Here is a 113949-nt window from a genome sequence, read left to right as displayed (position 1 = left end):
TCGACACCGCGCCGTTCAAGGCGGCGCTGGAGAAGAAGAAGGCCTCCGGCAAGGCGGTGAAGGCCGCGATGACTTTCCCGGGCGGCACGCATGATCTGTGGATCCGCTACTGGCTCGCCGCCGGCGGCATCGATCCCGACAAGGACATCGAGACCATCGTGGTGCCGCCGCCGCAGATGGTGGCCAACATGAAGGTCGGCACGATGGACTGCTTCTGCGTCTGCGAGCCGTGGAATCTGCAACTGATACATCAGGAGATCGGCTATACCGCGATCACGACCGGCGAGCTCTGGGACAAGCATCCGGAGAAATCGTTCGGCCTGCGCGCCGCCTGGGTCGACAAGAATCCGAAGGCCGCGAAGGCGCTGTTGATGGCTGTCATGGAAGCCCAGCAGTGGTGCGAGAAGGCGGAGAACCGCGCGGAGACCGCGGCGATCTGCGCCAAGCGGCAGTGGATCAACTGCCCGGTCGAGGACATCACCGACCGCATGAAGGGCAAGTTCGACTACGGCACCGGCCGCGTGGTCGAGAATTCGCCGCAGCAGATGCGGTTCTGGAGCGACAACGCCTCCTATCCCTATCAGAGCCACGACCTCTGGTTCCTCACGGAAGACATCCGTTGGGGCAAGTACGAGGCAGGCTTCGACACCAAGGCGCTGATCGCCAAGGTGAACCGCGAGGATCTCTGGAAAGAGGCCGCCAAGGAGCTTGGCGTGTCCGACATTCCGGCCTCGACCTCGCGCGGCAAGGAGACCTTCTTCGACGGCAAGGTGTTCGATCCCGCCGATCCCGCGGCCTATCTGAAGTCGTTGTCCATCAAGCGTGTTGACGTCTGATTTGAGCGAGCCGCGCGAGCAGTGCGGCTCTCCTTTTTTTGACCATGGAGATTTTCGTTCAATGTCGATGCCTGCCATGAAGACCGAAGTGTCGGCGGTCGCGATCCCGCCGGCCGCTGCCGCGGCGCCGGTCGTGACCATGACGCCGAAGCGCGCGCCGCGCGCCGAGACCTACGCCAGGATGGCGAAGGAGACCGCGGCGCGCGTGGTGCCGCCGCTGATCGTGGTCGCGCTGCTGCTGGTGGTGTGGGAGCTGATCTGCCGGCGCGCCGGCTCCAGCCTGCCGCCGCCGTCGAAAGTGTTCAAAGATACCAAGGAGCTGATCCTCGATCCGTTCTTCGACAATGGCGGCATCGACAAGGGCCTGTTCTGGCATCTCTCCGCCAGCCTGCAGCGCGTCGCCTACGGCTATTCGCTGGCGGCGATTGCGGGCATCGCGCTCGGCACGCTGGTCGGACAGTCGGTCTGGGCGATGCGCGGGCTCGATCCGCTGTTCCAGGTGCTGCGTACCATCCCGCCGCTCGCCTGGCTGCCGCTGTCGCTGGCCGCATTCCGCGATGGCCAGCCCTCGGCGATCTTCGTGATCTTCATCACCTCGGTGTGGCCGATCATCATCAACACCGCGGTCGGCATCCGCAACATCCCGCAGGACTACCGCAACGTCGCGGCGGTCGTGCAGCTCAATCCGCTGGAGTTCTTCACCAAGATCATGATCCCGGCGGCCGCGCCCTACATGTTCACCGGCCTGCGCATCGGCATCGGCCTGTCCTGGCTCGCGATCGTCGCCGCGGAAATGCTGATCGGCGGCGTCGGCATCGGCTTCTTCATCTGGGATGCGTGGAATTCCTCGCATATCAGCGAAATTATCCTGGCGCTGTTCTATGTCGGCATCATCGGCTTCGTGCTCGACCGGCTCATTGCGGGCCTCGGCAAAGTGGTGACCCGCGGCACGGCGGCGAACTGAGGAGGACGTCATGCAGGCCTATCTGAAGCTCGATCACATCGACAAGACCTTCACCCGCGGCAACGCCACCACGGAGGTGCTGAAGGACATCAACCTGACGATCGAGAAGGGCAAATACGTCTCGATCATCGGTCACTCCGGTTGCGGCAAGTCGACACTGCTCAACATCGTCGCCGGCCTCACCGGCGCCACCAATGGCGGCGTGCTGCTGGAGAACCGCGAGGTCAATTCGCCGGGACCGGATCGGGCCGTGGTGTTCCAGAACCACAGCCTGCTGCCGTGGCTCACCGTCTACGAGAACGTCAAGCTCGGCGTCGACAAGGTGTTTGCAAGGACCAAGAGCAAGGCCGAGCGCGACGCCTGGGTGATGCACAATCTCAGCCTCGTGCAGATGGCGCATGCCAAGGACAAGCGGCCGAGCGAGATCTCGGGCGGCATGAAGCAGCGCGTCGGCATCGCGCGTGCGCTCGCGATGGAGCCAAAGGTGCTGCTGCTGGACGAACCGTTCGGCGCGCTTGACGCGCTGACCCGGGCGCACCTGCAGGATTCGGTGATGGCGTTGCACCAGAAGCTCGGCAACACCATCCTGATGATCACCCACGACGTCGACGAGGCGGTGCTGCTGTCGGACCGCATCGTGATGATGACCAACGGTCCGAGCGCGCGGATCGGCGAGGTGCTCGAGGTGCCGTTGGCGCGGCCGCGCAAGCGGCTCGAGCTCGCGACCAACCAGGGCTACCTGAAGTGCCGGCAGCGCGTGCTCGAATTCCTCTATGAGCGCCACAGCTTCGTCGAGGCGGCGTGATGATCACGTCGACGGCAAGCGTTTCCGCTTTGAACCGAAGCGCCGGCTTCGGTTACCAATGCTCGCGTTTTGAAAAATCGTTGCAGAACTCATTTCATGACCGAGGAGAATTGAGATGAATCCGGCTCAAATCAAGCTGGTTCAGGACAGCTTTGGCAAGGTCGCGCCGATCTCGGAGCAGGCCGCGGTCATTTTCTACGACCGCTTGTTCGAAGTCGCGCCCGCCGTGAAGGCGATGTTTCCGGTCGACATGAAGGAGCAGCGCAAGAAATTGATGACGACGCTTGCCGTCGTCGTGAATGGGCTGAGCAATCTCGACATGATCCTGCCGGCCGCGAGTGCGCTGGCCAAGCGGCATGTCAGCTACGGCGCCAAGCCCGAGCATTATCCGGTGGTCGGCGGCGCGTTGTTGTGGACGCTGGAGAAGGGGCTCGGCGAAGCCTGGACGCCTGACGTCGCCGCCGCATGGACCGCGGCCTACGGCACGCTGTCCGGCTACATGATCTCGGAAGCCTATGGCGCGGCGCAGCCGGCCGAATAGGAAAACGTCGTAAGCACAGGACGGCTGTCCAACCGTCATTGCGAGGAACGAAGTGACGAAGCAATCCATCTTGCCACGCATGGAGGTATGGATTGCTTCGCTTCGCTCGCAATGACGTGGTGGGCTTTGGGGTATTCGACGGCGCCAGCAATCTTCTCTATGGTTCGCCCCGTTCCGCCAACGGGTGAACCAACAATGATGTTCCTGGAAACGCCGCCGAAACTGATCGCGACTGAAATCTTCTCCGCCGTGCCGGCGGAATTCCGCCGCAGGGTGGCGAGCGAATGGGCCGACGCCAACCGCCCGGGCGCGGTGACCGACTGCTTCATCGAGGGACCGTCGTTCGATGCCGACGGCAATCTCTACATCGTCGACATTCCGTTCGGCCGCATCTTCAGGATCGCGCCGGACAAGTCATGGTCGCAGGTTGCCGAGTATGACGGCTGGCCGAACGGGCTGAAGATCGATGCGATGGGCCGCATCCTGATCGCCGATTATCGGCACGGGTTGATGGAGCTCGACGCCAGGTCCGGCGAGGTCACGCCGCTGCTGCGCTCGCGCAATTCGGAATCGTTCCGCGGCTGCAACGACCTGCACATCGCATCGAACGGCGACATCTATTTCACCGATCAGGGCCAGACCGGGCTGCACGATCCGACCGGCCGCGTCTATCGGCTGCGGGTGAACGGAGCGCTCGACTGTCTGATCGACACCGGCATCAGCCCGAACGGCTTGGTGCTCGATCCGCACGAGGCGGTGCTGTTCGTCGCCATGACGCGCGACAATGCGGTCTGGCGCGCGCCGTTCATGAAGGACGGCAGCGTCTCCAAGGTCGGCCGCTTCTGCTCGCTGTTCGGCCCGAGCGGACCCGACGGCATGACGATGGACGCCGCCGGTCGGCTGTTCGTCGCGCACGCCTCGCTCGGCCATGTCTTCGTGTTTGCGCCGAACGGCGAGTGTATCGCGCGGATCAAGTCCTGCGCCGGGCCGAGCTGCACCAATGTCGCCATCGGCGGCGCCGACCGCGACCGCCTCTACATCACGGAATCGGTGACTGGCTCGGTGCTGGTCGCCGACATAAGCGGGCTCGGCTAGATATTTCCCTGTCCATCTATCCTCGTCATCGCACCTGTACGCGTCTCGAAGGATCGACGATTTTCGAGGCGAGCCCAAGATGCCGGCTCGGGAACTGGCCTCGTGACGCGCGGTTGGCCGCCGCCGGGCGTGGCTGATCAGCGGTCGGAATGCAGCTTCTCGAGAAACTCCTTCACCCCGCTGACGGCGCCGGTGTTGGAGGCGACATAACCGGGAAGGGCGCCTACCGCCTTGTGGAACTCGCTGCTCTTCATGATGTCGAGCACGCGCTGCATCGGCTCGGTCTCGAGGAAGGCGCGCTTGCACACGAAGAAATAATCTTCCGTGAGCAAGCGGATGAAATCGAGCCCGAACTGCCGCGCCGCGGCCTCGACGCCAAAACTCGCATCCGCCATGCCGCTCGCGACATAGGCGGCGACCGCCGCATGGGTGAATTCCATATGCTGGGCGCCGTTGATCCGCCCTTCCGGGATCTTATGCAGCCTCAGCAATTGATCGAATAGCAGCCGCGTGCCGGAATCGTGGTCGCGGTTGACGAAACGGGCCTTGCGCTCGACGAGGTCCTTCAGCGTCGTGATCTTCAGCGGGTTGCCGCGCTTGACCATCAGGCCCATCTCGCGGGTCACGAAATTGATGACGCGGTCCTCGCGCGGATCGAGCCATTCGCGGCAGGCCTTGATGCCCTGCGCCCGCAATTCGCCGCGCGGCAGGTGCACGCCGGAGAGATCGCAGGCGCCCTGCGCCAGCGAGACCAGCGAGTTCTGGTTGCTGACATAGCGCAGATCGACGCCGACGCCGCCCGCGCGGTCAAGGAATTCGCGCAGCTTGGATACCGCAAAGCCGTGGCTGGCATGGACCCGGATCACCGACGGTCGCTGCTCGAGAAATGGCTTGATCTCGGTGACCAGTTCCTGCGCGAGGTTCTCGAGCTGCAGCCCGAGCCGCGCCTGCATGCGCTCGCCGGCCCACACCAGCTTCTCGCCGAATGGCGTCAGCTTCGAGCCCTTGCCGCGGTGGGTTTCAACCAGCGGCACGCCGAAGAACTCGGTCCATTGCTCGATCAGGTTCCAGACATGGCGATAGGACAGCTGCGCATCGCTGGCGGCGCTGGTGATCTTTCCGGTCTTCCGGATCTCGTTGAGGATGCCGAGCATCACGACCGCGGTCTGCGGGCTGTCCTCTTTCCGAAAGCGCCAGACGGTCTCGATCTCGATCTGCAGCATCGTGGTCACCATTTATGAAGTTTACTTCATATCTTGGCATGCCAATAGGCACAAGATATCATATTTACTGCTGATCAGAGCCTCCTAGGTTGAGTGACAACACCAGGAGGAAATATGATGTCCGTTGCATATGACTATGAGCGTGACGCCCGCCGCGCCCCGACCATCAGGGACGAACTGCTGCTGATCGATGGCGCCCGCGTCCGTTCGTTGTCCGGAAATACCTTCAAGTCGCTCAATCCCGCCACCGAGCAGGTGATCGCTACGATTGCCGAAGGCAATGAGGCCGATGTCGACCGTGCCGTGGCGGCTGCCCGCCGCGCCTTCGAGGGGCAGTGGCGCACCATGCGCGCGGCCGAACGTGGCCACATCCTGCTCCGATGGGCTGAGCTGCTGAAGCAGCATGCCGACGAGATTGTCGCGCTCGAAAGCCTCGATGCCGGCAAGCCGATTGCGGGTGTGCTGCGCCAGGATTTTCCCGCCGCCATCGACACGCTGACCTATTACGCCGGCTGGGCCGACAAGATCAGCGGCGATGTGGTCTCGGCGCGCGACGACGCGCTGACCTATACGGTGCGCGAGCCGGTCGGCGTGGTCGCCGCGATCGTGCCGTGGAATTTCCCGCTGATGATCGGCATGTGGAAGCTCGCGCCGGCTCTCGCCTGCGGCTGCACGGTGGTGATGAAGCCGGCCGAGCTGACCTCGTTGTCGGCGCTGCGCATCGGCGAGCTCGCGCTCGAGGCCGGTTTGCCGAAGGGTGTGCTGAACATTGTGACCGGGCCCGGCCGCGTCGTGGGCGACGCGCTGGTCAATCATCCCGATGTCGACAAGGTGACGTTCACCGGCTCGCCCGGCGTCGGCCGCGGCATCATGAAGGGCGCCGCCGGCAACTTCAAACGGGTCTCGCTCGAGCTCGGCGGCAAGTCCGCCAATGTGATCTTCGACGATGCCAATCTCGAAGCCGCTGCCAAGGCCGCGGCTGCCGGCATCTTCTTCAACGCCGGGCAGGTCTGCTCGGCCGGCTCGCGCGTGCTGGTGCAGGAGAACGCCTATGACGAGGTGGTCGAGCGTCTGGTCGCCCGCGCCGAGGCGTTGCGGATCGGCGATCCCGCCGATCGCGCCACCGCGCTCGGGCCCGTCATCTCCGAGAAGCAGATGCGCTCGATCCGCGATTATGTCGAGATCGGCAAGCATGAGGGCGCGGTACTGGCCACCGGCGGTGCGCGGGTCGGTGACCGGGGCTATTTCATCAGCCCCGCGGTGTTCGCCAATGTCGCGCACGAGATGCGCATCTCGCAGGAGGAGATCTTTGGCCCCGTCGTCAGCGTGATCAAGTTCAAGGACGAGGCCGATGCGCTGCGCATCGCCAACGGCACCGCCTACAGCCTCGCTGCCGGCGTCTGGAGCGCGGATATGGGCCGCGTGCAGCGCTTCGCCAAAAAGGCCCGCGCCGGCACGGTGTGGATCAACACCTATGGCTACACCGATGTGCGGTTGCCGTGGGGCGGCGAGCGCGATTCCGGCCTCGGCCGCGAGCACGGCACCGCCGCGCTTGACAATTTTACCGAGCCGAAGGCGGTGTGGATGAACCTCAACGTTTGATGCGCGTCGAGCGACGCGAGAGCGCGCGTCACAATACAGCTGTCGTCCCGGCGAAGGCCGGGACCCATAACCACGAATATCTGTTGTTGCACAACGGGTGGAATGACGAGTCCCGCCGACAACGACTGCTGCGGAGTATGGGTCCCGGCCTTCGCCGGGACGACGATGTGGAGACATCGCCCGGATGACGATGTGGAGACATGGTCGTCGGTATGCTTTATCGTCCTGCGCGGAGCCACAAGGGAACTACGCAGAACGAGGCGATCGTGCAGACAAAAAAATTCGGCAGAAACGGCCCGCAGGTCTCGGTGATCGGGCAGGGCACCTGGTATCTCGATCGCGGTGATCGCAAGGCGGCCGTCGCTGCGCTGAAGCGCGGTATCGATGCCGGCATGACGCATATCGACACCGCCGAGATGTATGGCGACGCCGAGCTCGTGATCGCGGATGCGATGTCCGGCCGGCGCGACGAGCTGTTCCTGGTCTCGAAGGTCTTGCCGAGCAACGCCTCGCGGCGCGGCACCATCACCGCCTGCGAGCGCTCGCTGAAGCGGCTGAAGACCGATCGCCTCGATTGCTATCTGCTGCACTGGCGCGGAACCACTCCGCTTGCCGAGACGGTCGCGGCGTTCGACGAATTGATCGCCGCGGGCAAGATCCGGTCCTGGGGCGTCAGCAATTTCGACACCGAGGATCTCGACGAACTGCTCGATGTCGCGGGTGAAGGCAAGATCGCGTGCAACCAGGTGCTCTACCATCTGCAGGAGCGCGCCATCGAGCACGCCGTGATTCCCTGGTGCGAGCAGCACGGCGTCGCCGTCGTCGCCTACTCGCCGTTCGGTCACAATGATTTTCCCTCGCCGTCGAGCAGGGCCGGCATGGTGCTGCAATCGATTGCGCAGGCGCACAAGGCAACGCCGCGCCAGGTGGCGCTGAGCTTCCTCACGCGACTGCCGTCGGTGCTCGCGATTCCGAAGGCGTCGAACGCGGAACACGCGGCGGAGAATGCGGTGGCGGGAACTCTGAAGCTCAGCGGCGACGAACTCGCCGCGCTCGATGCCGCGTTCCCGCGCGGGCCGAAGCCGCGCTCGCTGCCGATGCTCTGAACTGGAAAGTTTCGTGGCTTGGCCCCGCAATTCGCGGGATTCACGCTGTTCCGCTCCACACAGTTCTTAACAAACTGTTGCAGTTGCGGCGGCACACGGCCTGCGGCGGGCGGTCGCGCGCGCTGGTGCATATCGGAGTCCCGTTTTCGGGCATTGTTCTCGCGGCGGAATTGGCGTTTTGTAAGAGGAGCAGATTCCCCTTATTTTGCTTCGAGATTGCCGTGACACCGCCCCCCGCCGCCGTGGCCGCAAGGCTGGACAGCGTTCCCCTTTCATTGCCCGCAAAGACCGCGCCCGCTGCGACAAGCAAGGCGCCCGCCCGCACCGACCGGCCGTTCAAGGGCATCGCGCTGATCCTGCTGTCGACCGTGTTCCTGGGCACCTCCGACGTCACGGCAAAATATCTCTCCTCCACGCTGCCCTCGATCGAGATCGCCTGGATCCGCTTCCTGGTGTTTGCGATGATCATGACGCCGGCGATGCTGCCAGGCTCGCCGCTGTTCGCGCTGCGCAGCAGCCGTCCCGGCCTGCACGTCCTGCGCGGCGCCGCGCTGCTCGGCTCCTCGCTGATCTTCATCACGGGGCTCGGCTTCCTGCCGATCGCCGAAGCCTCCGCCACCAGCTTCGTCTCGCCGCTGTTCGTCACCGCGCTGTCGATCGCTTTCCTCGGTGAGAGGGTCGGCATGCGACGCTGGATCGCGACCGCGGTCGGCCTCGCCGGCGTGTTCATCATCCTACGGCCGGGCACCAGTGCCTTCCATCCCGCCGCGATCTTTCCGATCGTCTCGGCGCTGGCGTGGGCGGCCACGTTGATCCTGACGCGCATGATGAGCGGCAGCGAGCGCCCGATCACCGTGATGACCTATTCGTCGATCGTCGGCGTCGCCATCGTCAGCGCGCTGGTGCCGTTCGTCTGGGTCACGCCGAGCTGGCACGACATCATGTTCGGCATCCTGATCGGCGTTGCGTCCACCGTCGGACAGTGGATCGTGGTGCTGGCGTTCCGCTATGGCGATGCCTCGGTGCTCGCGCCGTTCTCCTACACGCAGCTGCTGTGGGTCAGCATCCTCGGCTTCATGATCTTCGGCGAAGTGCCCGACCGTTGGACCATTCTCGGCGCCGGCTTCATCGTCGCCTCAGGCCTCTACACCGCGCATCGCGAGCGCGTCCGACGGTCGCAGCTGCTGACCGTGGCCAGCGAGCCGTCGCCGAACGCCTGAGCGTCCGGACGAAATCGTGCGTCGGTTGCGAAGCCGGCTTCAACTAGCGTTGCGCGGGTACAACAGTCGGGCCGAAATCTTTGATCTCGGATCGCTGAATCACCGGATTTCGGAAACGATCGGCAACCTCACACTTCGCCGCGTGCTAACCCTAGCCCCAAGAGCGCCGCAGAGCGTTTGGGGGGCGGGTACGTGCATTTTGGTTCGTTCTTTTTCCTGTCAGGCGGTCGGTCGTCTCGCGCTGCGATGGCCTTGGCACTCTGCGCCCTGACCAGCGCAATCGCGTTGCCGACCGGCTCGGCACAAGCGCAAAGCTACACCTGGGGCGGCACGGGCAGCTCGACGAGCACCGATGTCTACGAACTCCCGACCAACTGGTCGACCACGTCGGCCGGCGCGCCGCCGATCCTCCCGAACCAGTCAGCCATTTTCGATTCATCGGGATCGGCGACGGTCACCATCGGGCCCGGCTTGATGCTGCCGGGGTCCTGGAGCTTCACCGCCAATTCGCAATCCTACACGATCAATGGCAACCCGGTTGGCTTCAGCCTGTCCGGGCCGACCGGCGGCCTGATCAACCACGCCAACAACGGCCAGATCATCACGATCAACGCCAACCTCACCGACGGCATTGGCGGTCCGGCGATGGTGCAGCAGCTCGGCAACAGCACGCTGGTGCTCGCGGGCACCAATGCCTATTCCGGCGGCACGCTGATCTCCGCCGGAACCGTGCAGGTGACGAATGCGGATTCGGTCGGCACCGGCACCATCACGCTCAATGGCGGCACGTTCCAGATGCAGTCGCCGACGGTCTCGAGCGTCGCCTTCGCCAACAACATCGCGGTCAATGCGGCCGGCGGCACGGTCGATGCGAACGGCGCCCAGGTCAATCTCCAGGGCGTGATCGCCGACGGCGTCGGCGCCGGGGTTCTGCGCCTGATCGACTCGTCCGCGTCCGGATTCTCCAATGTGCAGCTCTCCGGCGCCAACACCTATTCCGGCGGCACGCTGGTGGTCGATACGACCGTTGTCGTCAGCAACAACAGTTCTGTCGGGTCAGGCACCGTCACGCTCGACAATGCCTCGTTTCAGGCCGACGGCCTCAGCAACCTGACCTTCGCCAACAACTTCAAGATCAATACGTCGGCCATCGGCAGCGCGATCGATGCCAATGGCGTCACGCTCACGATCGCCGGCAACATCGCCGACGGCAACGGCCCCGGCAAGCTGACCGTGCTGGATAATTCAGGCGGCCTCGGCCGCGTGGTGCTGCTCGGCACCAACACCTACACCGGCGGCACCACGATCTGCGATTGCGCGACATTGCAACTCGGCGACGCCAGCCACACCGCTTCGATCGTCGGCGAGGTCGCCGTCGACGGCAAGTTCGACATCGTGAATGCCAACACCGCGGGCATCACCAAGATCGTCAACGACGGCTTCAACGGGATCGCCACCACGACGTTCTACAATTCCGCCACGGCGTCGACGGCGACGATCGTCAACCAGAATTTCGGCATCACGGAGTTTCGCGACAGCAGCACCGCTGGCAATGCCACCGTGAGCAACACCAATGGTGCGCTCACAGTGTTCCGCGACACCAGTTCTGCCGGCAACGCCAGGTTCACCAACACCAACGGCGGCACTGTGGTGTTCGGCGACGCGTTTGGTCCTCCCGGCGGCTCCGACACCAGCACGGCCGCCAAGGCCGTGATCGACAACTCCAACGGCGGCGCCGCGGTGTTTCTGGGCCACACCAATGCAGGGCAGGCCACCATCACCAACGGCACCAATGGCGGCTCGACGCAGTTTTTCGAGTCCTCATCTGCGGCTTCGGCAACCATCGTTACGCTCGCGGGCGGTCAGGTCGCCTTTTTCCAGAACAGCACGGCGGCGAACGCCAGTTTCGACAACAGCGGCGTGCTCTATTTCGGATCTGTCGGTATCAACCCGGTGGAGGCGCCGACCGCGGCCAACGCGACGATCGTCAATCGGGCAGGCGGCGTTCTCCAGTTCGATGCCTATGCCACCGCGGGCAATGCGATTATCGACAACCAGGCCGGCAGCCAACACATCTTCACGGCGTTCGCTACCGCGGGCGACGCCACCATTACCACTGAAGCCGGCAGTACCATTAAGTTCTTCAACAACGCGACCGGCGGCAACGCACAGTTCATCACCAACGGCACCGGACTGGTCGATTTCTCGCTCAGCACGGGGCTGAACGGCGACGGACGCATCACCGCGGGTTCGATCGCAGGCTCCGGCTTCTATTATATCGGCTCAGGCAACACCCTCGCCGTTGGCAGCAATAATCTCTCGACGACGCTCAGCGGCGTGCTTGCCGACTTCGATCCGTTGAACCCATTCCATATCTGTGGCTGTTTCGGCGGCGGTCGCACCGGTCCGGCGAATTTTGAAAAGACCGGCAGCGGCACGCTGACCCTGTCGGGCACCAATACCTACACCGGCACCACCGTCGTCAATGGCGGCATTCTGCAGGTCGACGGCTCGATCGCCTCGTCGAGCCTCACCACGGTGAATGCCGGCGGCGCGCTCTCCGGCATCGGCACCGTCGGCAACACGACGATTGCAAGCGGCGGCATCCTGATGCCCGGCAACGCGACACCAGGCACATCCCTGAACGTGGCGGGCAACCTCGCCTTCCAGTCGGGGGCACTGTACCTCGTCGGGCTCAATTCGACGGCGTCCACCTTGGCCAAGGTGAGCGGCAGTGCGACGCTGGCCGGATCGGTCGGCGTCAGCGTCGCCGCCGGCAGTACGATTGCCAAGCAATACACCATCCTGTCGGCGGCCGGCGGCCGCAACGGCACGTTCGCCGGTATCGATTCAACCGGGCTGCCGTCGAACCTCGTCGCGACGCTCGGCTATGACGCGAGCAACACCTATCTGAACTTCACGCTCGATTACGGCGCGAAGTCGAAGCTGAACGTCAATCAGCAGAACGTCGCCGCCACACTGCAGAACTTCTTCAACGCCAATGGCGGTATCAACGCGGTGTTCGCCGGGCTGTCGCCGGCCGGCTTGACGCAGGCCTCGGGCGAGGGCGCGACCGGTTCGCAGCAGGCGACGTTCAACGCGATGGGCCTGTTCCTCGGTCTGCTGACCGATCCGTTCGTCGCCGGGCGCGATGGTGGGTTTGGCGGCGGCGCGGGGGCGACGCCGTTCGCCGAGAAGAGCATGCCGCTCGCCTATGCGGCGCGCCAGAGCGAGCCGCGCGATGCGCTGGCCGCGATCTACACCAAGGCGCCGCCGCGGCTGGTCGATTTCGAGCAGCGCTGGAGCGTATGGGCGGCGGGCTATGGCGGCTCGCAGACCACCAGCGGCAATGCGGTGCTGGGCTCGAACAACACCAGCAGCAGCCTCTATGGCACCGCGGTTGGCGCCGACTACCGCTTCTCGCCGAACACCATTGCCGGCTTTGCGCTCGCCGGCGGCGCCACCAGCTTCAGCGTCAACGGTCTCGGCTGGGGTCGCTCCGATCTGTTCCAGGCCGGCGCATTCGTTCGCCACAGCGTCGGCGCCGCGTACTTAAGCGCGGCGCTCGCCTATGGCTGGCAGGATGTCACCACCGATCGCATCGTCACCGCGGCCGGCGCCGATCACCTGCGCGCCAACTTCAATGCCAATGCCTGGTCTGGCCGGCTCGAGGGCGGCTATCGCACTGCCACGCCGTGGATCGGGCTGACGCCTTACGCCGCGGCGCAGTTCACGAGCTTCGAGCTGCCGGCCTATGCGGAAAGCGTGGCCTCCGGCGGCGGCGCCTTCGCGCTGAATTATGCAGCGAAGAGCGTCACCGACGTCAGGAGCGAGCTCGGCCTGCGCGCCGACAAGTCGTTCGCGGTTGACGGCGGCATCTTCACGCTGCGCGGCCGCGTTGCCTGGGCGCATGACTTCAATCCGGACCGCGCCGTTGGTGCGGTGTTCCAGACGCTGCCCGGCGCGGCCTTCGTGGTCAACGGCGCGGCGCAGGCCAGCGACTCGGCGCTGACCACGGCCTCCGCCGAGCTGAAGTGGCGCAACGGTTGGTCGGCTGCCGCGACTTTCGAAGGCGAATTCTCCAACGTGACACAGTCTTACGCCGGCAAGGGCGTTATGCGCTATACGTGGTGACCCTCCGTGCTATAGCCTCCTGCGGCGAAAGCCTGTCCCGGACGTGATCCGCGACAGCATTTCGCGGGACGAAATACGCATCAAAATGAGTGGGACAAAACCCACGCGGGAGGGAATATGCGCGCAGCGATCTTCAGGAACGGCGAGATTGTCGTCGACCGGGTGCCCGAGCCGAAGCCCGGCGCCGGCCAGGTGCTGGTCAAATCGCTCGCCTGCGGCATCTGCGGTTCCGATCTGCACGCACGCAAGCATGCCCACCGCATGGTGGAGCTGAGCAAGTTCCTGCCCGGCCGCACGCCGATGGATCTGTCGCGCGACGTCGTGTTCGGCCATGAGTTCTGCTGCGAGGTCCTCGACTACGGCCCGAACACGACGCGCAAGCTGAAGCCTGGGACGAAAGTGTGCTCGCTGCCGGCGCTGCTGACGCCGGAGGGCCCGAAGGGCATCGGCTATTCCAACGATTATCTCGGCGGCTATGCCGAGCAGATGCTGCTCAGCGAGCCGCTGCTGCTCGAAGTGCCGAACGGGCTTGCGGCCGAGCACGCCGCGCTCACCGAGCCGCTTGCGGTCGGCGTGCATGCGGTGGCGATGGCCAACATCCAGGGCGGCGAGGTGCCGCTGGTGATCGGCTGCGGACCGGTCGGGCTGGCGGTGATTGCGGCGCTGAAGATCAGGGGGCTTGGACCGATCGTTGCTGCCGATTATTCGCCGGCGCGGCGCCTGCTCGCCGAGAAGATGGGCGCCGATGTGGTGGTCGATCCCGCCAAGACGCAGCCCTATGCGAGCTGGGCCGAGCACGCCCAGATGACCGACGCGGAGAAGGCGGCGCGGCCGCCGATGCAGGCGCTGCTGCCGCCGCTGAAGCCCGCGCTGATTTTCGAATGCGTCGGCGTGCCCGGCGTGCTGCAGCAGGTGTTCGAGGGCGCCCCGCGCAGCGCCCGTGTCGTCGTGGTCGGCGTCTGCATGGAGACCGACAAGTCCGAGCCGATGCTCGGCATCATCAAGGAGCTCAACGTCCAATATGTGCTCGGCTACACGCCCGAGGAATTCGCCTATTCGCTGCGCCTGATCGCGGAAGGCCAGGTCGATGCCGCATCGCTGGTCACCGGCCGCGTCGGCATCGATGGCGTCGCGCAGGCGTTTGCCGATCTCGCCAATCCCGAGGCGCACACCAAGATCCTGGTCGAGCCGTGGCGCTGATCTGGCGTTGAACGCGGCGCTAAACTGACGGCGAGGGGCGCGGTTTGCATTTCGTGACGCCGAACCTATAGTTCGCTGTCTCGTATCGCACTGACAGCACGCACCTCATGCGAATTTCGATCATCACCGGAGGCGGCTCCGGCATCGGCGCCGCAGTCGCGCGCCGGCTCGCTGGCCCCGCTCAATCCCTGATGCTGCACGGACAGGGCACCACCGCCGTCGGCCTCGCGCGGCTGAATTCGGTTGCGGAGGAATGCCGCGGCAAGGGCGCAAGGGTCGAGGTCAGCACCGGCGATCTCGCCAAGGCCGGCGCCGGCACCGCGCTGGTCGCGGCAACGCGGGCCGCGTTCGGGCCGATCGACAGCATCGTGCACGCCGCGGGCTTTGCCGACCGGCGCGAGTTCGCCGGCCTGCCGCGCGAGGCGCTGGAGCGCGCCTTCGCGGTGATGGCGGCGGCCTTCCATGAAATCGCGGCGGCGGCGCTGTCCGACCTCACGCGCAGCGCGCAAGGCCGCGTCGTCGCGGTGTCGAGCTTCGGGCCGCATCGCTTTGTGCCCGGCGCCACCTATCCGGCATCGGCCGCCGCGAAGGCCGCGCTCGAGGTGCTGGTGAAGTCGCTCGCGATCGAGCTCGCCGCGTCAGGCGCCACCGCCAACGCCGTGATGCCGGGCTACACCCGCAAGGATCCCGGCCTGTTCGGCGCGCTTGATACCGCGACCTGGGAGAGCGTCGCAAAAGCCAATCCGATGCAGCGGCTGGCCGAGGCCGACGAGGTCGCGGCCGTCGTCGCCTTCCTGCTGTCGCCGGAAGCAAGCCACGTCACCGGCGCGACGCTGCCGGTCGATGGCGGCCTGACCTTGATGTGACGCCATGAGCGAGGGCGAACCAACAGAGCAGGTCGATGTTGCGGTGCTCGGTGCCGGCATGGTCGGCGTCTCGGCGGGCCTCGCCGCGCAACAGCGCGGGCTCTCCGTCGTCGTCATCGATCGCCGCGAGCCCGGCAGCGAAACCTCCTACGGCAATGCCGGCATCATCTCCTCGGGCTCGATCCTGCCGCTCAATACGCCGTCGCTGCTGAAGAACCTGCCGAAATATCTGACCAACGCGCATCCGGCGTTGCGCTGGAACATTGCGTGGGCGCTCGCCAATGCCGGCTGGGTGATGCGCTTCCTCGCGGCGGCAACGCCGTCGCAGACCAAACCGCGCGCCGCCGCGCTGCACGGCCTGATCGGGACCTCGCTGAAGCTGCATCGCGACTGGATCGTGCTGGCCGGCGCCAGCCATCGCATCCGCGAGACCGGCTGGCTCAAGGCCTGGCGCAGCGACGGGCTCGCCGCCGCCCAGGCCGAGCAGGCAGCGCTCGCCGAGTTCGGCATCCGGAGCGAGGTGCTTGATCGGCAGGCGATCTCCGCGCTCGAGCCCAACATCATTCCTGCCTATAGCGTCGGCCTGCTGCATACGCAGACGGCATCGGTCGATTCACCCGGCGCAGTGGTCAAGGCCTACGCGCAGATGTTCGCCGCTGGCGGGGGCACGATCAGGCAATCCGGAATCCGGCGGATCGAGCCGCACGGCGACGGCTGGCGCGTGCAGCTCGCCGACGGCGAGATCGCCGCGCGCCATGTCGTGGTCGCGCTCGGGCCGTGGTCGGCCGAGCTGCTGCAGCCGCTCGGCTATCGCGTGCCGCTGGCGTTCGAGCGCGGCTATCATCAGCATTTCGTGCCGAACCCGGCACGCAAATTGCTGCGGCCGATCCATGATGCGGAGGGCGGCTTTCTGATGACGTCGATGGAGCAGGGCGTTCGCGTCACCAGCGGCGTCGAGCTCACCACGCGCGACGCGCCGTCGAATTTTTCGCAGCTCGAGGCGGTGGTGCCGATGGCGCGCAGCGTAGTCGAATTTGGCGATGCGGTCGGCGAGCGCTGGCGCGGCGCGCGGCCGACGCTGCCCGACAGCCTGCCGATGATCGGCGAGGCGCCGCGACATCGCGGGCTCTGGCTCGCCTTCGGCAACCAGCATATCGGCTTCACCACCGGCCCCGGAACGGGCGCCGCAATTGCGGCGATGATCGCGGGCGATGCGCCGCCGTTCGAGGTCAAGGCATTTTCGCCCGCCCGGTATATCGCGTGACTCGCGCGAGGCCGCCTGCAATGTTTGGCGATCAAGCGCGCGGCAACCGAGGGGCAGGATGAACTACGTCTGGGATTTCGGCATCCTTGCCAAATACAGCCATCTGTTCTGGCTCGGGCTCGGCTGGACCATCGCCTACACCATCGGCACCATCATCCTCGGGACCCTGATCGGCTTGATCGTCGGCATGCTGCGGCTGCGGCGCATTCCCGTGATCGACTGGCTCCTGATCGCCTATATCGAATTGTTCCGCTGCACGCCGCTGCTGGTGCAGATCATCTGGTTCTACTACGCGTTTCCGGTCGTGATCGGCGTCAACATCCCGGCGCATGTCGCCGCCGTCAGCGTGCTCTCGCTCTATGGCGGCGCGTTCTATGCCGAGATCGTGCGCGGCTCGATCGAGAGCGTGCCGGTCGGGCAGTGGGACGCGGCGAAGGCGCTCGGCTTCCGCGGCTGGCGCCTGATGCGGCTCGTGATCCTGCCGCAGGCGCTGAAGCCGATGATGGCGCCCTATGTCAACCAGTCGGTCACGCAGCTCAAGAACACCTCGCTGGTCTCGATCATCGCGGTACCCGATCTCGTCTACAACGCGACCTTGATCAACGCCGACACCTACCGGCCGCTCGAGGTCTACACCATCGTGGCGCTGATCTATTTCGCGATCCTGTTCCCGTCGACGCTGGTGGCCAGGCGGCTGGAGCGCGGGCTGACCTACGACAAGGTGTGAGTTGCTTGACCTCTCCCGCTTGCGGGGGAGGTCGGATCGCATCGTTAGATGCGATCCGGGTGGGGGCTCTCTCCATACATAGGGTGTCGCTTGTGGCGACACCCCCACCCCGGCCCTCCCCCGCAAGCGGGCGAGGGAGATCACTGCCGTCTCGGCAATCGCCTCAAATACTCAACTCCACCGGCACATCCTCGGGCTTGACGCCGGCGAGGCCGAGGCCCTTCACGAACCATTCGCGCATCTGGCCGATGCCGCGGTTGTAGTCGATCCACACCGAAAGGAAATCGCGCCAGCGCTTGTCGGCTTCGCGCCGTACCGCCGTGCCGCTCGCGATCGTCACCGACGGCGAGGCCAGGATCTTGTAGGTGCCGAGGTTCGGGTTCTTGGCGATCGCGGTCAGCCCGAGCACCAGCGCGTTGACCACGCAGTCGACGCGGCCCGACGACATTTCCAGCATCACCTCATCGCGCGACTTCAGCGACTTGATGGTGGCGTTCGGCGCGAAGCGGCGCGCCACCGCCTCGTTGGCCGAGCCGACGTCGACTGCGATCTTGACCTCGGGCTTGTTGATGTCGGCCCAGGTCTTGGCTTCCAGCCCCTTCTTCAGCATCGCGCCGAACGGATGCGGGAACACCAGATTGGTGAAATCGACCACCAGCGCGCGCTGCGGCGTCGGGTTGAGCGCGAAGCCGAGATCGATCTTGTTGGCCTGCAGATCAAGGATTGAATTGCCGTAGGTAGATTCGACGTATTCCAGCTTGACGTCGAGCAGTTTGGCCAGATCGTTGGCCATCTCGATCGAGAAGCCGGACCAGGTGCCCGAGGCGAGGTCCTTGTTGAAATAGGGCAGCTCGCCCGGCAGCACCGCGATCCGCAGCACCTTGTTGGCCCGGATGCGATCCAGCGTGTTGTCGGCTGGCGTCTGCGCCGAGGCCGGCGTTGCCATCGCGGCCGCGAGCGCCGCGCCGCTGCCGATCCCGAGCGCATAGCGCAGCGCGTCACGGCGATCTTCGGAGATTTTGATGTCGTCGGATTGAGTCAAGCGGGCCTCCCTGCACCAGATCGGGGGAAGCCTAGCGTCGGTATCCGGTGCCAGCAAGTGCGCGCGTCTGCACTGCGCGCGTCTGCACCATTGGTAGGCAAGGCGAGGGCGCGGTCGCCTACGTGCCGGACTTCACCTCTCCCGCTTGTGGGGGAGGTCGAATAAGCCGCGAACCGCGCCCTTAGGGGTTAGCAACGATAGGTCATGTTCGCCCCTGTGACCGAAGAAAAGAAAACGGCGGGGAAGCTCAGTTCGGCTACCCAATCGAGCACTTGGTTGTCTGTCTGGGTTTCTGGACTTGAAAGGTGTGGAAATTGAAAAAGCACCGTCCCGTGAATGTCCAAAAGAACGAGACGATCGATAACCCAAACATCACCGTCGTCGGTCGAGAAAAATTTTGCCAGCAATTCTGCTGTTCCGTCAGAACGAAGCCTGAGAGTGGGGCCGTTGTTCAGGGTGCCGTTCAAGAAGCCGGACAGCTTGCAATCGCCGTAACGGATAGGCGCGCTCCAACTGAGGTCAAGGGTTTGGATGGCATGTGTCGCAACACCCTTATAGCTTTCTGGCTGGTCGGTCGCCGAGCTTTTGCTTTCAAGATGTTCTTTCAACATAGCGTACGCCTCCTTCTGGCCCGCGAATTGCGAGCAACCTCTGGTTTAGAGGGAGGGCGCAAAAGGACCAGTGAGCTGCCTCACAATCTCCAATCGCGATTTAGTGATCCTCCCCCGTAAGCGTAGGGCAATCGCATATGGCGGTTTGAGGCGATCGGAGTTCCCACAAACTCGTCATGACCGGGCTTGTCCCGAGCATCCACGTCTTCGTTTCCACGCGAAGAAAAGACGTGGATGGCCGGGACAAGCCCGGCCATGACGGCGCGGAAGAATCGGTTCATTCCATATGCGATTGCCCTGCCCGTAAGGGGGGAGGACAGAGCGTGCTCGTGCCCAGAATCAATATCGTCCGGGCACGTACATCTCCTGCGGGATCGGGCCGCGGTGATAGTCCGGGTTGCGCACCCGCGGCGGCAGCACCACCGGCTGGTGGGTGACCGCCTGATAGGGGATCTGGCTCAATAGATGCGAGATGCAGTTGAGCCGTGCGCGCTTCTTGTCGACGGCATCGACGATCCACCACGGCGAGTCCTGCAGGTGCGTGCGTTCAAGCATCGTTTCCTTCGCCTTGGTGTAGAGCTCCCAGCGGGTCCGCGCCTCGACGTCCATCGGGCTCAGCTTCCACTGCTTCAGCGGATCCTGGATCCGCATCGAGAAGCGGAACGCCTGTTCCTCGTCGGTGATCGAGAACCAGTATTTCAGGAGGACGGTGCCGGAGCGGATCAGCATGCGCTCGAATTCCGGCACCGAGTTGAAGAATTCCTCATACTGCTCGTCGCTGCAGAACCCCATCACCTTCTCGACGCCGGCGCGGTTGTACCAGCTGCGGTCGAACAGCACGATCTCGCCGCCGGCCGGCAGATGCGAGACATAGCGCTGGAAGTACCATTGCGTGCGCTCGCGCTCGTTGGGCGCCGGCAGCGCCGCGATCCGGCAGACCCGCGGATTGAGCCGCTGGGTGATGCGCTTGATCACGCCGCCCTTGCCGGCGGAATCGCGGCCCTCGAACAGCACGACGACCTTTTTCTTCTCGTGCTGCACCCAGTCCTGCAGCTTGACCAGCTCGCCCTGCAGCCGCAGCAATTCGCGGAAATAGAACTTGCGGTCGATCGACGGCCTGCCGGCGGCGCCGTCATGGTCGAGCTCGTCGAGCCTCATGTCGTCGAGCTCGAGCTCGAGTTCCTCGTCGAGGCTGTCGGCCATCTCCTGATGGATGCGGGCGCGCAAGGCTTCGTCCCGCAAGGCTTCATCCCGGGAGGCTTCGTCGGTGAGGGCGGAGGTCGTCATGAAGGTCCGTCTTTCAGTGTGTTAGATGGATCGGACGGCAGCATTGACGGGCGATGTTACCCCTCTATGACAATGCCGTGACCGCTGTTTCACGCCGCCGGGCGGACTGTGCTAACAAGCCGACAAAACCAAAAAGGGAGATGTGCCGATGATTTCACTCACGCCAAAAGACGTCCTGCCGGAGGACGGCACCGCCGGCACGCTGGTCGGGCGGGTCTGGCTGCCGCAGGCCGGCGGGCCGGCCGTCGTCGCGGTGCGGGCGGACGGTGTGTTCGACGTCACGGCGCGGTTCCCGACGGTGAGCGCGCTTTGCGAGGAAAGCGATCCCGCGGCTGCGCTGCGCGCCACGCGCGGCGAGCGGATCGACGATTTCGAGGCGATCCTCGCCAACACCCCGCCCGACGGCCGCGACAAGACCAGGCCGCATCTGCTGGCGCCGGTCGATCTCCAGGTGCTGAAGGCCGCCGGCGTCACCTTCGCGATCTCGATGCTGGAGCGCGTGATCGAGGAGCGGGCGCGCGGCAATCCGTCCTCGGCGGACGCGATCCGCAAGGAAGTGGTGCGCCTGGTCGGCGACGATCTCTCCAAGCTGAAGCCCGGCTCCGAGCAGGCGATGAAACTGAAGCAGGTGCTGATCGATCAGAATGCCTGGAGCCAGTATCTCGAGGTCGGCATCGGTCCCGACGCCGAAGTGTTCACCAAGGCGCCGACGCTGTCCTCGGTCGGATCAGGCATGGATGCCGGGCTGCATCCGAAGTCGACCTGGAATAATCCGGAGCCGGAGGTCGTGCTTGTTGTCTCCGCCGCCGGCAAGATCGTCGGCGCCGCGCTGGGCAACGACGTCAATCTGCGCGACTTCGAGGGGCGCTCGGCGCTCTTGCTGTCGAAGGCCAAGGACAACAACGCGTCCTGCGCGATCGGCCCGCTGTTCCGGCTGTTCGACCAGACCTTCTCGCTCGACGATGTCAGGAAGATGGATGTCGGCCTGACCGTGACTGGCGCAGACGGCTTCGTGCTCGAGGGCCATTCCTCGATCAGCAAGATCAGCCGCGACCCGACCGATCTGGTCGCCCAGACCATCGGCCCCGTGCATCAATATCCTGATGGATTTGCGCTGTTCCTCGGCACGATGTTCGCGCCGGTCAAGGATCGCGATGCCAAGGGCGAGGGCTTTACCCACAAGCGCGACGACATCGTGACCATCGCCGCACCACAGCTCGGCAAGCTGGTCAACCGGATGCGCAATAGCGACGAATGCGAGCCCTGGACCTTCGGCGTCGGTGCGCTGATGACGAACCTCGCACAGCGCAAGGTGCTGTGAGGATCAGGACGGGACGGCGAGTCCACTACCTCGGCCGTTTCGTCGGCCATGTGTGGCCTGTCGCGTGGCGGCAGGTCGGCGCTGCGCCCGCAATCCGGTGACGTTCAGCCGCCTCTTGCAGCGCGTTGAACGACGATGATGGTGACTGTGCCAAAGCGGCGGCGTTGCCGAACATGTTCAGAAACCTGCGCGGCAGATCGACCGTGTGGCGCAACTTGCGCGCGCTAAAACACGCGGAATTTGCCGCTTTTTCCTAGCTTTATGTGAACCAGTTCATCCTCGTTCGCGCCGGTCCGCTCCAGCATATTGGCTCGACGCGAACAGAAGGAGTCGCGGACATGAGCGAGCAGCCATCAAACGGAATGCCCGATTGGCTCACCACCGATATGCTGGTCATTGCCGTCTCACTGGCCATCATCGTGATTGGGATATGGATCGCGCCGTAGCCTGGTCGTCGCGGCGAGGAGCCGGCCAGAGCGCCAGCGCCAATCACTGAGTTGCCCGACGGCGCAAGCCTCCTTTGCAAAACGGAACGAGACGCAAAGCTCGGACGATTCACACACTCAGTGCCGTCCCTGCGAAAGCAGGGAACCCATAACCCCAAATGCAAATTGTTAAGCGATGCTGCAACGACGAGTCCCTCTCACAACAACTGCTGCGGCGTATGGGTCCCGGCCTTCGCCGGGACGACACTGTGGGGTTGGCGCCATTCGAGTGACCAACCAACGTCCTCACACCGGCAACGCCGTCGAATACTTCACCTGGCTCAGCGCAAAGCTCGACTCGATGGAGGCGATGCCGTCGAGCCGGGTCAGCTTGTTCTTCAGGAATGCCTCATAGGAGGAGAGGTCGGCGGCGACGACGCGCAGCAGATAGTCGCGGTTGCCGGTCATCAGATAGCATTCGAGCACCTCGTCCCATTTCGAGATCGCGCGCGCGAAGCGGTTGAGGTCTTCCTCCTTCTGGCGCGCCAGCTTGATCGAGATGAAGACGGAGACGTGCAGCCCGATCGACTTCTGGTCGACGGTTGCGATGTAGCGAGAGATCACGCCGCGCTCCTCGAGCAGCTTGACCCGGCGGTGGCAAGGCGACACCGACAGCCCGACCTTGTCGGCGAGTTCCTGCATGGTCATGCGGCTGTCGGTCTGGAGCAGACTCAGGATCTTGCGGTCGATGGCATCGAGGGCAGGCATTGGGATGAACTCGTCAATTGAAGTTGGATCGTGGGAATTTATCCCAATTTTTCCTGTGCTGTCGCGTGGAATTGAGATTTTCGCCGCCGCCTGCGGCAGTAACATTCCGGCATATCGCCCGGAGCATTGCCATGGGAATCGCGCCCGAACGCCTCGACATGCTGTCCGCCCTGGCCCGCAAGGTGCTGTGGCTGTCCTCGTGGACCATCCATCACGCCAATCACGTGCGGCCCTCTACCGACGGGTTGAAGGTCGGCGGCCACCAGGCCTCGTCGGCCTCGCTCGCCAACATCATGTCGGCGCTTTATTTCTCGGTGTTGCGTCCGCAGGACCGCGTCGCGGTGAAGCCGCATGCGAGCCCGGTGTTCCACGCCATCCAGTATCTGTTCGGCCACCAGACCCGCGACAAGCTGGAGAATTTTCGCGGCTACAAGGGCGCGCAGTCCTACCCCTCGCGCACCAAGGACAGCGACGACGTCGACTTCTCGACCGGCTCGGTCGGCCTCGGCGTCGCGCAGACGCTGTTCGCCTCGCTGGTGCAGGATTACGTCAAGGCGCACGGCTGGCTGCAGGACCGGCCTGAGGGCCGCATGATCGCGCTGGTCGGCGACGCCGAGATGGACGAGGGCAACATCTTCGAGGCGTTGCTCGAGGGCTGGAAGCACGGCCTGCGCAACACCTGGTGGGTGGTCGACTACAACAGGCAGTCGCTCGACGCCGTGGTGCGCGAGGGGCTGTGGGCCAAGTTCGAGACCATGTTCCGCAACTTCGGCTGGGACGTGGTGATCGTGAAGTACGGCAAGCTGATGCTCGAGGCGTTCGCCGAGCCCGGCGGCGAGGCGCTGCGGCGCTGGATCGACAACTGCCCGAACCAGATGTACGCCGCGCTCTGCTTTCAGGGCGGCGCCGCGTTCCGCAAGCATCTGCGCGACGACATTGGCGACCAGGGTGAGGTGTCGGCGCTGATCGAGCGCCGCAGCGATGACGAGTTGCTGGCGCTGATGTCGAACCTCGGCGGCCACGATATGGCGAGCATGATCGAGGCCTTCGAGGCGATCGACCATGATCGGCCGGTCTGCTTCATCGCCTATACCATCAAGGGTGTCGGCCTGCCGATGCAGGGCCACAAGGACAACCACGCCGGCCTGATGACGGTCGCCCAGATGGAGAAGTGGCGCGCCGCGCAGAATATCCGCCCCGGCCACGAGTGGGACAAGTTCGAGGGCCTTTCGCAGGAGCCTGCGAAGCTCGAGGCCTTCCTGGCCGAGGCGCCGTTCAACCGCGAGGGGCGCCGCCGCCTGTCGGCGCCAGAAATCGACGTGCCGGAACGGCTGGCCTTCAAGGCCTCGGCGCAGATGTCGACGCAACAGGGTTTTGGTCTCGTGCTGCACGAACTGGCGCGCGGCGATAGCGAACTCGCCTCGCGCATCGTCACCGCATCGCCCGATGTCACCGTGTCGACCAATCTCGGCGCCTGGGTCAACCGCCGCGGCCTGTTCGCGAAGGCGGAGAACCACGACTTGTTCCGGCAGGAGAAGATCCCGTCCGCCTACACCTGGGAATATTCGCCGAAGGGACAGCACCTCGAGCTCGGCATCGCCGAGATGAATCTGTTCATCATGCTGTCGGCGCTCGGCCTGTCGCACCAGATCAACGGCGCGCGGCTGTTGCCGGTCGGCACGCTGTACGATCCCTTCATCGAACGCGGCCTCGATGCGCTGAACTATGCCTGCTACCAGGATGCCCGCTTCATGGTGGCGGCGACGCCGTCGGGCATCTCGCTGGCGCCGGAAGGCGGCGCGCATCAGTCGATCAAGACGCCCTTGATCGGGATCGGGCAGGACGGGCTCGCCTCGTTCGATCCGGCCTTCGTCGATGAACTTGCCGTGATCATGGGCTGGGGCTTTGGCCACATGCAGCGCGAGGGTGCCGAGGGTGGTTCGGTTTACTTGCGACTCTCGACCCGTACGCTGGAGCAGCCGCAACGGATCATGACCCCGGACCTGCAGCGCGACATCACCGACGGCGCCTATTGGATGCGCAAGCCGGGCCCGAACTGCGACATCGTCATTGCGTATACCGGCACCGTCGCGCCGGAGGCGATCGAGGCGGTCGGCCTGATCGGCGAGAGCCACCGCGACGTCGGTCTGCTGGCGGTCACCTCCGCCGACCGGCTCTATGCGGGTTGGTCCGCCGCGCGGAATTTGCGCCGCGACCGCCGCGGCGCGCAGCATTTGAGTCATATCGAGCGCATGCTGGCGCCGCTCGGCCGCGACTGCGGCATTGTGACCGTGATCGACGGCCATCCGGCAACGCTCGGCTGGCTCGGCAGCGTGCGCGGCCACCGTGTCGAGGCGCTCGGTGTCGAGCATTTCGGCCAGACCGGCACGATCGGCGACCTCTACCGCCACTACGGCATCGACGCCAACGCCATCATCGACGCGGCGGAAAGCGTCTCGGTCGGCGCCCCGGTGCGGCATCGCAAGATGGCGGTGTAGCATCACCGGAAGGGGAGTGCGAAGGAGCCTTGCCACACGTGCGGCTCGGCCCTTATATCTCGCGGACGCGCACGAGCCGCGTCCCGCATATGGCGGGTTCAATTCGCCGGGCTTTCGTGCAAGGATGCCTGCCGAACGCTTTCGTTCCCCATTCCATACGCCCCGTACAAGAGGTTTCCGATGGTCAATCGCATGCAATTCTACATCGACGGCGCCTGGGTCGATCCCGTCGTCAAAGGCAAGTCCACCCCGGTCGTCAATCCGGCAACCGAAGAAGCGATGTATGAGATTGCGCTCGGCTCCAAGGCCGATGTCGACAAGGCAGTCGCCGCCGCCAAGCGCGCCTTCGAGACCTTTTCCCGGACCAGCCGCGAGGAGCGCGTCGCGCTGCTCACCAAGATCGTCGAGGTCTACAAGGGCCGCATGAAGGAGATCGGCGCGGCCGTCTCCGACGAAATGGGCGCGCCGTTGCCGATGGCCGAGAAGCTGCAGGCCGGCGCCGGCCTTGGCCACCTCATGAACACCCTCGAAGTGCTGAAGAAGTACGAGTTCGAGGAGACCATGGGCACCGCCGTGATCGTGCGCGAGCCGGTCGGCGTCGTCGGCATGATCACCCCCTGGAACTGGCCGCTGAACCAGATCGCCTGCAAGGTCGCGCCCGCGCTCGCCGCCGGTTGCACCATGATCCTGAAGCCGTCGGAGTTCACCCCGACCTCGGCGCTGATCTTCGCGGAAATCCTCCATGAAGCCGGCGTGCCGAAGGGCGTGTTCAACCTGCTCAACGGCCTCGGCCCGGAGGTAGGTGCGGCGATGAGCGAGCACCCGGACATCGACATGATCTCGTTCACCGGTTCGACCCGCGCCGGCGTCGACGTCGCCAAGCGTGCGGCCCCGACCGTGAAGCGCGTCAGCCAGGAGCTCGGCGGCAAGTCGCCGAACGTGATCCTCGACGGTGCCGACCTGACCAAGGCGGTGACCGGCGGCGTGATGCACATGTTCAACAACTCGGGCCAGTCCTGCAACGCGCCGTCGCGCATGATCGTGCCGCTCTCCAAGATGAAGGAAGTGGCCGCCATCGCGAAGGGCGTCGCCGACAAGACCAAGGCCGGCGATCCGCGTGCCGACGGCACCACGATCGGTCCGGTGGTCAACCGCGGCCAGTGGGACAAGATCCAGGCGCTGATCCAGAAGGGCATCGACGAGGGCGCAACGCTCGTCGCCGGCGGCCCGGGCCTGCCCGAGGGCGTCAACAAGGGCTTCTATGTCCGTCCGACCATCTTCGCCGACGTCACCAACGACATGACGATCGCCCGCGAAGAGATCTTCGGACCGGTGCTGACCATCCTCGGCGCCAAGGACGAAGCCGACGCGGTGAAGATCGCCAACGACACGCCGTATGGTCTCGCCGGTTACGTCTCCGCCGACACCGTGGAAACCGCGCGCCGCGTCGGCCGCCAGATCCGCGCCGGCAACGTCAACCTGCAGGGCGTGCCGAACGAGCGCACCGCACCGTTCGGTGGCTACAAGCAGTCCGGCAACGGCCGCGAGTGGGGCCGCTACGGTCTGGAAGAATATCTCGAGGCCAAGGCGGTCGCCGGCTACAACGCCGCGTAAGCCGAGCCACGAGAGACAACATTCTGGCGCCGGGGCAGGCAACTGCTCCGGCGTCAGCCATTTTGGGGGCGCAATGTCTTGCAGAGTGCGAATCTTGCGAAGATGAAGGTTGCAGTCTCGCCGTCACTGCGAGCGAAGCGAAGCAATTCATCTCTCCTCACGGGCGGACAGATGGATTGCTTCGTCGCTTCGCTCCTCGCAATGACGGCCGGGCTAGCCGCCGAGCGCGCCTTGGGTGTTGACGTAGAGCGCATAGATCGACTGGCTCGCCGCCATGAACAGGCGGTTGCGCTTGACGCCGCCGAAGCAGAGGTTGGCGCACCGCTCCGGCAGCGCGATGCGGCCGATCATGACGCCGTCGGGCGCGAACACGACGACGCCGTCGAGTTCGGGATCACCCATGCCCCAGCCGCACCACAGATTGCCGTCGATGTCGCAGCGCATGCCGTCGGGCGTGCCCGGGCCGGCGTCGATGAAGACGCGCTTGTTGGAGATCGTCTTGCCGTCGGCTGCGACGTCATAGGCGAGGATCTTGCGGTTCGGCTCGCCGCGGGATTCCACGACGTAGAGGATCTTCTCGTCCGGCGAGAAGCACAGCCCGTTCGGTCCCAGCACGCCCTCGGCGACGATGGTGGACTCGCGGGTTGCGGGATCGAGCCGGTAGACGTTGGGCTCGATCTCGGGATCGGCCTTGTAGCCTTCGTAGTTGCCGAGCAGGCCGAAGATCGGATCGGTGAACCAGATCGAGCCGTCGGATTTCACCACGACGTCGTTTGGCGAGTTCAGCCGCTTGCCGCCGAAGGAATCGATCAGCATCGTAATCGATCCATCATATTCGGTGCGCACCACGCGGCGGCCGCCATGCTCGCAGGTGATCAGCCGGCCCTGGCGATCGCGGGTGTTGCCGTTGGCGAAGTTCGACGGCTTGCGGAAGATGCTGACCGCGCCGGTCTCTTCCTCCCATTTGAGGATGCGCTGGTTCGGGATGTCGCTGCACAACAGATAGCGGCCGTCGCCGAACCACACCGGACCCTCGGCCCAGCGTAGGCCGGTGGCGATGCGTTCGACGGCGGAGAGTTTCAGCCAGTATTTCTCGAAGCGCGGATCGAGCGTGCGGATCGCGGGATCGGGATAGCAGGTCGCGGGACGCCAGCCGGCGGAATGAACATCGGACATTTGCTGTTCTCGTTGTTGTGTTTCGATGGTGTTTCCTTGAGCGCCTGGTTTGCTATCATTGTCGGCCTGCGACCGCAATTCGATCGCAGCAATCAGGAAAGAAGAGGGACGGCATGCCACGCATATTGATGACCGGCGCATCGGGGGGAATCGGAACGAGCCTGCGCAAGCTGTTGCCGCCGATCTATCCGGATCTCCTGCTGAGCGATATCAAGCAGCCCTCCGATCTCGGCAGCAACGAAAAGTTCAAGGCGGCCGATCTCGCCGACCTTGCGCAGGTCGAGGCGATCTGCGAGGGCGTCGACGGCATCCTGCATTTCGGCGGCTATTCGGTCGAAGGACCCTGGGACGCGATCCTGCAGTCCAACATCATCGGCTGCTACAATCTGTTCGAGGCGGCGCGCAAAAAGGGCGTCAAGCGCGTGATCTTCGCCTCGTCCAATCACGCGGTCGGGTTCTATCCGCGTCATCACCGCATCGGCACCGACGTCACCGCGCGGCCGGATAGTCGTTATGGTGTGAGCAAGGTGTTCGGCGAAGGCGTCGGCGCGCTCTATGCCGACAAGCACGGCATCAAGGTCACGTGCCTCCGGATCGGCAATTTCGGTGAGGCGCCGCTCGACCACCGCAGGCTCTCGATCTGGCTCAAGCCGGAAGACCTCGTCCAGCTCTGCCGCATCGGGCTCGAGCATCCCGACATCCATTTCGAGGTGCTGTACGGCGCGTCCTACAATGAGCGCTCGTGGTGGGACAATCACCGCGCCTACGATCTCGGCTATCGTCCGACCGGAAGGGCTGAAGATTTCCGCGAGCACGCGATGGCCGAGCAGGCCAAGCTGCCGCCGGATCCGGTCGGCGACTATTACCAGGGCGGCGCGTTCTGCAGCATGGAGTTCGACGGCGACAAGGAGAGGGTGATCGACTGGAAGAAGTGATCAATCCTCGCATTGCGGCAGTTGCTTCACGGATTCGGTGTGCTGCTGCGCCTCCTTCGAACCTTGCCCGGATGTCTTGGGCGGGCTGCCGGGCCCGTCAAAGGTCTCGGCGAAGTGCGTGAGGGGAAAGGCGAGGCTTATGGTCTGCCCGGTGAGGTTCTTGGCTTCGACAGCGATCGTCTGCGCGTGCTTCAGCCGCTCGATCATTTCGCCGTCGGCCTCGAGCGTGCCGCCGCAGCCGAGCGTGTAGCAATGCGGCCTCGCGATCTGGATCGGCTCGTCCTGATCGATGCGGAGGCTGATCGTGCCTTCCAGCATGGTCCGCGTTCCGACATTGGCGCTCACGATCGCGCGCTTGCTGCTCTGCGGCGAGACGCTGAGTGTGCCGCCCGATGGCGAGCACCGACCGCGCGCGGCTGCGCCGACGAAGCAGCTCGCCTCTGTCAGGCACGTCTTGGTCCAGGGCTCGTAGGTGAGCTGCGTCGCGCGCGGATCGGCCGCTTCGCCAACGCCGCCAAGCGCAAGCTGCACGGCCAGCGATCCAAGGAATATAGCCACATAGCGCATCGCGGTCTCCTTCACGAGGAGGCCGCGTATCGCGCTATTGCGGCTTTTTGTCGTTGGAGATGCGGACGAGATAATCCGCCTTGCTGTACTGCATGTGATCGACGCAAAGCTGCGCCAGCGCCCAGCTGTCGCGGCCCTTCAAGAGCTCGATCATCAATTCGTGCTGGCGGCGCGACAATGCGAGGCCCTCGCTGTCGGCGAGATTCTTGGCGCGCATCGGCAGTGTCAGGTTCATGTAGTCCTGCAATGAGCGGACGAGGTAAGGATTGCCACAGGCGGAGAACAGCGCGAGGTGGAATGCATCGTTGGTCTCGTGAATGCCGCGCATGTCCTGCGCCTCGGCCTTGATGCAGTAGTGCCGTTGCAGTTCGCTCAACTGGTCGATCAGGCTTTGCGGCGCGGGCAGGGCGATCATCAGCGCGGCCTGGCGCGTCAACATCTCGCGCACCTCATAGATCTGCCGCACTTCCTCGGCCGAATAGAACCGTACCGTAGCGCCGACATTCTTCTCGCGCAGCACGATGCCCTGGCGCTCGAGCTGGAACAGCGCCTGGCGGACGAAATGCCGGCTCGCGCCATAGCGCTGCATCAGGTTATCCTCGACCAGCCGCAAACCGGGTGCGAAGCGGCCGAAGATGATGTCCTCCTCCAGCCGGCGGATCACCTCCGCCTGTTCCTCCTCGCGCGAGGGGGCCTGGAGTTCGGGCAATGTGGGCTCGGCTGTCATGCGCTCTCGGCTTTGGATCGGTGCCTGAGGTCAGCATAGCGCCACGGTTATTGTCAATAATGGGGGCGATTTTGCCGCAGACCAGCCACAAGCCGCGACCGGATTATCTCATATTGACAATAATTCCTGCCGCTCCTTAAGTGCGGCCGAACAACCACGGGACGAGAAGAAAATGGCCGACGGACTTCGCAAGGGACTGACAAGCTATGGTGACGCCGGCTTCTCGCTGTTCCTGCGCAAGGCGTTCATCAAGGCGATGGGCTATTCTGACGATGCGCTCAATCGCCCGATCGTCGGCATCACCAACACCTACAGCGACTACAATCCCTGCCACGGCAACGTGCCTGACATCATCGAGGCCGTGAAGCGCGGCGTGATGCTGTCGGGCGCGATGCCGTTCGTGTTCCCGACCATCTCGATCGCGGAGAGCTTTGCGCACCCGACCTCGATGTATCTGCGCAACCTGATGGCGATGGATACCGAGGAAATGATCCGCGCCCAGCCGATGGATGCGGTGATCGTGATCGGCGGTTGCGACAAGACCTTGCCGGCGCAGATCATGGCTGCGATCAGCGCCGATCTGCCGACGGTGGTGATTCCGGTCGGGCCCATGGTCGTCGGCCATCACAAGGGCGAGGTGCTCGGCGCCTGCACGGACTGCCGCCGGCTGTGGGGCAAGTATCGCGCCGGCGAGATCGACGACAACGAGATCGAGGCGGTGAACGGCCGCCTCGCGCCCTCGGTCGGCACCTGCATGGTGATGGGCACTGCCTCCACCATGGCCTGCATCACCGAGGCGCTCGGCCTGTCGCTGCCGATGAGCGCGACGATCCCGGCGCCCCATGCCGAACGCTTCCGTTCCGCCGAGGCCAGCGGCCGCATCGCCGCCGAGATGGCGAAGACCAAGGGACCGAAGCCGAGCGAGATCCTGACGCCATCCTCGTTCCGCAACGCCCAGGTCGTCATGCAGGCGATCGGCGGCTCGACCAACGGGCTGATCCACCTCACGGCGATCGCCAACCGCTCGCCGCACAAGATCGACCTCGAGGCGTTCGACAAGCTCGGCCGCGAGGTCCCCGTGCTGGTCGACCTCAAGCCGTCGGGCGAACACTACATGGAGCATTTCCATCACGCCGGTGGCGTGCCGAAGCTGATGGCGCAGCTCGGCGACCTCATCGATCTCGATGCCAAGACCATCACCGGCCAGACCTTGCGCGAGGTCGTCGCCAATGCCGAGGATGTGCCGGGGCAGGATGCGATCCGCTCCAAGGCGAACCCGATCAAATCCGAAGGCGCGATGGCGATCCTGCACGGCAATCTCGCGCCGCGCGGCGCCGTGATCAAGCAGTCGGCGGCGAGCCCGAAACTATTGCAGCACACCGGCCGCGCCGTGGTGTTCGAATCGGTCGAGGACATGACGCTGCGGGTCGACGATCCCGCGCTCGATGTGACCGCCGACGACGTGCTGGTGTTGCGCAATGCCGGCCCGAAGGGCGCGCCGGGCATGCCGGAGGCGGGTTACCTGCCGATCCCGAAGAAACTCGCGCGCGCCGGCGTGAAGGACATGGTCCGCATCTCCGATGCGCGGATGAGCGGCACCGCGTTCGGCACCATCGTGCTGCACATCACGCCGGAATCCGCCGTCGGCGGTCCGCTCGGGCTGGTGCGGAACGGCGACATGATCCGGCTCGATGTCGCCAAGCGCAGCATCGATCTTTTGGTCGACGAAGCCGAATTGCAGAAGCGCCGCGACGCGCTCGCGCCGGCCGGTACGCCCGACTGGGCCAAGCGCGGCTACGCGCATCTCTTCAACGACACCATCCTGCAGGCCGACGAAGGCTGCGATTTCGACTTCATGCGCGCCAAGGGCAAGTAGCAAGTCGCCGGTGTCGTTCGGCCCGGCGGTCGAATTGTCGATAATTTCTGCGTTGCGGCACTCAATGATACCCGCAGGCGGCTCGTTTCTCCTGTTTTATTGACAATCCCGCGCGACTGGTGGGATGATCCCCTCAATCAAGAACAGGGGGAACGTTGCGATGGGCTATTCAGCCAGGATCGTCGGGATTGCCATGGCCGCGGCAGCGCTGCTGCTGTCCGCGGGCGCCGGCGCGCAGGAGGTAAAGCACTTCCGCTTCGCGCACGATCAGCAGCTCAATACCGGTTATAGCGTCGCCTACGACATGTTCTCCGCCAAGCTCAAGGAATTGAGCAAGGGGACCATGATCGTCGACCAGTATCCCGGTGCGCAGCTCGGCCAGGAGCCGCAGCTGCTGCAGCTTGTGAAATCCGGAGACATTGAATTCGCCATCATCTCGTCGGCGAACACTGCAACCATCTCGCCGCAGGCCGGTGTGATGTCGCTGCACTTCCTGTTCCGCGACGCCAACCACGTGGTCAAGGCGCTAGCCGATCAGAAGGTGGTCGATGCGATCAAGGCTATGATCGACGACACGTCGCAAGGCCTTCATGTCATCGCGACGGGCAGCCAAGGTGTGAGAAGCATCTATGCGAGGAAGGAAATCCACAACGTCAGCGACCTCAAGGGTGTAAAGATTCGCGTTCAGGCGACGGCCACGGAAGACACGATCTTCCCGGCTTACGCGGCGCAAACCGTCCATATGCCGTTCGGCAGCGTGTACACGTCATTGCAGACCGGCGTCGTCGATGCGGCGGAAAACAGCGTGAACGTTTACCTCGTCAATAAGCACTACGAAGTCGCGCCGGTGCTCTCGATGACCGAGCACGAGGCCAACAATGCGCTGCTGTTCGTCAGCGACAAGCTGTGGCAGAGCCTCTCAGCCGAGCAGAAGACCTGGGTGACGACGGCGGCCGCCGAGGTCAGCGCCAAGGAGCCGGCGAAGGCGTTCGAATTGGAGAAGAACGCGGCTGCGAAACTGAAATCGTTCGGCGTCAAGGTGGTCGAGGATGTGGACAAGAAGAGCTTTACCGCGATCGCCGATCCCTATCTCGACAAGCTCGCCAAGGACCTCGGGCCGCATGCGGAGAAGATCAAGAATTTGATCCGCGCGATCAACTAGCCCGGGTCGACGGGGAGCGCGAGCATGGCCATCGCCGACACACTGGTGCTGCAACGGCAGCGGCATCTGAAATGGCGGGCGCTCGACCGGCTCGAGCTGATCCTGATGATGCTGTGCGGCTTGCTGTGCTTCGGCTTCTCGCTCTCGGTGACCGCCGATATCGTCACCCGCACCATCGGTCATCCCTGGCTGTGGCTGCAGGAGGTGACCTCGACGCTGTTCATCTACGCGATCTTCATCGGGGCCGCGGTCGCGACACGCCGCAATGATCATCTCTATCTCACCGCGATCTCCGAAGCGATGCGTGGCAGGTCGCGGCTGTTCGTCGAGATCGTCATCCGTCTGGTGGTGCTGGGCGTCGCCTTCTGCCTGGTCTGGTACGGCTATCAAAATTACCTGCGAGGCTTCGGCAGCTTCCGCCTGCCGTCGGGTACGCCGATCGCCTCGCTCTATGCGGTGATCCCGCTGTCTGGCATCCTGATCGGCCTGTTCACGGTCGAGCAGCTCGTCAACGGGATCCGCAATGGCTTCGACCATCCGGAGCCGCCGGATGACGACCTTCCGATTCCTGCGATCGATACCCGCGCGACGACGGGAGTGCAGCCGTGAGCGCACCGGTCGTGCTTGCGCTGATGTCGTTCTGCTTCCTGTTCTTCGGCTATCTCGGCGTGCCCGTGCCGTTCTCGCTGCTGGCCGGCGTGTTCGTCGGCGCAGTGCTATCAGACGTCTCGCTGGCGGCGATCATCCAGAAGATCTTCGACGGCGTCGATTCCGAAGCGCTGCTTGCGATCCCGTTCTTCCTGCTGGTCGGCGAGCTCATGAGCTCGGCAAATGTCGTGGTCCGCATCGCCAATCTGTCGGTCTCGCTGGTCGGCCATATCAGGGGCGGGCTGTCGCAGGTCGTCGTCGTCTTCAGCATGTTCTTCTCGGAGATGTCGGGCTCGACCACCGCTGATGTCGCGGTCATGAGCCGGGCGCTCGGCGGGCCGATGCGGCGGGAAGGGTATGAGCCGGCCTTCATCGCCGCGATCATCGCCTCGGCGTCGACGATCGCAGCGCTGGTGCCGCCGAGCATCACGGCGGTGGTCTATGGCGCGGTCGGCAATGTCTCGATCGCCGGGCTGTTCATGGCCGGTGTGGTCCCCGGGCTGATGATCGGCTTCGGGCTGATGATCTACTGCTACTTCTTCGGTCCCTCGGGCCTGCGCAAGCCGCGCGCGCCGCTGCGCCAGGTTGCGTTCGCCGCCGGTGACGCGGCGCTACCGATGATGATCCCGGTGATTTTGCTGGGCGGCATCCTGACCGGCTGGTTCACGCCGACCGAGGCCGGCGTCGTCGCGGTCGCCTACATCATCGTCGTGGTGATTCCGGCGCTGAACCGCGGGCACCTGAAGAAGATCCCGTACGATTTCTGTCTGGCGGGCCTGATCTTCTCGCTGCCGCTGATCACGATCGGCGCGGCGAACGCGTTCGGCTGGATGCTGGCCTATCTGCGCGGCGCGATCTACATCGCCGACTGGATCACCTCGATCGCCGGTAACGATCCGCACCTCATCATGCTCTTGATGGTGCTGTTGTTCACCGTGGTCGGCGACTTCATCGAGCCGGTGCCGACCATCATCATCTTCATGCCGCTGGTCAACGCCTTGACCCAGGCCGGCGACATCAACGGCGTGCATATGGGCGTGGTGCTGATCGCAACGCTGGCATTCGGCCTGATCACGCCGCCCTACGGGCTCGTGCTGCTGATGGCCTCGAAATTCGTCGGCATCAGTTTTGCAAAAGCGTTGCGGGCGGCGTTGCCGATCTATGTCGTGTTCCTGGTCACGATCTGCTTCACGATCTATTTTCCGAAGGTCGTGCTGTGGCTGCCCAAGCAGGTGATCCCGGAATCGGTCGGCTGCTTCAAGGCACCCGGCGGCACGGGGTACATTTGCCCGAACTAGCCAAACCTCTACTTCGACTTGCTGGTGAACTTCTTCACGGCGACGCGGAAATCATCGGTATGCATCGCCGTGATGATCTTGTGTTCCTCGGCGTCGAGCTGCTGCTTGGTCGGCGTGGTGGCGGCCTGATAGACCAGTGATTTGGTCCCCGCGATCGCGGCGGGCGGATTTTGCGCCAGACGCTCGGCGAGCTGCCGCGTCGCCGCCTTCAGCTCGGCCGCGGGGACGGTCTTGACGACGAGACCCCATTCATAGGCTTGCTGCGCGGTGAACCCATCCTCGGCCAGGAAAATCTGCAGCGCGCGGCGGGTACCGACCGTGCCGACGATGCCGACCGTGCTGCCGCCATCCGGCGACACGCCGATCTTGGCATAGGCGGGCGTGAAGCGGGCATCCTCTGCGGCGATACACAGGTCGGTCACGAACGCGAGGCCCATGCCGGCGCCGGCCGCCGAACCATGCACGCTGGATAGAACGATCTTCGGCATCCGCCGGACCGTCTCGATGAAGGCATGGTAGTGGTGAAGCATCTCGCCGACCACGGGGGCGACATTGTTGGCTTCGGTCGCTGCGCCGATGGTCTGCAGATCGCCGCCGGCGCAGAAGGCGCGGCCTTCGCCCTCGATGACCAGCACGCGAACGTCCTTGTTGGCTTCGACCTCGGCGCTAAGCTGCTCGAGCTTCTTGGCGATCGTCATGTCGATCGCGTTGAACGCGGCCGGCCGGTTCAGCGTGATGGTCGCGATGGCGCCGTCGATACGGAGCAAGGCGGGATCGTTGGCGGAGGGGGCGGGTGCTGGCATATTGAAGACCTTGGGCTAGTTGGTTCCGGACATTTAAGGCCTTGGCGGGAGCCGTGGCAATCCGGCCCGGCGCCCGGGGGCCGCGGGTGCGCCCAGAATCGCCTGGGACCCCCTTGCATCGGTGCGAGCCATGAGGCCAAATGGCACGCGCCTTCGGTACGCAGACACGAGCGCTGTGGGGACGGGGCAAGCAAGCTAACATCGACAAGAGGAAACGGCATGGGTCGCTCCTGCTCGCGCGTATTTGGGTTGTTCCGATGACAGGCTCGGTCATCATCGTCGGCGCCGGACACGCCGGCTTCCAGCTCGCGGCGTCGCTGCGCCAGGCCGGCTTTGCCGAGCGCATCGCCCTGATCAATGACGAAGGCCATTTGCCGTATCAGCGGCCGCCGCTGTCGAAGGCCTATCTGAAGGGGACCGGCGGGCCCGAGACCCTGATGTTCCGGCCCGACAAGTTCTACCAGGACAACAAGATCGAGCTGATCACCGATCGCGCCCATGCGATCGACCGCAATGCGCGGAAGGTGACGCTCGCCTCCGGCACATCGCTCGACTACGGCCATCTGGTGTTCGCGACCGGTGCGCGGAACCGGCTGCTCGATATCCCCAACGCCAAGCTCGACGCAGTCCGCTACCTGCGCATCCTGGATGAGAGCCAGGCGCTGCGCGACTTGATCGCGCCCGGCATGCGCGTCGTGGTGATCGGTGCGGGCTTCATCGGGCTCGAATTCGCCGCCACCGCGCGGGCCAAGGGCCTCGAGGTCGACGTGGTCGAGCTCGCCTCCCGTGTGATGGCGCGGGCGGTGACCGCGGAGATTTCCGAGTTCTCGCAATCCCGGCACAGCGCCGCCGGCATACGGATTCACCTCGGGGTGCAGGTCACGGCGATCGAGGCCGATGGCGGCAAGGTTACCGGTGTCAGCCTGAGCAACGGCACGCATATCCCGGCCGATCTCGTCGTGGTCGGCGTCGGCGTGCTGCCGAATGTCGAGCTTGCGGCGGAGGCCGGGCTGCCGGTGGCATCCGGCATCATCGTCGACGAGCATCTGTTGACCGCCGATCCGAATGTCTCCGCGATCGGCGATTGCGCGCTCTACACCAGCAAACGCTTTGGCGGGTCGCTGCGGCTGGAGTCGGTGCAGAATGCGACCGACCATGCGCGCTGCGTGGCGTCGCGGCTGACCGGCAAGACCGAGGTCTATGACGGTCTGCCGTGGTTCTGGAGCGACCAGGGCCCCGACAAGCTGCAGATGGCCGGTCTCACCACCGGCTACGACCGCGTCGTGGTGCGCGGCGACCGCGCGCAGGGCGCGTTCTCGGCGTTCTGCTATCGCGGCGACAAGCTGCTCGGCATCGAGTCGGTCAACCGCGCCGGCGATCACATGTTCGGCCGCAGGCTGCTCGGCGCCGGCGGCTCGATCACGCCGGAGCAGGCGGCGGATGCGAGCTTCGACCTGAAGAGTGCGCTGGCGCAAATATAAGCAAGCGTCGTCCCGGCGAAAGCCGGGACCCATACTCCGCGGCAGTCGTTGGCGGAGACGAACGCAGTTGCCACGCGTGTGCCCCCAAACTGTGGCCGGTGGTTATGGGTCCCGGCCTTCGCCGGGACGACGCGTGGAAAGAACCGCGGCCACCTCATCCGCCGTCGGCATCGACGGCGCGGCTCCCATCCGTTGCACGCAAATCGAGGCGGCGGCGTTGGCGTACGCCAGGGCATCGCCGAGCGGCTTGCCGATGGCAAGCTGTGAGGCGAGGGCGCCGACGAAGCAATCGCCGGCGCCTGTGGTGTCGACGGCCTTGACCTCGCGTCCCGGCACGAGCAGCGGCTGGTTGTCGACCAGCGCCAGCACGCCGCGCTTTCCGAGCGTGACGCAGACGATCCTGCCTTGCCCCAACGCCCGGGCCGCCTCGGAGAAGCGCTCCGGCGTGTCGCTGTCGCGCAGCCCCGTGCCGGTCAGGTAGCCGAGTTCGGTCTCGTTCAGAACGAGGATGTCGACGAGATCGAGCAGAGCCTTGTCGGCCTGTTTTGCCGGTGCCGGATTGAGGATCGTGGTGGCGCCGACGGCGCGGGCGCGTCGGAAGAAGGCAGCGATCGCCGGCAGCGGGATCTCGAACTGGCTGACCGCGACGTCACCCCTCGCGAGGACGGGGGCCGCGACATCATCGGCCTCGACCAGCCCGTTGGCGCCCGGCACGACGACGATCGTGTTGTCGGCGTTGGCTAGCGTGATGATCGCCGTGCCTGAATGCGTGCCGTCGGTGTCCTTGACGAAGGTGAGATCGACGCCTTGCGCGGCAAGGAACGTTCGCAGCTCCTTGCCGAATGCATCGGTGCCGAGCCGGCCGATCAGCGTGGTCGGTATGCCGAGCTTGGCCGAAGCCACCGCCTGGTTGGTGCCCTTGCCGCCGGGAAAATAGAGCACGGCCTCGCCGGCCACGGTCTCGCCGATCCGCGGATGGCGCTCGGCGGTCGCCACCACGTCCATATTGATGCTGCCGGCGACGAAGACGCGCCCCATGGCCTAGCCCCATTCACCTCTATCAAGCCTCGGCGCGAAACTCCTGCTTGACCGCCGCGATATCCGCCAGCGTCGGCAGGCCGGCCTCGTTGCCGAGCTTCTGGATCTTGAAGGTCGAGGCTGCGCGCGCGAACTTGAAGTGCTCATGCCAGCCTTTGCTCGGGTTTGACAGGTAGGAGTAGATGTAGGCGCCGTGGAAGACGTCGCCGGCGCCGTTGGTATCGATCACGCGCGCGCGCGGGATCGGGAAGGCCGGCAGCGTGCGCACTGTGCCGGCCTCGTCATACCAGAGCAGGCCGCGCTCGCCCATGGTGACGCCGCCGACCTTGCAGCCGCGGCTCTTGAGATAGTCGAGCATCTGCTCCGGCGTCTTGTCCATCTGCTCGCACAGGCGTTCGGCGACGATCGCAATGTCGATGAATGCGAGCAACTCGTGGGTGTTGGTGCGCAGGCCGCCGCCGTCGAGCGAGGTCAGGATGCCATCCTCGCGGCACAGCTTCGCATAATGGATCGCGGCGTCCGGCTGGTGGCCGTCGATGTGCAGCGCGCGGCAGCCCTTGATGTTCAGCAGCGGAAAGGGGTGGATGTGCTGGTCGTCGCGGCAGCGGACGATGGCGCGCTTGCCGTCGTTCGGCATGATGAAGGACAGCGAGGAGGAGTTGACCTTGCGGGGGTGGAACGAGATGCCGTACCTGTCGGCCATGTCCCAGAACATCCGTCCGAGCCAGTCATTGGCCATGGTGGCGATCAGGTCCGGCGGGACGCCGAGCTTGGCGCAGCAGAATGCTGCGGTCACCGCGTTGCCGCCGAACGACACCGCATAGGCGTCGGCGACGTGCTTTTCGTCGCCAACAGGCATGTGATCTGTGATGAAGGTGACGTCGATATAGGTCTGTCCGATGAAGAGGGCCTGCATTCGCTTTCCGTCGTGGCTTGGTGTGGTCCCGGCCGGCGGTTCCAGACTAGCATTGCTGATCGGCCGATATCGCTGAAAATATTCGCAACCCTGCCTGGTTTACAGGTAGAGATGATGGCTGCGCCGGGCCGTTCTGGCATGCGGCATAACGGCCGGCGGCAGTCCGTGGTTCCGGGTTGGGTTAAGGGAGAAACACAATGACGGCAGATTCGGGGAGGTTGCAGCCATGATTACCGGTCTCGATCACGTCGTCGTCTTGACCAGCGACATCGCTGCTGCCGGCGCCGCCTACGAGACGCTGTTCGCGCGGACGCCTTCCTGGCGCTACAGTGGCGGCGGCGCGGACCGCACACTGTTCACGCTCGACAACACCACGCTGGAATTGGTGGCGCCGCTCGGCGACGATGACGCAGCCCAGCGCATCCGCAGCGCGATCGTTACGCAAGGTGAGGGGCTTGCGAGCCTCTGCTTCCGCACCAGCGACATCGCCAGGACACACCGCCGGCTCGACCGGCTGACGCTGAAGCCCGAACCCGTCGCGGAGGTGGAGAGCCGCGACGACACCAGTGGAGCCGTGCTGTCGTGGAAGCGCACGCGGGCCGCGACCGATGCGACGCGCGGCGTGCGCATGTTCTTCCTGGAACGCGAGCAGGAGCGGCCGTTGTCGGTGCGTACTACGACCGCATCGATCACCGCGATGGATCATGTGGTGGTTTCGACCGCCGACCCGGAACGCGCCGCCGCGCTCTATGGCGCGCGGCTCGGGCTCGACATGGCGCTCGACCGGTCGCATCCGGAGTGGGGCCGGCTGATGTTCTTCCGCTGCGGCGACCTCGTGGTCGAGGTCACGCACCGGCCGGGCAAGGAAAACAACAAGGCGGAGACGGATGCGCCGGACCGGCTGCGCGGCATCTGCTGGCGCGTCACCGATATCGACGCCGCACGTGCGCGGCTGATCGCCGCTGGCGTCGACGTCTCCGAGGTCCGCACTGGCCGCAAGCCCGGCACGCGCGTGATGACGGTGCGCAACAGCACATGCGGTGTGCCGACGCTTCTGGTGCAGCCTTCACAAGGAAAGCCGGACTAGGCCGCGTTTCATGCGCGCGTCGTCACGACAGCGTGCATCCGGGAATGGCAGGGAGGACGCTGCATGCCGCGTCTGCGAGAAATATTCCCGCATGGCCGTCACGACAACATTCGTTCTCAAACGTCGTTCGTCATGCTACATTCATCAATTCAGCATCACGGGCGATCGATTTGGCCAAGGCAAAGCGAATACAGAGATGGCAGCGCGACCCCCAGGGGATGCGGCTGCGGATTCTCGAGGCGGCCAAGCAGGAATTCGCCGCCCATGGCCTCGCCGGCGCGCGGGTCGACCGCATCGCGGCCAACGCCGACGCCAACAAGCGCATGCTGTACTACCACGTCGGCAACAAGGAGGATCTCTATCTCGAGGTGCTGGAAGGCGCCTATGAGAAGATCCGCGCCGAGGAGCGCACCCTCGATCTCGAGCATCTCGATCCGCCCGAGGCGATCGGGCGTCTGATCGACTTCACCTGGAACTATTTTCTGCGCAATCCCGAGTTCCTGGCACTGCTGAACACCGAAAACCTCGCCAAGGCAAAACACCTGAAGCGTTCGACCAAGGTCAAGTCGATGCACTCGCCCTTTGTCGAGATGATCCGTACCGTGGTGACGCGCGGGGTCGAGAGCGGCGATTTCCGCGTTGCGGTCGATCCGGTGCAGCTCTACATCTCGATCGCCGGGCTGGCGTTCTTCTATCTATCCAACAGCGCCACGCTGAGCGTGATCTTCGGCCGCGACCTCTTGAAGAAGGACGCCCGCGACGAGCGCCTCGAGCACATGATCGCGCTGGTGCTGGCGGCGCTGACCGGCAAATCCACGGCGGCGTTCGGCGGCGCGATGCCGGTGCTGCGCGCGGCCGAGCACCGCGTGGTGTGAGGCGCACGTTCGCGCTCATTACTGATGCCCGTAGCCCGGATGGAGCGGAGCGCAATCCGGGACAGCTCAGTCCCGGATAGTCCGGTCCCGGATTTCGCTGCGCTTCATCCGGGCTACACAGCTACGAAGTCTCATCCGACAAAAATTCTCGCCTGACGAAAGTAGCGTATTTCGGCGCGATTTTGCCGCGCGCTTGGGGCTGGACAGTATTTATCCAACGGGTTAATTTCTGAACGAAGAGAGAGAGAGACTGCAAAGGGAGCGTGACGTGGCGGAGGCAAAGAGCCCTTCGGGCCTGTCGAAGGTGCTGAATGCGGCGTGGGTACGTCCGTTCCTGTTTTTGGTCGTCATCGTGGCGGCCTGGGACCTTGCGATCCGCTTGTTCCATATTCCGGCCTACCAAATTCCCTCGCCCGGCGACGTCGTCGCGGTGCTGTGGAGCGACTGGCCGGAGCTGTTGCGGCAGTCCTGGCCGACCACCTATGCAACGATTTGCGGCTTTCTGCTCTCGGCGCTGTTCGGCATTCCCGTCGCGATGCTGATCGCGGGTTCGAAGACGGTCGAGAGCTACGTCTATCCGCTGCTGGTGTTCTCGCAGTCCGTGCCGAAGATTGCGATCGCGCCGCTGTTCGTGGTGTGGTTCGGCTTCGGCATCATTCCCAAGGTGATCTCCGCGTTCCTGCTCGGCTTCTTCCCCGTGGTGGTCTCGGCGGTGCAGGGCTTCAAGTCGGTCGACCCTGATATGGTCGATCTGGCGCACGCGATGCAGGGCAGCCGCTTCCAGGTGTTCCGCGCGGTCAACCTGCCGCACGCGATGCCCGCGATCTTTTCCGGCCTGAAAGTCTCGGTGACGCTCGCCGTAGTCGGCGCCGTCGTCGGCGAGTTCGTCGGCTCCAATTCCGGCATCGGCTATGTGATGCAGCGCTCGATCGGCACCTTCGACCTGCCGACGATGTTCGCCGCGCTGGTGATCCTCGCGCTGCTCGGCGTCATCCTGTTCTGGATCGTCGACCGCATCGAGCGGCTGGTGATTCCCTGGCACGTCAGCCAGCGCGATGACATCATTTTTGCTTCCTAGGGATATCGCAGAGCCACCTAACGAAAAGGGAAACCGTCATTGCGAGCGAAGCGAAGCAATCCATCGCGCCACAAGCTGAGAAATGGATTGCTTCGTCGCTCTCGCTCCTCGCAATGACGAAAAACAGGGAGAGAACGTGATGCGATTGATCACTGCTGTCATTGCCGCACTGGCCTGGACCGCGCTTGCGGTGGCCCCTGCATCTGCGGCCGACAAGGTCGTGCTGATGCTGAACTGGTACGTCTACGGCGAGCACGCGCCGTTCTATTACGGCAAGGCCAAGGGCATCTATGCCACTGAGGGCATCGACCTCGAGATCCAGGAAGGCCGCGGCTCGGCCGCGACCACGCAGGCGGTGGCCGCCAAGACCGCCGATTTCGGCTATGTCGACGTGCCGACGATGATGCGCGCGGCCGTGAAGGGTGCGCCGGTGATTGCCACCGGCGTGCTGCTGCAGACCAGCCCGATGTCGGCGATGAGCCTTGCCGACAAGAACATCAGGAAGCCGGAGGACATCAAGGGCAAGACGGTCGCGATCACGCCGGCGGATTCGATGACGCAGATCTGGCCGCTGTTCCTGAAGAAGACCGGTCTGAAGGAAAGCGATTTCAACACCGTCGCCGGCGACGGCCAGACCAAGCTCAACGCCGTGATCAACGGCCAGGCCGACCTGCTGCTCGGCTACGTCATGGACCAGTCGATGAAGATCAAGGACGCCACCGGCAAGGACGTCTATCCGATCAAGTTCGCCGACTACGGCATCAACATGGTGTCGTCGGGCATCATCGCGAACTCCGACTATGTGAAGGCCAATGCCGACCTGGTCCGCCGCTTCATGTCGGCGACGACAAAGGCGGTGGAAGCCGCGGAGAAGGACCCCAAGGCGGCTGTGCAGTCGATCCTCGACGCCAACCCGAAGGGCGGCAAGATCGACACGTTGACGCAAGGCTTCGAGCTGACGATCCCGCTCTATCGTACGCCGGAGACCAGGACCAAGCGGCCGTTCCAGGTCACCGACCAGAACATGACCGAGTCGGTCAATTTGATGGTCGAGTATGGCGGCCTCGACGCCAAGGCCAAGGCAAATCCGAAGGCGTTCTACACCAACGACTATCTGCCGAAGGGTGACTCGTGAGCGCAACAAACACCGTCATTCCGGGGCGATGCAAAGCATCGAACCCGGAATCTCGAGATTCCGGGTCTGGTCCTTCGGACAATCCCGGAATGACAGCATTCTACATCCCAGTGGATTCGGCAGAATGAATCCTGCAACCAAAGCAGCCGATGTCCAGCCCGCCGCGCATCTGCGCCTGGTGTCGGACCGCGCGGCGGGTGCCACGCCGGGCATCAAACTGTCCGGCGTCTCGAAGACTTACCGCTCGCGCGACGGCGATGTGCCGTCGCTGCGGCCGCTCGATTTCACCATCAATGACGGCGAGTTCTTCGTCGTGGTCGGGCCCTCCGGCTGCGGCAAGTCCACGCTGCTCAAGATGATCTCGGGCCTGCTGCCGCCGACGACAGGCAAGGTGCTGGTCGACGGCGAGCCGGTGACCAGGCCGCACGGCAGTGTCGGCATCGTGTTCCAGAACGCGCTGCTGCTGCCGTGGCGCAACATCCTCTCCAACGTGATGTTGCCGATCGACATGAAGCAGCTGCCGCGGGACAAGTATCTCGCGCGCGCCAAGGATCTGCTGAAGCTGGTCGGCCTCGAAGGTTTCGAGAAGAAGCTGCCTTGGCAGCTTTCCGGCGGCATGCAGCAGCGCGCCTCGATCTGTCGCGCCCTGGTGCACGACCCCAAGATCATGCTGATGGACGAGCCGTTCGGCGCGCTCGACGCCATGACGCGCGAGCGGATGAATGTCGAATTGATGCGGATCCAGCGCGAGACCGGCAAGACGGTCCTGTTGATCACGCACTCGATCCCGGAAGCCGTGTTCCTCGCCGACCGCGTGCTCGTGATGACCGAGCGGCCCGGCGCGATCGCCGCGATCTACGACGTGCCGATGCCACGGCCGCGCTCGCTCGAGACGATGTCCGATCCTGTCTTCAACGAACTGGTGCAGCGGATCCGGAAGCATTTCTTCTCACAGGGGTCGCTGGACTAACACCCGAGCCGTCAATGCCGCTTCGCCTCAAAGTCAACGATATCGCCTTCTTCGAACGGCCGCTGGTGTTCGCCCGGCCGTTCCGCTTCGGCGCGGTGACGATCACCGCATCGACGCAGATGTTCGTGCGGGTCGAGATCGAGGTGGAAGGCAAGGGCCGCGCCACCGGCGCCAGCGCCGAGATGCTGGCGCCGAAATGGTTCGACAAGCGGCCGCATCTCACCGAAGCGCAGTCGCTCGACGGGCTTCGCCGCTCGCTTGCGATCGCGCGCGGGCTCTATCTGGCGAACAAGGGTCTTGAGACCGCGTTTGGCCTCCACGCCGAACGTATCGGCCCGCAGGTTGCGGCCTGCGCAGCTGAAGACATTCCGCCGCTTGCCGCCGGCTTCGGTCCGGCCGAGATCGACAAGGCGATGCTGGATGCGCTGCTGCGCGCGACCGGCGCGAATTTCTTCGACGGCATGGCCGACAACATCGCCGGCATCGACGCGCGGCTGACGCCTGATCTAGACGACGCGGCGATCGCGAGGTTCCTGTCGACGCGCCAACGGCTCGAGCGTGTCGCCGTCAGGCACACGGTCGGGATGGACGACAAGGTTGAAGGCGATGGCGGCGTCGCCGACCGCAACGAGAACGCCGGCGCGCGCTATTTCAAGCTCAAGCTGAACGGCGATCCCGAACATGACGCGGCGCGGCTGGCGCGGATCGGCCGCGAGCTCGCAAAGCTGCCTTACGCCACCAGGATCACGCTCGATGCCAACGAGCAATATGCCGACCTTGCCGCGCTGAACGCGCTGGTCGACCGGCTCGACCATGACGCGGCGCTGCAGCCGATCAGGGCAAACCTGCTCTATATCGAGCAGCCGATGCCGCGCGATATCACAAGAGCCTCGCCGCTCGGGAAGCTGGCGGCGCACGGCTTCATCATCGACGAGGCCGACGATTGCTATGATGCATTCCCGCAGGCGCGCGTGCTGGGCTATCGCGGCATCTCCTCGAAATCGTGCAAGGGCGTCTACAAGTCGATCATCAACGCCACCCGCGCGGCCGGGTGGAGCGCGGATGGCGGCCAGTATTTCATTAGCGGCGAGGATCTGACCTGCCAGGCCGGGCTCGGCGTGCAGCAGGACCTCGCGCTCGGCGCGCTGATCGGCGTCGCCCATGCCGAGCGCAACGGGCATCATTATGTCGATGGCTTTGCCGACACGCCGGCTGACGAGGCCGACGCCTTCCTCACCGCGCATCCCGATCTCTACGCGCGCGCGGGCGGCAAGGTCCGCCTCGCGATCCACGACGGCGATCTCCTGACCGGATCGATCGCCGCCGCGCCGGGCTTTGCCAGTTCGATTCATCCGGACTGGTCCACCATGCAGCCGCTGCGGCGGCCAACACCACGCGTTTCGCAGGAGCAAGCAGTATGACGACCAAACGCCTCGGCCTGATCATGAACGGCGTCACCGGCCGTATGGGGCTCAACCAGCATCTGATCCGCTCGATCGTCGCGATCCGCGAGCAGGGCGGTGTGCGGCTCGCGAACGGCGACCGCGTCATGCCCGATCCGATCCTGGTCGGCCGCGACGCCGAGAAGGTCGGCGCGTTGGCAAAACGCTACAACATCGAACGCCACACCACCGATCTCGATCGCGCGCTCGCGGACAAGGGCGACACCGTGTTCTTCGACGCCGCGACCACGCAGGCGCGGCCCTCGCTGCTGACCAAGGCGATCAATGCCGGCAAGCATGTCTATTGCGAGAAGCCGATCGCGACCAATCTCGGGGAGGCCGTTGCGGTGGTGAAGCTCGCCAATGCCAAGGGCCTCAAGCACGGCACCGTGCAGGACAAGCTGTTCCTGCCGGGCCTGAAGAAGCTCGCCTTCCTGCGCGACTCCGGCTTCTTCGGCCGCATTCTCTCGGTGCGCGGCGAGTTCGGCTACTGGGTGTTCGAGGGCGGTTGGCAGGAAGCGCAGCGGCCGTCGTGGAATTACCGTGCCGAGGATGGCGGCGGCATCATCCTCGACATGGTCTGCCACTGGCGCTACGTGCTCGACAATCTGTTCGGCGAGGTCGAGAGCGTGACCTGCCTCGGCACGACTGACATCCCCGAGCGCTATGACGAGAAGGGCAAGAAATACCAGGCGACCACCGATGATTCCGCCTACGCCACCTTCCGCCTGAAGGGCGGCGTCATTGCGCACATCAACATGAGCTGGGTGACGCGCGTCTACCGCGACGACCTCGTCACCTTCCAGGTCGACGGCACCCATGGCTCGGCGGTGGCGGGCCTGACCGACTGCGTGATCCAGGCACGCCAGGCGACGCCGCGGCCGGTGTGGAATCCGGACGAGAAGCGGATCCACGATTTTTATGCCGACTGGCAGAAGCTGCCTGAGAACGTCGTCTACGACAACGGCTTCAAGGAACAGTGGGAGATGTTCATCCGCCATGTCTGCGAGGACGCGCCCTACAAATACACCCTGCTCGAAGGCGCCAAGGGCGTGCAGCTCGCCGAATGCGCGCTGAAGAGCTGGAAGGAGCGGCGCTGGATCGACGTCGCCCCGATATCAGTCTGAGAAGGGACTTTGTCATGAACAAGCCTGTCCGACCGATGTCATCGCTGTCGCTGAAGCTGCCGACCGCTGGCGGCGGCCTCGAGACCTATCGCCTGGCGGCGTCGCGGACCTTTCCGGCGAAGCTCGAGGGTACGCTGAACCGCGTGGCGTTCTCGGCGGCGCATGTGGTGGCCGATCCGCGCGCCGATGTCGATCCCTGGCTGGCCGCGGCGATCGACTGGGACAAGACGATCGCGTTTCGCGAGCACGTCTGGGACCTCGGCCTCGGCGTCGCGGAAGCCATGGACACCGCGCAGCGCGGCATGGGGCTGGATTGGCCGACCTCGCTCGAACTGATCCAGCGCTCGGTGAAGGCGGCGAAGGCCAGGGGCAATGCGCTGGTGTTTTCCGGCGCCGGCACCGACCATCTCGCGGTGGAAGATGCCAGGTCGATCGATGATGTGATCCGTGCCTATGAGGAGCAGATCGCGGCAGTGGAGAAGGCCGGCGGCCGCATCATCCTGATGGCCTCGCGCGCATTGGCAAAGCTCGGCCAGAGCGCGGTGGATTACGCTAGGGTCTACGACCGTGTGCTGTCGCAGGTCCGTGAGCCCGTGATCATTCACTGGCTCGGCGACATGTTCGATCCGGCCCTGTCAGGTTACTGGGGTACGGCCGATCTCGACAAGGCGATGGATACGGCGGTTGCCATCATCAACGCCAATGCGGCCAAGGTCGATGGCGTCAAGGTCTCGCTGCTCGACAAGCAGCGCGAGATCGACATGCGGCGCCGACTCGATCCGCGGGTCAAAATGTACACCGGCGACGACTTCAACTATGCCGAACTGATCGCCGGCGACGACAAGGGATTTTCCCACGCGCTGCTCGGCATTTTCGATGCGATCGCACCGGCGGCGTCCTACGCGCTGTCGCGGCTCGCGGCCGGCGATGAGGCCAGCTTCCACGATGTGCTTGGACCGACGGTGCCGCTGTCGCGCCACATCTTCAAGGCGCCGACGCGCTTCTACAAGACCGGCATCGTGTTCATGGCCTATCTCAACGGGCACCAGGATCATTTCACGATGGTCGGCGGGCAGGAGAGCGCGCGCTCGACCTTGCATCTTGCAGAGCTGTTCCGGCTCGCCGACAAGGCTGGTCTGCTCGCCAATCCGGAGCTCGCGACGCGCCGGATGACGACGATCCTGGCCATCCGCGGCATCGACGCCTGATGCGCGACTTTTCCAACGACCACCGCTGGCTGTCGCTGAACACGGCGACCGTCCGCAAGCAGGGCGATCTTCTCGCCATCGTCGAGGCCTGCGCGCGCCATGGCATCCGCGCCATCGATCCCTGGCGCGACCAGGTTGCAGCCGTCGGCCTCGATCGCGCCGTCCGTGCGGTCAAGGATGCCGGGCTCGATCTGTCGGGCTATTGCCGCGGCGGCATGTTCACGGCAGATGGCGCGCATCGCAGCGAAGCGCGCGACGACAATCGCCGTGCGGTCGACGAGGCGGCGGCACTAGGCGCCTCCTGCATCGTGCTGGTGGTCGGCGGCCTGCCGCAATATTCACGGCCAGGCAGCGCCGCGTCCAAGGATATCGCATTGGCGCGATCGCAGGTGCATGACGGCATCGCCGAGATGCTGGACTATGCGAAGCAGGCCAAGCTGCCGCTTGCGATCGAGCCGCTGCATCCGGCCTATGCCGCCGACCGCGCCTGCGTGAACACCACGAAGCATGCGCTCGATATCTGCGACGCGCTCGATCCCGACAGAACCGGCGCGATCGGCGTCGCGCTCGACGTCTATCACATCTGGTGGGATCCGGAGTTGATGAGCCAGATCGCACGCGCCGGCCAGGATCGCCTGCTCGCGTTCCATGTCTGCGACTGGCTGGTGCCGACCAAGGACATCCTCAACGACCGCGGCATGATGGGCGACGGCGTCATCGACATCAGATCGGTGCGCGCCGCCGTCGAGGCGCAGGGCTTTGACGGCTATTCGGAGATCGAGATCTTCTCGAATGCCTGGTGGGGCCGTCCGCTGGACGAAGTGCTGCGAACCTGCATCGAGCGGCACCGGACGGTGGTCTAGGACACCGTCAGGTGGGCACGGCGCCGCATGCGCGCCTCGTGCCTCATTACGACTCTTCGTTGCGGTGCTCGATCTCCAGCGTGACGAGGCGCGCCAGCAGCGTTGCCGGATAGAGCTGGCCGAAGATCGCCTCGAGATTGCACAGGCTCCGCGCGATCGGATGCAACGGAGCGACGTCGCCATAACCTGTCGTCGTGAGCGTGGCGAAGCTGAAATAGAGGACGCGGCTTGCCAATGTCGGGCTGTCTTCCACCTTCATGCCGGGAAATGCATCGGGCCTCAGCGTACCGACAAAGGTGTAGAGCGCCGCGAAGATCACGGCGACCGTGAGATAGAGCAGGACCGCGCCGATCACACGGTGATAGGTGACGCGGCCTGGCGCGAACGTCGCGCGCGCCACCGTCACGGCCATGGTGAGGCCGACGAGCAGCCAGGATGCGGCGAACAGGTTGAGATCGAAAATTGAAGGTGAGCGTAGTCTCAGGATCCCGCCCGTGACGATCATGACGAGCGCGACCAGCATCGTGACGACCGCCAGCGTGCTGCCTGACATCAGGAAGACGCCGCCGACCAGGACCAGCGCGAGCAGGAGCTCAAAAATCTGGAATTCGAACAGGCCCAACGCCTGCAACGGCGCCACCACGAAAATCATGACCAGGAGCAGGACAGTGAGCACCGTCAACAAGGAATCGCCCCAGCGCTCGCGTAGCTCGCCAGTGCTCATCCAGCCGCGCTTCATTCCCGCCCCGTCATTCGGCATTGCATCGGGATGCCGGTACCAGACATTGCTGCGCGCCGGCCGCAAAGGCAAGATGGGGGACTGGCATTCTGTGGCGCGCCCGGCGATCCGGATCGCCGTCCGGCCGTCTCAGGGGCTCGCGACCCGCTGCAGCGTGTTGAAGCGGGCTTTCTGCTCGCTGCTCAGCATCGCATAGAACTCGTCCAGTGCGGGCTCGATCAGCTTCGCGGCCTTCTGCATGGCCTCGAGCCGGTGCTGCATCGCCTCCAGCCGGCCGACCGGCGTCAGCGGCACGTCGTTCGGGCAGGCCGCCTGCAGGTCCGCGATGGCTTTTGTGGTCGCATCGCTCAGGCGGTCGAGCGCCTCCTTCTGCTTGCCCGCCGGATGAAGCGAGGCCGCGATCCGGTTGATCGGCAGGTGGGCCAGGTCGGATTTCGAATCGCCGCAATTGCCGGCTTGCGCGGTCGCCTCCTGTTGCGCCGAACGCTCGCCGACGTGCGGACCAAGCGCATTGAAGCGGGCCTGTTGCTCGTCGCTGAGCGAGCTGTAGAAATTCTCCAGCGAAGGCCGCACGATCTTGATCGCCTCGAGTGTCGCGCTGATGCGGTTCTCCATCGACCGCAAGCGGCCGGTGGGCGTCATCGCATAGCTGTCCGTGCAGGAGTCCTTGAAGATATCGGCGGCCTTTGCCGCTGATGTCTTCAACTCATCTAGGAGCGCGCGCTGCTGCTGGTCCGGCCGTACCGCCCGCGCGATGTCGGCGAGCGGCCAGGCCGTGACGCCCTTGTCCGGTTCGCCGCAGAGCTGCTTGACTGCCTGCGGGCTCGTGTCGGTGCGTTGACGGGACCGATCGCGGCCTGCGGTCGCCGGATAGTCGCCAGGATTGATGCTGGCATAGGCGGAGTAGGGACTGTTGGTGTCCCAGAACACGGTGTCGACGAAGTCGTCATAGGCGTAGGCCCAATAGCCGGGCTCGTAGGCGTAGGACCAGAACGTGTAGTCAAAGATGTCCGAATAGGCGTAGGGCCAGAACACCGGCCCAAGCCACGCCACGAAGGCCGCGTGGCTGCCGCGGCGCCAGGCATGCCGGGGCGCCCAGCCGCCTTGGCGCGCCGCAAGCCCTGCCTGGCCTTGCGCACCTGCCTGCTCGCGGAAGCGCGCGGCAAATCGCTCACGCTGAGCCGCCTGTGTCGCGGCCGTGGTCGCGACAGCAGCGCCAACCGTCGCTGCCGGCGCGAATCTCTGCTGGCGGGCAACGTCGGCCTGCTGCGCACGCTGCTCGCGCTGCAACAGACGGCTCTGCGCCTGCAGGGCACGGTCATGGACGCGTTGCGCGCGTGCGCCTTGGACCTTTTGCGACTGCAATTGCTGCACGCGTTGCTGCAGGCGATCGATCCGGGTTTGCCGCTCGGTGGTCTGGCGCGAGAGCGCCTCACGCTGCCGCTGCTGCGCCGCCTGCTGGCGTTGCTGGATCATTTGCTGCTGCTGCTGCGCGCGCTGTTGAACGCGCTCCGTCGGCGACGGCCGCTCGCTCAAGCGCGACGGTGGGCTCGGACGTGATGGCGCCGCGATATGCGGAGCCTGGCGCTGCGGTGCTCCTCGACGGAATTCGGGGCGTGGCGTTGCGACACGCGGCGCGGCGATATGGGGGGCCTGGCGCACCGACGGGGCGGCGAAATGCGGGGTCGGGCGCGGCGCCATCGCCGGTCGTTGCGGGGCGTGGAACGCGGGTGCCGCCGGCCGTGCCATCGCGGGTGGCCGAGCCATTGCAGGCGGTCTCGCCATTGCGGGCGGCCTGGCCATTGCGGGAGGGGCGGCGTGTACCATCGGGGCGGGACGCGCCATCGCGGCCGGTGCAGCCGGCCTTGCCGCCGGTGGACCCTTTCCGTGTGGCTGGGCGGACGCGCCGCCGTGCGCCACGAGCGTCGAGCTGCCAATCAAAAAGACAACAAGCAAAGCGCCGCGGGAAAGCATGAGCTTAGCTCTCCGTTCAACAGTCGCCCGCAGTGCTTTAACGCACCGACGTCGGATTCGTTCGTTGTGGCTACGGCCGGCGTTACGGTCTTCCGGCGAGGGGAACCGTCAGGAAACGTCCTGCGTGAGGGTCGCCGCGATCCGCTCCGTCGCCCAGTCGACCTGATCGCCCGTGATCACCAGCGGCGGAGCGATCCGGATGGTGTGCTCATGGGTGTCCTTGGCGAGGATGCCGCGCGCCTGCAGCGCCAGGCAATAGCGACGGGCGCCGCCGGCTTCGGGATGCAGCTCGATCGCCAACATCAGCCCGCGCCCGCGCACCTCGCGGATCACGTTGGCGCGGATGTCCTGCAATCCGGCGAGAAAGCGGGCGCCCTGTTGCGCGGCGTTCTCGATCATTCCCTCGTCGATCAGCACGCGCAGCGCCGCCCGCGCCACCGCGCAGGCCAGCGGATTGCCGCCGAAGGTCGAGCCGTGCTGGCCGGGCCGCAGCGTGCCGAGCACGGCGTTGTTGGAAAGCACCGCCGACACCGGATAGAAGCCGCCCGACAGCGCCTTGCCGAGCAGCGTCACGTCGGCCTCGATCCCTTCGTGCTGCTCGGCGAGCAGCTTGCCGGTGCGGCCGAGCCCGGTCTGAATCTCGTCGAGCACAAGCATCACATTATGCGTGGTGCACAGCTCGCGCACGCGGGCGAAATAGCCTGGCGGAGGAATCACGACGCCGGCTTCGCCCTGGATCGGCTCGACCAGGAAGGCCGCGGTGTTCGGCGTGATCGCCTGCTCGAGCGCGGCGGCATCGCCGAACGGGATGATCTTGAAGCCCGGCGCGAATGGGCCGAAATGGTCGCGCGAGCCGGGATCGGTCGAGAAGCCGACGATGCCGAGCGTGCGTCCGTGGAAATTATTGGCGCAGACGATGATCTCGGCCTGCCCGTCCGGCACGCCCTTGACCTCATAGGCCCATTTGCGCACCGACTTGATCGCGCTCTCCACCGCCTCGGCGCCGCTGTTCATCGGCAGCACCTTGTGCGAGCCGGTCAGCTCCGCGAGCTCGCGGTAGAAGGGAGCAAGCTGGTCGTTGTGGAAGGCGCGCGAGGTCAGCGTCAGCCGCTGCGCCTGCTCGATCATGGCTGCGAGGATCTTCGGATGGCAGTGGCCCTGGCTCACCGCCGAATAGGCGGAGAGACAGTCGAGATACCGGTTGCCATCGGTATCCCAGACCCAGACGCCTTCGCCGCGGGACAGCACAACCCCGATCGGCTCATAATTGTAGGTGCCGAACCGCGCCTCGGTTGCGAGGAAATCAGTGACCGATGCATTCATCATGCGTCACTCCCGCTGCAGCGCACGAGAGATTACATCAAATCGTGCCTGCAGTTGATTTGGGCATCAGTTCCTCCACAGGGAAGTGTGTCGCCGGCCAAATTCGCAGGAGACAATTTACGCGCTGATGCTGCAGGGCACGCTGAGGAATCCTCGGAAGCGCACCCGCCCGCCGCGCACCGGCGCGCCGTCAAGCGCGTAGTTCGGGAAGCGTTTGAGGAACCGCGAGATCGCGATGGCGCCTTCGAGGCGCGCCAGCGCCATGCCGGCGCATTGATGCGCGCCGGTGCCGAAGGCGAGGTGGCGGTTCGGCGTGCGCGCGACGTCGAAAGCTTCGGGGTTGGGGAATTGCGCGGGGTCGCGGTTGGCCGCGCCGATGCACAGCGTGACCAGCGTGCCCGCCGGCAGCTTGATGCCGCCGAGCTCGGTCTCTTCCACGATCATGCGGTTGCCGAGCTGGTTCGAGCTTTCGTAGCGCAGCATCTCCTCGACCGCGGTCTTGATGAGTTCGGGTTGCGCGATCAGCCGTTGCTTCTGATCCGGATTTTGGCTGAGCGTCACCAGCCCGTTGCCGATCAGATTGGTCGTGGTTTCGTGGCCGGCGTTGAGCAGGAAGATGCAGTTGTGCAGCAATTCCTTCGCGGTCAGCCGCTCGCCATTGTCCTCACCCTGGATCAGCCTTGTCAGCACGTCGCGTTCGGGATTGCCCGGCTTCTTGCGGCGGCGTTCAACCAGCGTTTCGAGATAGGCGAGGAAATCCTTCACCGCATTGTTGCCGCGGTCGAACGCCTCCTTGCCGATCACCGGCTCCAGCGCGCCCAGGATCGCCAGCGACCAGTCACGCAGCGGCTCGCGTTCGTCGTGCGGCACGTCGAGCAGATTGCCGATCACCTCGACCGGAATGGCCGAGGCGAAGTCGCCGATCAGCTCGAAGCGGTCGCGGGTCTCGATCCGGTCGAGCAGGCTGTCGACCAGCGCGATCAGGTCAGGCTCCATGCCGGCGATCGCCCGCGGCGACAATGCGCCCATGATCAGCCGCCGCACGCGGGTATGCGCCGGCGGATCGTTGAAGACGAGGCTGGTCGTGTGATGCTCGTAGAGCAGCGAGTTGCCGTATTTCGGCAAGAACTCCTTCTTCTTGTCGGAGGAGAATGCCTTGGTGTTCTTGTAGGCGGCGATGAGGTCGTCGTAGCGGGTGAGAAAATAGCAGCCGTTCGGCAGCCGCTTGACCGGCGCGCTCTCGCGCAACGCGCGATAGGTCGGGTAGGGGTCGGCATAGAACTCCGGCGTCAGCTTCTCGAGGTCGAAGCCGTCAGCCAGCTCCCGCGCGTGTCCGTTCATGGCGCATCCAACCCAATTAGTTTCATTTGCAACTATCGTAAGCCGCGGGCGGCGGCCGCGCAACACAATTTGCCAGGCGCCGGGAACAGCGCGCCGGGCGCCGCGTGGTGCGAGCAAATCGCAGAGCCATATGCGGTTTTGCGCTTTGATGAAGCGCACGCGCCCCTCTACAGTCGCGACCAAACAACAAGACCGGAAACGCCAATGCATGCCCGTGCCGACACTGCGGCCTCCTGGCCCGAGGAGATCTTCTCGATATTGCAGCGCTTCGAGGTGCGTCAGGTGCCCTACGTGCCCGACGCCGGCCATTCAGAGCTGATCGAGCGGGTGCTGGGGTCGTCCTCGATGCGCGGCATCGCGCTGACCACCGAGGAAGAGGGCGTGGCGCTGCTCGCGGGCGCCTGGGCCGGCGGCCAGCGCGGCGTGCTGCTGATGCAGTCGAGCGGGGTCGGCAATTGCATCAACATGCTGTCGCTGGTGCAGATCTTCCGCCTGCCGTTCCTGACGCTGGTGACGATGCGCGGCGAATGGGGCGAGTTCAATCCCTGGCAGGTGCCGATGGGCTCGAACACGCAAGGGATACTCGAACTGTCCGGGATCAAGGTGCTGCGCGCCTCGCACCCTGAAGAAGTCCGCGAAGTCGTCGAGGCCGGCGCAGCGCAGGCCTTTAACGCCTGCACGCCCACCGCCGTCCTGCTGTCGCAGCGCCTGATCGGGCCAAAGGTCTTCACCAAATGAGCAAAGCCAATCTCCTCGACCGCCGTGCCGTCGTTTCCGAACTGCTGAAAGATCGTAAGGGCGCGTTCGCCGTCGGCGGCCTCGGCGCCTCGACCTATGACATCGCCGCTGCCGGCGACCACGACCGCAACTTTTATCTCTGGGGTGGCATGGGCGGCGCCGTGATGATCGGGCTCGGCCTCGCGCTGGCCCAGCCGACGCTGCCGGTCGTCGTGATCACCGGCGACGGCGAGATGCTGATGGGGATGGGAAGCCTCGCCACCGTCGGCCTGCAGCAGCCCAAAAATCTCTCGATCATTGTGCTGGACAATGAGGCTTACGGCGAGACCGGCGGCCAGGCCAGCCACACCGGCGGAACCGCCGACCTCGTGGGTGTTGCCAAAGCCTGCGGAATCGGGGATAGCCGGGCGATCAGCACGCTGGCTGAGGTCGAGGCTTTTGCCTCGTCTTTGCAAGACGTTACGGCGGGGCCACGGTTCGCCAGCGCGAAGATCGACGGGGCCAATCTGGAGCGTGTGCTGTCCAGCCGCGACGGCACCTACCTCGTGAACCGCATCAGAGGGTCGATCGGCCACACTCCTATTTAAAGTGGCTTTCGCGGTGCAATAGAACCTTGACTTTTGGTAAAGTGAGTGATTACTCACGACCCAAATGTCTACCTTACGCATGACGAGTGACTTGCGGCGTCAGTTGATCCTGAGCGCCGCAAAGCGGTGTTTCGCCCGCAACGGCTTTGCCGGCACCACGACAAAGAGCGTGGCGGCCGCGGCTGCCATTTCGGAAGGGCTGCTTTTCAAGCACTTCCCGTCCAAGGCGGCGCTCTATGCCGAGATCCTTGCCGAGGAGTGCGAGGCGGATCCCGATCTCGCGCACCTGCTCGGGCAGGAGCCCTCGACTGCGACGCTGGTCGAGCTGGTGCAAGGCATGGTCGGTCACTTCATGCAGTTGCGTGATGCGCCGGACCAGGAAGAGGCGCAGCGGATGCGGCTGATGGTGACGAGCCATCTCGACGACGGCGAGTTTGCGCGCCTGCTCTACGACAAGGTCGGCAAGCTGATCGGCCCGACCTTCGCCGCCTCGCTCGAGCGGGCGATCGCCGCCGGCGAGGCCACGAAGATCGGCGACGAGCCGCTCAACCTGTTCTGGTTTGCGCACCATACCGTGCTGATGGGTGCGCTGACCCAGCTGCCTGCGACACCATGTCTCCCCTACGGCGATGCCGCTGCGGCCGAGCGGCAGCTTTGCCAATTCATCCTTCGCGGCATCGGACTTACCGAAGCCGCAATTTCAACTCATTTGGGCCGCCAGCCGTCGCCGATCGCAGGACCGTCGGTAACTGCAGAAAGTGCATGACATGAATATTCAGACCGAAAGCCACATCTCGGGGCAACCGATCAAGGAGAAGCAAGCCAAGCGTCCCGTCCGCATAGTGCGCTGGTTCATCATCGTAGGCCTGTTGCTGGCCCTGCTCGTCGGTGCGCTGGTCGGCTTCAATGCCTTCCGCAGCCACATGATCGCGCAGTTCTTTGCCAACAATAAGCCGCCGCCGGCGAACGTGTCGGCCGTTGAGGCGAAGACGGAAGTGATTCCGAACCTGCTGACCGCCGTCGGCGATCTCGTCGCCGTGCACCAGGTCAACGTCACGACCGACGTGCCGGGCCGCATCACCGAGATCCTGTTCACCGCCGGCAGCCACGTAAAGGCCGGCACGCCGCTGGTGCAGTTGTTCGACGCACCGGAGCAGGGCGACCTCGCCAACTACAAGGCGCAGGCGACCGTCGGCGAGTTGCAGCTCGACCGCGCCAAGCAGCTCGCGTCGCGCCAGTTCGGTCCGCAATCGACCGTCGACACCGCGCAGGCGGCTTACGACCAGGCCAAGGCGGGCATTGCCAAGACCGAAGCACTGATCTCGCAGAAGCTGGTGCGCGCACCGTTCGAAGGCGATCTCGGCGTGCGCCAGGTCGAAGTCGGCCAGTATCTGACGGCCGGCACGCAGATCGTGTCGCTGACCGATCTGTCGGTGCTGTACGCCAACCTGACCGTCACCGAGAAGCAGAGCTCTCAGATCAAGGTCGGCCAGGCCGTACGGGTCTCGGTCGACGCCTATCCGGGCCGCACCTTCGAGGGCAAGATCACGACCATCGAGCCGCAGATCGCGACCGACACCCGCAACATCCGAGTGCAGGCCACGATCCAGAATCCGGACAGCATCCTCAAGCCCGGCATGTTCGCGACCACCACGATCGTGCTGCCCGGGAAGCCGCCGGTCGTGACCATTCCCGAAACCGCGGTCGACTACACGCTGTACGGCGACTCGGTGTTCCTGATCACCGAGAAGAAGGGCGACGACGGCAAGACCACCCTGACCGCGGACCGCACCTTCGTGAAGACCGGTAACCGCGTCGAGGGCCGTGTCGAGATCCTCAAGGGTCTGAAGGCGGGGGACAAGGTCGTCGCAGTCGGCCAGATCAAGCTGCAGTCGGGCATGCCGGTTGCGATCTCGACCGATCCGCCGCCGCCGGTTCCGGCCGAACCGCCGCGCTACTGATCTTCATTCATCGAACTCGGAGGGCCATCGGCCCTCCGCCACATCTTGCCGCAAGCCGGCAGAACACGAATCGAGTTGGCGATGGCCTTCACTGATATTTTCATCAAGCGCCCGGTGCTGTCGGTCGTCGTCAGTCTGCTGATCCTGCTGATCGGCCTGCGCGCGGCGATGGTTTTGCCGATCCGGCAATATCCGAATCTTTCGAACACCGTCGTGACGATCACCACGTCATATCCCGGTGCGTCGCCCGAGCTGATCAACGGCTTCATCACCACGCCGATCGAGCAGGCCGTCGCGTCGGCCGAAGGCGTCGACTACATGACGTCGAACTCGGTGCTCGGCACCTCGACGATTCAGGTCTACGTCAAGCTCAATCACGATCCGAACCAGGCGCTCACCGAGGTGCTCGCCAAGGTCAACTCGGTCAAATACCTGATCCCGAAGGAAGCCTTCGATCCCGTCGTGACCAAGGCGACCGGTGACACCATCGCCGTGATGTATCTCGGCTTCTCCAGCGAGGAGCTGACCGGATCGTCGATCTCCGACTATCTGACCCGCGTCGTGCAGCCGGTGCTCTCGACGGTCGATGGCGTCGCCTCGGCCGACATCCTCGGCGGCCAGACCTTCGCGATGCGCGTCTGGCTCGATCCGACCCGCATGGCCGGACGCGGCGTGTCGCCCAACGACGTCGCCGCCGCGATCGCCGCCAACAACTTCCAGGCCGCCGCCGGCCAGACCAAGGGCTTCTTCATCGTCTCCAACGTCTCGGCCAATACCGACCTTCAGAACATCGATCAGTTCAAGCGGATGATCGTGAAGGCGAAGGACGGCGGCTTCGTGCGCATCGAGGACATCGCGACGGTGGAGCTCGCCGCGCAGAGCACGGACGCCAGCGTCGCCTTCAACGGCGAACATGCGATCTTCATCGGCATCAAGGCGACGCCGCAGGGCAACCCGCTGACCCTGGTGAAGGGCGTGCGCGCGCTGTTCCCCGACCTCGAGCGCAACCTGCCGCCGTCGATGAAGATGAAGGTGGCCTACGATTCCACCAAGTTCATTCAATCGTCGATCGATGAGGTCGAGAAGACGCTCACTGAAGCGGTCCTGATCGTCGTCGTCGTCATCTTCCTGTTCCTGGCCTCGCTGCGGTCGGTGATCATTCCCGTCGTCACCATCCCGCTGTCGCTGATCGGCGTCTGCATCCTGATGCTGGCCGCCGGCTTCAGCTTCAACCTGCTGACGCTGCTGGCGATGGTGCTGGCGATCGGCCTCGTGGTCGACGACGCGATCGTTGTCGTGGAGAACATCCATCGACATCTCGAGGAGGGCCTGCCACCGGTGCAGGCATCGCTAAAGGGTGCCCGGGAAATCGTCGGTCCCGTCATCTCCATGACGATCACGCTGGCGGCGGTGTACGCGCCGATCGGCTTCCTCGGCGGCGTGACCGGCACGCTGTTCCGCGAATTCGCCTTCACGCTGGCGGGCTCGGTGATCGTGTCGGGCGTGATCGCGCTGACGCTGTCGCCGATGATGTGCTCGGTGTTCCTCAAGAGCGCGGAGGAGGGGCGTTTCGCCAGGGTGGTCAACCGCGTGTTCGGCGCGTTGACGCGGGCCTATGGCCGTCAGCTCGACCGTTCGCTCGACTACCGCCCGATCACGGCGCTGTTCGCCGTGACCATCCTCGGTCTGGTCGGCTTCCTCTATATGCACATCCAGAAGGAGCTGGCGCCGCAGGAGGACCAGGGCATCGTGTTCGCGGTGACCAAGGCGCCGAAATACGCCAACATCGACTACATCGATTTCTACGGCGACAAGATGGACAAGGAGTTCCAGAAGTTTCCCGAGACCGACCTGCGGTTCATCCTGAACGGCATCACCGGTCCGCAGGGCGGCTTCGCGGGCATGCTGCTCAAGCCGTGGGATGAGCGCAAGCGCAGCGCGCAGGCGCTGCAGCCGCTGGTTCAGGCCGAGCTGTCCAAGATCGAGGGCATCAGCGCGTTCGCGTTCAGCCTGCCGCCGCTGCCCGGCGGCCCCGGCGGTCTGCCGGTACAGATGGTGATCTCTTCGACGGCCGGATTCCAGCAGGTGTTCGACCAGATGAGCAAGCTGAAGGATGCGGCGCGCAAGAGCGGCCTGTTCATCGTCACCGACAGCGACCTCGACTTCAACCAGCCGGTGGTCCGGGTGAAGGTCGATCGCTCCAAGGCGAGCGACCTCGGTATCACCATGCAGTCGATCGGTGGCGCCCTGGCGACGCTGCTCGGCGGCAACTATGTCAACCGCTTCAATCTGGAAGGACGCTCCTATCAGGTGATCCCGCAGGTGCCGCGCGCCAGCCGGCTCGCGCCTGAGGCGTTCAACGATTACTACGTCCCGACGGCGACCGGGCAGCTGGTGCGGCTGTCGACCGTGGTTTCGGTCGAGACCGGCGTCGATCCGAACGCGCTGACCCACTACAATCAGCTCAACTCGTCGACCTTCCAGGCGGTGCCGATGCCCGGCGTCTCGATGGGCCAGGCGGTGGAGTTCCTGCAGGGTGAAGCCAAGAAGCTGCCGTCCGGCTTCAGCTACGACTTCCTGGCCGACTCCCGGCAATACGTCCACGAAGGCAACCAGCTGCTGGTCACCTTCGCGTTCGCCATCATCATCATCTTCCTGGTGCTGGCGGCGCAGTTCGAGAGCCTGCGCGATCCGTTCGTGATCATGATCTCGGTGCCGATGGCGATCGTCGGCGCGTTGATCCCGCTGTTCTTCGGCGTCGCCACCATGAACATCTACACCCAGGTGGGCCTGCTGACGCTGGTCGGACTGATCACCAAGCACGGCATCCTGATGGTGGAGTTCGCCAACGAGTTGCAGCTCAACGAGGGACTGGACCGCCGCGCGGCGATCGAGATGGCCGCCCGGATCCGCCTGCGTCCGATCCTGATGACGACGGCGGCCATGGTCACCGGCCTGCTGCCGCTGCTCACGGCCTCGGGCGCCGGCGCTGCCAGCCGCTTCTCGATCGGGCTCGTGGTCGTAGCCGGTATGACGATCGGCACGCTGTTCACGCTGTTCGTGCTGCCGATGGTCTACACGGTGATTGCGACCGACCACCAGGCCGCGGCCCATTCCGATCGCGCCAAGCAGATCGCCGACTACGAGCTCGACCGTCGCGGCGGCGCGCTGAAACCGACCTGAGCCCTCCAAGCTCATGCTCGCAGGGAAGGCGGCACTGGCGAAAGCCACTGCCGCCTTTTCTTTGTCTCGTGATAGCCTTTGCCGACGGCGGGCAGAAAATACTCGCCTCAAGGAAATCCGGAGGAAACAGGCATGGCGAGCGAGTTTGCGGCGGGCAATTACCGGTTCATTCCGGCCGTGTTCCAATATTCAAGCGGCGCGCAGGCGAACGCGGGCTATGAGATCGAGCGGGTGCGCTTCGATCGCCTGCTGCCGCTCGCGGAAGGTTTTGCGCGGATCGCGGCCTACATCCGCGATGCCGGCCGGCCGCTGACCGCGTTCTGCGCCTGCGAATTGCGTTCGCCGGCCGCCTTCACCGAGGACGGCTTCCGCGCCTTCAACCAGCACTACGTCAAGACGCTCGCCGAATGGGGCCTGTTCGACGGCACCATCAATCCGGTGGCGCGCAGCAACGTCTGTCCCGAGATCGATCCGCCGGCCGAGCCGTCGTTCCATGCGTTCTCGTTCACGCGGCCGAGCACGACGACGTCGCCGTCCTTCGTGATCGCCGGCGGCGCTGAGGCGCGCAGTGGCACCGCCAGCTATCCGGACCGCATCGTTTGCTATCGCGATCTCAGCCCCGGCGCGTGGCGGGAGAAGGTCCGCTTCACCGCCGGCGAGATGGAACGCCGTCTCGCCGAGTTCAGCTTCGGCTGGCAGGAGACGACGGCGGTGCAGGCCTACACCGTGCACGACATCCATCCCGTGCTCGTGGACGAGCTGGTCCGCCGCGGCGCCACCCGCTCCGGCCTGACCTGGCACTTCTGCCGCCCGCCGGTGGTCGATCTCGAATACGAGATGGATTGCCGCAGGGTGCTGCGGGAAGTGGTGATTTAGCTTCCGCCGTCATTGCGAGGAGCGAAGCGACGAAGCAATCCATAGCTCCGCATGCTCGGTGATGGTGGATTGCTTCGCTTCGCTCGCAATGACGAGAACTTGGTGTCCCGTCATCCTGAGGTGCGAGCGAAGCGAGCCTCGAAGGATGAACGGCCCGGTCGGTGGCCGTCGACCCTTCGAGACGCGCGCAAGATGCGCGCTCCTCCAGCGACAAAGGCGAGCCTTTGCGCGGGGGTGACGGAGAGAGCATAGGCGCTCGCTGTGGCACGAATCCACTACCGCGCCTTCGGGTCCAGCGCGTCGCGCAGGCCGTCGCCGACCAGATTGAACGACAACACGACCAGGAAGATCGCAAGCCCCGGCCAGACCGCCATCCAGGGCGCGCTGGTCAGGAAGCGTTGCGCGGCGTTGAGCATGCTGCCCCAGGACGGCGCCGGCGGCTGCTGGCCGAGGCCGAGGAACGACAGCGCGGCCTCGGCGATGATCGCGGCCGCGATCGACAGCGTCGCCTGCACCAGCAGCGCCGGCAGGATGTTGGGCAGGATGTGGACCAGCGCGATGCGCCAGCGCGGGTTGCCCATCGCGCGCGCCGCCTCGACATAGTCCTCGACCTTAACGCTCATCACCTGGCCGCGGGTCAGGCGGATGAAGATCGGCGTCGCCGAGACGCCGATCGCGATCATGGCATTGCTAAGACTCGGGCCGAGGAATGCTGCGAGCGCGATCGCCAGGATCAGGAACGGGCAGGCCAGCATCGCATCGGTGATGCGGCTGATCAGCGCGTCGATGAAGCCGCCGAGATAGCCGGCGACGAGGCCGAGCGGCACGCCGATCGCAAGCGCGATGCCGACCGAGATGACGCCGGCAAGCAGCGAGGCGCGAGCGCCGAACACGACGCGGGCGAACACGTCGCGGCCGAGTTCGTCAGTGCCGAACCAGTGCTGCGCCGACGGCGCCTTGCGTACCAGCGACCAGCTCGTCGCAATGGGATCATAGGGCACGATCAGCGGCGCGAACACGGCGAGCAGGATGAAGAGCGCGATCACGGTGAGCCCGAGCACGGCACCCTTGCGCCGGATCAGCCGCCGCCAGGCGCGCCGCGCCGGGCTCTCGAGCGTTTCGGCGACGGCAAGCGGAGCGAGGGGGCTGAGTGCAGCGTCGGTCATCCGATCAGCCCCTCAGCCGCGGGTTGACGAGGATGTAGGCGATGTCGGCAATCAGGTTGAGCGTGATGTAGATCGTCGCCGTGGTCAGCACCACGCCCTGCACGACCGCATAGTCGCGGTTGAACACGGCATCGACGATCAGCTTGCCGAAGCCCGGGATCGAGAAGATCTGCTCAGTGAGCACCGCGCCCGATAGCAGCGTGCCGAGCTCGAGCGCGCCGAGCGTGATGATCGGCGTCAGCGCGTTGCGCATCGCATGCTTGAGGATCACGGTGCGCTCGGACAGGCCCTTGGCGCGCGCGGTGCGGACATAGTCGCTCTCCAGCACCTGCAGCATCGCGCTTCGCGTATGCCGCATCAGGATCGCCGCGATCGCATTGCCGAGCACGAAGGCCGGCATGACCGATGCGGCGAGGCTCGCGCGCCAGTTTTCGCTGAGCGGCACGTAGCCGGAGGCCGGCAGCCAGCCAAGTTCGACGGAGAACAGGAAGATCAGCATGATGCCGAGCCAGAAATTCGGCGTCGAGATACCCCACAGCGCGAACAAATTGGCGCCATAGTCCCACGCGGTGCCGATTTTCACCGCCGAGATGATGCCGGCGGGAATGCCGATCAGGAAGGCGACCACGATCGCCATGCCGGCGATTTGCATCGTAACCGGCAGCTTCTGCGCGATCAGGCTCGACACCGGCATCTTGTTGCGCAGGGACTCGCCGAGGTCGCCCGTGAGCACGCCCTTGACCCAATAGGCGTATTGCACCGGGATCGGTTGATCCAAATGGTATTGCTGGCGGATCTGTTCGATGACGGCCGGATCGCGCTCCTCGCCGGCCATGACGAGTGCCGGATCGCCGGGCAGCAAATGTTGCAGCGAGAAGATCAGGAGCGAGACGAAGAACAGCGTCGGGACCAGCTGAACCAGCCGCTTGGCGAGGAAGTTCAGCATTGTCGGCCCCGCGTGTCCTGCGCTGTGGCGATCATTTCAATTTCAGCCCGACCACGCGCACCAATCCGTCCGGCATCTGCCGGTAACCCTCGACCTTGGTGGAGTGGGCGATCAGGAGTGTGCGGTGATAGATGTAGATGATCGGCTCGTCATTGAGCACGATCCTGGTCATCTTCTCGTAGATTGCCTTGCGCTGGGCGGGATCGTTGATCAGCCGTGCATCTTCCATCAGCTTGTCGGCTTCCGCGTTGGAATAGCCGCCATCGTTCTGCGGCGCCTTGGTGTGCAGGAAGACATAGGAATTGCCGTCGGGATCGATCCGGCCGCTCCAGTTGATCTGAAACACCTGAAATTCGCCGGCCTGGGCCTGCTTGAAAGTCGTCGCAAATTCGACCACGCGGATCTTGATGTCAAAGCCTGCTTCGGCCGCCATCGACTGCACGACCTGGGCTACGGCTTCGTTCTCGGCGCCTTTGGGGACCATGTAGTCGATGGCGACGGGCAGCGTGACACCGGCCTCCTTCAGCAGCGCTTTGGCCCTGGCGATGTCGCGGCCCCGAACCGGAAACGCCTTCTGATAGTAAGGGTGTGTCGGGCTGACCCACTGATTGCCCGGCGTGAACTCGCCGTTGAAGACGACCTGATTGAGCGCCTCGCGGTCAATCGACAGATCGAGCGCCTGGCGCACCTTTTCCGACTGGCTGAGCGGCCCCTTGCTCTTGTCGTTGCCGATGTTGATGGTGAGGCCGAGATAGCCGAGTTCAGGTGCGGTCGACAGCACGAGCCGCTTGTCACTTCGGACGTCCTTGATATCGGTGGCAAGCACGCGCTCGATCAGATCGAGCCCGCCGGATTTCAGATTGGCGAGCCGCACCGTGGCATCGACGATAGGAAGGAACACGATGCGATCGATGAAGACGTTGTCCTTGTTCCAGTAATCCCCGAATTTCTCGAACACCATGCGGTCCTGCTGCACGCGTTCGACGAACTTGTAGGGTCCGGCGCAGACTGGATGCAGGCCGAATTTGTCGCCCGCTTCCTTCACCGCCTTCGGCGAAACCATCATGCCGGCGCGGTCGGTCAGCTGGGCGATCAGCGGCGAGTAGGGCGTCTTGAGCACCAGCTTGATGGTCAGGGGATCAACGACGTCGACGTGGTCGAGCGCAGCCAATTCCGGTTTGCGAAACGAGGTCGGCAGCGTCAGATGGCGCTCCAGCGAGAATTTGGCGGCTTCAGCGTCGAACGGCTCACCGTCGTGGAACTTGACGCCCGGCCGGAGCTTGATCGTCATCTCCTTGCCGTCGGCCGAGTTCTCGTAGGACAGCGCGAGTTGCGGAACGATGTTCAGCTTCTCGTCAATGTCGAACAGCTTGTCGCAGAAGGCTGAAAAGACGATGCGGCCGACATAGGTGCGTCCGATTGAAGGATCGAGGATGTCGGGGTCCTCGGCGAGCCCGATGCGAAGTGTCGTCTCGGCACGCGCGCTCGTTCCGCACCATGTCACGAGGGCCGCCATCAGGACCGCCAAGCGCCAAAATCTCATCGCCAACCCCTTATTCCCTACGCCTCTGTTCCCTGTGAAATAACCCCGGGCTGTCCCGAGGCTTCCGCCGCATTGAACGCCGCCACCAGCTTTTCCAGTGTCGGCGAGAACCCGCCATCGGAGGGCACGATCGCCTCCGCGTCGGGCAGTTCGCCCGTCCGGTGACAGGCCGATGCATATCCGGTGCCATCTTCGCGCAATTGCGGCACTTCGCTGCGGCAGCGCGCGATCACATAGGGGCAGCGGGTATGGAAGCGGCAGCCGGAGGGCGGATTGAGCGCGCTCGGCAGCTCACCCTCCAGCACGATGCGGCTGCGCTTCGCACGCGGCTTCGGCACCGGGATCGCCGACAACAACGCGCGGCTGTAGGGATGGCGCGGGGCGGCGAACAGCGCCTGTGCATCCGCGGTCTCGACGATGGTGCCGAGATTCATTACCGCGACGCGGTCGGCGATGTGCTTCACCACGGCGAGATCGTGCGAGACGAAGATGTAGGCAAGCTTCAGGCGGTCCTGCAGGTCGCGCAGCAAATTCAGGATCTGGGAGCGGATCGAGACGTCGAGCGCCGACACCGGCTCGTCGCAGATGATCAGCTTCGGCTCGACCGCGAGCGCGCGGGCAATCGCGATGCGCTGACGCTGGCCGCCGGAGAATTCATGCGGATAGCGGCGCGCAAAGCGCGGCTCGAGCCCGACCAGGCGCAGCAGCTGCTCGACCCGCGCGCGGCGGTCCGCGGCCGGGACGAGATTATGCAGCGCCAGCGGCTCGGTCAGGATCTGGCTCACCGTCATGCGCGGGTTGAGCGAGGCGTAGGGGTCCTGGAAGATCAGCTGCGCGTCGCGGCGGAATGCGCGCAGCTGCCCGGCATTGAGCGTGCCGAGGTCGCGGCCCTCGAAGCGGATCCGTCCGGCGTCCGGCTCGATCAGCCGCAGCACCAGCCGGCTGACGGTGGATTTGCCGCAGCCGGATTCGCCGACCAGCGCCAGCGTCTTGCCGGCCTCGACCGTGAAGCTGACGCCGTCGACCGCCTTCACATGGGCGGTCGGCCGGCCGAACAGCGAGCGTTCGGCGACGAAATGCTTCACCAGCCCTTCGACCTCGAGCAGCGCGGTCATGACACCAGCCGCTCCAGCGGCGCACGGATGCAGCGCGAGGCGTGGGTCGGGCTCAGCAGCGCGAGCGGCGGCGGCGATTTGGTGCAGGCATCCTCGACGAACGGACAGCGCGCGGCGAAGCGGCAGCCGGCGGGCGGCTTCGCCATGTTCGGCACCATGCCCTCGATGGTGGCGAGATGGCTGGTGCGGCGATCGAGCCGCGGGATCGAGCCGAGCAGGCCGACCGTGTAGGGATGCTGCGGATTGGCGAACAGCTCGTCGACCGGCGCGCGCTCGACGATCTCGCCGGCATACATCACCGCGACCTCGTCGCAGACTTCGGCGACGACGCCGAGATCGTGGGTGATCAGGATGATCGCGGCGCCGCTCGCGGCCTTCAGCTCCCGCATCAGATCGAGGATCTGCGCCTGCAAGGTGACGTCGAGTGCGGTGGTCGGCTCGTCGGCGATCAGAAGCTGCGGGTCGCAGGCCAGCGCCATCGCGATCATCACGCGCTGGCGCATGCCGCCGGACAGCTTGTGCGGAAACTCGTCGATGCGTTTCTCGGGCGAGGGAATATGCACGCGGCGCAGCAGCTCGATGGTGCGTTCGCGCGCCGCGCGGCGGGAGCCGCCGCGATGGCGCAGAATCGTCTCCGTAATCTGGTCGCCGATGGTAAAGCTCGGATTGAGCGAGGTCATCGGCTCCTGGAAGATCATCGCGAGGCGATCGCCGCGCAGGTCGCGCAACGTCTCGTCCGGCACCTCGAGCAGGTCGAAGCCCTCGAAGCGGATCGCGCCGGACACCGCGGCGGATTGCTTCGGCAACAGCCCCATGATTGCGAGCGAGGTCACGCTCTTGCCGCAGCCGGACTCGCCGACCAGGCCGAGCGTGGCGCCCTTGGCGACGGAGAGATCGACGCTGTCGACGGCATGCGTGGTGCGGCCGTCATCGCCCTGGAAGGTGACGCGCAGGCCTTCGATCTCGATCAGCGGGCCTGCTGTCATTTACGGCTCGTGGTTGCCGCCGCGATGCCGGCGTCGATGGTGGCGCGATCGCTGGTTCCGGCCGGGTTGTCGCGGGTCGGCATGAAGCTCCGGAATGGCGCCCAGTGCTCGCGGCTGACGGCCTCCAGCCGCTCCAGCTCGCGCAGGGGATCGGCGTGGTCGTCGACGCGCAGGTCGAGCAATGGCCATTCCTCCGCGCCGTGAATTAAGAGAGCCGCCGACTGCTTGCCGCGCTTGTCGCCGCCGGCCGCTTCGCCGGCGAACATCGCCTTGATCAGCCGCTCCGCGAACGGCAGCTTCTCGTTCGCGGCATAGACGCGCGCGGTCTCGTCGAGCACCGCGGGGCCGGCCAGCATGTTGCCGGCGATCGAGAACCCGTCGCCGGCGATATGGCCGAACCAGTCGATGCAGTCCTTGCCGGAATGCGCCGCGATGCGGCCCCTGACGTCCATGACGTGGAGCTGCCGGCTCTCGCGGCCGCTGTCGGGCGCAATCAGCGCCGCGATCACCTCATGCGGGCTGTTGCCGCCGCGCAGCAGCGCGAGGCCGTCGATGCCGTAATAGGGATTGACCAGCGCCTGCGTCGCCACCGCGCCGATTGCGGGTGCGATGTGCGGCACCAGCGCGCCGACCGCGAAGAACCGCGTCGCGACGGCGATGCCGAGCTGGCCGGTGGCGCTGTCGCGGGCGATGATCGACCAGGTCATCTCAAACCTTCGTGTTTAGCGGCCTGCGGCGTAACCCTGCATGCCGCGCGGATTGGCGGCGGCGCGGCGGCGGGCGCCGACCTTCGAGGCCGCGGTGAGGCGGCCTTCCGACCAATCGGGACCAATCTCGACCACATGGCCGCGGCGCTTCAATTCGTCGATGGTCGATTTCGGCACGCGGTTTTCCAGCACCAGGACGCCGGGCCGCGAGGTGCGCGGCCAGAACGAGATCGGGAAATGCTCGGAGTGCCAGGCCGGCGCGTCGATCGCCTCCTGCAGATTGAGCCTGGCGTGCACATGACGCAGGAAGAACTGCGTGATCCACTGGTCCTGCTGATCGCCGCCCGGCGAGCCCCAGGAGAGATACGGCTCGCCGTCGCGCAGCGCCATGGTCGGCGAGAGTGTTGTGCGCGGCCGCTTGCCCGGCGCGAGCGAAGCAGGGTGGTTCTCTTCGAGCCAGAACATCTGGGCGCGGCTGCCGAGGCAGAAACCGATCTCGGGAATCACCGGCGAGGACTGCAGCCAGCCGCCGGACGGCGTCGCCGAGATCATGTTGCCGGCCTTGTCGATGATGTCGAAATGCACGGTGTCGCCGCGCACTTCGCCGAACCGGCCGACGGTCGGCTCGCCCGCGCCCATGGCGCCGACCGCTTCACGATGCCCTTCGGCGTGTCGCAACTTCACAACGCCGCCGAAGCCCTCGACCGAACCGGGGCGGAAGTCGAGCGACGCCTTGTCTTTTGAGATCAGCTTGCGCCGTTCGTTGTTATAGGCGTCGGAGAGCAGCGTTTCGATCGGGATGTCGGTGAATTTCGGGTCGCCGTAGAACGTCTCGCGATCGGCATAGGCGAGCTTGGCGGCTTCGATCTGCAGATGGATGAAGTCGGGGCCTGCGGGATCGAGCCCGTCGAGCTCGAAATCCTTCAGCAGCGCGAGCTGCTGCAGCATCACCGGACCCTGGCTCCAGACTCCGGCCTTCTGCACGGTGTAGCGGCCGTAATCATAGGTGAGCGGCGCCTCGATGGTCGGCTGCCAGCGCGCCATGTCGTCGGCCGACAGGACGCCGCGATGCGGCGAGCCGGAAACGTCCATCACCTCCTGGGTGCGACAGAACTTGTCGATCGCCTCGGCGACGAAGCCCTTCGACCAGGCCTGCCGCGCGCGCTCGATCTGCGCGACGCGATCGCCGCCGGCACTCTCCGCCTCGGTGAGGATGCGTGCATAGGTCTCCGCGAGCTTCTTGTTGGTGAAGATGGTGCCGGGCTTCGGCACCTCGCCACCAGGCAAATAGACGTCGGCCGATGTGGTCCAGTATTTCCGGAACAGTTGTTCGACGGTCTTGATGGTGGCCGATGCACGCTCGACCAGCGGATAGCCGTCGCGTGCGTAGGCGATCGCGGGCTCCAGCACGTCGCGCAGCTTCATGGTGCCGTAGTCGCGCAGCAGCAGCATCCAGGATTCGAATGTGCCGGGCACGCAGGCCGCAAGCAGGCCGGTGCCGGGCACCATCTCGAGGCCCTCGCTGCGATAATGCGCGATGGTTGCCTTCGCCGGCGCCGGGCCCTGGCCGCAGATCACTTCGCTTTTGCCGCGCTTGACGTCGTGCACGATGATCGGAACGTCGCCGCCGGGGCCGTTCAGATGCGGCTCGACCACCTGCAGCGTGAAGGCGGTGGCCACTCCGGCGTCGAAGGCGTTGCCGCCTTTCTCCAGCGTTGCCATGCCGACCGCGGTGGCGATCCAGTGCGTCGAGGTGACGACGCCGAAGGTGCCTTCGATCTCGGGCCGGGTTGTGAACGGATCGGGGTTGATGTTGCTCATGGCGATTGACCGTTCGTCGGTTTGTTGTTGGGCCTTCTCGGCGGGCGCACTTGATCACAGGCCGGCTGGTATGCCAACCGCTTGGTGCACATGGCCGCTCCCATCCGCGTGATCATGCCGGAACGGCGGCGGGACTGTTGACGGCATGGCAGGCCACGCCGTCGATCAGTTCCGGCGTCTTCTGGCGGCAGAGATCGAAGGCGAGGGGACAGCGCGGGTTGAACGAGCAGCCCGGCGGCGGATCGATCGGATTCGGAATCTCGCCCTTTACCGGGATGCGCTGGCGACCGGACATCGCAAGGTCCGGAACCGCGCCGAGCAGCATCTTCGTGTAGGGCATCCGCGGGTTCTCGAACAATTCCCGACCCTCGGCGATCTCGACGATGCGGCCGAGATACATCACGCCGATCCGGCTCGCCATGTGGCGGACCACTGCGAGATTGTGGCTGATGAAGAGATAGGTGAGGCCGAACTTGTCCTGCAGGTCGCGCATCAGATTGAGGATCTGCGCCTGCACGGAAACGTCGAGCGCCGAGGTCGGCTCGTCGCAGACGATGAACTCGGCCTCGGACGCCAGCGCGCGGGCGATCGCGATGCGCTGGCGCTGGCCGCCGGAAAATTCGTGCGGGAATTTCTGGCCGTCGTCGGGGTGCAGGCCGACCAGCGAGAGCAATTCGCCGACCCGGGCCTTGATGTCGCGCTCGCCCTGGATCAGGTCGAAGGCGCGGATCGGCTCGGCGACGATGGCGGCGACCCGGTAGCGCGGATTGAGGCTCGCATAGGGATCCTGGAAAACCATCTGGATGCGCCGGCGCAAGCGGCGGCGCGCCTGGCCCTGCCGCGGGTCGGTCATCGAGACCCCGTCGATGACGACCTCGCCCGAGCTCGGCGGCAGCAGGCCGACCACCATGCGTGCGACTGTGGTCTTGCCGGAGCCGGATTCGCCGACCAGCGCGAAGGTCTCGCCGCGCTTGATGTCGAAGGAGACGCCATCGACGGCTTTCAGGAATTCGAGATGGCCGCCCTCGATCACGCGGTTGAGCCACGGCTTGGAGACGTCGAAGACGCGGCGCAGGTTCCTGACCTCGATGAATGTTCCGCTCATGCCGCCGTCTCCTTCGCCGGCTCGAACAGATGACAGGCAACGAACTGCGTGCCCTGCCGGATCGGCTCGGGGCGTTCGACGTGGCAGCGATCGAAGGCAAACGCGCAGCGCGGATTGAACGGGCAGCCCGGCGGAATCGCCGACAGCCGCGGCATCGAGCCGGGGATTTGCACCAGGCGCTTGTCCTCGCCGGCAAGCGTCGGGATCGCGCCCATCAGGCCCCTGGCGTAGGGATGCAGCGGATTGCGCACCACCTCCTGCACCGGGCCGATCTCGGCGATGCGGCCGGAATACATCACCGCAACGCGGTCACAGGTCTCGGCGATCACGCCCATGTCGTGGGTCACCAGCATCACCGCGGTGCCGTGGTCGCGGCCGAGGCGCTTGATCAGCGCGATGATCTGCGCCTGCACGGAGACGTCGAGCGCGGTGGTCGGCTCGTCGGCGATGATCAGTTCGGGCTCGGCGCAGATCGCAAGCGCGATGACGACGCGCTGGCGCATGCCGCCGGAGAATTCGTGCGGGTAGCCGTCGATGCGCTTCTCCGGCGCTGGAATGCCCACTTCGGCCAACAGATCGATGGCGCGCCTGCGCGCGGCGCTCTCGCTCAGATTGCTGTGGGTGCGAATGGTCTCGATGATCTGGTCGCCGATCCGGTACAGCGGATTGAGGCTGGTCAGCGGATCCTGGAAGATCATGCCGATCCGCTTGCCCCTGATGCGGCGGATCTCCTCCAGCGGAAGATGGTCGATCCGCGTGCCCGAGAGCTCGATCTCGCCGCCAGAAATCCGCCCGGGCGGATCGATGAGCCCGATCACGGCAAGGCCGGTGACCGATTTGCCGGCGCCGGACTCGCCGACCACGCCGAGCACCTCGCCCTTGGCGATGTCGAACGACACGCCGTTGATGGCGCGCAAGGTCGCACGGCGGGTGACGAATTCCACCTCGAGATTGCGCACGGAAAGAACAGGCTTGGTCATCGGAGCTTCGGATTGAGGGCGTCGCGCAGCCAGTCGCCGAGCAGGTTGATGGAGAGGATCAGGCCGGCCAGCGCAATGCCGGGGAAGGCGACGATCCACCATTCGCCGGCGAACAGATAGTTGTTGCCGATCCGGATCAGGGTGCCGAGCGAGGGCATGGTGTCGGGCATGCCGGCGCCAAGGAACGACAGCGTCGCCTCGGTGATGATCGCGAGCGCGAGGTTGATGGTGGCGATGACGAGGATCGGGCCCATCGTGTTCGGCAGCACGTGCCGCAGCATGATCTTCGGCGCCGGCAGGCCGATCAGCTGCGCCGCGGCCACGTAGTCCTTGTTCTTCTCGACCATCACCGAACCGCGCACGGTGCGGGCATATTGCACCCAGAAACTGAGGCCGATCGCGATGATCAGGACGCCGAGCGTGCTCATCTCGTCGAGCCGGTTGCCGAGCACCGATTTGGCGACGCCGTTGACCAGCAGCGCGATCAGGATCGCGGGGAAGGTGAGCTGCACGTCGGCGATCCGCATGATCACGGTGTCGACCACACCGCCGAAATAGCCTGCGATCAGCCCGAGGGCGATGCCGAGCGCGCCGGCAAAGACCACGCCGGCCAGGCCGACCGCAAGGGAGATGCGCAGGCCGTAAAGGATCGCCGAGAGCACATCGCGGCCCTGCTCGTCGGTGCCGAGCAGGAACGGGCTTTGGCCGTCGGCGGTCCACAGCGGTGCGATCCGCGAGTTGATCAGCTGCAGCTGTGCCGGGTCGAACGGGTTCTGCACCGCGAGCCATGATGCGAAGATTGCGAGCAGAAAGAACAGCAGCGTAATCACGGCGGCGACCATCGTCAGCCTGGAGCGACGGAACGAATAGAAGATGTCGCTGTCGAGCGCGCGCCTGAACCAGCCGGCAGGGGCCTGGTGGCCTTGGGAACGATGGGGGACGACGGCATCGGACATCGGTCAGCCCTCACGCCGCGCGGCCGACGGTCGAGCGCAAGCGCGGATCGACCACGGTGTAGAGGATGTCGACCACGAGATTAATGGTGACGAAGATCAGCGAGACCATCAACAGATATGCGGCCATGATCGGGATATCGACATTTTGCACGGCCTGCACGAAGAGAAGTCCCATACCCGGCCATTGGAACACGGTTTCGGTGATGATCGAGAAGGCAATAACCGAGCCAAACTGCAGACCGGCCACCGTGATGACCGGAACCAGGGTGTTCTTCAGCGCATGGCCGAAATGGATCGCGCGCGTGGTCAGCCCGCGGGCGCGGGCGAAACGGATATAGTCGGTCCGCAGCACTTCCAGCATTTCGGCACGCACCAGCCGCATGATCAGGGTCATCTGGAACAGCCCGAGCGTGATCGCCGGCATGATCAGCGCCTTCAGGCCCGAGACGGTCAGCAGTCCGGTGGTCCACCAGCCGAGCTTCACCACCTCGCCGCGGCCGAAGGAGGGCAGCCAGCCCAGCGTCACCGCGAACAGATAGATCAGGAGGATGCCGATCAGGAAGGTCGGCAGCGAAATGCCGATCAGCGATACCGCCTGGAATAATTTGGCAAGCACTGTGTCGCGGCGCAGCGCCGAATAGACCCCCATCAGGATGCCGGCCACCATCGCGAACAGCGTGGCGCAGATCGAAAGCTCCAGCGTCGCCGGCAGCCGCTCCGCCAGCAGCGAGGAGACCGGCAGGCGGAACTGGTAGGAGACGCCGAACTTGAACTGCAGCGCATTGATGAAGTAGCGGCCGAACTGCACCAGCACCGGATCGTCAAGGCCGAGCGACTGCCGGATTTCGGCGCGCTGCGCGGCCGAGGTGTCGATCGAGACGATCTGGTTCACCGGGTCGCCGGCAAAGCGGAACATCGCGAACGCAATCACGCCCACGGCGAGCATCACGCCGATTGCCTGCAGGAAGCGGCGAAGAGTGAAAGCCAGCATCTCTACCTTTCACTGCTTTTGACATTGGCGCGCGGCCTTGCGCGGCCGGAAAACGAGCGGTCCCGGAAGCCTGCGCTTCCGGGACCCAATTCGCCAGAGCCACTATTCACCCTGCTTGGTCGCCCAGTAGAGCAGCACCTGGTTGTCCGCGCGCTGGGTCAATTTGACCTTTTTCGACACGCCCCACACCAGCGGTTGCTGATGCAGCGGAATGTAGCCGTAATCCTTGATGACGATGTCGTAGGCCTGCTTGATCAACTGGTCGCGCTTGGCAGTGTCGCCCTCGACCAGCACCTTGTCGGTGAGCGCGTCGACTTCCTTGTTGCAATAGCCACCGAGATTGGCCTCGCCCCGGGTGGCATCCTTCGGATCGTCGCGGCAGCCGAGGATGTCGTGCAGCACGTTGTGCGAGTCGGAGGTCGCGGGCGTCCAGCCCAGCATGAAGAACGAGGTCTGGTAGCCGCCGGGCTTCAGCACCTTGGCGAAATACTGCGCCTTCGGCTGCGCCAGCAGGTTCACCTTGACGCCGATGCGGGCCAGCATGCCGACCACCGCCTGGCAGATCGCGGCGTCGTTGACATAGCGGTCGTTCGGGCAGTCCATCGTGACTTCGAAGCCGTTCGGATAGCCGGCGTCGGCCAGCAGCTTCTTGGCACCATCAGGATCGAGCTTCGGCCGGGTGAATTCCTTCGACAGCGGATAGAGCTCGGGGGCGATCATCAACGTCGAGGGGGTCGACATGCCGCGCATGACGCGGGTCTTGATCAGATCGACGTCGATCGTCTTGTAGAAAGCTTCGCGGACGCGGATGTCCTTGAACGGATTCTTGCCCTTGATGTTGGAATACAGCAGCTCGTCGCGCGCCGTATCCATGCCGATGAAGATGGTACGAATCTCCGGCGCGGTCATGACGGTGGCGACGCCGCTGGAATTGACGCGCTGGATGTCCTGGAGCGGAACCGGTTCGATGACGTCGACTTCGCCCGAGAGCAGCGCGGCAACGCGGGTGGCGTCGGAGCCGATCGGGGTGAAGATGATCTCCTTGAGATTATGCTCGGGCTTGCGCCAATAGCCGGGAAACGCCTTGAACACGGTCTTCACGCCGGGCTGGTGGCTCTCGATCGTGAAGGCACCGGTGCCGTTCTCGTGCAGCGCCGCGTAGCTCGGCGTGGTTGCGGAGGCCGGCGTCGGTACAACCGAGTTGTTCTCCTCGCACCACTTCTTGTCCATGATGTACCAGCTATCCCACTGCGAGATCAGGATGGGATTGGGCGAGTCGAGCGTCACGTCGACGGTGTAGTCGTCGACCTTGCTGAACTTGGCGTCGGCCGGGACGTTGCTGAGGAAGTTGGAGCCCTTGGCGCGGACGCGCTCGGCCGAGAACAGCACGTCGTCGGCGGTGAAGGGATCGCCATTGTGGAATTTCACGCCCTTGCGCAGATGGAAGCGCCATTTGGTCGGGCTCAGCGTCTCCCAGCTTTCCGCCAGGGCCGGAATGATCTTGAGGTCCTTGTCGCGCGCGGTGAGGCCTTCGTAGACGTGGGCGTGGTGCGCGATCGTCGTGGTTTCCTTCAGCGTGTAGGGATCCAGCGACTTCAGCTCGCCCTGGTTCGCATACTTCAACGTCTGGGCCGATGCCGGCAAAGCAAAGGCGACGAGTGCGGCGACAGTCGCCGCAAACAAACTCCAACGTACCGACATGTAATCCCGCGTCCCCGTTCTTGTCCGCCGGCTGCTTTGTCCGGCTGGTATTATTGATCCATGTTGCCAGAGTTTACCGGCCGCGCAAGCGCGATTTGCCAAAGGGTTAACCCGTCCGCGCGGGTGCAGCGCAATGAACCGGATTGGAGAATAGGCCGTTGGCGCGAACGCGTGACATTCGACTTTCGGAGTGCCGCTTATCGGTCACGGGAATGATCACCGGCGCGCCTCGAGCAACCGCTCCAAACGGTTTGGTTGACCATAACGGATGATTGGGGCCGACTGCCCCCCGGGGCAGGTACGGCTCGCTTGCGCAACTCGCCCCGTCCCGGCGATACTATGGCGGGCCAGGGCGCATTTGAGGAGGCGGATATGAAAGTCAACGTCGAGATAGATTGTACGCCCCTCGAAGCGCGGCAATTCTTCGGCCTGCCGGATGTGGCGCCGATGCAAACCGCCGTCATGGACAAGCTGCAGCAGCAGATGCTGTCGAACATCGAGAAGATTTCGCCGGAATCGCTGATGCAGAGCTGGTTCACCTTCGATCCGAAGCTCGCCGAGCGCTTCCAGGACATGTTCGTGGCGATGGCCGGCTTCGGCGGCGCGAGCAAGAAGAAATAGTGACCGACATGGACAGGAGCGTTGATGGGACCGAACGCCGGTTGCGCCCGCCGAGCCTGTTCCTGATGCTGGCGGAGGCGCGCGGCGTGCTCGAACTCAACTCGAGCCTGCTGCTGTCGCCCCTCCTGATGCAGGCGCCGAAGGGCGATGGTCATCCGGTGCTGACGCTGCCGGGCTTCCTTGCCAGCGACCTTTCGATGGCGCCGATGCGGCGCTATCTCAAGGAGCTCGGCTACGATGCCTATGCCTGGAACATGGGCCGCAATTTCGGCGGGATTTCCAGCAGGCGGGCTGCGCTGCGCGACCTGCTGAAGCGGGTCCATGAGGCGTCGGGGCGCAAGGTCTCGATCATCGGCTGGAGCCTCGGCGGCGTCTATGCGCGCGACTTGGCGTCGCAGATGCCGGAGCTGGTGCGCTCCATCATCACGCTGGGCAGCCCGTTCGCCGACGACATCCGCGCCACCAATGCGACGCGGCTCTATGAGCTCTTGTCCGGCGAAGCTGTGGGTGACATCCCTGAGATCCGCGCCGCGATCGCCGGCGATATGCCGGTGCCGACGACTTCGATCTATTCCCGCACCGATGGCATCGTGAACTGGCGGACCTCGCGCGTGCGGCCGTCGGCCACCGCCGAGAACATCGAGGTGCATTTCGCCAGCCATATCGGCCTCGGCGTCAATCCCGCGGCGCTGTGGGCGATTGCGGACCGGCTGGCCCAGCCGGAAGGGGAATTCCGGCATTTTGACCGGTCGGGCCCCTTTGCCATTGCCTACGGGCCCGCAGAACAGGCACTATCCTGACCAAACGACGAGAAGCGCCGCCCAAGGCGCCCGCGTAAGTAGGCTCTCGGGAGGAGACCATGAGCGACGCCAAGAAGCTGTCCTCGCTGGACGCATCGTTTCTCTATCTGGAAACGCCGGAAATGCCGATGCATGTCGGCAGCATGGCGATCTTCCGCCTGCCCGACGGCTACAAGGGCGACTTCTTCGAGGAGTTCAAGGCGATGATCGCCTCGCGGCTGCACATCGCGCCGATCCTCAAGGCACGGCTGCAGAAGGCGCCGCTCGATATCGATCATCCGTCCTGGGTCGAGGACGATCAGTTCGACATCGACCGTCACATCTTCCGCGCCAGCCTGCCGGCGCCGCACGATCGCGCGACGCTGGAGCGTATCGTTGGCTGGATGCACGCCAAGCTGTTGAACCGCGCCCGCCCGCTCTGGGAGTTCTATGTCTTCGAGGGCATGAGGGACAACGAGATCGGGCTCTATTCCAAGATGCACCATGCCTGCATCGACGGCGGCGCCGGCGCGGCGCTGACCAGCATGATCTACGACCTGACGCCGGTGCCGCGCGAGATCGAGCCGCCGAGCGCGAAGAGGGTCGCGCAGGAGCCGCGCGACATCGCGGCCAATCTGATCGATGCCTATCAGCAACTCTGGACCCAGCCGTTCGAGGCGGCCGCCGCCGCGCAGAAGAGCCTGGAGCTGCCGCGTTCCGGCAAGAGCGACCTCGGCTCGATCCTGTTCGACAACGCCATGTTCCAGATCGAAAGCGCGGTGAAGTTCGCCGGCTCCATGCCGACGGTCATGAAGAGCCTGTCCGACGTCGTCGCCAAGGTCGCCGATCCGAGATCGCGCGAAAGCCTGCAGGCGATGTCCTCGCCGCCGACCATCCTCAACAAGGCGATCTCGTCCGAACGCAGCTTTGCCGGCACCTCGATCTCGCTGTCGCGTGCCAAGGCTCTGGCGAAGGCGTCCGGCGGCAAGCTCAACGACGTCGTGCTGGCGCTCGCCTCCGGCGTGGTGCGGCGCTATCTGATCAGCCAGGGCGCGCTGCCGAACAAGTCGCTGACGGCAGGTGTTCCGATCTCGCTGCGGGAGGAGGGCAACGCCGAATCCAATAACCAGGTGTTCGGCATGATCTGCTCGATCGCGACCGACATCGAGGATCCCCGGAAGCGGCTGGAAACCATCATCGCGCAGTCGACCAAGTCCAAGGAGATGTCGCATCCGCTGCGCGCTCTGGTGCCGCAGGTCACCAACATCTCGCTGCTGGGCGCGCCGATCCTGGTGCAGATCCTGGCGCTGCTCTACAGCCGTTCCGACCTCTCCAACGTGCTGCCGCCGGCCACCAACATCACGGTCTCGAACGTGCCGGGGCCGCGGCAGACGCTGTATGCGGCCGGTGCCGAGCTGCTGCACATCTTCCCGGTTTCGATCTCGACCCACGGCGTGGCGCTCAACATCACCGTGCAGAGCTACCGCGATCAGCTCGATTTCGGCTTCATCGTGGGCGCCAACATCATTCCCCATGTGCAGGTGATGTGCGACATGCTGCCGCTCGAGTTCGATGTACTCGAGGCGGCGTTCGCTCCCCCGCCTGCGGACATCAAGGGCGCAGCCGAATAAGGATCCCTGTCGATGATTGAAATGCCACCGCTGCAGTTCGCCGAGACGAACGGCATCCGCATGGGGTTTTATGAAGCAGGCCCCAAGACCGACACGCCGCCGGTGGTGCTGTGCCACGGCTGGCCTGAACTGGCATTCTCCTGGCGCCACCAGATCAAGGCGCTGGGCGAGGCCGGCATCCGGGTGATTGCGCCGGATCAGCGCGGCTATGGCGCGACCGACCGGCCGGAGCCGGTCGAGGCCTACGACATGGAGCACCTGACCGGCGACCTCGTCGGCCTGCTCGACCATCTCAAGATCGACAAGGCCATCTTCGTCGGGCACGACTGGGGCGGCTTTGTCGTCTGGCAGATGCCGCTCAGGCATCATCAGCGGGTCGCCGGCGTCGTCGGCGTCAACACGCCGCATTGGGACCGCGCCCCGATGGATCCGGTCGCGCTGTTCCGCCAGCGCTTCGGCGACCACATGTACATCGTCCAGTTCCAGGATCCGGGGCGCGAGCCCGACCGCATCTTCGGCAGCCGCGTCGAGCAGACCTTCGACGCCTTCATGCGCAAGCCGGTGCCGCGTCCGGCGGACGCGCCGCCCGAACAGCCGATCGCCGGCGTCGGCGCCTCGGCGCGGCTCAACCTGGCGTTTCCGCAGATGATCGCGAATTACGACGCCAAGCATGACCCGCGCACGCCGATCCTGTCCGCGGACGAGAAAAAGGTGTTCGTCGACACCTTCACCAAGACCGGCTTCACCGGCGGCATCAACTGGTATCGCAATTTCACCCGCAACTGGGAGCGCTCGGCCGGGCTGGACCATCACGTCCGGGTGCCGTCGCTGATGATCATGGCCGAGAACGACGCGGTGCTGCCGCCCTCGGCCGCCGACGGCATGGAGCGGCTGGTGCCGGACCTCGAGAAGTATCTCGTCAAGGACAGCGGCCATTGGACGCAGCAGGAAAAGCCTGACGAAGTCAGCGCGAAGCTGATCGAATGGCGCAGAAAGCGGTTTGGCTGACGACGGCGTCGTCATTCCGGGGCGATGCGCAGCATCGAACCCGGAATCTCGAGATTCCGGGTCTGGTCCTTCGGACCATCCCGGAATGACTGAGGTTAGAGGGGGCACTTCGAAAATGGCGTCCGGCAACAGACTGAGTCCGATTCCGCATCCGCCGACGAAGCCGGTGGTCGGCAACATGCTGTCGCTGGACTCGACCGCGCCGGTCCAGCATCTCGTCAAGCTCTCCAAGGAGCTCGGACCGATCTTCTGGCTCGACATGATGGGCGCGCCGCTCGTGATCGTGTCCGGTCACGATCTCGTCGACGAGCTCTCCGACGAGAAGCGCTTCGACAAGGCCGTGCGCGGCTCGCTGCGCCGGGTCCGCGCGGTCGGCGGCGACGGCCTGTTCACCGCCGACACCAAGGAGCCGAACTGGAGCAAGGCGCACAACATCCTGATGCAGCCGTTCGGCAACCGCGCCATGCAGTCGTACCACCCGAGCATGGTCGACATCGCCGAGCAGCTGGTCAAGAAATGGGAGCGCCTCAACGCCGACGAGGAGATCGAGGTCGTCCACGACATGACGGCGCTCACCCTCGACACCATCGGCCTCTGCGGCTTCGACTACCGCTTCAACTCGTTCTACCGCCGCGACTACCACCCGTTCGTGGAATCGCTGGTGCGCTCGCTCGAAACCATCATGATGACCCGCGGCCTGCCGCTCGAGGGTCTGTGGATGCAGAAGCGGCGCAAGACGCTCGCCGACGACGTCGCCTTCATGAACAAGATGGTCGACGAGATCATCGCCGAGCGGCGCGGCAGCACCGCCGCGACCGACGACAAGAAGGACATGCTGGCGGCGATGATGACCGGCGTCGACCGCGCCACCGGCGAGCAGCTCGACGACGTCAACATCCGCTACCAGATCAACACCTTCCTGATCGCCGGCCACGAGACCACCAGCGGCCTGTTGTCGTGCACGATCTACGCGCTGCTGAAGCACCCGGAGGTGCTGAAGAAGGCCTATGAGGAGGTCGATCGCGTCCTCGGTCCCGACGTCAATGCGCGGCCAACCTATCAGCAGGTGACCCAACTCACCTACATCACGCAATGCCTGAAGGAGGCGCTGCGGCTGTGGCCGCCGGCGCCGGCCTACGGCATCGCGCCGCTCAACGATGAGATGATCGGCGGCAAGTACAAGCTGAAGAAGAACACCTTCATCACCATCCTGGTGATGGCGCTGCACCGCGATCCCAGCGTCTGGGGCCCGAACCCCGACGTGTTCGATCCCGAGAATTTCAGCCGCGAGGCGGAGGCCAAGCGCCCGATCAACGCCTGGAAGCCGTTCGGCAACGGCCAGCGCGCCTGCATCGGCCGCGGCTTTGCCATGCACGAGGCGGCGCTGGCGATCGGGATGATCCTGCAGCGCTTCAAGCTGATCGACGTGCATCGTTACCAGATGCATCTGAAGGAGACGCTGACGGTCAAGCCGGATGGCTTCAGGATCAAGGTACGGCCGCGCGACGACAAGGACCGCGGCGCGTTCGCCGGCAGCACGGGCGCGGTTGCGGCCGCGCCGAAGGCACCGCGCGCGCCGGCCACGCGTCCCGGCCACAACACGCCGATGCTGGTGCTGTACGGCTCCAATCTCGGCTCCGCCGAGGAGCTGGCGACCCGCATGGCCGATCTGTCCGAGATCAACGGCTTCGCGACGCGGCTGGGTCCGCTGGACGATTATGTCGGCAAGCTGCCGGAGGAGGGCGGCGTGCTGATCATCTGCGCCTCCTATAATGGCGCGGCGCCCGACAACGCCACGCAGTTCGTCAAATGGCTCGATAGCGACCTGCCGAAGGACGCCTTCGCCAAGGTCCGCTACGCGGTGTTCGGTTGCGGCAACAGCGATTGGGCGGCGACCTACCAGTCGGTGCCGCGCTTCATCGACGAGCAGCTCACCAAGCATGGTGCGCGCGCCGTCTATCCGCGCGGCGAGGGCGATGCGCGCAGCGATCTCGACGGCCAGTTCCAGAAATGGTTCCCGGAGGCGGCCAAGGTCGCGACCAAGGAATTCGGCATCGACTGGAATTTCACCCGCACCGCCGAAGACGAGCCGCTCTACGCGATCGAGCCGGTGGCGCAGGGTGCGGTCAACACCATCGTCACGCAAGGCGGCGCGGTGCCGATGAAGGTGCTCGCCAACAGCGAGCTGCAGACCAAGGCTGGCGCTCATCCGTCGGAGCGTTCGACCCGGCATATCGAGGTCGAGCTGCCGGTCAGCCTGAAATACCGTGTCGGCGATCATCTCAGCGTGGTGCCGCGCAACGATCCGACATTGGTCGATTCCGTTGCGCGCCGCTTCGGCTTCCTGCCGGCCGACCAGATCCGTCTGCAGGTCTCCGAAGGCCGCCGCGCGCAATTGCCGGTCGGCAACGCCGTCTCGGTCGGACGGCTGCTCACCGAGTTCGTCGAGCTGCAGCAGGTCGCGACCCGCAAGCAGATCCAGATCATGGCCGAGCACACCCGCTGCCCGGTGACCAAGCCGAAGCTGATGGCCTATGTCGGCGACGACGAGGCGTCGGCCGCGCGCTATCGCACCGAGTTGCTGGCCAAGCGCAAATCGGTGTTCGACCTGCTCGAGGAATATCCGGCCTGCGAGCTGCCGTTCCACCTCTATCTCGAAATGCTGTCGCTGCTGGCGCCGCGCTATTATTCGATCTCGTCGTCTCCGGCCGGCGAGGCGCAGCGCTGCAGCGTCACCGTGGGCGTCGTGGAGGCGCCCGCAAGCTCCGGCCGCGGCATCTACAAGGGTATCTGTTCGAACTATCTGGCGCGCCGCCGCGCCGGCGACACCGTCCACGCCACCATCAAGGAGACCAAGGCGGGCTTCCGCCTGCCCGATGACAATGCCGTGCCGATCATCATGATCGGGCCGGGCACCGGGCTCGCGCCGTTCCGCGGCTTCCTGCAGGAACGCGCCGCGCGCAAGGCGCAGGGCGCGACGCTGGGGCCGGCGATGCTGTTCTTCGGCTGCCGGCATCCCGAGCAGGACTTCATCTATGCGGATGAGCTGAAGGCGTTCGCAGCCGACGGCGTCAGTGAACTCCACACCGCCTTCTCGCGCGCCGACGGTCCGAAGACCTATGTGCAGCACCTCGTCGCCGCGCAGAAGAACCGGGTCTGGGAGCTGATCCAGAAGGGCGCGATCGTCTATGTCTGCGGCGACGGCGGCAGGATGGAGCCCGACGTCAAGGCGACCCTGATGTCGATCTATCGCGAGCGCACCGGTGTCGACACTGACGCCGCCGCGCGCTGGATCGAGGAAATGGGCACCAGGAACCGCTACGTGCTCGACGTCTGGACAGGTGGGTAGGCTCACGCCTTCGTAGCCCGGATGAAGCGAAGCGTAATCCGGGACAGCGTCTTATGCGGACGGGGCAGACCCCGGATTTCGCTTCGCTCCATCCGGGCTACGGCAGAGGTGCCGGCCATGTTACAAGCCGCCGCATGATTCCATGGGAAAAGATCGATACCACGCGCATTCCCGGAACCGAGGGTGAATTGCGTCTGATGCGGCGAGGCCGCGAATTCTCGATCATGCTCGGCACCAACGAGCTGATGAACAGCCGCCTGTCGGGCTCGGAAGAGGCGTTGGCGACGCTTGCCGCGAAGAAGATCGAGAAGGTCGCACGGCCACATTTTCTGATCGGCGGCCTCGGCATGGGCTTTACGCTGCGGGCCGCGCTCGCCGTGCTCGGACCCGAGGCGCGGATCACGGTGGCCGAGCTGGTGCCGGCGGTCGTTGCCTGGGCGCGAGGTCCGATGGCGGAGATTTTCGGCGACAGCCTGAACGATCCGCGCGTGAGCATCCGGGAGGAGGATGTTGCCAGCGTGATCGACCGCCAGCCGCTCGGCTTCGATGCCATCCTGCTCGACGTCGATAACGGGCCCGAAGGCCTGACCCGCAAGGCCAATGACGCGCTGTATGATGTCTCCGGGCTCAAGATCGCACACGCCGCGTTGCGGCGCGGCGGCGTGCTCGCCGTCTGGTCGTCCGGACCGAATGCCAGGTTCCCGAAATCGCTGACCCGTGCCGGGTTCGCGGTCAACGAAATTGCCGTCCGAGCCACCGGCCGGGGCCGCGGTGTCCGCCACGTGATCTGGATCGCGGTCAAGCAATAGCCGGCGTCCCGGCGCGCTCGCCAGCCTGATCATGCCAGTGACTGAGCACAAGCCGTCACGATGCCTTAGAACATCGTGTTGTTGTTGGCGGGATTCTCCGGAACGGGCTGCGCCACGTCCCAGTGCTCGACGATCTTGCCGTCCTCGAGCTTGAAGATGTCGACGATCGCGTTGCCGCGGGTGCCGGGCTCGCGCACGGCGTGGACGTGCAGGATCACGTAGTCGGCGTCGACGAATGAGCGCTTGATCTCGCTGTGCGAGTTCGGAAACTTCTCGCGCAGGAAGCCGATGAACTTGCGGAAGCCTTCCGGGCCGTCGGCCGCGCCGGGATTGTGCTGCACATAGCGGTTGCCGACATAGGCGAGCGCTGCGTCGGCGTCCTTCTGGTTCAGCCCCTTCTCGTAGAACGCCAGCACCGCCTTGCGGTTGGCCTCTTGCTGCGCCTCGCCGGCGGCCGCCATTGCCGATGAAGACGCGAGTGCGAGGAGGAGAGCGGCGACGGCCGTCCGTGGCCGGAGAAGAGTCTTCATCTGGTTGCTCCCGGTGGCTGAGCGGTGGATAGCGCTCTCTACAGCGTCCATGCCGCGCCCGGAAGAACGCACTCACGGCTCACATGGTTACCGGGAGATACCGGAGCCCCGTTCCGATTGAATCGGGACGGGACTCTCGATTCTGGCTTTGAGGCGTTTTCTTCACGCGAACCGGTATCCACTTCGCTCGAAAACGCTCCGGCCTCACGCCGCCTTCGCCGCCGCGCCATGCGCGTGCTTGTCGATGGCGTCGATGATCTGTGGCCACATCGGAATCGGCAGGGCGTGGCCCATGCCCTCGATCATCACGAGCTTCGCGCCCGGGATCGAGACCGCGGTGTCCTTGCCGCCTTCGGGATGCACCAGCGGATCGATGGTACCGTGGATCACCAGCGTCGGCGCCTTGACGCCGCGCAGGCGCTCCTTGCGGCTGCCGGAGGCGAGGATGGCGCGGAGCTGACGGCTGACGCCCTCCGGATTGAGGCCGCGCTCGAAGGTGCGCCGCGCGCGTTCGGGATCGAGCGCCTCATCTTCAGGGAACGAGCCGTTACGCAGGACTTTCCAGGTCTGCCCGAAGCGGACGAAATACTCTTCCTTGCTCTTCGGCGGCGGCGCCATCAGCACCGCGGTCGCCTCGCGGGTCGGCCCCGGGATCTTTGGATTGCCCGTGGTCGACATGATCGAGGTCAGCGAGCGCACGCGCTCGGGAAAGGTGATCGCAACCTCCTGCGCGATCATGCCGCCCATCGATGCACCGACCAGATGCGCGGTGCGGATGCCGAGCGCATCCATCAGCCCGATCGTATCCCTCGCCATGTCGGCCAGCTTGTAGGGCGCTGCGACCGGGATCTTCAGGAAGCGGAGCTTGAGCAGTTCGAGCGCGGTCAGCCGCTTGCCGCCGCTCAGGCGGGAGGATTTGCCGATATCCCTGTTGTCGAATCGGATGACGTGAAAACCGCGCGCGGCGAGCTGGCGGCAGAACTCGTCGTCCCAATGGATCATCTGGGCGCCGAGGCCCATGATCAGGAGCAGCGGCTCGGCATTCGCATCGCCAAACATCTCGTAGCAGATGTCGATGCCATTGGCGCGGATGATCTGCGGCGGCTGATGGGCGAGCGTGGTCACGGGCGTCCCCTGCTGGTGTCGCGGTCAGGAACCTCTATGCCACGGATTGACGCAGCGCAGAAGAGCCTCGGCGTCGCTGGTCGCGCCGCGCAGTTGACCGATCAGCAGCAACAGTGTCGTATGGCAGAAACAAATGGAAGCGCGGCAAGCGCTCGAAATTGGTGTGGAGGAGCGCCGCATGGCCGACAAGGGCAACGACCCTGCCGTGATCTGGCAGACGATGATTGGCGAGATGGAGAAGGGGTTCAACTCCTTCGGCAACCAGCTCATGAGCTCGCCGGAATTTTCCAAGGCGATGAACCAGGCCGGCGGCGTTGCGGCCGGCGCGCAGAAGCAGCTCGGCGAGCTGATGGAGAAATATCTGCTGGCGATGAACCTGCCGAGCCGCGCCCAGCTCGTCGGCATGGCGGAGCGCCTGCAATCGATGGAGAACCAGCTCAACGAGATCAAGACGCTGCTGCAGCAGGTGCACCACAATTCGCTGGCGCCGGACGACGGCCACGGCGCAACGCCGCGGCCACCGCGCACCAAGCAGCCGCCAGCGGAGGGAGGCAGCAAATGAATGCTCCCACCCCCTTTGATTTCGCCTCGATCTCCGAGCGGGTCCAGTCCGAGGTGCAGCGCGCGATCCAGCGCAGCATCAAGGGCGTCGAGTATTTCTCGAGCTCCGGCCCGTCGCTCGGCTCGACGCCGAAGGACGTGCTGTATTCGCGCGGCACCATGAACCTCTATCACTACCGGCCGCTGGCCAGCGAAGTCTATCGCGTGCCGGTGCTGATCGTGATGGCGACCACCAACCGCGGCTACATCCTCGACCTGGTGCCGGGGCAGAGCTTCATCGAATTCCTGCTCAGGCGCGGCTTCGACGTCTACATGCTGGACTGGAGTGCGCCGAAGCCGGAGGAAAAATCGCTGCGCATGGAGGATTACGTCCTCGACTTCATTCCGGAATCGGTCCGCCGCGTGCAGCAGGATTCCGGCGAAAAGGACGTCTCGGTGATCGGCTATTGCTTCGGCGGCGTGCTGTCGCTGCTCTACGGCTCGATCTTCAACGACGGGCCGATGAAGAACCTGATCTGCTTCACCACGCCGATCGATTTCCGCGAGATGAAGCTGTTCTCGAATTTCGCCGACCGCCGCTATTTCGACGTCGACCGCCTGATCGACAGCACCGGCAACATGCCGCCCGAACTGATCCTGCAATCGTTCGACATGTTGCGGCCGGCCGCGCGTGTCGTCGGCCAGATCCAGCTCTGGGACAACATCTGGAACGACGAGTTCGTCAAGTCGTACCGGATGTTCGATCGCTGGGCGACCGACACGCTGCCGCTCGCGGGCGAATATTTCCGCGCCATCACCAAGGACCTGATGTGGGACAACAAGCTCTACAACGACACCATGACCGTCGGCGGCCGCGAGGCAAAGCTTGCCGACATCAAGGTGCCGATCCTGCACGCGGTCGCCGAGCACGACCACATCGTGCCGTATGATGCGGCAAAACATCTGATCACCAAGATCGGCTCCGAGGACAAGGAGGAGGTGATGCTGAAAGGCGGTCACGTCTCGCTGGTCGCCGGCGCCAACGCAATCAAGCGGCTGTGGCCGAAACTGGACTCCTGGCTGGGCAAAAGATCGACCTAAGAAGGGTCGACTTGAGAGAGATCGACATGACCGAACAACGTTCCTATCCGCGCCGCGTCAAGACCGAGGCGGGCGACATCGAGTTTCGCCTGATGATTCGGGACCACGAGGCCGCGGTGCTGGCTTTCGCGCAAAAGCTGCCGACGCATGATCTCTTGTTCCTGCCGCGCAACATCAGCCAGCCGAAGGTGCTGTCGGCCTGGATCAACGAGATCGAGCGCGGCGACATCACGAGCCTGCTCGCGATCAAGGACGGCAAGGTGGTCGGCTGCGGCACCCTGGTGCGCGATCCGCATTCCTGGTCGCCGCATGTCGGCGAGATCCGGATGGTGGTGTCGCTCGACGTGCGCGGGCAGGGCGTCGGCCGGGCATTGTCGCAGGAGACCTTCGCCATCGCGCTCGGTGCCGGGCTGGAGAAGTTCTCGGTGCAGATGACCGTCGACCAGCGGGCGGCGATCGCGCTGTTCGAGAGCCTCGGCTTCAAGGCCGAGGCCCTGCTGCGCGACCATGTCCGCGACGTCGAGGGCAAGACCCACGACATTGTCGTGCTGGGGCACAATGTGGCGCAGGTCCGGGCACAGATGGAGGCGTACGGGGTCTCTGACGCGGTAAGCGGTAATTAGAAACCGTTTGATGCCGGTTCACTAGGCAATCTGCCGGACATTCATGCTGTTCACAGGTTCGTGATATCGCGCTGCAACATAGATGTTGCGGTGCATCATGAGGCGTGTCATAACACCGTTGCCCCGGGCCAAACCGGACGGGGTGAGCCCATAGCTCAAACCTGAGGATGGAGAGACCCCAATGACCACCGAAACCAATTCCGTGCTGAACAGCGTCAAGGAAGCCTTCGCGCCCGTCACCGAGGCGTTCACCAAGCTTCAGAACCTGGAAGTTCCGGAAGCCGCCCGTGAGTTCGTGAAGAAGCAGGCCGAGGCCGCCAAGACCCGCGCTGCCGATGCCTATGCCGGCTCGGAGAAGGTGACCAACGTGATCGAGTCCGCTGTTGCCGGTTCGGTGACCGAAGCCGCCAAGATCAGCCGCAACATCCAGCAGGCGATCTACCAGGACGCCGAGGCGTTCTTCGCCGGTATCGACAAGCTCGCGTCGGCCAAGTCGCTGAGCGAAGCCGCCCAGATCCAGTCGGAGCTGGCCCGTGCGCGTGGCGAACTGTTCGTCTCGCGGGCGAAGGCCACCACCGAATATCTCGGCAAGCTCGTCACCGACGGTGCGAAGACCGCGCAGGACAACTTCGCCAAGGTCTACGGCAAGACCGCCTGATCGCGGCCGCGCTGACCAACTGCCCTTTTCGAAGGCCCGCCATTTTGCGGGCCTTCTTTTTTGGCGGTGTCCTTCATAACTCATGTATCCATCGTCATTCCGGACGACGCGAAGCGGCGATCCGGAATCTCGAGATTCCCCGGTGCGCAATTGCGCACCTGAGGTTCGTGCTTCGCACGCCCCGGAATGACGGCGGTGCGGCTATGCTATGCTTCGTTCGTCACCCCTGCGAAACCCCATGACCCTTCCCGCCGCCCTCATCGCAACGCCTGTCGACGTCGAACGCGCGGCCGAGCTGCGGCGCGTCAAGTGGCTGGCGACCGGCGTGCTGGCGGCAACCTTCATCATCTTCATCGCAGCGAAGGCGCTGCTGCCGGTGCACCCGGTGTTCGGTTTCATCGCGGCATTTGCCGAGGCCGCAACCATCGGCGGGCTCGCCGACTGGTACGCCGTCGTCGCCTTATTCAAGCGGCCGCTCGGCCTGCCGATCCCGCACACCGCGATCATCCAGAGCAATCAGGCGCGCATCGCCGAGAAGCTCGGCGAATTCATCGAGAACAATTTCCTGGAATCCGGGCCGGTCGAGGCCAAGCTGCGCGAGATCGATTTCGGTTCGTTCATCGCCGACTGGCTGCGCGACCGCAAACGTTCGGAGGATCTCGCCCGCTTCGTGCTGCGGATGCTGCCCGAGGCATTCGCGGCGACCGAGAGCTCGGGGTTGATGCAGTTCATCAGCCGCCGCGTCACGACGCAGGTGCTCTCGATCGACCTCGCGCCGCTTGCGGCCGGCGCGCTGCGCGGCTTCGTGCAGGAGGGCAAGCATGGCGGCCTGCTCGACGACATCCTGCGCGTGCTGCACCAGACGCTGACGCAGCAGGAGACCATGGCCGTGATCCGCGACAAGGTCCGCGCCGAGATGCCGACGCTGCTCAGGCTCTATCGTGCCGACAAGTTCGTGGTGAACCGGATCATCGCGTCCGCCACGAAGTTCTTCGAGGAAGTGCGCAACGATCCGCAGCATCCGTTCCGCGGCGAGTTCGACCGCATGCTGCTGTCCTTTGTCGACCGGCTCGGCAGCGACAAGGCGTTCGCCGATCGCATCGATGGTCTCAAGCGCGATTTGATGGCGCGGCCCGAGCTTGCCAATCTCGGGCGCACCATCTGGGCCAACGTCAAGGACTTCATCGAACGCAGCGCCTCGGGTGAGTCGCAGGTGCTGCAGCATCAGCTGGCGCGAATGTTGGTCGAGGCCGGCGACGCGCTCGACGGCGACACCGACCTGCGCGGCGAGATCAATCAGGGCCTCGTGGCCATCCTGCGCACCGTCGTCGCCGAGCAGAAGAGCGGCGTCTCCGGCTTCATCGCCGACCAGATGAAGAGCTGGGACATGGAGCAGCTGATCTCCCTGATCGAGGTCAATGTCGGCAAGGATCTGCAATACATCCGCTTCAACGGCGCGCTGATCGGCGGGCTTGCCGGCTTTGCGCTTTACACCCTGGAATACACGCTGCGGCTGCTGTGACCGATTGAGCACGAACGTCACTTTAGTTGTGGCAAGTGTGACCCGGACCGCTTGCACGAAAGTGTCCGGTTCCCTAGCTTTTCAGGACAGATTGTTGCGTTGCGGAACGATTCCGCCGGGTTCGCGTCAACTCCGTTGACCTATTCTCGTTGGTCCCATTGCCGGCGGCCCTGCCGGAAGAGGAGCTGAAATGTCCGTTGCTGCGCAGACGCTACGCCCGCCGTCCAGGACGCTGATGTTTCTGGAAGGCCGCGCCATTCATGAGCTCGGCGCCTTTCTTGGTGCATTGCCGTTGCTCAGCCTCGCGCCGCGCGGCGATGGGCATCCGGTGCTGGTGCTGCCGGGGCTGATCGCTTCCGACATGTCGACCCGGCCGCTGCGCGACTTTCTCAGGAGCAAGGGCTACGCCGTCAGCGGCTGGCGCCAGGGCCGCAATCTCGGGCTTCGCGCCGGCGTGCAGGACGGGATGGTCGACCTGCTGCAGGAGATGAATGAAACCACCGGCCGCAAGGTCTCGGTCGTCGGCTGGAGCCTCGGCGGCCTCTATGCGCGCCAGCTCGCCAAGATGATGCCGGAGCGCGTGCGCCAGGTGATCACGCTCGGCAGCCCGTTTGCCGCCGGCCCGAAGTCGACCAACGCCTGGCGCGTCTATGAGATGGCCAGCGGCCGCCGCGCCGATGAAGAGGATTCGCGTTTCGGCGGCTCGCTCGCCAGCGCGCCGCCGGTGCCGACCACCGCGATCTTCAGCCGCACCGACGGCGTCTGTGCCTGGCAGGGCTGCCGCGAGCAGTCCTCGTCGATGACCGACAGCATCGAGGTCGAGAGCAGCCATTGCGGCATGGGTCATCACCCGGCCGTGGTCTACGCGGTCGCCGATCGGCTCGCGCAGAAGGAAGGCGAGTGGGCACCGTTCGATCGCAGCGGCTGGCGCAGCATCGTCTATCCGGATCCCAATCGCTGACTTGCTTGCCTCGCCCCGTTTGCGGGGAGAGGCCGGATCGCATGAAGCGCAGCGCAATGCGATCCGGGTGAGGGGGAGTCTCCACGAGCGCAACTCGCACCGTGATTGCGGAGAGCCCCCTCATCCCGACCTTCTCCCTGCACGCGGGGAGAAGGAGAAGAACCCGCATTGTCGTGAATCGACAAAACGCGCTATGCGTTGGGCATGCCACAGCCGCTTGCCCGCATCGTCGATCAGCTGAAGCGCGAGCCGTCACGCACCGGCTCGATCATCATCACCGTGTTCGGAGATTCCATCGTGCCGCGCGGCGGCTCGGTGTGGCTCGGCACGCTGCTCGAATTCTTCAAGTCGCTCGACATCGACGGCAATGTGGTGCGCACCGCGATGTCGCGGCTCGCCGCCGACGGCTGGCTCGAGCGCAACAAGGTCGGCCGCAACAGTTTTTATCGGCTGAACGCCAAGGGCCGGCAGACCTTCGACACCGCAACCCGGCACATCTACGATCCGCCGCCGTCGGACTGGACCGGCCGCTTCGAGCTGTTGTTGATCGGCAATGCCGAGGACCGCGACGCCGCGCGCGAGGCGTTGAAGAATGCCGGCTTCGGCAGCCCGCTGCCCGGCGTGTGGGTCGCGCCGTCGGGCGTGCCGATCCCCGATGAAGCATCGCGCGCGATCCGGCTCGAAGTCTCCGCGGAAGATGACAGCGGACGCCGGCTGCTCAGCGAGAGCTGGCCGCTCGACCGCACCGCGGACGCCTATCTGAAGTTCATGAAGACGTTCGAGCCGCTGCACGGCTCAATCATCCGCGGCGAGACGCTGAGCGACGCCGACGCCTTCACCGCGCGCATTCTCTTGATCCACCATTACCGCCGCGTCGTGCTGCGCGATCCGCTGCTGCCTTATCAGCTGTTGCCGAAGGATTGGCCGGGCAGGGCGGCGCGCAAGCTCTGCGGCGAGATCTATCGCGGGCTGCTTTCGCCGTCGGAACAATGGCTTGACGACCACGCAACCAACCAGGACGGGCCGCTGCCGAAGCCCAACGGGGCGGTGGCGCGCCGTTTCGAGGGTGTCTGAACATATTACAAAAACTTCTTGCATTCGAAAATTTGTGTTATACATTGCTGCCTAACAACACATTGGGAGGTCGGCCATGTACACGCAGGCGCTCAACTCATCCGACGGCGACGATCGCGGCGTCGAGGATGCCGCCCGTGCCAGTCAGTTCCAGGCCCGCATCGATGCCGACGAGCGCATCGAGCCGAACGACTGGATGCCCGCCGCCTACCGCAAGACGCTGACGCGGCAGATTTCCCAGCACGCCCATTCCGAAATCGTCGGCATGCTCCCCGAGGGCAACTGGATCACCCGCGCGCCGTCGCTGCGCCGCAAGGCTGCGCTGCTCGCCAAGGTGCAGGACGAATGCGGCCACGGCCTCTATCTCTACGCCGCCGCCGAGACGCTCGGCACCTCGCGCGAGGAGCTGGTCGATGCGATGCTATCGAGCAAGGCGAAATATTCCTCGATCTTCAATTATCCGACGCTGACCTGGGCCGACATCGGCACCATCGGCTGGCTGGTCGACGGCGCGGCGATCATGAACCAGATCCCGCTGTGCCGCTGCTCCTACGGCCCCTATGCGCGCGCGATGATCCGCGTCTGCAAGGAGGAATCGTTCCACCAGCGCCAGGGCTTTGAGATCATGGTGACGCTGTGCCGCGGCACCGCGGAGCAGAAGGCGATGGCGCAGAACGCGCTCGATCGCTGGTGGTGGCCGGTGCTGATGATGTTCGGTCCGCCGGACCAGGTCAGCCAGCACAGCGACACCTCGACCAAATGGAAGATCAAGCGCTTCTCCAACGACGAGCTGCGCCAGAAATTCATCGACGCCACCGTCCCGCAGGCCGAATTCCTGGGCCTGACGATCCCCGATCCCGGCATGAAGCAGAACGCAAACGGCAATTGGGAACACAGCCCGATCGACTGGGACGAGTTCAAGCAGGTGCTGGCAGGCAACGGCCCCTGCAATCGCGATCGTCTCGCCGCGCGCCGCAAGGCGCATGAGGAGGGTGCCTGGGTGCGCGAGGCCGCGATGGCCTATGCCGAGAAGCGCAAGCGCCGCCAGCTCGCGCAAGCCGCAGAATAAGGGAGCGCCGAGATGGCCACGCCGAACGTTCCGCTCTGGGAAGTCTTCATCCGCAGCCGCAATGGCCTGGCGCACAAGCATGTCGGCTCGCTGCACGCGGCCGACGCGACGCTCGCCCTGCAGGCCGCGCGCGACATCTACACCCGCCGCGGCGAGGGGCTGTCGATCTGGGTGGTGCCCTCGAACGCGATCACCGCGTCCGATCCGTCCGAGAAGGGCATGATGTTCGAGCCGGCGGAATCCAAGATCTACCGCCACCCGACCTTCTACGACGTCCCCGACGAAGTCGGGCACATGTGAATTTCACCCGTCATGGTGAGGAGGCGCGCAGCGCCGTCTCGAACCATGACGCCCGATCGTAACCGCGGCCATCCTTCGAGACGCCTGCTGCGCAGGCTCCTCAGGATGACGTCGAGCAAGTGGATGCAGGTGGAATAGAGAACATGGCGACCGTCAACATCGAAGTCTCCGAAACGCCGCTGGTGCTCTACGCGCTGCGCCGCGCCGACGACGCGCTGATCCTCGGCCATCGGCTGTCCGAATGGTGCGGCCATGCGCCCGCCATGGAAGAGGACATGGCGCTCGCCAATATGGGCCTCGACCTGCTCGGCCAGGCTCGTGAGCTCTACACCTACGCGGCCAAGGTCGAAGGCCGAGGCAACGACGAAGACAAGTTCGCCTATCTGCGCGACGTCAGGCAGTATCGCAATCTGCTGCTTGTCGAGCAGCCGAACGGCGGCTTTGCTCGCACCATGGTGCGGCAATTCTTCTACGCGGCATTCGCCGATCTCTACTGGCGCGCGATGATGGCCTCGTCCGATCCGACGCTCGCCGCGATCGCGGCGAAGTCGGAGAAGGAGAGCGCCTATCATGTCAGGCATTCGTCGGAATGGATCGTCCGTCTCGGCGACGGCACCGAGGAGAGCCATCGCCGCGCGCAGGATGCGATCGACGACCTCTGGGCCTATACCGGCGAGATGTTCGCGGTGGACGATGGTGAGCGCAGCCTGATCGACGCCGGCATCGCGATCGATCCCGCGGCGCTGCAGCCGCGCTGGCGGAAGACGGTCACCGGCATCATCAAAGAGGCGACGCTGTCGTTGCCGAAGAGCGATTGGATGCAGCAGGGCGGCCGCAGTGGCAGCCACAGCGAACATCTCGGCCATCTCCTCAGCGAGCTGCAATCGATGCAGCGGACCTTTCCGGGGGCAACATGGTGACCGTCGCGCTCAGCGATGCCGATCTGCGCCGGCGCGCCTGGAGCGCGGCCGCGCAGGTGGTCGATCCCGAAATCCCGGTGCTGACCATCGCCGATCTCGGCGTACTGCGCGATGTCGCGGTCCACGACGGTCATGTCGAGGTCGCGATCACGCCGACCTATTCCGGCTGTCCCGCCATGAACATGATCGCGCTCGAGATTGAGCTCGCGCTGGAGCGCGAAGGCATTCATAGGCCGAAGGTCCGCACCGTGCTGTCGCCGGCCTGGACCACCGACTGGATGAGCGAGGACGGCCGCCGCAAGCTGAAGGAGTACGGCATCGCGCCGCCGCTGCCGGGCTCCTCGCGCCGCGCGCTGTTCGGCGAGCAGGCGGTCGCGTGCCCGCAGTGTGGCTCGGGAGATACCGAGCTGCTCTCCGAATTCGGCTCGACTTCCTGCAAGGCGCTGTGGCGCTGCAAGAGCTGCCGTGAACCCTTCGATTACTTCAAGTGTCATTGACTATGATGTCGTTATTTGCCGCCAAGGCCGTCATTGCGAGCGAAGCGAAGCAATCCATGCTTCGGCGTACGCTGAGCGATGGATTGCTTCGTCGCTTCGCTCCTCGCAATGACGGGGAGAGATAAGCGATGTCCCTTACGCCACGATTCCACCGCCTATCCGTTAGCGACCTGCGCCGCGAGGCGTCGGACGCAATCTCGATGACCTTTGCGATCCCCGACGATCTGCAAGGCGACTACCGCTTCACCCCGGGCCAGTATCTGACGCTGCGCACCACGATGGACGGCGAGGAGGTTCGCCGGTCCTATTCGATCTGCTCCGGTCCCGACGACGGCGAATTGCGCATCGCAGTGAAGAAGGTCGACGGCGGCGCATTCTCGAACTGGGCGGCCGAGGAATTGAAGCCCGGCGACGAGCTCGACGTGATGACGCCGACCGGCCGTTTCGGCGTCGCCCACGCGCCGGGCGAGGCGCGGACCTATGTCGGCTTTGCCGCCGGTAGCGGCATCACGCCGATCCTCTCGATCATCAAGGGCGTGCTGGCGCGCGAGCCGGACAGCCGCTTCTTCCTTTTCTACGGCAACCGTTCGACCGAAGGCGTCATGTTTCGCGAGGCGTTGGAGGAGCTGAAGGACCGCTTCATGCAGCGGCTCTCGGTATTCCACGTCATCTCGGGCGAGGAGCAGGACATCCCGATCCTGCACGGCAGGCTCGACGGCGAGAAAGTGCGTGTGCTGCTGCGCTCGCTGGTGCCGGCCGAGACGGTCGATCACGTCTTCGTCTGCGGTCCGGCCGCGATGAGCGAGACCATCGAGGCGACCTGCCGCGAGATCGGCATCGCCGACGAGCGTATCCATGTCGAACGCTTCGTGTCGGAATTCGGCGGCAAGCCGCGGGCGAAGGTCGTCGTTCCGGCCGGCGCGCCGCCGAAGGCGATTGCCGGGCTGATCATCGACGGCAAGCGCCGCGAGGTCCCGGTGGCCGACGGCGAGTCGATCCTCGACGCCGCGCTGCGCGCCGGCATGGACCTGCCGTTCGCCTGCAAGGGCGGCATGTGCTCGACCTGCCGCGCCAAGCTGGTCGAAGGCGAGGCGCCGATGGACCTGAACTATTCGCTGGAGCCGTGGGAGCTGAAGGCGGGGTTCATCCTCACCTGCCAGGCCAAGCCGTGCTCTGAGAAGGTCGTGGTCGACTACGACCACGTCTAGTTGTTGATTGTCATTCCGGGGCGCGAAGCGAACCCGGAATCTCGAGATTCCGGGTTCGATGCTGACGCATCGTCCCGGAATGACGGAAGTAGCGTTGACGCCTCGCGCGTCACGCCCAACACTGACGCTTGACACCAAGAGGCCCTCCGCAACGGGCCCGCGCACAGGGAGTTCGATGTGAACGTGAAGGCCACGCTATCGCCCGAGGATGTCGCCCGCGCCTGCGCGGACGCGATGTGGAAGGAAGACGACGCCAGCAAGGGTCTCGGCATGGAACTCGTCGAGATCAGGCCGGGGCAGGCGGTGATGGCGATGACGGTGCAGCCGCACATGGTCAACGGCCAGCGCATCTGTCATGGCGGCTACATCTTCACGCTGGCCGATTCAGCCTTCGCCTTTGCCTGCAACAGCCGCAACGATCGCGCGGTGGCGGCGCAGGGCAACGTCACTTTCATCCGGCCCGGCAAGCTCGGGGATCGTCTGGTGGCGACCGCGCGCGAGATCTCGCGCAATGGCCGCTCGGGAATCTACGACGTGAGCGTGACCTCCGGCGACAGCGTGATCGCCGAATTCCGCGGGCATTCGCGCGTGATACCGGGCACCTGGCTGCCCGACACGGACATCAAGGCATAAAGGCTTCAGGGGAAACGTCGATGGCAACGGCAAAGCTCAAGGTCAAGGACAGCGGTTATCACGCCGAGCTCGATGCGGCCGAGCGCGCCTCGCGCGACGAGATCATGGCGCTGCAGACCAGGCGGCTGGCCTGGTCGCTCAAGCATGCCTATGACAATGTCGCGCACTACAGGAAAGCGTTCGATGCCGCCGGCGTGCATCCGTCCGATTTCAGGCAGCTGCCCGATCTCGCCAAATTTCCGTTCACGGTGAAGACCGATCTGCGCGACAATTATCCCTTCAATATGTTCGCGGTGCCGCGCGAGCAATTGGTGCGGGTCCATGCCTCCTCGGGCACGACCGGCAAGCCGATCGTGGTCGGCTACACCAGGGCCGACATCGACACCTGGGCGGATGTGATGGCGCGCTCGATCCGCGCCGCCGGCGGCCGCACCGGCATGCTGATGCACAACGCCTATGGCTACGGCCTGTTCACCGGCGGCCTCGGCGCGCATTACGGCGCCGAGCGGCTCGGCTGCACGGTGATCCCGATCTCCGGCGGCATGACCGAGCGGCAGGTGCAGCTCATCAACGACTTCCGGCCCGACATCATCACGGTGACGCCGAGCTACATGCTGGCGATCCTCGACGAGTTCAAGCGGCAGGGCCTCGATCCGCGCAAATCGTCGCTGAAGTTCGGCATCTTCGGTGCCGAACCCTGGACCAACGCGATGCGAGTCGAGATCGAGCAGGCGTTCGACATGGACGCCACTGACATCTATGGCTTGTCGGAGGTGATCGGTCCCGGCGTCGCGCAGGAATGCGTGGAGACCAAGGACGGCCTGCACATCTGGGAGGACCACTTCTATCCGGAGGTGATCGATCCCCTGACCGGCGAGGTGCTGCCCGACGGCGAGAAGGGCGAGCTGGTGTTCACCTCGCTGACCAAGGAAGCCTTCCCGATCATCCGCTACCGCACCCGCGATCTGACGCGGCTGTTGCCCGGCACGGCGCGGCCCGGCATGCGGCGAATGGAGAAGGTGACCGGCCGCTCCGACGACATGATCATCCTGCGCGGCGTCAATGTGTTCCCGACCCAGATCGAGGAAGCGCTGCTGGCGACCGACTGGTGCGGCGGTCATTTTGTCATCGAGCTGACCCGTGAGGGCCGCATGGATGAGATGACGGTGCTCGCCGAAGCCCGGCCCGAGAGCTGGGATGGCGAAGGGCTGGTTGTTCACGCCGAGAAGGTCTCCGCCTTCATCAAGAACACGATCGGCATCTCGACCCGCGTCCGCGTCGTTGCGCCCGAGACGCTGGAGCGTTCGCTCGGCAAGGCGAAACGAGTTTACGACAAGCGGCCGAAAGAATAGCCTAATCCCTGCAATTCAACAGGGCGCAGGGTATGGCCGACACCAATGAAACGACCGCTGCGGGGATCCTGGCTGATATCCGCGCCGGCAAGGTAACGGCGGTCAGTGTCGTCGAGGCCGCGCTCGATCGTGCGGAGCGGCTCAAGCACCTCAACGCCTTCATCGTGCTGAACCGCGACGGCGCGCTTGCTGCGGCGCGCGAGGTCGATGCCGGGACGCGGACCGGAGTGCTGGCCGGGCTTCCGATCGTCGTGAAGGACAATATCAACACATCAGATCTGCCGACATCGGGCGGCACGCCGGCGCTGCAACACGCGCGGCCTGCGCGCAACGCGCCGTCGCTGCAAAAGCTGCTCGATGCGGGTGCCGTCGTCATCGGCAAGACCAATCTGCACGAGCTTGCCTTCGGCATCACCAGTACCAATCTCGCACCGTTCACAGGACCGGTGCGGAATCCGTACGACACGAGCCGGATCCCGGGCGGGTCGTCCGGCGGAACGTCGGCGGCGATCGCCGCGCGCATCGCCACCTGTGGCCTCGGATCGGACACCGGCGGCTCGACCCGCGTGCCCGCCGCGCTGACCGGGACCGTCGGCCTTCGGTCGGCAATGGCGGCGCCGAGCGGCGTTATCACGACGACAACCAGGTGGTTCCGATCAGCCATACCCGCGACACCGTCGGCCCGATGGGACGCACGGTCGCCGATGTCGCGCTGCTCGATGCCGTGATGACAGGCACGCCGCTGGCAACGAGCATCCCGCTACGCGGCGTGCGTCTCGGCATTCCCGCCTGCTTCTGGAGCGGCCTCGATCGCGATGTCGAAGCCGTCGCCCGCGCAGCCTGCGCCCGGCTCTCGGCGGCCGGCGCGGTGTTGGTCGATGTCGATATGCCCGATCTGTTTGAGCAGAACGGCAAGGTGTCCTTCGTGGTCGCGCTGCACGAACCGATCGCCGATATCCCGGCCTGGCTTGCCGCTTCAGGGATCGAGGGGATCACGCTGTCCGACATCGCGGCCGGCGTCGCCAGTCCTGATGTCGTCGGCGCATTCGGTGCCATCACTACGGACGCGTTCGGCGCCGCCTATGATGATGCAATCAACGTGCAGCGGCCGGCGCTGCAGGCGATCTATGCCACCTACATCAGGAACAACAGGCTGGACGCCATCCTGTTTCCGACCACGGTCGCGCCCGCGCCGCTGATCGACGAAAAGACCGGGTCCGGCGAGATGTCGGTCAATGGCGGCGCGCCGGTGCCGACCTTCGGCACCATGATCCGCAACACCGATCCCGGCAGCAATGCCGGCCTTCCCGGGCTGTCGCTCTATGCCGGCATGACGTCCGATGGCCTGCCGGTTGGGCTCGAGCTCGACGGTCCGGTCGGAAGCGATGCCAGGCTGCTCGGGCTCGGCCTGTCGATCGAGGCGATCCTGGGCACGGCCCCGCCGCCGAAGCTCTGACACCGCCGGCCGCAACAAGCCCCTTGAATTGATCGGTCAGTCGATTAGTCATGACCGGAGGCCACTTGGCCGCCACCATCCGCGCGCTTCAACAGCGCGCTTCATGACCAGGACTGGAACGCTGATGCCGCCGGCCCCGCAAGCAAACCGTCATCCTGTCGACGCCCGCTGCGTGCGTCTGCTGACGAAGGCGGAGAACGCGGCGGCGGTGGCGCCAGTGGTCGAGACCCTTGCGTTGTCGCGCGGGGCGGACGATCTGCTCATCGAGGTGAGGGCCGCCGCGGTCAATCCGTCCGACGTCAAGGCCGCGACCGGGCTGATGCCCTATGCCATATTCCCGCGTACCTCGGGCCGCGACTACGCCGGTGTCGTAATCGATGGTCCCGCTGAATTCATCGGGCGCGACGTGTTCGGCTCGTCCGGCGACCTCGGCATCCGCCGCGACGGCACCCATGCCACGCATCTGGTGGTCGAGCGCGATGCCGTGGTGGAAAAGCCCGCCGGCATCTCCTGGGACGAAGCCGCCGGGATCGGCGTGCCCTTCGTCACCGCGATGGAAGGCCTGCGCCGCGCCGGCCTGCCGAAGGCGGGCGAGACCGTGCTGGTGATGGGCGTCAACGGCAAGGTTGGTCAGGCCGCGGTGCAGATCGCGAGCTGGCACGGTGCGCGCGTGATCGGCGTGGTGCGCAAGAGCGAGCCTTATAAAGGCCACAGCAATTCGCCGGTCGAGGTGATCGACGCCTCGACCACCGACGTCGCCGCTCGCGTGCGCGAGCTGACCGGCGGCAAGGGCGCCGACATCGTCTACAACACGGTCGGCGATCCCTATTTCCAGGCCGCGCACAAGTCGCTGGCGCTGCGCGGCCGCCAGATCCTGATCGCGGCGGTCGACCGCATCGTGCAGTTCAACATCCTCGAATTCTACCGCGGCCAGCATACCTATGTCGGCATCGACACGCTTGCGCTGTCGTCGGTTGCGACCGGCGAGGTGTTGCGCGAGCTCGCGCCGGGCTTTGCCGGCGGACATCTGAAGCCATTCCCGATCAAGCCGAGCGCGATCTATCCGCTGGAACAGGCCAAGGCGGCGTTTGTTGCCGTGGCAGGCTCGTCGCGCGACCGCGTGATTTTGCGACCCTAGTTCACCGTCATTGCGAGGAGCGAAGCGACGAAGCAATCCATTCTCTCCAGTGTGATAGTATGGATTGCTTCGCGGAGCCTGTCATCCGGCGGCGCTTCGCGCCGACCGGTTGGCTCGCAATGACGAACGTAATTGAAGGACTATTATGGACCCCGCCACGATCGTCATCATCGCCGCCCTGATCATCGGCCTGATCTATGGCTCGGTCGGGCTGCTCAGCGGCTTCTGCATGATGAGCGGCCTGCGCGGCTGGTGGGCGGAGGGCGACGGCCGCCTGGCGCGCACCTATGCGCTGGCGATGGGCGTCGCGATCGCGGCCTCGCAGCTGTTGGCGGCGGCAGGCCTCGTCGATCTCGGCAAGTCGATCTATCTGCAGCCGTCCTTCTCGGCGCCGGTGATGTTCCTCGGCGGGCTGCTGTTCGGCTACGGCATGGTGCTGTCGAATGGCTGCGGTTCGCGGGCACTGGTGCTGCTCGGGCGCGGCAATCTGCGCTCCTTCGTGGTCGTGATCGTGCTCGGCATTTTCGCCGAGATGACGCTGAAGGGCCTGATCGCCCCGGGGCGGATCGCGATGGTGCAGGCGTCACAGGCCACGGTGTCAGCCAATTCGGTGCCGGCGCTATTGGCGGACATCGGCCTCGGCGCGGTGCCAGCGCGGATGGTGGCGGCCTCGGTTCTCGCAGCCGTCCTGATCATCTTCGCCTTTGCCCATGCGCCATTCCGCAAGTCGCCGGGCCAGATCGCGGCCGGCTTGATCGTCGGCCTGCTGGTGGCGGGGGGCTGGTACGCGACCGGCTATCTCGGCGCCGATGATTTCAATCCGGTGCCGGTGACGTCGCTGACCTTCATCGCGCCGATCGCCGACGCCCTGCAATACGTCATGCTGTCGACCGGCTCGACGCTCAATTTCGGCATCGTCACCGTGTTCGGCGTGTTCGCCGGCAGCCTGATCACGGCCATCGCCACCGGGCGCTTCCAGCTCGAAGGCTACCGGTCGCCACAGCATATGCTGCGCTCGGCGAGCGGCGCCGCATTGATGGGCGCGGGCGGCGTGATGGCGTTCGGCTGCTCGGTCGGGCAGGGGCTGACCGGATTGTCGACGCTGTCGCTGTCGTCCCTCATCGCGATCGCCGGCATCATGCTCGGCACCGGCGCCGGCCTGCGCGGGAGCTTGCGGGTCAGGCCGCTTGCGACGGCCTAGGCGTGTACTCATAACCGTCGGCTTCCCGTCATAAAGCGGAAGTTGCCCGGTTCGGTAGTTATCGGCGGCTTATGACCCATCTGCGACATTACCCCTCCGGTACTCCTGCCAATCGCATGCCCTCATAAATGCGCTCACGTTTGGCGAGATAAGCTGGATTATCGGTCGACGGGCTAGCGCGGAAGCGGCGGATGCTGAAATTAGGTTGAAGCGCGAGGCCTGCTTGCGCGGCGGCCCGCGCGTCATCGAGTGCTCCAAGCAGTGCTAGGGCAGCGGCGAGCCCAAGATGCGCAAACGGATAATTTCGGTTGGCGTCGATGCTCCTGCGGAGCCAACAGACGGCTTCCTTGTCGGCACTAAGTTGCAACTTAGCGAAGCCGACATACTGCATCCACATGAAGGCATGAATGTCGCGGGGAGACAGGCGGAGTGCCTCTAGGACATGCGCCTCAGTCTCCCCGCCGCGACCGAGGAAAATCTTGGCTTGACCGATTAACCCGTGCGCATGGGCCAGATTTCGGTCCAGCCCCAAAGCGTGTTGTAGTTCATCAATGCCCTCGGACACGCGGTTCGTGAAAATTTTTGCTGTTCCCAAATGTAAGTGAGCCAAGGGGTGGCTCGGCGCGAGGGTCAGGACATGCATAACGGCCACTTCTGCCACGGTAAGGTACTTCATCCGATTGTCGGTCATGTAGCCGGCACCAACAGTGCCATCAACATGCGCTAAGCCCAGACGCGCTTCGATATTGCCGGGATCAAGCGTCAGGGCGCGCTCGAAAAAGTGGCGCGCCTGCAAGATATATTCGGAAGTCAAGCCCATATTGAGCTTAGCTCTGCCCTGGAAGTACAACTCCATTGAATTGGGATGCGCCGAACGTTGTGCTCTCATGGCCTCGGCTGCGACGAGCTGCGCGTCCAAGGAGTTAGCTAGCCTAGATATGATCTCGTCTTGCATATCGAACAGATCGGCGACGGGTTTGTCAAAGCGGTCCGCCCATAAATGCGTGCCGGTTTCAGCGTCTATCAGCTGCACGTTGACGCGAAGTCGGCTTTCGTGGCGCTGTACGGAGCCTTCTAGCACATACCGGATGTTCAACTCGCGACCGATTTGCTTGAGGTCAGCCGCTTTGCCCTTGTAGGTGAATGCGGTGTGTCGCCCGATCACCAAGGAGCCGCTGATCCGCGACAAATCCGTAGTGAGGCTTTCCGTCACACCATCGACGAAGTAGTCTTGGTCCGGGTCGTCGCTGAGGTTAGCAAATGGCAACACAACAATGGAAAGACGAGGCGGTGATGCCGGCCTTTGCACCGCGCCGTCGTTCTGCACCGCCGAACTGACCGACGCAGTTGAGAGCTTCCGCCCTTCGTGCACTGCGCCAACGAAGCGGAAGCCTTTGCGCGGCAATGTTTTGATTAGGCGCTGCTTATCACCATCGTCACCGATCGCGGCCCGAGCGGCATTCAGGCGGGTTGTCAGCGCGGCATCAGAGACGATGCGTCCATTCCAAACGGCGCTGATGAGATCGTCCTTGCTAACGACGCGCTCTCTGTGCCGGATCAAATATTGGAGTAGATCGAAGACCTGTGGCGCGATGGGAACAGGGATCGTCCCGCGATGTAGCTCGCGACGGTCAGTATCGAATGCGTACTCCTCGAAGAAATAGCGCATCTCAGGATCCCTTAGGCGGCCCTCTATTTTCAGGCTTTAACGCTGTTCGGGGGCAAAGAATAAGCCGGAGGTAAGGAAAATGTAAGCCGGATGTCAGGCGCGGTGGCTCACCGTACGGCATGTTCATCCTGTGAAAAAGCAGACAGGACGTACCGCAATGAGCACGGTCCACGAGATCACCAAGTTTCAGCATCCAGCAACGACTAACCAGCCGGTCTATAGTCCGCTCGAAGCCTACTGGCAGGCATTTCAGATGTGGCGCAAACGCCGGAGGCTGCAGACGGAATTATGCCGCCTGACGGACCGCGAGCTAATGGATATTGGCACGACGCGAAGCGAGATTGACTACGTCGTGTCGAACAGAGATATCGACCCGAGAGGCATACTAGCCGAATGGGTCCAATACCTGCCAACAGCAGACGGCCAAATCCACCCACATTGGGACAAGCACCTCTCAGAAACACGCGTCAAACCTCGCTAGTGCAATGCGCGGAAACGATCGCGGTCTGCTACAAGCCGTTATGGCTGCTTCTGGCCCGATTTTGTTGCAAAAGTCGGCTGCTCGCGATGGATTGTTCGGCCATCTCGCCAAGGACGACCGGCTTTGGTTTGCCGGCCCTGACGCTCTCTACGCAACTCTACGCGGTGTACACCGTGTGTGCCGGTGGCGGCCGCGCGACCAGGCTCGCGAGCCGCCGTAGGTTCTGAGCGATGGCGGCCAGAACAAACTCATCCTGGGCGCCTCGTGGGCCACGCAGTCGCAGTCGGCCGAGCCTCAGGATGCGCTTCAGGTGTGCGAACCGCATCTCAATCTTCTTTCGCTCACGTCGCGACTGTTCAAAGGCCTCGGTGCCAGCGAAGGAGCGTGCAACGTCTCGGGCGCGCTCATGGACGTCGCGCGGGATCTTGCGTGAGGGCTCCTTTGGGCAGCACTGCGGTTTGAGCGGGCAAACATCGCAGTCGAGCTTGCTTGCGCGGTACAAGAGCGTCTTGCCCTCGTGTGCTGTGCCGCTTGTCCCGAGCCGCTTTCCGCCTGGGCAGTGGTAGACGTCGCCGGCCGGATCATATCGAAAGTCGTTGCGCGAGAAGGTGCCATCCTCGCGCTTTGACTTGTCGATGACCGGAATGTGTGGCGCGATGTCCTTCTCTACCAGCCAGTTCAGCATCGGCGCCGATCCATAAGCGGTATCGGCCGCGAGCCGCTCCGGCTTGAGGCCAAAACGTTCCTCTGTTCGTTCGATCATTGTCTTTGCGGTACCGACTTCGGCTTGCCGAATGGCACGAGACGCCTCGACGTCCAAGATGACGCCGAACTTCATGTCGATGAGATAGTTGTCAGAGTAGGCGAAGAATGCCGCCCCTTTGTGTGCGCCGGTCCACTGCGCCGCGGGATCGGATGGCGAGACGAACTTCGGCACAACCTCCGTAGCGGCACCCCATGCCGTGTCTTCGAGAGTCGCCAGATACTCCTTCACGGCGCGGCTGGACCTCGCCGGATCGCGATCCCTGCGCCAATCCTGACCCGCGATCGAGCGCCGCTTGTTGGCGTCGGCCGCAATCAGGCTCGCATCAACTGCAAAGCCTTCACCACCAACCAGACCGGCCGCAATACACGCCTCGACGACCCGCTCAAACACATGGCGAAAAACATCTCCCTCGCGGAAACGCTCGTTGCGGGCACGCGAGAACGCTGAATGGTCGGGAATAGCATCTTCGATGCCAAGCCTGCAGAACCAGCGATAGGCGAGGTTCACCTGTACTTCGCGGCAGATCAATCGCTCCGAGCGGATCGCAAAGACATACCCCACCACCAGCATCCGGATCATCAGTTCAGGGTCGATCGACGGACGACCCATGGACGCATAATGGGACGCAAGCTCGCCGCGAAGCCACGACAGATCGAGAGCAGCATCGATCGTCCGCACCAAATGATCTTCGGGGACCGCATCGCCAAGACGAAACTCGTAGAACAGTTGACCTTGGTCACTCTTCAGACGGCCCATCATGGATCGACCTCGCCGAGAATCGCGTCAACACAACGGAATCATCGTTCGAGGCCTCACTCAACCGACTTTTGCAACAAAATCGGCCCAAGGCCGACATGCAGCGCGTCGGTTTCGACGTCAGCTTCCGAGACCGAAGCGGACGTGACGAATCTATGAGTACAGGCCCTAACACTACTTTGGCAGATTGTGTTTTCGCCGCTGTTTTTCAGGGATTTCCTTTCGGCAATATGGGCACTGCTGAGGCGGCGGCCGAAGGATGAGATCGACGATGGCGTGACGTACGGCTGGCATGGTTGGCTGAGGCGGAGGCCCGTTGATTCTTTTTTTTCCGCCCCGCGTATGCGAGGCGACGATGTTGCAGGAAGGCGTAGGCAATCATTGTCATCAAGGCGTGGCGATGAAGACCTTGCCATGACCGCCCTTCGAAGTGATCAAGTCCAAGCTCCTCCTTCAGCTGTTGATGCGCCTGCTCACAAATCCACCGTGCCTTGATGGTGGCGGCCAGCGTGCGCAGATCCGTCGCCGCCGGAAGATTGGCGAGATAGTATTTCTTCTCCCCGGAGGCACGTTGCTCACCAATGAGCCAGGCTTCGTCGCCTGGCAGATGCTGCTGACCTTTATCCCATATTCGCTGCGGAGGGCCGTCGGCGGTGCGGACACGGAGAGCAGCAAATCGAGCTTTGAGCCGACCTTTCGTCCCGCTACGCCAACTCAGGGTTTTCCATTTGGCGCTGGCCAGCATTTGTTCGGCCGCAATCGATAAGATATCGGGCACGTGGTGCTTTCGTGGTTTGCCACGGACTTTGGTGATCGGCCAAATGAGCTTCACATCGACCGGATACACTTTCTGGTGCCGAGGGATACCGACAGCCCAGGTCAGCCCGCGCTCTGTTAGCCCTTGTCGAAACGGTGCGCTGAGGCCGTATCCTGCATCCGCCAGCACACATCCAAAGCGCATGTTGGCTGCCATCGCGCGGTCAATCTCGGCCAAAGCGATCTCCGGCTTGGACCGTGGCGTTCGGTGTTCGACTGGCACGCGAGCGCGCTTCAAACGAGACATGTCGCTTGTCCAGCTGTCAGGCAGAAAGAGACGTAACGCGACCATCACTGGCACTTCGCCGCGTGCAAGCGTTAAAGACACCAGCGTTTGGCAATTTGCGGTTTTACCGAGAGCCGACGCGTATTGAGCCGCAACACCGACCGATCGCTCACCCTTCTTGGGAAGTGAGGTGTCATCGATAACCAGCATCGCATCCCTGCCGCCGACAAGTCGGTCCGCCTGGTTGAGCAGCTCCGTCTCCAGCGGCGTCGCATCCCAGACACCGTCCGCAATGAAATGGTGCAACTGGTCGTAGTTGCTCGTGGCAAGGCGTTCCGCCATCGGCTGAACGCTCTTGCGATCGCCCGGACCGATCAATCCCGCAACATACAGAGGACACATCCGCTGCCGGGTCTTATGACCCAGCCGGTCCAAGAACGGCATTAGCCAGCGTTCGAGTTCGTCTTCCCATCTCGGCATGGTCAGCCCTCCAAGAGCCGACCACCCATGAATCATTGAAAAATTGATTCGGGAATCCTATAAAACGCGGCAAAATCAACAATCTGCCAAAGTAGTGCTAATTACGCACGCGACGGCGCGTCCGCGAGCGAACTCAGCGCGATGCCGCCGACGATCAGCGCCGCGGCGATCGCCAGCGAAAGATCGATCGGCTCGCCGAGCAAGAGTGCCGCGGTCACGATGCCGACGATCGGCGTTGCCGTGGTGCCGAGCGAGGTGGTCAGCGCCGGCAGGCTCTTGTTGACAACGGACATCGCCCAATAGGCCAGCGCCGTGCCGATGAAGCCGGAATAGAGAAACAGCAGCAGGAGGTGTGGCGACCAGGTCACCTCGGGCACGCCTTCGGTGACCAGCGCCGACGTCGTCAGCACCAGCGTCGCGACCAGCACCTGCCACAGCAACAGCTGCAGCGGCGTCGCGATCCAGCGGTGCGAGCGGATATAGATGATGTTCGCGGCCCAGCAGATTGCGGCGATGATGATCATGCCGGCGCCGGCGAGGACATGCAGATTGCTCCAGTCCAGCGACGCCGGGTTGAGGATCACGCAGAGGCCGGCGAGACCGGAGGCGACGCCAATCAGCTTCAATGTCCCGAGCCGTTCCGTCCGCGCGGCGCCTGCTGCGAGCGCGACCCAGAGCGGCGTGGTGTAGCCGAGCACGACGCCTTTGCTGGCCGGGAGATAGCGCAGGCCGGCGGCGACCAGCGTCGAGAAGAACGTCATGTGCAGCAGCGCCACGCTGAGCACGACCGGGACATCGGCGATCCGCGGAATGATCAAATTGCCGCTGGCGCGCAGGATGACCAGCAGGGCGATCAGGGCGACCCAGCTGCGGATCGAGGCGGTCCACAGCGGCGGCACCGCCTCGACCAGCGATTTCGTGACCGACCAGTTGATGCCCCAGGCCAGCACCACGACGATGAATAGGGCGGCGGCCCTGGCGGGGGAGAGGGACCGGTTCACGGCAGAATCCTTGCGGGCGATACCGCTTGTGAATAGGATCATGCTGGCTCTCTCGAAAGGGCCAGATTTTGTAGAATGAGGGAGCCAGATTGATCCTCGCCGAATTGCTCGCGCTGAAGCGATCGGACGACGCCGGGCTGGCCGCGCAGTTGACCCAGCAGCTGCGCGCGCTGATGGCGAGCGGCCGGATCAGGAGCGGCGCCATGCTGCCGTCGAGCCGCAGCCTTGCGGCCGAGCTCGACGTGGCGCGCAACACCGTAACGCATGCCTATGAGCAGCTCGTCGCCGAAGGGTATCTACGGGTCGCGGCGCGGCGGCGGCCGGTTGTGACCGACGACATCGAGGCGCGCTTCGCCAAGGCTCTGCCTGCGCCACGCCGTGATGCCGCCCGCAAACCGTTGCTGTCGCCCTGGGCCTTGCAGCTCTCCGATAGCGATTGGCCGCTGTCCTACCAGGCGGATTTCCGGCCGCTCCGTCCCGGGCTTGCGGATGCGCGCGAGTTTCCGCACGAGATCTGGGCGCGCTGCCTGCGTCGCAGCGCATTGCGCCGCCGCTTCAATGACCAGACCGTGGTCAACCGGTCGAGCCTGCGCGAAGCCTTGTGCGATTATCTCGAAGTCAGCCGCGGCGTGCGCGCCGAGGCCGATCAGATCCTGATCCTGCCGACGGCGCAGGCGGCGCTGACGCTGATCGCCGCGACCACCATCGTCGCCGGCGATGCGGTCTGGACCGAGGATCCCGGCTATCCCGGAGCGGCGGCGGCGTTTCGTGCCGCCGGTGCCGACGTCGTCGGTGTCAGGCTCGATCAATGGGGCATGATGCGGATGCGCGCGACGCGCGCGCCGAAGCTTATCTTCGCGACCCCGTCACATCAGCACCCTACAGGGCGCGTGATGCCGGTCGCACGCCGCACCGAGCTGTTGGCTTCCGCCGAGCCCGGCAAGACCTGGATCGTCGAGGACGATTACGACGGCGAGTTTCACTATGACAGCCGGCCGATGCCGGCGCTGCAGGGGCTCGATCGCGAGGGACGCGTGCTCTATCTCGGCACCTTCGCCAAGGCGATGACCGCCGATATCCGCATCGGCTATCTGGTGGTGCCGCCATCACTGGCGCGGACGATGGAGATCGCGCAGCGGCATCTCGGGCTGATCGCCTCCGTGCATGTCCAGGAGGCGCTGGCCAGCTTCATGGCCGACGGGTATTTCCTGGCGCATGTCAGGCGGATGCGGCGGATCTATCGCGCGCGCCGCGACCACCTCGCGGCGGCGCTGGCGCGGCAGCTCGGCGAGGTGCTCACCGCCGAGGTGCCGCCGGGCGGCATGCAGCTGATTGCCCGTTTCAAGGATGGCCGTGCGGACCGGGATGCTGTGACGCGCCTGGTGGTCGCCGGCGTCGAGGTGCGCGCACTGTCGAGCCTCGCGCTGGGGCGGCCGCGCGACCACGGCCTGTTGCTCGGCTTCGCCGCCTGGCGCGAGAACGAGATCGGCGCCGCGGTGCGGATCATGGCGAACTGCCTGACCGGCAAGAGCGCGGCGCGTGGAGAGAGGGGCGTTCGCACGATTTCGGAATAATGGAAGAATATCCCTGAGTTGCCCGACGTGTCAAGTTGCCTTCGAGCGCCTGCCTTCGAGCGCCAGTGCCTTCGAGCGCCAGTTGCCTTCGAGCGCCGTGCCTTCGAGCGCCGGCGGCCGCCGGCACCTTTGCATGGGGTTGTTTTCGATATTTTTCAGCACGCCCCTGCGACGGCCCCCGTGCGGGAGAGGGACGCCGCCCAGATGCTGCTACGGCTCGGCCTTTCCCGCTGCGTCGCGGGCTCACTCCGCCGCCCTGGTGACGATCCGTATCTCCGACGTCAGCGTCTTGTGCACCGGGCACTTGTCGGCGATCTCCATCAGCCGCTTGCGCTGGTCGGCGTCGAGTTCGCCCTCGATCCTGATGACGCGGTCGATCTGGTCGAGCATGCCCTCGTGGGTCTCGCACTCCTCGCAATCCTTCGCGTAGATCTTGCTGTGCGTCAGCGTTACGGTGACGCGATCGAGCGGCAGCGACTTGCGGTCGGCATACATCCGCATCGTCATCGAGGTGCAGGCGCCTAGCCCGGCCAGCACGAAGTCGTACGGCCCGGGGCCGGAATCCTGACCGCCGACGGCGATCGGCTCGTCGGCCAGCATGCGATGCGGGCCTGCCGTGACGATCTGCTGAAACTTGCCGGCGCGGGTCTCCTGCACCACGACGTTGCGCGGCGCAGTGCCGGTATCTGCCGCCGGCTGCGGCGCGATATCGATGTAGCGTTCGGCCCAGGCGCCGATCACGTCGGCGACATAGGCGGCATCCTGTTTGCCGCTCAAGAGATGGTCGGCCTCGGCCAGCGAGACGAAGCTCTTGGGGTGCCTGGCGGCGCTGAAGATATGCGTGGCGTTGTCGATGCCGACGGTGTCGTCGGTCGGCGAATGCATGATCAGCAGCGCCTTGTGCAGCTGCTTCACCTGCGCCATCAACTTCTGCTCGGCGACGTCGTCGAGGAATTCGCGCTTGATGCGGAACGGGCGGCCCGCGAGCGAGACTTCGCCTTCGCCCTGGGTGCGGATGTCCTCGATCCGGTCCCTGAAGAAATGCGTGACATGGACGGGATCTGACGGCGCGGCGATGGTCGCGACCGCCTTGGCCTCGGGGATTTGACCCGCGGCGGCGAGGATCGCGGCGCCGCCCAGGCTGTGGCCGATCAGGATCGCGGGTGCCTTGTGCGTCGCGCGCAAATGGTCGGCGGCGCGGACCAGATCGGCGACGTTCGACGAGAAGGTCGAGTTGGCGAACTCGCCCTCGCTGGAGCCCAGACCGGTGAAGTCGAAGCGCAGCGTGGCGATGCCCTTGGCCGCGAGCGCGACCGCGATGCGCTTCGCGGCCAGCACGTCCTTGCCGCAGGTGAAGCAGTGCGCGAACAGCGCATAGGCCTTGATCGGCCCGTCGGGCGTGTCAAGCGCGGCGGCCAGCTGATGGCCGCCAACACCGGTGAATTGAAAGCGTTCGTGCGGCACGGGCAGGTTCCATCATTCTGTTGGTGTGTCAGTCGTCAGAATAGCGCTGTTCGGCCCAGGGATCACCGCGATTGTGATAGCCACGGACCTCCCAGAAGCCGGGCGCATCCTCGGTGAGGAATTCGATGCGCTGCAGCCACTTCGCGCTCTTCCAGAAATAGAGGTGGGGCACCACGAGCCGCACCGGGCCGCCATGCTCCTGCTCCAGCGGCTTGCCCGACCAGCTATGGGCGAGCAGCGCGTCCTCGGCGGCGAAGTCCTCGATCGGCAGGTTTGTCGTATAGCCGTCATAGGAATGCAGCGCGACGAAGCGCGCGTCCTCGCGCGGCTGGCAGGCGGCGAGCAGGTCGCTTATGGCGAGCCCTTCCCACTGGTTGTCGTAGCGCGACCAGGTCGTGACGCAGTGAATGTCGGAGACGAATTGCGTTTGCGGCTGCGCCATGAACTGCTGCCAGGTCCAGTAGATGGTCTGCTCGACCGCGCCGTAGACGTCGAGCCGCCAGCGCTCCTGGGAGATGTTCGGCATCAGCCCGAGATCGAGCACCGGCCAATCCGCCGTCAGATGCTGGCCCGGCGGCAGGCGCTGCTCCTCCGGCCGGGTGACCTTGCCGGTGAGGAATTTGCCTTCGCGCGCCCAACGCTGCTTGCTGCGCGTCAGCTTGCTCTCGGGCGGTTCGTTATCGTCGGTCATCGCGTCAGGCCATCATTCGTGGCGGTGCATCGCGGAGTCGCGCTTGGTATCGCGCATCGTCGAGTAGATCAGCAGCGACAGGAAAATCATGCCGCTGAGATAGTAGTAGAACCAGTCCTCATGCCCGGTGCTCTTGAAATAGAGCGCGACCGCCGGCGCGGTGCCGCCGAAGATCGACACCGTGATGGCGTAGGGCAGGCCGACGCCGAGCGCGCGGACGTTGGTCGGAAACAGCTCGGCCTTCACGATCGCGTTGATCGAGGTGTAGCCGGCGACGAAGATCCAGGCGCCGCAGATCAGAAGGAAGGCCATGAACGGCGACTTGGTATCCTTCAGCGCGGTCAGGATCGGGATCGTGCCGAGCGTGCCGGCGATGCCGAAGAAGATCAGCAGCGGCTTGCGGCCGATTTTATCGGAGAGCCCGCCATAGATCGGTTGCAGAATGGTCGCGAAGATCAGCGAGCCGAAGATCACGAAGGTGGTCTGGTCCTCGGTGAGGCCGACCGACAGCTTCACGAAGGTCTGCATGTAGGTGGTGAAGGTATAGAACGCCGCGGTGCCGCCGGCGGTGAGGCCGACCACCAGCAGCAATTCGCGCGGATAGTTCAACAGGCCGACGATCGAGCCGGTCGGCTTGGAAACCTTCTTGGCCTCCTCGAAGGCCTCGGTCTCATGCAGGCTGCGGCGCATCACCGCCGCGACGATCGCGAGCATGGCGCCGATCACGAACGGAATCCGCCAGCCCCAGGCCTTCAGCTCGTCCGGCGTCAAAAACACCTTTTGCAGCAACAGCAGCACGATGATCGCGGTGAGCTGGCCGCCGATCAGCGTGACGTACTGAAAGCTGGAGTAGAAGCCGCGGTGCTTGGGATCGGCGACCTCGCTGAGATAGGTGGCGCTCGCGCCATATTCGCCGCCGAGGCTCAGGCCCTCGATCACGCGGGCCAGCGCCAGGATCGCCGGGGCTGCGATGCCGATCGAGGCATAGGTCGGCGTCACCGCGATGATCAGCGAGCCGAAGCACATGCAGACCACCGAGAGCGTCAACGACAGCCGCCGGCCATAGCGGTCGGCGATGAAGCCGAACAGCCAGCCGCCGAGCGGGCGCATCAGGAAGGTCGCGGCAAACAGCACGGCGGCATTGAGCTGCTGCACCACCGGATCGCTGTGCGGGAAGAACGCCGGCGCGAAATACAGCGCAAACGCCGTGTAGGCGTAGAAATCGTACCACTCGACGAGATTGCCGACCGAGCCGATGAAGATCGCCTTCACCCGCCGCTCGACGTCGTGGATGTCGAGATGATCGCTCGCGGGCTGAGCGGTTTGTTCGGACATGGCATTGCTCCCGGACTCGTCGGTTCGATTCCGGGGCAAGCTACCTCATTGGGTGACGTGATGTAACCGCTGTCCGGTTCCTCAGGCGTTGTTGCCGAACAGAACGGGCAGTTGACGCGGGCCGCGCACCGTGCCTTCCGACCAGGTGACCTTGCCGGCCGGATCGAGCCGGAAATCAGGGATTCGCTTCAGCCATTCCTCGATCGCGACCTGCATCTCCATCCGCGCAAGGTTGGAACCGACGCAGCGGTGGATGCCGAGGCCGAAGGCGGCGTGGCGGTTCTC

Annotated in this window: 101 protein-coding genes (2 of these 101 only partly in view); 64 read left to right on the top strand and 37 right to left on the bottom strand. The window is 64.8% G+C overall.

Features of this window, described 5'->3' with window-relative positions; all coding sequences use genetic code 11:
- From ACVIYL_RS41035 to ACVIYL_RS41015, 5 genes are all read left to right on the top strand, one after another.
- Nucleotides 1–836, top strand: partial view of a CmpA/NrtA family ABC transporter substrate-binding protein gene (locus ACVIYL_RS41035; RefSeq protein ID WP_456781271.1) — the 3' portion only. Its footprint begins 475 nt before the window's first position; 836 of the gene's 1311 nt are visible here — the last part of the coding sequence; its start codon lies beyond the left edge, outside the window; its stop codon occupies nt 834–836.
- Between the two features lie 61 nt (nt 837–897).
- Nucleotides 898–1800 carry a nitrate ABC transporter permease gene (gene ntrB / locus ACVIYL_RS41030; protein ID WP_076827017.1) on the top strand — a complete coding sequence of 301 codons (903 nt, stop codon included), beginning with the start codon at nt 898–900 and terminating at the stop codon, nt 1798–1800.
- Nucleotides 1801–1810: 10 nt separating this feature from the next.
- Nucleotides 1811–2605, top strand: coding sequence for an ABC transporter ATP-binding protein (locus tag ACVIYL_RS41025; RefSeq protein ID WP_456781270.1), 795 nt, complete (start codon nt 1811–1813; stop codon nt 2603–2605).
- Between the two features lie 115 nt (nt 2606–2720).
- Entirely contained in the window at nt 2721–3146 is a 426-nt protein-coding gene (locus ACVIYL_RS41020) for a globin family protein (protein ID WP_456781269.1), read from the top strand.
- 195 nt (nt 3147–3341) lie between these two features.
- Entirely contained in the window at nt 3342–4241 is a 900-nt protein-coding gene (locus ACVIYL_RS41015) for an SMP-30/gluconolactonase/LRE family protein (RefSeq protein WP_229190784.1), read from the top strand.
- Nucleotides 4242–4378: 137 nt separating this feature from the next.
- On the opposite strand, the gene ACVIYL_RS41010 is transcribed toward ACVIYL_RS41015, so the two are convergent.
- Nucleotides 4379–5464 (bottom strand): substrate-binding domain-containing protein, encoded by a 1086-nt coding sequence (locus tag ACVIYL_RS41010; RefSeq protein WP_057017575.1) that lies wholly within the window; start codon nt 5462–5464, stop codon nt 4379–4381.
- A gap of 117 nt (nt 5465–5581) precedes the next feature.
- On the opposite strand from ACVIYL_RS41010, the gene ACVIYL_RS41005 reads away from it, so the two are divergent.
- The 8 genes from ACVIYL_RS41005 (at nt 5582) to ACVIYL_RS40970 (ending at nt 17583) form a co-directional block, all read left to right on the top strand.
- Nucleotides 5582–7066, top strand: a complete 1485-nt coding sequence (locus ACVIYL_RS41005) for an aldehyde dehydrogenase family protein (protein WP_456781268.1) — start codon at nt 5582–5584, stop codon at nt 7064–7066.
- A gap of 266 nt (nt 7067–7332) precedes the next feature.
- A complete protein-coding gene (locus tag ACVIYL_RS41000; protein WP_456781267.1) occupies nt 7333–8172 on the top strand; it encodes an aldo/keto reductase in 840 nt (279 codons plus the stop codon).
- 275 nt (nt 8173–8447) lie between these two features.
- Nucleotides 8448–9392 (top strand): DMT family transporter, encoded by a 945-nt coding sequence (locus ACVIYL_RS40995; protein WP_253590479.1) that lies wholly within the window; start codon nt 8448–8450, stop codon nt 9390–9392.
- A gap of 246 nt (nt 9393–9638) precedes the next feature.
- The gene (locus tag ACVIYL_RS40990) at nt 9639–13526 is read left to right on the top strand and encodes an autotransporter domain-containing protein (protein ID WP_456781266.1); all 3888 of its coding nucleotides are present in this window, start codon (nt 9639–9641) and stop codon (nt 13524–13526) included.
- 117 nt (nt 13527–13643) lie between these two features.
- The gene (locus ACVIYL_RS40985; protein WP_456781265.1) at nt 13644–14726 is read left to right on the top strand and encodes a zinc-binding dehydrogenase; all 1083 of its coding nucleotides are present in this window, start codon (nt 13644–13646) and stop codon (nt 14724–14726) included.
- 107 nt (nt 14727–14833) lie between these two features.
- Nucleotides 14834–15592 carry an SDR family NAD(P)-dependent oxidoreductase gene (locus ACVIYL_RS40980; RefSeq protein WP_253609696.1) on the top strand — a complete coding sequence of 253 codons (759 nt, stop codon included), beginning with the start codon at nt 14834–14836 and terminating at the stop codon, nt 15590–15592.
- 4 nt (nt 15593–15596) lie between these two features.
- Nucleotides 15597–16856, top strand: coding sequence for an NAD(P)/FAD-dependent oxidoreductase (locus tag ACVIYL_RS40975; RefSeq protein ID WP_456781264.1), 1260 nt, complete (start codon nt 15597–15599; stop codon nt 16854–16856).
- A gap of 58 nt (nt 16857–16914) precedes the next feature.
- Nucleotides 16915–17583, top strand: a complete 669-nt coding sequence (locus ACVIYL_RS40970; protein ID WP_016839817.1) for an amino acid ABC transporter permease — start codon at nt 16915–16917, stop codon at nt 17581–17583.
- A gap of 163 nt (nt 17584–17746) precedes the next feature.
- Here ACVIYL_RS40970 and ACVIYL_RS40965 read toward each other — a convergent pair whose 3' ends face one another.
- The 3 genes from ACVIYL_RS40965 to ppk2 all read right to left on the bottom strand — a co-directional run bounded on the left by ACVIYL_RS40965 (nt 17747) and on the right by ppk2 (nt 20523).
- Nucleotides 17747–18625: a transporter substrate-binding domain-containing protein gene (locus tag ACVIYL_RS40965; RefSeq protein WP_028331874.1), complete on the bottom strand. Its 879-nt coding sequence runs from the start codon at nt 18623–18625 to the stop codon at nt 17747–17749.
- A 188-nt stretch (nt 18626–18813) separates the two neighbouring features.
- Nucleotides 18814–19236 (bottom strand): DUF6294 family protein, encoded by a 423-nt coding sequence (locus tag ACVIYL_RS40960; protein WP_028331873.1) that lies wholly within the window; start codon nt 19234–19236, stop codon nt 18814–18816.
- A 339-nt stretch (nt 19237–19575) separates the two neighbouring features.
- Nucleotides 19576–20523, bottom strand: a complete 948-nt coding sequence (gene ppk2, locus ACVIYL_RS40955; protein WP_456781263.1) for a polyphosphate kinase 2 — start codon at nt 20521–20523, stop codon at nt 19576–19578.
- A 148-nt stretch (nt 20524–20671) separates the two neighbouring features.
- Here ppk2 and ACVIYL_RS40950 point away from each other — a divergent pair, with 148 nt between their 5' ends.
- Entirely contained in the window at nt 20672–21844 is a 1173-nt protein-coding gene (locus ACVIYL_RS40950) for a fumarylacetoacetate hydrolase family protein (RefSeq protein WP_456781262.1), read from the top strand.
- Between the two features lie 731 nt (nt 21845–22575).
- Here ACVIYL_RS40950 and ACVIYL_RS40945 read toward each other — a convergent pair.
- A complete protein-coding gene (locus ACVIYL_RS40945; RefSeq protein ID WP_016841346.1) occupies nt 22576–23037 on the bottom strand; it encodes an Lrp/AsnC family transcriptional regulator in 462 nt (153 codons plus the stop codon).
- 131 nt (nt 23038–23168) lie between these two features.
- Here ACVIYL_RS40945 and ACVIYL_RS40940 point away from each other — a divergent pair, with 131 nt between their 5' ends.
- Together ACVIYL_RS40940 and ACVIYL_RS40935 are read left to right on the top strand one after the other, a co-directional pair.
- Nucleotides 23169–25535 (top strand): transketolase, encoded by a 2367-nt coding sequence (locus ACVIYL_RS40940; RefSeq protein ID WP_076827006.1) that lies wholly within the window; start codon nt 23169–23171, stop codon nt 25533–25535.
- Between the two features lie 180 nt (nt 25536–25715).
- Nucleotides 25716–27149 (top strand): aldehyde dehydrogenase family protein, encoded by a 1434-nt coding sequence (locus ACVIYL_RS40935; protein ID WP_076827004.1) that lies wholly within the window; start codon nt 25716–25718, stop codon nt 27147–27149.
- Nucleotides 27150–27362: 213 nt separating this feature from the next.
- Here ACVIYL_RS40935 and ACVIYL_RS40930 read toward each other — a convergent pair whose 3' ends face one another.
- A complete protein-coding gene (locus ACVIYL_RS40930) occupies nt 27363–28325 on the bottom strand; it encodes an SMP-30/gluconolactonase/LRE family protein (RefSeq protein WP_456781261.1) in 963 nt (320 codons plus the stop codon).
- A gap of 113 nt (nt 28326–28438) precedes the next feature.
- On the opposite strand from ACVIYL_RS40930, the gene ACVIYL_RS40925 reads away from it, so the two are divergent.
- On the top strand, nt 28439–29260 hold the full coding sequence (locus tag ACVIYL_RS40925) for an NAD-dependent epimerase/dehydratase family protein (protein ID WP_050384739.1): 822 nt from the start codon (nt 28439–28441) through the stop codon (nt 29258–29260).
- On the opposite strand, the gene ACVIYL_RS40920 is transcribed toward ACVIYL_RS40925, so the two are convergent.
- Both ACVIYL_RS40920 and ACVIYL_RS40915 read right to left on the bottom strand, forming a co-directional pair.
- Complete coding sequence (locus ACVIYL_RS40920; protein ID WP_253609691.1) at nt 29261–29827, bottom strand: invasion associated locus B family protein; 567 nt, start codon at nt 29825–29827, stop codon at nt 29261–29263.
- Between the two features lie 34 nt (nt 29828–29861).
- Nucleotides 29862–30554 carry a GntR family transcriptional regulator gene (locus ACVIYL_RS40915; protein ID WP_057017495.1) on the bottom strand — a complete coding sequence of 231 codons (693 nt, stop codon included), beginning with the start codon at nt 30552–30554 and terminating at the stop codon, nt 29862–29864.
- 172 nt (nt 30555–30726) lie between these two features.
- On the opposite strand from ACVIYL_RS40915, the gene ACVIYL_RS40910 reads away from it, so the two are divergent.
- From ACVIYL_RS40910 to ACVIYL_RS40895, 4 genes are all read left to right on the top strand, one after another.
- On the top strand, nt 30727–32430 hold the full coding sequence (locus ACVIYL_RS40910; protein WP_225160776.1) for an IlvD/Edd family dehydratase: 1704 nt from the start codon (nt 30727–30729) through the stop codon (nt 32428–32430).
- A gap of 160 nt (nt 32431–32590) precedes the next feature.
- A complete protein-coding gene (locus tag ACVIYL_RS40905; protein WP_456781260.1) occupies nt 32591–33592 on the top strand; it encodes a TRAP transporter substrate-binding protein in 1002 nt (333 codons plus the stop codon).
- Nucleotides 33593–33616: 24 nt separating this feature from the next.
- Nucleotides 33617–34201: a TRAP transporter small permease gene (locus tag ACVIYL_RS40900; protein ID WP_456781259.1), complete on the top strand. Its 585-nt coding sequence runs from the start codon at nt 33617–33619 to the stop codon at nt 34199–34201.
- A complete protein-coding gene (locus ACVIYL_RS40895) occupies nt 34198–35538 on the top strand; it encodes a TRAP transporter large permease (RefSeq protein WP_456781258.1) in 1341 nt (446 codons plus the stop codon). The genes ACVIYL_RS40900 and ACVIYL_RS40895 overlap by 4 nt, the downstream gene beginning before the upstream one ends.
- 8 nt (nt 35539–35546) lie before the next feature.
- On the opposite strand, the gene ACVIYL_RS40890 is transcribed toward ACVIYL_RS40895, so the two are convergent.
- Nucleotides 35547–36341: an enoyl-CoA hydratase/isomerase family protein gene (locus ACVIYL_RS40890; protein WP_028338833.1), complete on the bottom strand. Its 795-nt coding sequence runs from the start codon at nt 36339–36341 to the stop codon at nt 35547–35549.
- A 257-nt stretch (nt 36342–36598) separates the two neighbouring features.
- Between ACVIYL_RS40890 and ACVIYL_RS40885 the strand changes: the two genes are divergently transcribed.
- A complete protein-coding gene (locus ACVIYL_RS40885; RefSeq protein WP_456781257.1) occupies nt 36599–37822 on the top strand; it encodes an NAD(P)/FAD-dependent oxidoreductase in 1224 nt (407 codons plus the stop codon).
- Between the two features lie 102 nt (nt 37823–37924).
- On the opposite strand, the gene ACVIYL_RS40880 is transcribed toward ACVIYL_RS40885, so the two are convergent.
- Both ACVIYL_RS40880 and ACVIYL_RS40875 read right to left on the bottom strand, forming a co-directional pair.
- Nucleotides 37925–38860 (bottom strand): ribokinase, encoded by a 936-nt coding sequence (locus tag ACVIYL_RS40880; RefSeq protein ID WP_456781256.1) that lies wholly within the window; start codon nt 38858–38860, stop codon nt 37925–37927.
- A gap of 22 nt (nt 38861–38882) precedes the next feature.
- Nucleotides 38883–39776 (bottom strand): sugar kinase, encoded by an 894-nt coding sequence (locus tag ACVIYL_RS40875; protein WP_018270479.1) that lies wholly within the window; start codon nt 39774–39776, stop codon nt 38883–38885.
- A 226-nt stretch (nt 39777–40002) separates the two neighbouring features.
- On the opposite strand from ACVIYL_RS40875, the gene ACVIYL_RS40870 reads away from it, so the two are divergent.
- The 9 genes from ACVIYL_RS40870 to ACVIYL_RS40830 all read left to right on the top strand — a co-directional run bounded on the left by ACVIYL_RS40870 (nt 40003) and on the right by ACVIYL_RS40830 (nt 49561).
- Nucleotides 40003–40863 carry a VOC family protein gene (locus ACVIYL_RS40870; protein WP_456781255.1) on the top strand — a complete coding sequence of 287 codons (861 nt, stop codon included), beginning with the start codon at nt 40003–40005 and terminating at the stop codon, nt 40861–40863.
- 218 nt (nt 40864–41081) lie between these two features.
- Entirely contained in the window at nt 41082–41738 is a 657-nt protein-coding gene (locus ACVIYL_RS40865) for a TetR/AcrR family transcriptional regulator (RefSeq protein WP_375166778.1), read from the top strand.
- A 268-nt stretch (nt 41739–42006) separates the two neighbouring features.
- On the top strand, nt 42007–42816 hold the full coding sequence (locus tag ACVIYL_RS40860) for an ABC transporter permease (RefSeq protein ID WP_456781254.1): 810 nt from the start codon (nt 42007–42009) through the stop codon (nt 42814–42816).
- A gap of 136 nt (nt 42817–42952) precedes the next feature.
- Nucleotides 42953–43951: an ABC transporter substrate-binding protein gene (locus ACVIYL_RS40855; RefSeq protein WP_456781253.1), complete on the top strand. Its 999-nt coding sequence runs from the start codon at nt 42953–42955 to the stop codon at nt 43949–43951.
- Nucleotides 43952–44075: 124 nt separating this feature from the next.
- Nucleotides 44076–44921 carry an ABC transporter ATP-binding protein gene (locus ACVIYL_RS40850; RefSeq protein WP_456781252.1) on the top strand — a complete coding sequence of 282 codons (846 nt, stop codon included), beginning with the start codon at nt 44076–44078 and terminating at the stop codon, nt 44919–44921.
- 14 nt (nt 44922–44935) lie between these two features.
- Nucleotides 44936–46342 (top strand): hypothetical protein, encoded by a 1407-nt coding sequence (locus tag ACVIYL_RS40845; RefSeq protein WP_456781251.1) that lies wholly within the window; start codon nt 44936–44938, stop codon nt 46340–46342.
- Entirely contained in the window at nt 46339–47490 is a 1152-nt protein-coding gene (locus ACVIYL_RS40840) for a Gfo/Idh/MocA family protein (protein WP_456781250.1), read from the top strand. Before ACVIYL_RS40845 ends, ACVIYL_RS40840 begins: the two co-directional genes overlap by 4 nt.
- A 14-nt stretch (nt 47491–47504) precedes the next feature.
- Nucleotides 47505–48698 (top strand): dihydrodipicolinate synthase family protein, encoded by a 1194-nt coding sequence (locus ACVIYL_RS40835; protein ID WP_456781249.1) that lies wholly within the window; start codon nt 47505–47507, stop codon nt 48696–48698.
- Nucleotides 48698–49561: a sugar phosphate isomerase/epimerase family protein gene (locus tag ACVIYL_RS40830; RefSeq protein WP_456781248.1), complete on the top strand. Its 864-nt coding sequence runs from the start codon at nt 48698–48700 to the stop codon at nt 49559–49561. The genes ACVIYL_RS40835 and ACVIYL_RS40830 overlap by 1 nt, the downstream gene beginning before the upstream one ends.
- Nucleotides 49562–49607: 46 nt before the next feature.
- Here the strand turns inward: ACVIYL_RS40830 and ACVIYL_RS40825 are convergent, their stop codons facing one another.
- Complete coding sequence (locus ACVIYL_RS40825; RefSeq protein WP_028331847.1) at nt 49608–50300, bottom strand: potassium channel family protein; 693 nt, start codon at nt 50298–50300, stop codon at nt 49608–49610.
- A 129-nt stretch (nt 50301–50429) separates the two neighbouring features.
- Complete coding sequence (locus ACVIYL_RS40820; protein ID WP_456781247.1) at nt 50430–51353, bottom strand: Spy/CpxP family protein refolding chaperone; 924 nt, start codon at nt 51351–51353, stop codon at nt 50430–50432.
- Nucleotides 51354–51404: 51 nt separating this feature from the next.
- On the opposite strand from ACVIYL_RS40820, the gene ACVIYL_RS40815 reads away from it, so the two are divergent.
- Nucleotides 51405–51860 (top strand): hypothetical protein, encoded by a 456-nt coding sequence (locus ACVIYL_RS40815; protein ID WP_456781246.1) that lies wholly within the window; start codon nt 51405–51407, stop codon nt 51858–51860.
- A 522-nt stretch (nt 51861–52382) separates the two neighbouring features.
- Here the strand turns inward: ACVIYL_RS40815 and rocD are convergent.
- Together rocD and ACVIYL_RS40805 are read right to left on the bottom strand one after the other, a co-directional pair.
- Nucleotides 52383–53597 carry an ornithine--oxo-acid transaminase gene (rocD, locus tag ACVIYL_RS40810; protein WP_456781946.1) on the bottom strand — a complete coding sequence of 405 codons (1215 nt, stop codon included), beginning with the start codon at nt 53595–53597 and terminating at the stop codon, nt 52383–52385.
- Between the two features lie 117 nt (nt 53598–53714).
- On the bottom strand, nt 53715–54938 hold the full coding sequence (locus ACVIYL_RS40805) for a cytochrome P450 (RefSeq protein ID WP_456781245.1): 1224 nt from the start codon (nt 54936–54938) through the stop codon (nt 53715–53717).
- 204 nt (nt 54939–55142) lie between these two features.
- Here ACVIYL_RS40805 and ACVIYL_RS40800 point away from each other — a divergent pair, with 204 nt between their 5' ends.
- From ACVIYL_RS40800 to cnbZ, 6 genes are all read left to right on the top strand, one after another.
- Nucleotides 55143–55676 carry a phosphonopyruvate decarboxylase gene (locus tag ACVIYL_RS40800; RefSeq protein WP_456781244.1) on the top strand — a complete coding sequence of 178 codons (534 nt, stop codon included), beginning with the start codon at nt 55143–55145 and terminating at the stop codon, nt 55674–55676.
- Entirely contained in the window at nt 55673–56263 is a 591-nt protein-coding gene (locus ACVIYL_RS40795) for a thiamine pyrophosphate-dependent enzyme (protein ID WP_456781243.1), read from the top strand. The genes ACVIYL_RS40800 and ACVIYL_RS40795 overlap by 4 nt, the downstream gene beginning before the upstream one ends.
- Nucleotides 56264–56327: 64 nt before the next feature.
- A complete protein-coding gene (locus tag ACVIYL_RS40790) occupies nt 56328–57029 on the top strand; it encodes a TetR/AcrR family transcriptional regulator (protein ID WP_026192475.1) in 702 nt (233 codons plus the stop codon).
- A 1-nt stretch (nt 57030) separates the two neighbouring features.
- Entirely contained in the window at nt 57031–58224 is a 1194-nt protein-coding gene (locus tag ACVIYL_RS40785; protein WP_456781242.1) for an efflux RND transporter periplasmic adaptor subunit, read from the top strand.
- 81 nt (nt 58225–58305) lie between these two features.
- A complete protein-coding gene (locus ACVIYL_RS40780; RefSeq protein WP_283062979.1) occupies nt 58306–61407 on the top strand; it encodes a multidrug efflux RND transporter permease subunit in 3102 nt (1033 codons plus the stop codon).
- 132 nt (nt 61408–61539) lie between these two features.
- The gene (cnbZ, locus tag ACVIYL_RS40775; protein ID WP_253609673.1) at nt 61540–62283 is read left to right on the top strand and encodes a 2-amino-5-chloromuconate deaminase CnbZ; all 744 of its coding nucleotides are present in this window, start codon (nt 61540–61542) and stop codon (nt 62281–62283) included.
- A 275-nt stretch (nt 62284–62558) separates the two neighbouring features.
- Here cnbZ and ACVIYL_RS40770 read toward each other — a convergent pair whose 3' ends face one another.
- The 12 genes from ACVIYL_RS40770 to ACVIYL_RS40715 all read right to left on the bottom strand — a co-directional run bounded on the left by ACVIYL_RS40770 (nt 62559) and on the right by ACVIYL_RS40715 (nt 76300).
- Complete coding sequence (locus ACVIYL_RS40770; RefSeq protein ID WP_456781241.1) at nt 62559–63449, bottom strand: ABC transporter permease; 891 nt, start codon at nt 63447–63449, stop codon at nt 62559–62561.
- A 4-nt stretch (nt 63450–63453) separates the two neighbouring features.
- Nucleotides 63454–64395, bottom strand: coding sequence for an ABC transporter permease (locus ACVIYL_RS40765; protein ID WP_016842919.1), 942 nt, complete (start codon nt 64393–64395; stop codon nt 63454–63456).
- 31 nt (nt 64396–64426) lie between these two features.
- Nucleotides 64427–65938 (bottom strand): ABC transporter substrate-binding protein, encoded by a 1512-nt coding sequence (locus ACVIYL_RS40760; RefSeq protein WP_253609671.1) that lies wholly within the window; start codon nt 65936–65938, stop codon nt 64427–64429.
- 17 nt (nt 65939–65955) lie between these two features.
- Complete coding sequence (locus tag ACVIYL_RS40755) at nt 65956–67053, bottom strand: ABC transporter ATP-binding protein (protein ID WP_456781240.1); 1098 nt, start codon at nt 67051–67053, stop codon at nt 65956–65958.
- The gene (locus ACVIYL_RS40750) at nt 67050–68039 is read right to left on the bottom strand and encodes an ABC transporter ATP-binding protein (RefSeq protein WP_456781239.1); all 990 of its coding nucleotides are present in this window, start codon (nt 68037–68039) and stop codon (nt 67050–67052) included. The genes ACVIYL_RS40755 and ACVIYL_RS40750 overlap by 4 nt, the downstream gene beginning before the upstream one ends.
- Entirely contained in the window at nt 68036–68746 is a 711-nt protein-coding gene (locus ACVIYL_RS40745; protein WP_456781238.1) for a DUF1028 domain-containing protein, read from the bottom strand. The genes ACVIYL_RS40750 and ACVIYL_RS40745 overlap by 4 nt, the downstream gene beginning before the upstream one ends.
- A 15-nt stretch (nt 68747–68761) precedes the next feature.
- A complete protein-coding gene (locus ACVIYL_RS40740; RefSeq protein ID WP_456781237.1) occupies nt 68762–70567 on the bottom strand; it encodes a gamma-glutamyltransferase family protein in 1806 nt (601 codons plus the stop codon).
- A gap of 112 nt (nt 70568–70679) precedes the next feature.
- Nucleotides 70680–71672, bottom strand: coding sequence for an ABC transporter ATP-binding protein (locus tag ACVIYL_RS40735; RefSeq protein ID WP_456781236.1), 993 nt, complete (start codon nt 71670–71672; stop codon nt 70680–70682).
- Nucleotides 71669–72652 carry an ABC transporter ATP-binding protein gene (locus tag ACVIYL_RS40730; RefSeq protein WP_316398448.1) on the bottom strand — a complete coding sequence of 328 codons (984 nt, stop codon included), beginning with the start codon at nt 72650–72652 and terminating at the stop codon, nt 71669–71671. Before ACVIYL_RS40730 ends, ACVIYL_RS40735 begins: the two co-directional genes overlap by 4 nt.
- Nucleotides 72649–73608, bottom strand: coding sequence for an ABC transporter permease (locus tag ACVIYL_RS40725; RefSeq protein ID WP_076827131.1), 960 nt, complete (start codon nt 73606–73608; stop codon nt 72649–72651). The genes ACVIYL_RS40730 and ACVIYL_RS40725 overlap by 4 nt, the downstream gene beginning before the upstream one ends.
- A gap of 10 nt (nt 73609–73618) precedes the next feature.
- Entirely contained in the window at nt 73619–74599 is a 981-nt protein-coding gene (locus tag ACVIYL_RS40720; RefSeq protein WP_038383837.1) for an ABC transporter permease, read from the bottom strand.
- Nucleotides 74600–74701: 102 nt separating this feature from the next.
- Nucleotides 74702–76300 (bottom strand): ABC transporter substrate-binding protein, encoded by a 1599-nt coding sequence (locus ACVIYL_RS40715; RefSeq protein ID WP_456781235.1) that lies wholly within the window; start codon nt 76298–76300, stop codon nt 74702–74704.
- A gap of 372 nt (nt 76301–76672) precedes the next feature.
- Between ACVIYL_RS40715 and ACVIYL_RS40710 the strand changes: the two genes are divergently transcribed.
- The 6 genes from ACVIYL_RS40710 (at nt 76673) to ACVIYL_RS40685 (ending at nt 84497) form a co-directional block, all read left to right on the top strand.
- Entirely contained in the window at nt 76673–76921 is a 249-nt protein-coding gene (locus tag ACVIYL_RS40710; protein WP_018270495.1) for a DUF6489 family protein, read from the top strand.
- 8 nt (nt 76922–76929) lie between these two features.
- The gene (locus ACVIYL_RS40705) at nt 76930–77721 is read left to right on the top strand and encodes an esterase/lipase family protein (protein WP_456781234.1); all 792 of its coding nucleotides are present in this window, start codon (nt 76930–76932) and stop codon (nt 77719–77721) included.
- A 59-nt stretch (nt 77722–77780) separates the two neighbouring features.
- Nucleotides 77781–79331, top strand: coding sequence for a WS/DGAT/MGAT family O-acyltransferase (locus ACVIYL_RS40700; protein ID WP_456781233.1), 1551 nt, complete (start codon nt 77781–77783; stop codon nt 79329–79331).
- Nucleotides 79332–79343: 12 nt separating this feature from the next.
- Nucleotides 79344–80339, top strand: coding sequence for an alpha/beta fold hydrolase (locus ACVIYL_RS40695; protein ID WP_456781232.1), 996 nt, complete (start codon nt 79344–79346; stop codon nt 80337–80339).
- Nucleotides 80340–80454: 115 nt separating this feature from the next.
- Nucleotides 80455–83688 carry a bifunctional cytochrome P450/NADPH--P450 reductase gene (locus tag ACVIYL_RS40690; protein ID WP_456781945.1) on the top strand — a complete coding sequence of 1078 codons (3234 nt, stop codon included), beginning with the start codon at nt 80455–80457 and terminating at the stop codon, nt 83686–83688.
- 134 nt (nt 83689–83822) lie between these two features.
- A complete protein-coding gene (locus tag ACVIYL_RS40685) occupies nt 83823–84497 on the top strand; it encodes a spermidine synthase (protein WP_456781231.1) in 675 nt (224 codons plus the stop codon).
- Nucleotides 84498–84562: 65 nt separating this feature from the next.
- On the opposite strand, the gene ACVIYL_RS40680 is transcribed toward ACVIYL_RS40685, so the two are convergent.
- A complete protein-coding gene (locus ACVIYL_RS40680) occupies nt 84563–84958 on the bottom strand; it encodes a nuclear transport factor 2 family protein (protein ID WP_456781944.1) in 396 nt (131 codons plus the stop codon).
- Nucleotides 84959–85231: 273 nt separating this feature from the next.
- Nucleotides 85232–86152, bottom strand: coding sequence for an alpha/beta fold hydrolase (locus tag ACVIYL_RS40675; RefSeq protein WP_456781230.1), 921 nt, complete (start codon nt 86150–86152; stop codon nt 85232–85234).
- A gap of 178 nt (nt 86153–86330) precedes the next feature.
- Between ACVIYL_RS40675 and ACVIYL_RS40670 the strand changes: the two genes are divergently transcribed.
- The 18 genes from ACVIYL_RS40670 to ACVIYL_RS40585 all read left to right on the top strand — a co-directional run bounded on the left by ACVIYL_RS40670 (nt 86331) and on the right by ACVIYL_RS40585 (nt 102405).
- The gene (locus tag ACVIYL_RS40670; protein WP_057017659.1) at nt 86331–86714 is read left to right on the top strand and encodes a hypothetical protein; all 384 of its coding nucleotides are present in this window, start codon (nt 86331–86333) and stop codon (nt 86712–86714) included.
- Nucleotides 86711–87793 (top strand): PHA/PHB synthase family protein, encoded by a 1083-nt coding sequence (locus tag ACVIYL_RS40665; RefSeq protein WP_456781229.1) that lies wholly within the window; start codon nt 86711–86713, stop codon nt 87791–87793. Before ACVIYL_RS40670 ends, ACVIYL_RS40665 begins: the two co-directional genes overlap by 4 nt.
- A gap of 26 nt (nt 87794–87819) precedes the next feature.
- Nucleotides 87820–88416, top strand: coding sequence for a GNAT family N-acetyltransferase (locus tag ACVIYL_RS40660; protein ID WP_038383826.1), 597 nt, complete (start codon nt 87820–87822; stop codon nt 88414–88416).
- Nucleotides 88417–88597: 181 nt separating this feature from the next.
- Nucleotides 88598–89074 (top strand): phasin, encoded by a 477-nt coding sequence (locus ACVIYL_RS40655; protein ID WP_028331816.1) that lies wholly within the window; start codon nt 88598–88600, stop codon nt 89072–89074.
- A gap of 238 nt (nt 89075–89312) precedes the next feature.
- Nucleotides 89313–90596 carry a DUF445 domain-containing protein gene (locus ACVIYL_RS40650; protein ID WP_456781228.1) on the top strand — a complete coding sequence of 428 codons (1284 nt, stop codon included), beginning with the start codon at nt 89313–89315 and terminating at the stop codon, nt 90594–90596.
- A gap of 190 nt (nt 90597–90786) precedes the next feature.
- Complete coding sequence (locus tag ACVIYL_RS40645) at nt 90787–91557, top strand: esterase/lipase family protein (protein ID WP_038383823.1); 771 nt, start codon at nt 90787–90789, stop codon at nt 91555–91557.
- 204 nt (nt 91558–91761) lie between these two features.
- Complete coding sequence (gene paaX, locus ACVIYL_RS40640) at nt 91762–92631, top strand: phenylacetic acid degradation operon negative regulatory protein PaaX (RefSeq protein WP_456781227.1); 870 nt, start codon at nt 91762–91764, stop codon at nt 92629–92631.
- Nucleotides 92632–92707: 76 nt separating this feature from the next.
- Nucleotides 92708–93700 carry a 1,2-phenylacetyl-CoA epoxidase subunit PaaA gene (paaA, locus tag ACVIYL_RS40635; RefSeq protein ID WP_456781226.1) on the top strand — a complete coding sequence of 331 codons (993 nt, stop codon included), beginning with the start codon at nt 92708–92710 and terminating at the stop codon, nt 93698–93700.
- 12 nt (nt 93701–93712) lie between these two features.
- On the top strand, nt 93713–94000 hold the full coding sequence (paaB, locus tag ACVIYL_RS40630) for a 1,2-phenylacetyl-CoA epoxidase subunit PaaB (protein WP_016842890.1): 288 nt from the start codon (nt 93713–93715) through the stop codon (nt 93998–94000).
- A gap of 143 nt (nt 94001–94143) precedes the next feature.
- Nucleotides 94144–94920 carry a 1,2-phenylacetyl-CoA epoxidase subunit PaaC gene (gene paaC, locus ACVIYL_RS40625; protein ID WP_456781225.1) on the top strand — a complete coding sequence of 259 codons (777 nt, stop codon included), beginning with the start codon at nt 94144–94146 and terminating at the stop codon, nt 94918–94920.
- Entirely contained in the window at nt 94914–95417 is a 504-nt protein-coding gene (gene paaD, locus ACVIYL_RS40620; protein WP_375784206.1) for a 1,2-phenylacetyl-CoA epoxidase subunit PaaD, read from the top strand. Before paaC ends, paaD begins: the two co-directional genes overlap by 7 nt.
- Before the next feature lie 128 nt (nt 95418–95545).
- Nucleotides 95546–96625: a 1,2-phenylacetyl-CoA epoxidase subunit PaaE gene (gene paaE / locus ACVIYL_RS40615; RefSeq protein WP_456781224.1), complete on the top strand. Its 1080-nt coding sequence runs from the start codon at nt 95546–95548 to the stop codon at nt 96623–96625.
- Between the two features lie 177 nt (nt 96626–96802).
- The gene (gene paaI / locus ACVIYL_RS40610; protein ID WP_456781223.1) at nt 96803–97258 is read left to right on the top strand and encodes a hydroxyphenylacetyl-CoA thioesterase PaaI; all 456 of its coding nucleotides are present in this window, start codon (nt 96803–96805) and stop codon (nt 97256–97258) included.
- Between the two features lie 20 nt (nt 97259–97278).
- A complete protein-coding gene (gene paaK / locus ACVIYL_RS40605) occupies nt 97279–98610 on the top strand; it encodes a phenylacetate--CoA ligase PaaK (protein ID WP_456781222.1) in 1332 nt (443 codons plus the stop codon).
- Between the two features lie 32 nt (nt 98611–98642).
- Nucleotides 98643–99338: an amidase family protein gene (locus ACVIYL_RS40600; RefSeq protein ID WP_456781221.1), complete on the top strand. Its 696-nt coding sequence runs from the start codon at nt 98643–98645 to the stop codon at nt 99336–99338.
- Nucleotides 99257–100066 (top strand): amidase family protein, encoded by an 810-nt coding sequence (locus tag ACVIYL_RS40595; RefSeq protein ID WP_456781220.1) that lies wholly within the window; start codon nt 99257–99259, stop codon nt 100064–100066. Before ACVIYL_RS40600 ends, ACVIYL_RS40595 begins: the two co-directional genes overlap by 82 nt.
- Before the next feature lie 103 nt (nt 100067–100169).
- Nucleotides 100170–101204, top strand: a complete 1035-nt coding sequence (locus tag ACVIYL_RS40590; protein ID WP_456781219.1) for a quinone oxidoreductase family protein — start codon at nt 100170–100172, stop codon at nt 101202–101204.
- Nucleotides 101205–101349: 145 nt separating this feature from the next.
- Nucleotides 101350–102405: a YeeE/YedE family protein gene (locus ACVIYL_RS40585; protein WP_456781218.1), complete on the top strand. Its 1056-nt coding sequence runs from the start codon at nt 101350–101352 to the stop codon at nt 102403–102405.
- 88 nt (nt 102406–102493) lie between these two features.
- Here ACVIYL_RS40585 and ACVIYL_RS40580 read toward each other — a convergent pair whose 3' ends face one another.
- The gene (locus ACVIYL_RS40580) at nt 102494–104074 is read right to left on the bottom strand and encodes a winged helix-turn-helix domain-containing tetratricopeptide repeat protein (RefSeq protein ID WP_253609645.1); all 1581 of its coding nucleotides are present in this window, start codon (nt 104072–104074) and stop codon (nt 102494–102496) included.
- Between the two features lie 157 nt (nt 104075–104231).
- Here ACVIYL_RS40580 and ACVIYL_RS40575 point away from each other — a divergent pair, with 157 nt between their 5' ends.
- The gene (locus tag ACVIYL_RS40575; protein WP_256558770.1) at nt 104232–104555 is read left to right on the top strand and encodes a DUF1127 domain-containing protein; all 324 of its coding nucleotides are present in this window, start codon (nt 104232–104234) and stop codon (nt 104553–104555) included.
- A gap of 157 nt (nt 104556–104712) precedes the next feature.
- Here ACVIYL_RS40575 and ACVIYL_RS40570 read toward each other — a convergent pair whose 3' ends face one another.
- The 3 genes from ACVIYL_RS40570 to ACVIYL_RS40560 all read right to left on the bottom strand — a co-directional run bounded on the left by ACVIYL_RS40570 (nt 104713) and on the right by ACVIYL_RS40560 (nt 108642).
- Nucleotides 104713–106080, bottom strand: a complete 1368-nt coding sequence (locus tag ACVIYL_RS40570) for an IS1182 family transposase (protein WP_310883540.1) — start codon at nt 106078–106080, stop codon at nt 104713–104715.
- A 205-nt stretch (nt 106081–106285) separates the two neighbouring features.
- The gene (locus ACVIYL_RS40565; RefSeq protein ID WP_225648232.1) at nt 106286–107635 is read right to left on the bottom strand and encodes an IS701 family transposase; all 1350 of its coding nucleotides are present in this window, start codon (nt 107633–107635) and stop codon (nt 106286–106288) included.
- 65 nt (nt 107636–107700) lie between these two features.
- Nucleotides 107701–108642 carry a DMT family transporter gene (locus tag ACVIYL_RS40560; RefSeq protein WP_092083273.1) on the bottom strand — a complete coding sequence of 314 codons (942 nt, stop codon included), beginning with the start codon at nt 108640–108642 and terminating at the stop codon, nt 107701–107703.
- 47 nt (nt 108643–108689) lie between these two features.
- On the opposite strand from ACVIYL_RS40560, the gene pdxR reads away from it, so the two are divergent.
- Nucleotides 108690–110174, top strand: a complete 1485-nt coding sequence (gene pdxR / locus ACVIYL_RS40555) for a MocR-like pyridoxine biosynthesis transcription factor PdxR (protein ID WP_456781217.1) — start codon at nt 108690–108692, stop codon at nt 110172–110174.
- Nucleotides 110175–110417: 243 nt separating this feature from the next.
- Here pdxR and ACVIYL_RS40550 read toward each other — a convergent pair whose 3' ends face one another.
- The 4 genes from ACVIYL_RS40550 to ACVIYL_RS40535 all read right to left on the bottom strand — a co-directional run.
- Nucleotides 110418–111638, bottom strand: a complete 1221-nt coding sequence (locus tag ACVIYL_RS40550) for a bifunctional alpha/beta hydrolase/OsmC family protein (RefSeq protein ID WP_456781216.1) — start codon at nt 111636–111638, stop codon at nt 110418–110420.
- 28 nt (nt 111639–111666) lie between these two features.
- Complete coding sequence (locus ACVIYL_RS40545; protein WP_456781215.1) at nt 111667–112329, bottom strand: sulfite oxidase-like oxidoreductase; 663 nt, start codon at nt 112327–112329, stop codon at nt 111667–111669.
- Between the two features lie 12 nt (nt 112330–112341).
- On the bottom strand, nt 112342–113664 hold the full coding sequence (locus ACVIYL_RS40540) for an MFS transporter (protein WP_456781214.1): 1323 nt from the start codon (nt 113662–113664) through the stop codon (nt 112342–112344).
- A gap of 81 nt (nt 113665–113745) precedes the next feature.
- Nucleotides 113746–113949, bottom strand: the final stretch of a protein-coding gene (locus tag ACVIYL_RS40535) for a cytochrome P450 (RefSeq protein ID WP_141340861.1). The gene runs 1023 nt beyond the window's last position; 204 of the gene's 1227 nt are visible here — the last part of the coding sequence; its start codon lies beyond the right edge, outside the window — the gene reads right to left on this strand; it ends in the stop codon at nt 113746–113748.

This window comes from Bradyrhizobium sp. USDA 3315, assembly GCF_054056795.1.
Note: the sequence above shows the minus strand (reverse complement) of the source record. Positions and strands in the feature narration are given on the sequence as shown.

Excerpts from the sequence above, each read along its gene's own strand:
- paaX (WP_456781227.1), top strand. The coding sequence starts at position 91,762 with ATGCCACAGCCGCTTGCCCGCATCGTCGATCAGCTGAAGCGCGAGCCG.
- ACVIYL_RS40795 (WP_456781243.1), top strand. The coding sequence starts at position 55,673 with ATGAGCAAAGCCAATCTCCTCGACCGCCGTGCCGTCGTTTCCGAACTG.
- ACVIYL_RS40650 (WP_456781228.1), top strand. The coding sequence starts at position 89,313 with ATGACCCTTCCCGCCGCCCTCATCGCAACGCCTGTCGACGTCGAACGC.
- ACVIYL_RS40645 (WP_038383823.1), top strand. The coding sequence starts at position 90,787 with ATGTCCGTTGCTGCGCAGACGCTACGCCCGCCGTCCAGGACGCTGATG.
- ACVIYL_RS41020 (WP_456781269.1), top strand. The coding sequence starts at position 2,721 with ATGAATCCGGCTCAAATCAAGCTGGTTCAGGACAGCTTTGGCAAGGTC.
- cnbZ (WP_253609673.1), top strand. The coding sequence starts at position 61,540 with ATGGCGAGCGAGTTTGCGGCGGGCAATTACCGGTTCATTCCGGCCGTG.
- ACVIYL_RS40680 (WP_456781944.1), bottom strand. The coding sequence starts at position 84,958 with ATGGCGGCCGCCGGCGAGGCGCAGCAAGAGGCCAACCGCAAGGCGGTG.
- ACVIYL_RS40805 (WP_456781245.1), bottom strand. The coding sequence starts at position 54,938 with ATGAACGGACACGCGCGGGAGCTGGCTGACGGCTTCGACCTCGAGAAG.
- ACVIYL_RS40740 (WP_456781237.1), bottom strand. The coding sequence starts at position 70,567 with ATGAGCAACATCAACCCCGATCCGTTCACAACCCGGCCCGAGATCGAA.
- ACVIYL_RS40750 (WP_456781239.1), bottom strand. The coding sequence starts at position 68,039 with ATGACAGCAGGCCCGCTGATCGAGATCGAAGGCCTGCGCGTCACCTTC.
- ACVIYL_RS40880 (WP_456781256.1), bottom strand. The coding sequence starts at position 38,860 with ATGGGGCGCGTCTTCGTCGCCGGCAGCATCAATATGGACGTGGTGGCG.
- ACVIYL_RS40540 (WP_456781214.1), bottom strand. The coding sequence starts at position 113,664 with ATGTCCGAACAAACCGCTCAGCCCGCGAGCGATCATCTCGACATCCAC.
- ACVIYL_RS40570 (WP_310883540.1), bottom strand. The coding sequence starts at position 106,080 with ATGATGGGCCGTCTGAAGAGTGACCAAGGTCAACTGTTCTACGAGTTT.
- ACVIYL_RS40780 (WP_283062979.1), top strand. The coding sequence starts at position 58,306 with ATGGCCTTCACTGATATTTTCATCAAGCGCCCGGTGCTGTCGGTCGTC.
- ACVIYL_RS40950 (WP_456781262.1), top strand. The coding sequence starts at position 20,672 with ATGATTTCACTCACGCCAAAAGACGTCCTGCCGGAGGACGGCACCGCC.
- ACVIYL_RS40730 (WP_316398448.1), bottom strand. The coding sequence starts at position 72,652 with ATGACCAAGCCTGTTCTTTCCGTGCGCAATCTCGAGGTGGAATTCGTC.
- ACVIYL_RS40700 (WP_456781233.1), top strand. The coding sequence starts at position 77,781 with ATGAGCGACGCCAAGAAGCTGTCCTCGCTGGACGCATCGTTTCTCTAT.
- ACVIYL_RS40885 (WP_456781257.1), top strand. The coding sequence starts at position 36,599 with ATGACAGGCTCGGTCATCATCGTCGGCGCCGGACACGCCGGCTTCCAG.
- ACVIYL_RS40575 (WP_256558770.1), top strand. The coding sequence starts at position 104,232 with ATGAGCACGGTCCACGAGATCACCAAGTTTCAGCATCCAGCAACGACT.
- ACVIYL_RS41025 (WP_456781270.1), top strand. The coding sequence starts at position 1,811 with ATGCAGGCCTATCTGAAGCTCGATCACATCGACAAGACCTTCACCCGC.
- ACVIYL_RS40840 (WP_456781250.1), top strand. The coding sequence starts at position 46,339 with ATGACGACCAAACGCCTCGGCCTGATCATGAACGGCGTCACCGGCCGT.
- ACVIYL_RS40845 (WP_456781251.1), top strand. The coding sequence starts at position 44,936 with ATGCCGCTTCGCCTCAAAGTCAACGATATCGCCTTCTTCGAACGGCCG.
- ACVIYL_RS40970 (WP_016839817.1), top strand. The coding sequence starts at position 16,915 with ATGAACTACGTCTGGGATTTCGGCATCCTTGCCAAATACAGCCATCTG.
- ppk2 (WP_456781263.1), bottom strand. The coding sequence starts at position 20,523 with ATGACGACCTCCGCCCTCACCGACGAAGCCTCCCGGGATGAAGCCTTG.
- ACVIYL_RS40905 (WP_456781260.1), top strand. The coding sequence starts at position 32,591 with ATGGGCTATTCAGCCAGGATCGTCGGGATTGCCATGGCCGCGGCAGCG.
- ACVIYL_RS40600 (WP_456781221.1), top strand. The coding sequence starts at position 98,643 with ATGGCCGACACCAATGAAACGACCGCTGCGGGGATCCTGGCTGATATC.
- ACVIYL_RS40735 (WP_456781236.1), bottom strand. The coding sequence starts at position 71,672 with ATGAGCGGAACATTCATCGAGGTCAGGAACCTGCGCCGCGTCTTCGAC.
- ACVIYL_RS40685 (WP_456781231.1), top strand. The coding sequence starts at position 83,823 with ATGATTCCATGGGAAAAGATCGATACCACGCGCATTCCCGGAACCGAG.
- ACVIYL_RS40980 (WP_253609696.1), top strand. The coding sequence starts at position 14,834 with ATGCGAATTTCGATCATCACCGGAGGCGGCTCCGGCATCGGCGCCGCA.
- ACVIYL_RS40915 (WP_057017495.1), bottom strand. The coding sequence starts at position 30,554 with ATGACAGCCGAGCCCACATTGCCCGAACTCCAGGCCCCCTCGCGCGAG.
- ACVIYL_RS40960 (WP_028331873.1), bottom strand. The coding sequence starts at position 19,236 with ATGTTGAAAGAACATCTTGAAAGCAAAAGCTCGGCGACCGACCAGCCA.
- ACVIYL_RS40725 (WP_076827131.1), bottom strand. The coding sequence starts at position 73,608 with ATGTCCGATGCCGTCGTCCCCCATCGTTCCCAAGGCCACCAGGCCCCT.
- ACVIYL_RS40755 (WP_456781240.1), bottom strand. The coding sequence starts at position 67,053 with ATGACCGCGCTGCTCGAGGTCGAAGGGCTGGTGAAGCATTTCGTCGCC.
- ACVIYL_RS40715 (WP_456781235.1), bottom strand. The coding sequence starts at position 76,300 with ATGTCGGTACGTTGGAGTTTGTTTGCGGCGACTGTCGCCGCACTCGTC.
- ACVIYL_RS41010 (WP_057017575.1), bottom strand. The coding sequence starts at position 5,464 with ATGCTGCAGATCGAGATCGAGACCGTCTGGCGCTTTCGGAAAGAGGAC.
- ACVIYL_RS40875 (WP_018270479.1), bottom strand. The coding sequence starts at position 39,776 with ATGCAGGCCCTCTTCATCGGACAGACCTATATCGACGTCACCTTCATC.
- ACVIYL_RS40830 (WP_456781248.1), top strand. The coding sequence starts at position 48,698 with ATGCGCGACTTTTCCAACGACCACCGCTGGCTGTCGCTGAACACGGCG.
- ACVIYL_RS40920 (WP_253609691.1), bottom strand. The coding sequence starts at position 29,827 with ATGCGCTATGTGGCTATATTCCTTGGATCGCTGGCCGTGCAGCTTGCG.
- ACVIYL_RS40975 (WP_456781264.1), top strand. The coding sequence starts at position 15,597 with ATGAGCGAGGGCGAACCAACAGAGCAGGTCGATGTTGCGGTGCTCGGT.
- ACVIYL_RS40790 (WP_026192475.1), top strand. The coding sequence starts at position 56,328 with ATGTCTACCTTACGCATGACGAGTGACTTGCGGCGTCAGTTGATCCTG.
- ACVIYL_RS40670 (WP_057017659.1), top strand. The coding sequence starts at position 86,331 with ATGGCCGACAAGGGCAACGACCCTGCCGTGATCTGGCAGACGATGATT.
- ACVIYL_RS40585 (WP_456781218.1), top strand. The coding sequence starts at position 101,350 with ATGGACCCCGCCACGATCGTCATCATCGCCGCCCTGATCATCGGCCTG.
- ACVIYL_RS40945 (WP_016841346.1), bottom strand. The coding sequence starts at position 23,037 with ATGCCTGCCCTCGATGCCATCGACCGCAAGATCCTGAGTCTGCTCCAG.
- ntrB (WP_076827017.1), top strand. The coding sequence starts at position 898 with ATGTCGATGCCTGCCATGAAGACCGAAGTGTCGGCGGTCGCGATCCCG.
- ACVIYL_RS40720 (WP_038383837.1), bottom strand. The coding sequence starts at position 74,599 with ATGCTGGCTTTCACTCTTCGCCGCTTCCTGCAGGCAATCGGCGTGATG.
- ACVIYL_RS40785 (WP_456781242.1), top strand. The coding sequence starts at position 57,031 with ATGAATATTCAGACCGAAAGCCACATCTCGGGGCAACCGATCAAGGAG.
- ACVIYL_RS40580 (WP_253609645.1), bottom strand. The coding sequence starts at position 104,074 with ATGCGCTATTTCTTCGAGGAGTACGCATTCGATACTGACCGTCGCGAG.
- ACVIYL_RS40710 (WP_018270495.1), top strand. The coding sequence starts at position 76,673 with ATGAAAGTCAACGTCGAGATAGATTGTACGCCCCTCGAAGCGCGGCAA.
- ACVIYL_RS40835 (WP_456781249.1), top strand. The coding sequence starts at position 47,505 with ATGAACAAGCCTGTCCGACCGATGTCATCGCTGTCGCTGAAGCTGCCG.
- paaK (WP_456781222.1), top strand. The coding sequence starts at position 97,279 with ATGGCAACGGCAAAGCTCAAGGTCAAGGACAGCGGTTATCACGCCGAG.
- ACVIYL_RS40560 (WP_092083273.1), bottom strand. The coding sequence starts at position 108,642 with ATGATCCTATTCACAAGCGGTATCGCCCGCAAGGATTCTGCCGTGAAC.
- ACVIYL_RS40850 (WP_456781252.1), top strand. The coding sequence starts at position 44,076 with ATGAATCCTGCAACCAAAGCAGCCGATGTCCAGCCCGCCGCGCATCTG.
- ACVIYL_RS40590 (WP_456781219.1), top strand. The coding sequence starts at position 100,170 with ATGACCAGGACTGGAACGCTGATGCCGCCGGCCCCGCAAGCAAACCGT.
- paaB (WP_016842890.1), top strand. The coding sequence starts at position 93,713 with ATGGCCACGCCGAACGTTCCGCTCTGGGAAGTCTTCATCCGCAGCCGC.
- ACVIYL_RS40760 (WP_253609671.1), bottom strand. The coding sequence starts at position 65,938 with ATGAGATTTTGGCGCTTGGCGGTCCTGATGGCGGCCCTCGTGACATGG.
- ACVIYL_RS40865 (WP_375166778.1), top strand. The coding sequence starts at position 41,082 with ATGCGGCTGCGGATTCTCGAGGCGGCCAAGCAGGAATTCGCCGCCCAT.
- ACVIYL_RS40925 (WP_050384739.1), top strand. The coding sequence starts at position 28,439 with ATGCCACGCATATTGATGACCGGCGCATCGGGGGGAATCGGAACGAGC.
- ACVIYL_RS40770 (WP_456781241.1), bottom strand. The coding sequence starts at position 63,449 with ATGACCGACGCTGCACTCAGCCCCCTCGCTCCGCTTGCCGTCGCCGAA.
- ACVIYL_RS40825 (WP_028331847.1), bottom strand. The coding sequence starts at position 50,300 with ATGAAGCGCGGCTGGATGAGCACTGGCGAGCTACGCGAGCGCTGGGGC.
- ACVIYL_RS40565 (WP_225648232.1), bottom strand. The coding sequence starts at position 107,635 with ATGATTCATGGGTGGTCGGCTCTTGGAGGGCTGACCATGCCGAGATGG.
- ACVIYL_RS40800 (WP_456781244.1), top strand. The coding sequence starts at position 55,143 with ATGCATGCCCGTGCCGACACTGCGGCCTCCTGGCCCGAGGAGATCTTC.
- ACVIYL_RS41015 (WP_229190784.1), top strand. The coding sequence starts at position 3,342 with ATGATGTTCCTGGAAACGCCGCCGAAACTGATCGCGACTGAAATCTTC.
- ACVIYL_RS40900 (WP_456781259.1), top strand. The coding sequence starts at position 33,617 with ATGGCCATCGCCGACACACTGGTGCTGCAACGGCAGCGGCATCTGAAA.
- ACVIYL_RS40745 (WP_456781238.1), bottom strand. The coding sequence starts at position 68,746 with ATGACCTGGTCGATCATCGCCCGCGACAGCGCCACCGGCCAGCTCGGC.
- ACVIYL_RS40890 (WP_028338833.1), bottom strand. The coding sequence starts at position 36,341 with ATGCCAGCACCCGCCCCCTCCGCCAACGATCCCGCCTTGCTCCGTATC.
- ACVIYL_RS40655 (WP_028331816.1), top strand. The coding sequence starts at position 88,598 with ATGACCACCGAAACCAATTCCGTGCTGAACAGCGTCAAGGAAGCCTTC.
- ACVIYL_RS40985 (WP_456781265.1), top strand. The coding sequence starts at position 13,644 with ATGCGCGCAGCGATCTTCAGGAACGGCGAGATTGTCGTCGACCGGGTG.
- ACVIYL_RS40935 (WP_076827004.1), top strand. The coding sequence starts at position 25,716 with ATGGTCAATCGCATGCAATTCTACATCGACGGCGCCTGGGTCGATCCC.
- ACVIYL_RS40705 (WP_456781234.1), top strand. The coding sequence starts at position 76,930 with ATGGACAGGAGCGTTGATGGGACCGAACGCCGGTTGCGCCCGCCGAGC.
- ACVIYL_RS40930 (WP_456781261.1), bottom strand. The coding sequence starts at position 28,325 with ATGTCCGATGTTCATTCCGCCGGCTGGCGTCCCGCGACCTGCTATCCC.
- ACVIYL_RS40940 (WP_076827006.1), top strand. The coding sequence starts at position 23,169 with ATGGGAATCGCGCCCGAACGCCTCGACATGCTGTCCGCCCTGGCCCGC.
- ACVIYL_RS40870 (WP_456781255.1), top strand. The coding sequence starts at position 40,003 with ATGATTACCGGTCTCGATCACGTCGTCGTCTTGACCAGCGACATCGCT.
- ACVIYL_RS40665 (WP_456781229.1), top strand. The coding sequence starts at position 86,711 with ATGAATGCTCCCACCCCCTTTGATTTCGCCTCGATCTCCGAGCGGGTC.
- paaA (WP_456781226.1), top strand. The coding sequence starts at position 92,708 with ATGTACACGCAGGCGCTCAACTCATCCGACGGCGACGATCGCGGCGTC.
- paaC (WP_456781225.1), top strand. The coding sequence starts at position 94,144 with ATGGCGACCGTCAACATCGAAGTCTCCGAAACGCCGCTGGTGCTCTAC.
- ACVIYL_RS40910 (WP_225160776.1), top strand. The coding sequence starts at position 30,727 with ATGGCCGACGGACTTCGCAAGGGACTGACAAGCTATGGTGACGCCGGC.
- ACVIYL_RS40765 (WP_016842919.1), bottom strand. The coding sequence starts at position 64,395 with ATGCTGAACTTCCTCGCCAAGCGGCTGGTTCAGCTGGTCCCGACGCTG.
- ACVIYL_RS40695 (WP_456781232.1), top strand. The coding sequence starts at position 79,344 with ATGATTGAAATGCCACCGCTGCAGTTCGCCGAGACGAACGGCATCCGC.
- ACVIYL_RS40690 (WP_456781945.1), top strand. The coding sequence starts at position 80,455 with ATGGCGTCCGGCAACAGACTGAGTCCGATTCCGCATCCGCCGACGAAG.
- ACVIYL_RS40990 (WP_456781266.1), top strand. The coding sequence starts at position 9,639 with ATGGCCTTGGCACTCTGCGCCCTGACCAGCGCAATCGCGTTGCCGACC.
- ACVIYL_RS40545 (WP_456781215.1), bottom strand. The coding sequence starts at position 112,329 with ATGACCGACGATAACGAACCGCCCGAGAGCAAGCTGACGCGCAGCAAG.
- ACVIYL_RS40660 (WP_038383826.1), top strand. The coding sequence starts at position 87,820 with ATGACCGAACAACGTTCCTATCCGCGCCGCGTCAAGACCGAGGCGGGC.
- ACVIYL_RS41005 (WP_456781268.1), top strand. The coding sequence starts at position 5,582 with ATGTCCGTTGCATATGACTATGAGCGTGACGCCCGCCGCGCCCCGACC.
- paaE (WP_456781224.1), top strand. The coding sequence starts at position 95,546 with ATGTCCCTTACGCCACGATTCCACCGCCTATCCGTTAGCGACCTGCGC.
- paaD (WP_375784206.1), top strand. The coding sequence starts at position 94,914 with ATGGTGACCGTCGCGCTCAGCGATGCCGATCTGCGCCGGCGCGCCTGG.
- rocD (WP_456781946.1), bottom strand. The coding sequence starts at position 53,597 with ATGAATGCATCGGTCACTGATTTCCTCGCAACCGAGGCGCGGTTCGGC.